Here is a 115343-nt window from a genome sequence, read left to right on the forward strand (position 1 = left end):
AGCCTCCAGAATTAACGTTTCCTTTTCCTTCAACTCTGGTGTTGAAAAACGTTCCGCGTTAGTCAGTGTTTGCTTACGCTCATAACGATCATCAGGCAACTTGCTAAGGTTTGCCTTAGTAACTTCAATGTAGTACCCAAATACCCGGTTATACCCAATTTTAAGGGTACTGATCCCAGTGGCTTGCCGTTCCTTGGCTTCAAGCTCAGCAATCCACTGTTTACCATTTTTCATTGCATCCCGATACTCATCAAGCTGGTCATCATATCCATCTTTGATGACCCCACCATCAGTCACTGATATTGGGGAATCATCATTGATAGCACGATCAATCAGCTCAGCGACATCATCAACAGGATCTAATCCGGTCAACATATCGCCAAATACGTTTTGATCCAACTCTTCTAAAACATATTTGATTTTTGGTACCTGCTGCAACGAGGTCTTCAATTGGATCAAATCTCGCCCATTCACGCTACCAAACGCCACTCGACCAGCCAGCCGTTCTAAATCGTAAACCTTGACCAGTTCATCCTGTAAATTCGAGCGTTCAAAATAATGTTGAAGCAACTCATCCACTTTGTCTTGACGTGCTTTAATTTCATCCAGTGACAACAGCGGTCGATCTAACCATTGCTTTAATAACCGACCACCCATCGCTGTCTTAGTTTCATCTAGCAACCATAAAAGTGTACCGGATTTTTTGCCAGTACGAATATTCGTTGCCAATTCCAAATTTCGTTTGGCATAATGATCCATTTTAAGATAGTAGGATGGTTCATATGCAATTGCGCGCTGCAAATGAGACAGACTCCGCTTCTGGGTGCCCTCCATGTAGCCCAACAACATGGACACCGCAGCCGTTTCAACACCGTCATCCAGATCCTGTGTCACAAAACTCAATTCTGCCCCGGTCGTGATCTCCGTTTGATGAGAGACCAAAATGCCAAGCGGTTTAAACTGATCAATCAGCTCAGCAGGCACAGTGTCGTCAACAACTACTTCTTTAGCCTCGACAGACATGACTTCATTCATCACCGTATCAAACGTTGATAGATTGGCCGTCCTCAGTTCACCCGTCGAAACATCCGCATACGCAAAGCCAAAATGATCATCTTGTTTGGTAAAACCTGCCAAATAATTATTTTCCTTCGCGCCATTGACACCAGTTTCCATTCGCGTTCCTGGCGTAATCAGCTGAATAACTTGTCGCTTGACCATGCCCTTTGCAAGGGCCGGATCTTCCATTTGCTCACAAATGGCAACTTTGTACCCGTGATCAACCAAAATATCAATATAATTTTGAACAGCATGATGTGGCACCCCACACATTGGGATTGGATCGGCCGAATTATGGTTACGTGCAGTTAGCGTCAATTCGAGCAATTGGGCACCTTTAACTGCATCATCATTAAATAGTTCGTAAAAATCACCAATTCGATAAAACAAAAAGGCATCAGGATACTGATCCTTGATGGACTGATACTGCTTCATCATTGGCGTTTCCATACTCTCTTGTGCTGACTTTTTTGCCATGTAACGTAAACTCCTCACTACTTCAAAAAATGCGTTGTTCGCCGTAAGCGGCCTCACCCACTTATAACTAACAAACAATTCCATCCAAGTCCTAAAAAACGATGGTCTAAGTTTAACATTTTTTACGGTCACTGTCTGGGTTGATTCGAACACGTGGTCCCTACTAAAAACAATGTTTAACTGCAAAGAAAAACGACATCAGCCAACTCTCGGCTAAGTGTCGTTTTATACCCATTAAGTCACTTATTTAGCGTACTCAACAGCTCTCGTTTCCCGAATAACGGTCACTTTAATATGACCAGGGTATTCAAGATCGTTTTCAATTTCATTCTTAATGTCACGAGCAATGACCGTTGCTTGAAGATCATCGATATCCTGAGGCTTAACGATAACCCGTACTTCACGGCCTGCCTGAATGGCATAACTCTGTGCCACACCATCATGACGATTGGCAATTTCTTCCAACTGTTTCAAACGTTGAATATAATTTTCAAGCGATTCGGAACGTGCACCCGGTCTTGCTGAGGAAATGGCATCCGCAGCCCCAACCAAGACGGCAATGATCGATGTTGGTTCAACATCACCATGGTGGGAAGCAATTGTGTTAATAACAACTGGGTTTTCATGGTACTTAGTTGCCAATTCAACCCCTAATTCAACGTGAGATCCTTCAACTTCATGATCCACGGCCTTACCAATATCGTGTAATAATCCTGCGCGCTTAGCTAACGCAACATCCTCACCAAGTTCAGCCGCCATCACAGCGGTCAACTTAGCAACTTCAATAGAGTGGTTCAAAACATTTTGACCATAACTGGTTCTGTAGTTCATTCGGCCAATTGTCTTGATCAAATCAGGATTCATGGCTCGAATGCCTAAATCAAAGACGGTTTGCTCACCAATTTCACGGATTTTATCATCCATTTCCTTGCGTGCTTTTTCAACCATTTCTTCAATTCTAGCCGGATGAATCCGACCATCAGCAATCAATTTCTCCAACGCCAACTTAGCAATTTCACGACGAACGGGATCAAACCCACTCAGCACAACTGCTTCCGGTGTATCGTCAATAATGAGGTCAATTCCAGTTAACGTTTCAAGTGTCCGAATGTTACGGCCCTCACGACCAATGATTCGGCCTTTCATGTCATCATTCGGCAATGTAACGACCGTCACCGTATTATCAGAGACGGTGTCTGCAACACTCCGCTGAATGGCAGCAACAATCAGATTCTTAGCTTCCTTATCAGCAGAGATCTTGGCCTCTTCTTCACTTTCTTTAATCAGTACGGCTCGTTCATGAGCCAACTGATCCTTTGTTTCCTGAATAACTAAATCTCGTGCTTCGTCTTGAGACAAAGCCGCCACTCGTTCAACTTCTTGTTGTCGCTTATCGATGAGGTCTGCTGCTTCTTGCTGTTGCTGTTTCAGTGCATCCCGATCACTAGTTAACTTGTCTTCTTTGCGTGTCAATTGCGCTTCACGCTTTTCGAACGTATTATCTTTGCGATCCAGAGCTTCTTCACGTTGCAATAACCGATCTTCTTGCTTTTGAACCTCCGCACGTCGATCCTTTAATTCATTTTCAACGTCCGTTCGGTACTTGTGGTTCTCTTCGCGAGCCTCAAGTAAAGCCTCTTTTTTAGCGGTTTTTGCATCCTGGTGAGCTTTTTTAAGGATGGCTGCGGCAGAATTGTTGGCATTGTCAATATCGCGTTCGTGACGCTTCTTGGCAATGGCAAGTCCACCATACAGACCGGCAATAATAGCGATGAGCACGAGGATTATGGTTACAACGTAAACCATATTTAATTCCCGCCCTTCATCAAAAATGGCTGACCGTTAAGCCAGCCGCAAACTTGTAAGATGTTAAATTGATTATTTACACAGTTTCAGTTTACTGATAAACGAGCAAGCTGTCAATAAACGATGGCTAACGTTTGTCCCCATTAAACTCGTTTTAGGCGTAGCAAACGGTTAAAACTGTAACTAACAGCCAAACAGATTGCACTCAAAATAAAGTTTGTTACAACTAAATTTAACGGATGTTGATATCGAATATAGCCATCAAATCCATACATCACCCGGAATAAACTTCCCAACCAGGTTGATGTGAAGGAAATCGGTTGGCCACCATTTGTACCAGCGTACAAAATGAATGTCAGTAGGCCAAGACCAATAATCGGCGCAGCAATGAATGTAATAATCTTCCACCTAGTTGTCATTAACCCCAACACAGCGCCAACGAGCATACCGAGTGTCAGCGCTAACGTCAACGTACTCAGTGCACGAATCCAAAACCAAAAAATATCAATATTGCCATGCTGAATGAAGTGACCAAATTCTGCGCGACCTGTGCTTTCAAACGTTCGCATCCCTAGTGGCTGTGCTACCAATAGCCGATATAAAACATTGATAACGGAAATACCAACAGCAATTGTCATCAGGCTCAGCAATTTCCCCGTCCAGTAGGTACGCCGTGAAATACCATTTTGGATGAATAATTCAAATCCCTGATAAACAAGTGCGCCAACTACAAAGAGAAACAAGACCATGATCGACTCTAAAGCATTAGTTGCGAGATACGGTTTGAGTGGTAGCGCTGCTTTAAAGCCACTGGTCATCCATCTGATCAAAAATGGAATAAACCACAAGCCAACGAACGAAGCTAAATAACCCCATCCCAATAATTTTGCATCACGCCGAAGACGAAATTGATAAACTGGTTTAATCTTCATGACTATCCTCCGTTAATGCCACAAACAGATCCTGCAAGCTCAAAGACTGTTTAGCAATTCCCTCTGGTAATGCCGGCGAGCCAATCATCGTTACAATTGCTCTCGTTTCATGCCCAAATGAACTTTGCGACAGCACTTTAACACTAGGCAAGAACATTGCCATTGCATCGCTTGGCCCGGCTAAACGATACGATCGGGCCATCAGTGCCTCGACAGGCTCAGCCAATTTAATTTGCCCCTGATTAATCACAATCACGTTATTTAGGATCGTTTCAACTTCCTCAATCAAATGGGTCGCAATAATAAAGGTTCGTGGGCGGTCCGCGTATGTGGTTATCAACTCGCGGTAAAACAGTTCACGATGTCCGGCATCAAGACCAAGGACTGGCTCATCTAACATGATGTAATCTGCCGGCACGCAAAGTGCGACGATGTCCTTAAATATAGTTCGGTAGCCTGTTGATAAGCGACCAAAACTAGTTCGCGTATTTAACCCAAATGCTTTAGCTAAGTATTCAGCATAGTCAACATCGAATTCGCCATACAGTTGCTTCGTAATCTTAAATAAGTTATTTACTCGTTCACGAGCAGGATAAAGGTTATCTTCGCTGGCCAAAAAGAGTCGTTGTAAAACATGATCATTTTCGTGAACTGATTGACCGTCAATCGTGATTTCACCACTTGACCGCGGAATTCGATCAGCAATCATATTTAATAAAGTACTTTTACCCGCCCCGTTACGACCCAGTAGGCCATAAATTGTTTCCGGTTCGAACGTTAAATTGGCACTGTGAAGGAGCATTTTACGCCCTGCGTGCTTAGTCAATTTTTTGATTATCAGTGCCATTATCTGCATACCCCCGTTTAATCATCTCTGCCAAAACAGCTTCCGAAAGACCGATTTGCCTAGCGGCGTTAATCAGTGGCTGAATGTTGTCGTCATAAAATTGGGTACGCCGTTTGTCCGTAATCCGCTCACGTGCACCTTCCAATACAAACATGCCAAGTCCGCGACGCTTCTCAATAATCTCGTCGTTGACCAAAATATTCATACCCTTTAACACGGTTGCAGGGTTAATGTGAAATTCCCTGGAAATCTCGGTCGTTGACGGCACTTGTTCCCCGGACTTAAAACCATTCGTTAAAATGGCTTCTTCAATTTGTTCTGCCACTTGTAAATAAAGTGGCGTATTGCCATCAAAGTCAAAGTGCATGTTTTTTCTCCAGCCTTAGCTTTCTTTAATGTGTTAGCAAGATAAGGATACGCGATTGTCCGTTGCTCCGTCAATCAAGCAGTTAACCTAAAATTGGCTTTTTAATCGATTAGCCGTTCATCTGTTCTTTAGGAATCACCAGCCGTTCATAGATTAATGTCGTGATTCCATAATAAACACCGTACAGAATACAGAAAATCAAAATCGACCACCCTGTCATTTCATAGGGATGATACATCAGCGGTTTAAACATCTGTAATCCAAATAGAACATCAACAATGCCCAAAACGCCTGGCAGTGCAAACAGCGTCAAAATTTCACCTCGCACTGCCTGCTTCATCAACGCCCGTCTAGTTCCGATCCGGTTAAGCATATTGTAGCGAACAACATCTTTGTTTGCACCAGACAAGATCTTAAACATCAGGCAACTAGCAAGCATCGCTAAAAAGGCAAAGCCGAGGAAAAATCCCATGAATTCTAAGCCACTAAAGAGAGCATTAAACATTTTATAGGTTTGAAAGCCACCCACTGTCGCCATAGCTGGTGCCGGAAAACGTTGCTGCTGCATTTTTTCTAAACGATCCAAAATTTTTCGTTGGGCTAGAACGTTATTTAAGCGAATGATAGTAACCGTGTGAGTAGTTGCCGTGTTTAAATTTGCAAAATTTCTTTGAGTTGCAAACTCACTTTTCTGTTGACCAATCTTCGGGACCAGTCCGGTGAAATCCATATCATCCAAGGCCACCTTTTTAAATTGAGCAATAGATAGTGTCTTGAGTGAACCGTTGTTTAAGGCCTGACGACTTTTCAACATTGGCAAAGGATGATCAACAAATTCTTGTTCGTTATAGTAAACTGTGTTGCCAATAATCTTTTGAGAATAGGTGAGTGTGTGCGTATCGTTCAACTGATTGACCAAATGATGTTCCTTTTTGTCCATATCATTTATAGCCATTGTATAGGCACTAGTCGATCTTGCCATCTGCGGTGCCTGCCGTTGAAAACCCGCGCCGACACTAATTGCCCCTAGCGCTAAAGCAAATAATAACGATACAATGGTCAGAATTCGCGTATAGCTACGAACTCTAAACATAATTTGAGCTAATGTAAAATTATGCAATTTTTTGTTAGCAAAATTTGTTTGCTTCAGCAATTCAACAGCACCGACAATAACTGCACTAAATAGCAAATAGCTACCAAGTGTGATCGTCACTAGTGCTAGTGGAACAGCCAACAGTTGCAACGTCATGATTTTGGCCATAGCAATGTATCCAATTGCCAGTAGCAAAAGTCCTGCCACAATTTCCGTTAATTGCACTAATGGTCGTCTTTTAGGTAGAGAAACCTCATCATCTATGTGTAACAATTTAAGCACTGGCGTTCTAACCAATTTAGCTAAATTGAAGAGGCCAGATACGAGAAACAAACCAACATACAGACAAATTGTGGTCACAATTGCTGGCCAATAAAGAGCATTGAAATGATGCACAGTCAGTCCCAATTGATTAAACAAAATTTGGGATAGTCCCATACTCATACCTATCCCTAAAACAATCCCAACGATGGTGGAAATCACACCAATCAGTAACGTCTCAATAAAAACCAGTTCGCCAATTCGATTCTTTTTAGCACCCAACATCATAAATAAACCATAATCATGTTGTCGCATGCTTAACAAAAAAGAATTTGCATAGGCAATGTACACGATTGTAATCAGAATCAGCAAAATCATTCCAAAGATAAAAACTTGTGAGGCCATGGAAATTTGAGTATTGGATTTAACGAATTCACGATTTGTCGCCAAATTGGCAAACATGTAAAAAACAGCTGCTGAGATAATAAGACCAGTAAGTAAAACTAAGTAATCTTTAAACCGATTTTTAATTCCTGCTAATGATAATTTAGTTAACATGTCATTCCCCCGCTTACTGTTCAAAAGTACCCAATTGGTTCAGAATTTCTTGATAAAAAGTTTGGCGATTATTGTCAGCTTTTTTTAATTCCTGACCAATTTGACCGTCTTGAATGAACAATATCCGGTCACAAAAACTGGCTGAAAATGGATCATGTGTGACCAATAGGACAGAAACATGTTGGTTTTTATTAATATCTGTCATTAAATCTAGTAAATCACGCGCAGACTTTGAATCTAAGGCCCCAGTTGGTTCATCCCCCATAATGATTGCGGGACGATGAACAATCGCTCTGGCTGCCGCTACGCGCTGTTTTTGACCCCCTGACAGTTCTGTAGGATATTTAGATAACAAGTTTTCAATCGACAATGTTGTGGCCACTTCTTTAACCGCTTTTGAAATTTCCACTTTCTTTACCCCTTGAAGTGATAAGGGCAAAGCAATGTTTTCTTTAGCCGTCAAACTCTCTAAAAGATTGAAGTCCTGAAAGATAAAACCGATTTCTTCTGAACGGAAGTCTGACAATGCTTTTCCCTTGAACCCGGTTATATCTTGCCCATTTACCTCCACACTGCCACTCGTCGGCGTGTCAAGTGTGGACAGTAAGTTAAGTAGCGTTGTTTTACCCGACCCTGAGGCTCCCATAATGCCAACAAATTCGCCTTCATCGATCGTAAAATTAATTCCCTTTAAAGCTTCATATTGTTGTTCATTCTTACGCCCATAGGTTTTGTGTAACCCACTAACTGAAACTACTGGTGTTTTTTGCATGATTTTCCTCCGCTGCTTATGTGGTTAATTACTTATGTAACTAACTGTATATGTAGTTAAGACAAAAGTCAACTTTTTTCGCAAAAAAAGACGCTGATAATATCAGCGTCTTTAAAAAATGATTGATTTAATTAAATTTAAAGCATCTCATTTCTAAGTGCAAAGCCGTCCAACTAAACATCTAGCGTTGTTTCGCTACCCTTTGCTGAAGACTTAGTCGTCTTATTGGATGATGTTTTTGCTGTCTTAGCGTCTTTCGTACCGTTTTCAGCAGATTCCGCATCCTCATCGTCGGCGTTTCCGTCCATGTTATATGCCTTACGCACTTTATCATAGATTTCTTGCCGCATTGCTTGATGCTCATCGGCCTCTAGATAAGCCTTAACATTTTCCCGGCCTTGACCGATCCGTTCACCATCATAAGAGTACCAAGCACCAGACTTGTCAACAATATCCTTGTCAACCGCCATGTCCAGCAACTCACCTGATTGAGAAATGCCGTGTCCGTACATAATGTCGACTTCCGCAACACGGAATGGTGAAGCTACCTTGTTCTTAACAACCTTAATTCTAGTACGGTTCCCCTTTACTTCAGTGCCATCTTTAATCTGCTCAGCTCGACGTACTTCTAGGCGAATTGTGGCATAAAACTTAAGTGCCCGTCCACCCGGTGTCGTTTCTGGATTACCAAACATCACACCAACTTTTTCACGAATCTGATTGATAAAGATTGCGATGGTCTTGGTTTTGTTAATGGTTCCAGAAAGTTTCCGCAAAGCCTGTGACATCAATCGTGCTTGAAGGCCGACATGAGCATCACCCATTTCACCTTCGATTTCAGCGCGAGGAACTAAAGCAGCTACTGAATCAATGACAACAATGTCAATCGCACCGGAGGAAACTAACGCATCCGTAATTTCCAATCCCTGTTCACCAGTGTCTGGCTGAGACAATAATAAATCATCGACTTTGACACCTAAGGCTTCAGCATATTGGGCATCTAACGCGTTTTCAGCATCGATGTACGCTGCTGTACCACCCATCTTTTGAACTTCGGCCACAGCATGTAATGCAATTGTTGTCTTACCTGACGATTCAGGACCATAAACTTCAACGATCCGCCCGCGTGGGTATCCACCTACGCCCAGTGCATCGTCCAGTTTCAGAGAGCCGGAAGGAATCGTTGAAATTTGAGTGTTTACATTTTCACCCAAACGCATAATGGATCCCTTACCAAAGTTTTTTTCAATTTTCTTTAATGCAGCATCTAAGGCTGCCTGACGTGCATCTGCCAAGGGCAAATCCTCCTTCAATCACATAACCTAATGTCATTATGATACCGAGTAATAGAACAAAAAGCAAGGAAAATCGAACAAAAGTTCGCATCAGTTTTGATCGTTGATGGCGCGACGAACCAGATCCAATCCGTTTAGTACAGATCGCCAACGATTTAATTGGCGGTCATCCGCAAAGTGATATTCATGTGCAACCACTGGTTCGTCACGATACGCTAAGCCAATCCAAACTGTACCAGCAGGATGACCCTCTAACTCATCTGGTCCTGCAACACCGGTGAATGAAATCGCGATATCAGTATGCAACAGTTTCTTAGATTGCTGTGCCATCCAAATAGCTGTCTGCTCGCTAACCACGCCAAACTGATCAATCACAGACTGCGGAACAGCAATCAGCTCATGCTTCGCAGAAGCCGCATACGTTACAAAACCGCCTGGAAAAACAGCTGAAACGCCAGGAACCGATCCAATCGTACTCTGAAATAACCCAGCAGTTAAACTTTCAGCTGCCGTGATACTTAAATGATGCGCAATGAGCTGATTAACAACCACAGTTGCCAAATCGTTATCGTCTCCGTAGCCGTAAAAGTACTGCCCAATGCGAACTTGAACGGTCTTCTCCATTTTATCTAACAGAGCATTAGCAACCTGGTCGTCTTTGGCGTTAGCGGTCAAACGCAACGTGACTTCACCGCTTTTAGCATAGGTGGCTAACGTCGGATTCGTCTGATTATCAATTAAATCATCTAATTGACGTGCCAAATCTGCTTCACCAATTCCAAAATACCTTAAGACTCGGGACTTTAGCCGCTGCTCAATTTGATACGTGTCCCTTAAGATCGGCACGACTGTTCGATCAAACATATCGATTAATTCACGTGGCGGTCCTGGCAGGACTAAAAAGTCTGTCCAGTTTGCCTGATGAATAAAGTCACCAACAGCCATACCATTTTCGTTAGGTAATGAACGACCACCGTCCACATACAACGCCTGCAATCGATCGTTATCACCTAGCGACCGGCCAGTCGTTTTATAATGCGTGACAATCTTATTGAGCGCCTGCTCATCAACCACTAATTTTCGGCCTAAATGCCTTGCAACAACTTGCTTGGTTAAATCATCTCGCGTGGGTCCGAGACCACCCATCACAACAACGAGATCACTTCGCTGCTCCGCCAATGCAATGGCATCATCCAAACGTTCCGGATTGTCACCAACTACCTGTTGATGAAATACATTAATGCCCAGTCCGGCTAGTCCACGGGCCACATAACTCGCATTCGTATTGTCGATCTGTCCTAGTAAAATTTCCGTACCAACGGCGATAATTTCTGCTTGCAAACGATGTTCACTCCTAACATACGCATTTTAGTCACAAATGTTCGTGCAATTTCAATTATAAAACAGTTTGCACATAACCGTAGCCCTGAAGAATTGAAAAGAGTATTTAAAAAGACACCTTCACAATTTGCAAAGGTGTCCTAAAAATCGTTATTTATTTAAACCCATCGCTGAAGACACTCCGGTTTTGAACGAAGTAATCAATTCCTGAATAGATAGTGAAGAATAAGCAGACATAAAGCAGAATGCCAGCCATCGGTACATGAATGTTGTTAAAGAACACATTGTTCAAGAACAACAAAATGATCGATAACATTTGTGTGGTTGTTTTGATTTTACCTGGATAAGCCGCAGCCATCACAGTGCCATCGTTTTCAACAATTAACAACCGCAAACCGGTGATTGCAAGTTCACGGCACACGATAATCGCAACAACCCAAGCTGGTGCCTTGCCCATCTCAACTAAGATGACAAAAGCAGTCATTACCAGCATTTTATCAGCAAGTGGATCGGCAAACTTACCAAAGTTTGTAACCAAATGCTGTCCGCGAGCAATTCTACCGTCCAAGAAATCAGTTAGCGACGCAACAATAAAGATGATCGTGCCAATCAAACTCGTGACCGGAATATTCGTGCCTGCCCACGTAACAACGCCCCAATTAAAGGGAACTGCCATAATAATCAAGAAAACTGGAATCAAAATGATTCGAAAAACCGTTAATTTATTAGGTAAATTCACAATGTGACCTCTGCTTGTACGTTATTTCGTTTTACTGGTAGCTGCCTGTAATTGAATTGTCAGGACACCTGTATTACCAGTACCTTTACTAATGTCAACGTCTTTACCGTTGATTTGGATCTTAGTTGCCGTTCGATTACCAAATGAAACTGCAACCGAAGTTGCGCCGTTAGGCAAGGTGACCGTTTGTGACTTACCGCTTTGCATGGTTCCGACATAAAGTGCAGAACTACCTGCAGGTGTAACCTGCATCCAGGATGCGGCATTGTCGGCAGCAATAGTAATCTTGTTCGTCGCAGGGGCATTTTCCAGCCGGTAGGTGCTGTTACCACCCGTCGTAGAAACAGAGACTAACTTAGCCTTGCTGTTTTTCTTCGACTTGTCTGAACTAGAACTGCTACTTGAACTGCTAGAACTTGAACTACTCGATGAACTGCTAGAACTACTTGAACTGCTCGATTCAGTATCTTTCGAAGAGCTTACCTTAACTGCACTGCTGGAAATCTGACTATTGTTACTAGACTTATTACCATTACGAACCGCAAACACCCAAATGGCACCAAGAATGACTACAACTAACAATGTTACCAATGCAATTGGCAAGATTGATCGTAACCGTTCTAATGTGCCGTTACTTTCGCGCACTTGAGGCGTCTTTTCCCGTGTTGCAGGGGCCTCATCAGCTGGCATAACATGTGTTGCTGCAGCCTGTGGCAACTGATCGTTGTAATCTTTTAATAACTCATCGCCGTTCAAATCAACCGCTTGAGCGTATTGTTTAATAAATGCTCGCACGTAAAAATCGCCTGGCAACTCGTCAAACTTGCCGTCTTCAATGGCAATGAGGTAGCGACGTTGAATTTTTGTACTTTGTTGAACGTCATCAATTGTTAAACCCTTCGCATTACGGGCTTCTTGCAACTTTTGACCAATAGTTGGTGTTTCCTCACTCATAAGATAAAGACTCCATCTTTATAGAATACGTTCATGACACGTTGAATTTAAGTATAGCATAACAGCCTGTTTCTGTTATTGAATTACAAAAACGGTGAATTTTTTTAAGAATTTTCAAGATCTTCCGTATCTTCCGTTGGCAAAACATCAAACACACTGATGCCTTCCGACCTGATTAATGCTTCTGCCAAAGATTGAACATCCGCTAAGGTCAGTGATTCTAACAGTTGTGTCTCATCAAGTAAATTAGCATTATCAAATAGTTTACCCTCATAGGCATTGGCAATAGCTTCCACTGAATTCAACATCATAATGTGATGACCAATTGCTTCACGCTTAACCAATTCAAAATTTTCAATAGCTGCCTGACCGGAAAGGTAATCACTCACATGCTCTAACACATTAATAATCGCTTCTGAAAATCCGTTTGGATCATCGGTATCACTGCTGACGGTCAAGAAGTGGAACCCGCGTTCCAAAGAAAAATCATAGTCAAAACTATCATCAATAATGCCAGCATCGTAGAGCTTCAGATACGTCTCGCTGGTATCTGCAAACAACATATCTAGCAACAAGGATACAGCTAAACTATATTTTAATCCATCGCGCCCACTGGGTACGTCATCTAAACCACGAAGTCCCACAATTGACTTCGGCATGGTAACGTTTAGGTGGCGGCTTCGATAAGGAAGAATCTCCGTTTGATCATGATTTTCAATGATCGTTCGGTCAATTGCAGCCGGTTGTTCAAATGTCTTGCTTGCCTGATTTTCCTTAATCCAAGTCATCACCGAATCAGGTTCAAAAGCCCCCACGATAAATAGATTCATATTGCTTGGATGGTAAAACGTTTGATACGTGGACATTAATTGTTCTGCCGTAATCTGACCAATTGAATCGACTGTTCCGGCGATATCAATATGAACGGGTTCCGTCGGATATAAATTACCCACAATGCCCATAAATAGTTGCCAGCTTGGGTCATCATCATACATTTGGATTTCTTGCCCAATAATCCCTTTTTCCTTAGCTACAGTAGCCTCGGTAAAATAAGGATCTTGAACAAAATCCAACAGAATATTTAAATTCTCTTTGAGATGACGACTTGCAGCAAACAAATAACTGGTTCGTGTAAAACTCGTATAGGCATTTGCATCCGCACCATATTGTCCAAACAAATCGAATGCATCGTGATCTGCCTTTTCAAACATCTTGTGTTCCAAAAAATGAGCAACCCCATCTGGAATGGTTACTGCTTCATCAGCCCCACGTGGTGTAAACGTTCGATCCGTCGAACCGAAGTCAGTTGTCATTAAGGCATACGTTTTATGAAAACCTGCCTTTGGCAGCAACTGCACCAATAAACCATTGGGCAAAGTTTCTTCATAAATAGTTTCACCTAACTGCTGATAATCGTGTTTTTCCACAGTTGTCTCCTTATCAATCAGATACTTTTTAAATTGGCAATTTGAGTTTAGGCTGGTTACTTGGTAAGTAAATAACTCGTTGCCAAACTCGTTTGCTGCGCAATCGCGGCAACATCCTGAGCTGTGACAGCATTGATGCCATCAATCCAATCACTTACAGCCATTGGACTAGCCGTTAAGTCGCCCAATAATTCAGAGCCAACTACCAATCGTGGTGCATCCTGAGCCGCCTCACGCTGATTAATCAACGTTTCCTTAACCTGACTCATGCGATCCACGCTAAACTTTCCAGACGCCAGATCAGCCAATTGCTCGCCAATGATCTGTTGCACAGTCACCGCCTGCTCCCCATCGATACCTGCCTGTACCAATAACGTTTGATTAAAGAAATTAATGCCTGAATTAGCATAATAGGCCAAGCTCTTCTTTTCTCGAACATTTGTAAACAGCAATGATAGTGGCGTGCCACCAAACAGTCCGTTAAACACCTGTGCCGCAAAATACTGATTGTCACCATAATGAACCGGCAAATTATAAACCAGGTCAAGTTTGGCTTGGGTTATCGACTGATGTTCCACTTTTCTAGTGACATTCGAAGGGGTTTCCTGCGGTATTGTAATTTGTCGTGACATCGATGGACGATCCGTTAAATCAAATGAATCAAGCAACGTTGCCACTTCATCAGCATCCACATCGCCCATGACATAAATAAACACTTCATCGTCAGTCAAAATACGCCGATATTCATTATAAACTGACTGTGCTGTTAGGCTCTCGACGTCAACTAACCGGCCTGCACTGGGATAAGCAGCCGCAGTGTCACCAAAATGCAAACGTTGAGCCTGTAAACGCGCGTATAACATCTTATCATCACTGACGGCACGTAACGCGATGGCCAAATTTTCTTTTTGTCGATCAAACGTCTGTTGGTCAAAGCCGGTAATACCGTTTTGCGTGCTAACCAATGGATTTAACATCACTTCGTTGAGAAAATGAAATCCGTCAGCTAATAAATTAGGTTGTCCTTCTAAATAGCGGCCATTGGCCAAAGTCAGTGCGAATTGAAACTGAGCTAAGTTGCCCATTTTAGTAACGTTCGTATTGAAATTTGCACCATACATATTACTCAGTACTGCAGCTAACGCCGTTTGTGTCGGGTACATTGCCGAACTGGTCTCTAATAGGTCAGCCAATAATGAACGCGTCGTTAACGTGGCTAATTGAACTGGCGAGCAAAAAGATACCAGCACGCTAACTGTTTTAAATTGTGTGGTTGGGAGAACGGTTAAATGAACACCGTTTGCTAAATCTTGTTTCAATTCCAGCCGCCTCCGTTAAAATAAATTTGTGTAGTCATCATTGCTTTATACTAGCTGAAATGCCCCGTAAAAACAATCCTCTGGACTAGAACCACTATCGAAAAAAATCGTAAAATAAAGTCGTAGGACACAAATTCACAGTCTCCAAATTTGTGTCCTACGACTTTTTAATATTTATTATGACTAAAAGAATAACTGAACGTTGAAAGCCGCGAATAACTTTTAAATACTACTTCGAAATTAATGAATCTGAATCCTGACCGAACCATTTATGGTTAATCTGACTGAGTTGTCCATTCTTAGCCAGTTTAACAAACGCCTGGTTGATTTTTTTCCTTAAGGTGACATCCCCCTTACGTAAGCCAACCGCGTAATCTTCCCCGGCAAAATCGCCGACAATCGTTCGATAGGCAGACGGATTAGGTTCGTGCTTAACGTAATAGCCTGCGTACACTTGATCAATCAGTAACCCCTGAATTCGGTTAACGTTCAGATCAATAAAAGCGTCATTAAATGTGTCATATGTTATCGGCGATCCTTTGATGTATTGTTTCAATAGCTTAGGCTTTTGATTAACTAACGTTTGGGCCGATGATCCGGTTTGCAAACCTAAGATTTTGCCTTTCATATCTGAAAATCGCCGAATATTTTGTTTTCTCTTGGTTACCAAGACCTGACGATTTCTGAGATACGGTCGGGAAAAGGCCACTTTGGCTGCCCGTTGAGGCGTTATGGTATAGCCATTCCAGATTGCATCAATCGTCCCATTACGCAATTCTGTTTCCTTCATGGACCAGTCAATCGTTTGAAAATCTACTTTGAGACCATACTGAGCAAACGTTGCCTTCGCTAGATCCACATCGTAGCCAACCAATTTTCCATTCTTTTCGCGAAAACCCATCGGAACAAAACTATCATCAACACCGATAACGACCGTTCCACGGCGTTTTATATGTTGCCAGGTATCTTGATGATCCGCACGGGTAGCAACGCTCTCACAACCGCTCAAAACTAAAATGCCCATTAGCATGACAACAACTAATGCCGCTAATCGTCGATACCTGCTTATTGTTCGTTTTCGAATCATTATCTTCATCCTCCCCACTATCCCTGGTCAAACTAACATTGGCCTTAGGCATTCAGTGGTTTAACTGTCACAACCTGATCGGCAATTTTTTCCGCAAACTGCTGATCATGGGTGACAACAATCTGGGTAATCCCTCGTTTTTTGAGGTCTAAAATGAGTTGACCGACCGTATCACGAAGCGTTGGGTCCAATGCTGACGTTGGCTCGTCATAACATAAAATAGCTGGTTCCATAGCCAAAGCTCTCGCAATTGCAACACGCTGTTTTTGACCACCAGATAGCTGAAATGGATACTGTTTGATCACTTGAGCTAACCCAAGCGACTCAACCAATGATTCAACTTGTTCATGAGCCTGTTTTGTTGACAGACCAGTTACCATTTTAGGTGCTAACATGATGTTGTCGAGCACACTCAAGTTAGGAAATAAATTAAAGTCTTGAAAAACCACACCAATCTTACGTTCACTTCCACGATCTTCAACTGGGTCAAACGGTTGACCGTCTAAAAGAAAGCTGCCCGAGTCTGGACGTTCTAATCCTGCGATGCACCGTAACAAGGTCGTCTTTCCGGCACCAGAGGGACCGACGATACTAACAATTTGTTGGTCAGGCACAACCATTGAAAAGTCGTTTAAAATTCTGCGCTGTGCAAATGATTTGTTGATATTTTTTAATTCCAGCATAGTTGATCCCTCCTATCGATAGTAACTGTAGTGTTTCTCTAATCCGCGTAAGGCGTAGGTACAAACCAACGTCAACAAAAGATAAATAATCCCCACTAGGATCAGCGGAACCAATGTAACATCTCTAGCTGAGGCCACATTACCGGCACGCAGTAGATCACCTAATCCAATAACATAAACCAGCGATGAATCTTTGACCAAGTTGATCACTTCATTACCAACAGCAGGGATAACGCTTTTGACAACTTGTGGCAGTACAATCTTTCGTAAGGTTTGAGTATAAGTCAGACCGAGCACTTGGGCACCCTCGTATTGACCATGGTCAATACCGGCAAAACCGCCACGGAAGATTTCAGCAAAATAAGCGGCGTAGTTTAAGATAAAGGCGAACAGTGCTGCGGGATAACGGGCAAACACAATATTAACGTCTGGTAGTCCGTAAAAAACAAACATCAGTTGAAGCAATAGCGGCGTCCCACGCATGAGCCAAACGTAAAAGTTCAGCACCCAACGAATCGGTGAAAACCGTGAACGTAGTCCCATACTAACTAATACACCTAGCGGTAAAGCACCAACCAACGTCCAAAAGAAAATACGAATGGTCATCCATGCCCCACTAAATAATGATGGCAAAATCTGATTGACGTATGTTAACGACATGTTAACCCCTCCTATGATGAACAACTTTTCAAACTAATGACAACACATTGCGTTTGACACAAAAAAATCCCCTAACTAGCCTAATTGCTAGTTAGAGGACGTTGGTTAACGTGGTGCCACCTCATTTTTCTACCGCCTCACGACGATAAACTCACGGAGTTTATAAACAAAAACACGCCCTCTTTAGTCATCTTAGTGACTAAAGAGGGCGTGTTTGCGCGGTTCCACCTCAAGCTTTCAATTACTTCACAGTAACTGACTCAACGAGTTTGTTTATAAACTCCTTGGGGTAACGGACCGACCGGTTTAACCTACTTCATAAATTCAGCCAAACGACTCACAGATGTGTTTCAACAACAGTCAGGGTAATCATCACAGCAGCGATTACTTTCTGGACAAGCCTGTCATTTACTCTTCCGTTCATTGTCATTTCATTCATATTCTTAAGTTAGCAACACTATAGTGTTCTTTATACGCTCTGTCAACCCTATTAAATATGCCACGCATTAAAAAAATTACTGAACACGTGCGCCACGCAAATAAAGTTGTCGTAACGGCACATACAAAATCAATAGAATCACTTCATTTAGGGCCAACGTTGGTGCCAGATCGATTACCATAAAATCAGCAAACGATGTACCAGTGCCACCAATCATTTGTAAAGCCGACCAGCTCAGTAATGGTTGAATGGTAAACCCTAGAAAACCGACCAGCAGTGTCGCAAATAAATTGACAGGCAGCACTTGTCGTAAAGTACGAGCTAACCACACGATCACTGGGAAAATAAATAAGTACACGCCCCAGTAACCGCTGTAAAAGAGGTCAAAAACCACGCCAGCGAAAACTGCAAACCAATATGTTGGCATGTGATATTGATCCTCAAAGAAAGATGCACAAAGCAACCACAACGTAGTAATCTCTGGTACAGCCGTCGCCGAACTGCGGAATAAATGACCGGCGAACTGCTGGCTGATCGTTCCATCTAAAAACACGCTTAACAGAAGGCCAATAATAAACGTCCAGCGTAAGCTTGATTCACGCATGTCATCACCCCCATTTATTGTTTTGCGGCAATTGTAACAACGTTAACCGTGCCAAGATTGCCCGCTGGTTTGATGTAAACCTTATTTGCCAAACCATAGTCATCAGAACTGGTCGAAACAATCGTGCCAACAAACAATCCTTTGGGGGTTATCCCACCAAGTCCACTAGTTGTCACTTTATCGCCCTTTTTAATGGCGACTTTGGTCGTAATCTGACCCATTTCTAGCAGATTCTTGTCTTTGTCATAGCCAGTCACGATACCATTAACCGTTTCACCACCGGCATTAGTGACTTGAATAGCAAACCGATTAGCAGTATCGGTATCATCGGAAATTAGCTCAACCTTACTGTTGGTTTGATTGACTTCAATCACACGGCCAATTAATCCCTTACCGGCAAGCACAGGCATATTTTTCTTAATGCCACTGGTTTTACCTTTGCCAATAACCAATTGGTTCTGCCATGCCGATGGCGTTCTTGCGATAACGCCGGCCGTAATCGGCTGGTAATCAATCAAGCTATTATTTAGCTTAGCTTCGCTACGTAATTCTTTGTTTTCATTTTCAGTTGTTTGCAAACGAACTTTGTCTTGTGCCATTTGATCAACTTGTTGTTTCAACTTCTGATTTTCATCATACGTGCTTAACAACTGAGAAATCGAATTGACTCCGGCACCGACCCCACCAACGGGTACACTTACCACGCGGTCAGCAAAACCGGCCACATCATTCCCGAATTGTTGAATGATTGGTGGTGTATTCCGACGATTACGAACCGTCACCGATAACGTCAATAGTCCCAGGCATGTAATGATTCCCACGGCGATGATGACAAGTCGTCGGTTTGAAAAGAATCTATGCATTGTTACCTCCAAGTCTAAAAACATCACAATCAAAAAATGTGGCACAAACGCGCTGGCGTCGCGGTTATCTAACCACTTTCAACGTCCGTTGACGCGGTCTGGACAAAAACAATGTCATTTTCACACACTGTTTCTGTCGACCAAGACCAATGCTTTTGTGCCACACATTTTCGAATTATTAACGGTTGTTGCGCCGTTTCATGACGTCAATACTCTTCAACGATTCACCAGTACCAATAGCCACACAATCGAGTGGTTCGTTGGCAATGAAGACTGGCACCTTAGTTGCTTCAGAAATAACATCCTGAAGATTCTTCAGTAACGCACCACCACCGGTCAAGACAATTCCATGATCGATAACGTCTGCAGCAATTTCAGGAGAAGTTTCTTCCAATGTTTCCTTAATGGCTGCAATCACTTCAACAATGGTGTCGTGAATTGCCTTAGCAACATCTTCAGCGGTCACATCAATGGTCTTTGGCAGACCGGAAATCAAATCACGGCCTCGAATAGATGCACCATCCATGGTCTCAGAAGCTTCAACCGAAGCAGAACCAATTTGAATCTTCAAATTTTCCGCTGTCGTCTCACCAATCAATAAATTGTACTTTTGACGAACGAAAGCAACAATTGACTCATCGAGTTTGTCGCCAGCCATGCGAATGGACCGACTGGATACAATCCCACCAAGTGAGATTGTGGCAACATCGGTGGTCCCACCACCAATGTCAACAACCATGCTACCAGTTGGATCCATGACAGGAAGACCAGCACCGATTGCGGCTGCAAAAGGTTCCTCAATGACATATGCATCACGGGCACCAGCCACACGAGTAGCATCAATCACTGCCCGCTTTTCAACTTCAGTAATCCCGCTTGGCACACACACCATGATGTATGGCTTTTCAGAAGACCGACCGAGGGCCTTTTGAATGTAATACTTCATCATGGCTACCGTCGTGTCATAATCGGCAATAACCCCGTTTTTCATTGGTCGAATAGCTGAAATGCTACCGGGGGTACGACCCAGCATCTTGCGTGCTTCTTGACCAACTGCAACTACTTCACCTGTATTCGTGTTACGTGCAACGACAGAGGGCTCGCGTACAACGATGCCCTTTCCGTCAATATATACAAGTGTGTTGGCAGTTCCCAAGTCGATGCCGATGTTTTTTTGTCCTAATCCAAACACAGTATTTCTTCCCTTCAAAAGACCCTTGGGCCAAATCATATCGGAAAAAGTATACCATAGAAAAAACAGTGAAAACAGGTCGTTTCCACTGTTATCAAGATTTTTATTCTTCCTTAAACAAACCGAATCAGGACGTAGCCGTATCTTTTTCAGCCAAAATTTCCGGTAATGTCACGGCATTAAAGAGATCGTGCTCGCCAAAGCTGAAATAACTATGACGACCTACAATAAAACAATCTAGTAGCTCAATACCAAGTAGCTGACCGGCCAACCACAGGCGCTGACCAAATTCTTGATCACTTGGTGATGGCTTGGCCAGACCACTTGGATGGTTATGTGCAACGATCACCCTCGCCGCATTAGCGACAATCGCCTGATAAAACACATCACGAGGATGTGCGACACATGCATCCACCGTTCCACGAAAAACTTCGCACCGAGCAACAACCTGATTTTTAACGTTCAGTGCCAGTAGCAATAACGTTTCCTGGCGCAAATCGCTCATTTCATCGCTTAACGCAATCCCGACCGTGCGACTGGATCCTGCTTGAGTGCCAATTGTTAATTTTGTCTGTCCTTCTGTCTTTGTACCAATTTGTTTCATGTTTGCCAACCTCCAAATTATGACGTTGACTTAACATACGCAAATTGAGTCTCAATTGTTCGCCACTTCGTCATTATCTGTAAATAAATGGCGCACATCAGAAATGAAGTATAACGACCCCGTAATAATCAAAACATCATCGGCGGACAGGCCTCCTGCCGTTTGTGCAATTGCCACTTGCCAGTTATCGAACTTGGGCACAGGCTGTTTTAAACTAGCTTCCAGCGCGTCTAAATCGGCCGCATTCCGCTTTGCGTTCGGACCGGCGAAATGGGTCAACACTAAATGCACGTTTGGCAGTGCCGCCAGCGTCGGTAACATCTTTTCATAAGCTTTATCTGCCAAAACAGCAAAAATAATGGTCACACTTTGTTGTCCAAAATGAGTTTTGATTAGCTCAGCAAGCTCATCAACGGCTGGCTCATTATGCGCACCGTCAATCACCACCAAGGGCTGGTCGTTCAATTTTTCAAAACGCCCTGCCCAAAAGGCAGTGTTGAGACCATCACGAATACTCTTGACTGATACTGGCAGTTGTTGTAATTGATGCAATTTTAGATAAGCCGCTAGTGCTGTGGCCGCGTTGTCACTTTGATAACGACCCAGCATGCTAATTGCCAAATCCTTTAAATGTTGATCAAAGCCATCAAAACTAAACCGTTCCTGCCAGCCCTGAACCGACTGATAGTGAATCTGATAATCGCGATTCATGGCAAACCACGGAGTGCCTGTTTTTGTAGTAACCTCACGAATAACGGACAACGCGCCGTCGTCAGTAATGTTTCCAGTGATCATCGGGACATTAGGCTTCGCGATGCCGGCTTTCTGCCAAGCAATTTTACTAACCGTGTCACCCAACATTTTCATATGGTCCAAACCAATGGTTGTGATAACCGACAATAGCGGTGTGATTACATTGGTAGAGTCAAAGCGACCACCAAGACCAGCTTCTACCAGAACAATATCAGCATGTCCTTCAGCAAAGTAGAGCAGCATCATGGCAGTCAGCGTTTCAAACTCTGTCGGTCCACCCTCAGGCAGTTCTTCGTCTAACTTTGCTTCAACTGGTTGAATGATTTGAACCAGTCGTAGAATATCTGCATCACTGATAGGCTCACCATCCACACTAATTCGCTCATTGAAACGAACCAAATACGGTGACGTGAAACTGCCCACGCTCAGCCCATCTGCCTGTAATAAATTGCGCAAAAAGGTTAGTGTAGATCCCTTTCCGTTTGTGCCGACAATATGGACCATCTGGATATCCGTTTCAGGATGGTTTAACCGTTCCAAAAACAATCTCATGCGATCTAGTGTTGGTGATTTTTTAAACTTTGATCGGCCATGAATATAAGCCACAGCCTCTTCATATGTGTTAACCATGTCAGTGCCCCACTCATTCTCAATTTGTCTACTTGTTATCATACACCAACGACTATGCTAGACATGCGAAAAGCATACAAAACGCCGTTCTGTTAACTTATTGCCTTGGCTCAAGTTAACAGAACGGCGTCTTTTTTAATTGACTAATTTTCAATCCAATGTTGGTGACAGAGCGTTTATTTAATTACGACTAGCTTTAACTTCTGCCAAACGACTCGTGGCTGCTGTCAGTTTTTGTTGCCAATCAGCTTGCTTACTTCGCTCTTCAGCGACAACTGCTTCTGGCGCATTAGCAACGAAGCGTTCATTACCCAGTTTCTTTTCGGAACGAGTTACTTCATTCTGCAAATTTGCGACTTCTTTTTCAAGACGCGCAATTTCATCATCCAAGTTAATCAATTCAGCTAACGGAATGTAAACTTCCGCATCAGAAATGATGGCTGACATGGCCAGTTTTGGCGCTACAACATCTGGTCCAATCTGCAAATCACTCGGGTGACAGAACCGATCCACAAAATCACGATTTGTTTCAAACAGTGTCTTCAATTCTGGATTATTGGTCTTAATCAGCAGTTCAACGGCACTACTCATCGGTGCGTTGGCTTCACCACGAATATTACGGACTGCAGTAATCAACTCAATTAAGCGGCCCATATCAGTTTCAGCTTTGGCATCATCAAAGTCATCGTGAACAACTGGGTAGTCCGCCACCATGATTGATTCACCCTCATGCGGCATGTCCTGCCACAGCTCCTCCGTTACGAATGGCATCAACGGATGCATCAAACGTAGCGTCTGGTCAAGAACATAACCCAAGACATTTTGAGTGTTCTTCTTAGCAGCTTCGTCATCCCCGTTAAGCACTTCCTTGGTCATTTCAATGTACCAGTCACACAGGTCATTCCAAATGAAATTATAAAGTGCACGGCCAACTTCACCAAATTCAAACTTATCAAATAAACGGTGAACATCGGCAACTGTTTGGTTCAACCGGCTCAAAATCCACCGGTCCGCCAAATTCCAGTTTGCTTTTTCTGGCAAAACCGGTTTCTCCATGTCGCCCAAATTCATAATGACGTAACGACTGGCATTCCAAATCTTGTTAATGAAATTCCATGCTGCATCGAGTTTGGTCGTATCATAGCGAACATCTTGACCTGGCGTTGAACCGTTAGCCAAGAACCAGCGCATGGCATCGACACCGTACTTATCAATGACATCCATTGGATCGATCCCATTGCCAAGTGACTTACTCATTTTACGACCTTGATTATCCCGCATCAAACCATGCATCAGCACATTCTTAAACGGCCGTTTGCCAGTAAATTCAACTGATTCAAACATCATTCTGGATACCCAGAAGAAAATAATATCGTAACCAGTAACCAAATCATCAGTCGGGAAATACCGTTTGAAATCTGGATTATCAGTATCTGGCCACCCCATGGTCGTCATCGGCCACAAACCGGAGCTGAACCAAGTATCCAAAACATCTGGATCTTGTGTCCAGTTTTCTTCATCCTTCGGTGCTTCCATACCAACATACGTTTCACCAGTCTGCTTATTATACCAAGCTGGAATTCGATGTCCCCACCATAGCTGACGGGAAATAACCCAGTCGTGAACGTTATTCATCCACTGTTCATAGGTATCTTCAAACCGTGAAGGCCAGAATGTGACCTTATCGTCCGTTTTTTGGTGATTCAATGCCTGTTCTGCCAATGGCTTCATCTTGACAAACCACTGGGTTGAAAGACGGGCTTCAACCTGCACACCGGTCCGTTCTGAGTGACCAACTGAGTGCACGATTGGGTCAATCTTTAGCATCCAGCCACCGTCCTGCAAGTCTTGAACAATGGCCTTACGAGCGTCAAAACGATCCATCCCGTTATACTTACCGGCATTTTCGTTTAACGTTGCGTCCTCATTCATGGTATTGATCCGTTTGAGATTATGACGGTTACCTACCAGAAAGTCATTTGGATCATGAGCAGGCGTAATTTTAACCATCCCAGTTCCAAACTCAGGGTCAACGTATTCATCTGCAATAATCGGAATCTCGCGGTCAACTAATGGCACCTTAATGTGTTTGCCAACTAATTCCTTATACCGTTCGTCACTTGGATGGACGGCAACAGCAACGTCACCAAACATTGTTTCAGGACGAGTCGTCGCGATTTCGATGTAATCCTTGCCTTCATACGTCGTGCCATCCGTGAATGGATACTTAACGTGGTAGAAAGCACCCTTATCGTCCTTGTGGATAACTTCAATATCAGACAACGCTGTGCGGGCTTGTGGATCCCAGTTAATAATGTATTCACCACGATAGATCAAACCCTTGTTATACAAATCAACAAACACCTTACGAACAGCCTTAGAAAGACCTTCATCAAGTGTAAACCGTTCGCGACTGTAATCCATGGACAGACCTAACTTAGCCCATTGCTTATGGATGGTAGCAGCATATTCGTCCTTCCAGTCCCAAACTTGTTCCACGAACTTTTCGCGACCAAGATCGTAACGAGAAATTCCTTGTTCACGCAAACGGGCCTCAACCTTTGCTTGCGTGGCAATACCAGCGTGATCCATACCAGGAACCCACAATGTGTCGTAGCCTTCCATTCGTTTGTAACGGACCAGCATATCTTGCAGGGCGGTATCCCAAGCGTGACCTAGATGAAGCTTCCCCGTCACGTTTGGTGGTGGCAAAACAATCGAATAAGGCTTGGCCTTTTTGTCGCCAGATGGCTTAAATAATCCTGCATCCAGCCATTTTTGATAGCGACCATTCTCAACGGCACGTGGATCATATTTAGTCGGTAAATCTTTAGTTGCCATGTAATCATTCCTTTCAACTCATCATAATTTTTAAGTCATGTTATCAACGTGTGGTGAAAGCAACTTGTTATGCCTTCAAACGAAAAAACGCCCTAATTTCCATACAGAAATTAGGACGATTTATCGCGGTACCACCTAAATTGGGTAATGCTACCCCACTCAAGCACGGTTTAACGGACGTAACCCGAATTCACCTACTAACGCTCATCACTCAAGCGGATTCAGCAAACCTGCCAACAAGCTACTTTCGCTACACGTCGTTTACCGGTCTTCCATCAACACCAGCTTGCTATAAAACCACGATTCACTACTCTCTTGTTCAATGCATTATTCGTTTTCAAACATCTTTAATATTTTTTATCATAAACTGTCCATCATTGACCGTCAAGATGGTTTTCCATCTCACAATTAAAGCGGACTATTTTTCAAACTGTTCTAGTGCATCTAAAGCGGCCAAATAATCAGGCTCCTGACCAATGTTAGGAACAACTTGGCGATAGACGACTTTGCCCTCTGCATCCATTACGTAAACGGCTCGCGCAAGCACATCTAAATCGGGAACCAGCAGATTCGTCGCATAACCGAACGATTCTTCCTCATCTGACAACACAGATAAATTTGTCACACCTTCAGCCGCACACCAGTTTTTCTGTTCCAACGGTGTATTCTTCGAAACGGTCACAAAACGAACATTTTGATGATAATCAGCCTGCTGATTAAATTTCTTGGTTTGCACAGAACATACTGGCGTGTTCAAATCTGGTACCACGCTAATGACCAGTGGTTTGCCCAACAATTCAGCCATTTTGACCTTATTGCCATCTTCATCAAATAATTTAAAATGCGGTAGCGCATCCCCAACGGCCAGCGGTTCACCGACCAGCTGTACTTTATTGTCATCTGCAACGATTTCCACAAGAACCACTCCTGTCTATTTAAATTCACTCACAAAGCACCACAAATTACGGTCATAAGGTGTTCGTTGAGCCTTATTCTAAACCATTTCCCCGTTAAGTAAAGGACTGGCACTTTAAATTTCAGTCTCGATTTACAAAGATTAATAAATAGTGCTGACCTGATTTTAGCAATTGTCGTAAAAAGAACTGTGACAAAGCCCGATTTGAGAACGAACATTAACCTAAAACTGACCCATTCCCGAACTTGGGGAATGGATCAGATTTGTAACAGTTTAATTTGAAGTTTAAACGTCAACCAATAGCAACTGTCTCTGCTAAAGGGCGTTAAAACTGACTACAAATTAACTTCCTTGTCATTAACCGAAACCGTCAGTGGATCACCAGAAATCAGTTTAACGTTTGTCCCGTTTGCATCCACATGAACTTCAATCAGACGACCGCGGAACAGTTGACGGAATTGGTAACTCGTCCATTTTTTCGGTAAGAATGGTGCAAAGTGTAACTCATCATCGCGAACCCGCATGCCAGCGAAACCTTGAACGATTGCTAACCAGCTACCAGTCATTGATGTAATATGCAAACCATCGACCGTATCATTATTGTAGTTGTCTAAATCCAAGCGTGATGTGCGTTCATACATTTCAACAGCCTTATCTTCATAATGCAGATCAGCGGCCAAAATTGAATGGATTGCTGCGGATAGGCTGGATTCATGAACCGTTAATGGCTCGTAGAAATCAAAGTTGGCCTTCTTTTGCGCAGGTGTAAAGTCATCGATAAAGTCCCAAACACCCTGTAGGACATCCCCTTGCTTAATGTAAGGGGACCGCAAAATTTTGTCCCATGACCAGTGTTGATTAATTGGCAATTGGTCAGCAGGAATCGCACTGACTGGTTCGATATCCTTATCAAGGAAACCGTCGTGTTGAACGAAAATGCCAAGTTTATCATCGTGTGGCAGATACATCTTATCGACGATATCTTGCCATTGCTTCTTTTCTTCATCACTAACGGCTAAATCAGCCGCCTGCTTAGCGTCAACCTCTTGCAATACCTGTAACGTGTACTTCAACGTCCATTGAGCCAAATAGTTTGTGTACCAGTTGTTGTCGACGTTATTTTCGTATTCATCCGGACCTGTTACACCATGAATCATGTACTGTTGATTACGTTTGGAGAAGTGAACACGGTCAGCCCAGAAGCGGGAAATTTCCGTCAACACCTTACTGCCTTCATGTAAGACATAACTCTTGTCGCCCGTGTAACGCGTGTAGTTGTATATCGCAAACGCAATGTCACCATTACGGTGAATTTCTTCAAACGTAATTTCCCATTCATTGTGTGATTCAATACCGTCAAACGTAACCATTGGGAACAAGGCACCTTTAAGTCCCTGCATCTTTGCATTATGGTACGCACCATCCAATTGTTGATAACGATACATCAACAGATTGCGGGTAACTTTTTGATCCGTTACACCGAGATAAACGGGAACGGCGAACGCTTCCGTGTCCCAGTAGGTAGCACCACCATACTTTTCACCAGTGAAGCCCTTTGGTCCGATATTCAACCGTGAATCTTCACCATAGTACGTTGAGAACAACTGGAACAGGTTAAAGCGAATTCCTTGTTGCGCACCAACGTCCCCTTCAATAGAAACATCACTCTTTGTCCAGCGGTCAGCCCAAACGGCTGTGTGTGCCTGGTAAAGGTCATCAAATGATTGCTTGTTAATGTCTGACGTCAAGTCGTGCATTCCTGCCGTCAAAGCAATTTGGTCATCGTAATCACGTGATGTTACCACAATCACACGTTTTTCCAACTGAGCCGTTTCACCAGCAGCCAATTCACCGCCAAATTCATTCGTAACTTCAGTTGCTGTTTGAACACCGCTTTCAACAGCTGGCAACGTGCTCTTATTGGTCATTTGCATCCCAACAGTAAATTGAGGCGTGCCAAAATTGTTTGGCTTGGTCTTGGTCACCACTTCGCCTTGGTCACTGGTACCGCCAAGATTCAGTACATCCCAGAACCGTTCGTCGTAATTGGCGTCCTCGTTTTGAACGTCAGCATCCAACGATGAGTTTAATTCTAGCTTAACGGCTTGATCGCCCACGTTTTTAACACTAACTCGAATAACTGCTAACTCTTTTTGTGCAGCACTAACAAACCGTTCAAACGTGAAAGCTAACTTAGCTGCACCCTTCGTCACGGTGAATGTCCGGGTCAACAAAGCATGTTGCATGTCCAAATCAAGTTTAAAATCACTCACTTGATCTTTGGCCAAATCAAGCTTTTCGCCATTAATCACCTCATTGACCTTAATGAAGTTAACTGCGTTGATAACTTTACCAAAGTAAGCAGGATAACCATTCTTCCACCAACCAACACGTGTCTTATCTGGGAACCACACGCCCCCAAGATAAATACCAGGTAAAGTATCGCCACTGTAATCTTCTTCAAAGAAGCCGCGGAGCCCCATATTACCGTTACCAAGACTGGTCATCGATTCCTGTAGGCGCTTGTCCTCTGGATCAAATTTACGAGTTACGACGTTCCATGGTTCAATGTCAAACGTTTGTTTCATAGTTTTATTCGTCCCTTCTCACATATATTGTTCTCTGCTCAGTGCAAACTGGGCTTCGGCATCACTCTAAACGTGCACCCAACTTCTGAATCCTGTGCATAAGCCACAAGCCGAAGTATTCGGAAAATCACCGAATTCTCCGTCTTGTTTCTTATTGCTCGGATTCACCCGAAGTTAGGCATCACTCTAAACGTGCACCTGTCGTCCAGAAGTCTGTGCATAACATGAAAGTCGTTTCATTCGGAAACCCCACCGAATGCTACGTCTTTTACGTTATTGCTCAACTTCTCCCAGGGCTTCGGCATCACTCTTCTAAAACGTGCACCTGTCGCCCAGAAGTCTGTGCATAACATGAAAGTCGTTTCATTCGGAAACCCCACCGAATGCTACGTCTTTCACGTTATTGCTCAACTTCTCCCAGGGCTTCGGCATCACTCTTATTCCGCATACGTTTCGTGAACGATACCAACTGAAAGCGCACCAACTAATAATAGAATACCGGAAAGTAAAATCATAACAGGCATGGATGAACCCAAAAGTGGGAACAAACCAAAACTAAGCACACTGGCAACGATCTGTGGCAAACAAATTGAACCGTTGAATAATCCAAGATAGGTCCCCATGTTGGCACCAGAAAGTGCGTTTGTCAGAATTGTGAATGGGAAGGCCATCATTGAAGCCCAAGCAATACCAATTAAAATAAATGAAACAATTAATAACCAGCGATTGTGGATAAAGAATACTGATCCAAAACCAACGGCTCCTAAGGCAAGTCCTAAAGAGTAAGCTTGTTTGTGCAAGTTGTTTGGTACTCGTGCAATAACAAGTGACCATACAACAGCAGCAAGTGATTGAACGGCTGACATTAAACCAAACCAGTTACCAGCGGCCTGATACCCTGCGCTTGCTGGGTTAACTGCCTGCCAAACATTTTTAGAAATCGCACCAGTACCGTAAGTCCATAGATACTGGAAACCCATCCAACAGAAGAATTGGACGACCGTAACAGTCCAGAATACTTTAGGCGCATGTGCTAACAACTTGAACATGTTTTCGCTCTTCTTGTTAGCATTTTCATCAATGTTATGATACCGCGCGTATGTAGCAGGATCGTATTCCTTCACACGGAAAACCGTGAATAAGCTACAAATGATCAGGATAACCGCGCCAACATAGAATGAAATAACAACAGATTGTGGTACAACACCCTTTTTAGCTGTGTTGGCAACACCAAGTGCTGTCAATAAAAACGGAAAGACAGAAGCTAAAACGGCACCTGTGTTAGAAAGAAAACTTTGAACACCGTATGCAAAACCTTTTTGGTCATCGTTGACCATGTCACCAACCATCATTTTGAATGGTTGCATCGCAACGTTACTGGATAAATCCATGAACAAAATGGTAATAGCACCAAACCAAAGTGCTGTCAGTGATGCATAACCAAATCCAAAACTACCAGCATTTGGCAATAACATCATGACAATAACCGCCACAATGGCACCAATTAGCAAGTAAGGAATCCGGCGACCAAGTTTAGGCATCCAGGTCCGGTCTGAGTAATAACCAACTAATGGTTGAACAACTAACCCAGCTAACGGTGGCAAGATAAAGAATGCCCCTAATTTAGTTGGATCTGCCCCAATCGTTTGGAAAATCCGACCCATGTTTGAGCTCTGTAACGAAAAGGCCATTTGGACCCCAAGAAAACCAAAACTGATCATCCAAATAACACTAGCAGGTAATGTCGGTAATTTATGCTTTTTATCGACGCTCTGCGATGACGACTTATTCTCTGCCATGCTGCTTCCTCCATTTCAAAAATAAAACCAATAATTGCAAATGCGTTGTTATTGAGCAACGTTGATTAATCGATATTCATTATGCAACCGCTTACAATAAAATGCAACCGTTTGCACAAAAGTTTTTTAAACTTTTTTACTTACTTGTCTTAATTTATAAAACTGTCTATCAGTCTCACTTTATCAGTCACAAATAAAAGCCATCGCTATCGTAACACCTTGTTATTGTCCCCTTAGAGTAGACAGACGAAATAATAAATCGTCTATCTATTTCTAAGGGGATTTTTGTATGGAAAAACAAGGACGTTCGTATAGTCTTGAACAAAAGCTAGACACTCTTTATCAGTTCAAACACTCAGGCAAAAGCATGAGGGCATTCACCAAGGACTTTGGAATCGCATTTGTAACACTTAAAAAGTGGCTTGACCTTGAACAATTAGAAGATTTTAAAGCGCTTGAACCAAGTCATGAATGGAAACGGTATTCGCAAGATACAAAGAATGCCGCAGTTCATGATCGCTTAGTCAATGGACTGTCTCAACTAGATATCGTTAAAAAGTATCAGATTAGTTCTACTTCTGTTTTACGAAGGTGGGTAAATCAGTATACTAATGGCAAGGAAATCAAAGCCACTAGTAAAGGACAAACAACCCATATGAAACAAGGTCGAACCACCAGCTATCAAGAACGTATTGAAATCGCACAATATGCCCTCGCTCATGAGAAGGATTATCACACAACTGCCAATCATTTTAACGTGTCCTATCAACAGGTTTACACATGGGTACGTAAATACGAGAAGGATGGGATTAATGCGCTTCAGGATCGTCGTGGAAAGCGACTAAATCGTGAACCTGAGGAGCTAAGCGAAAAAGAGCGTTTAGAGTTGCGCATCAAAGAGCTGGAAGAGCGCAATGACTTCTTAGAAACACGTGAAGATTTGGCAAAAAAATTACGGGAGATTCAAAGGAGGAATCAATAGATTGGTTACACCCAGTAACCCGAATCGAACGTTATCAGGCGATTCAGGAATTGTCTGAACAAACTAATCCACGAACGCACAAACCTTATGTCATCGAACAGCTTTGTGCCCTTACAGGTATCAAGCGCGCCGCCTATTACAAATGGACACACCGAAAGCCTAATCAACGTGAGCTTGATAATGAAGTCATTTGGCAGTTCATTGAAGAACGTGAAGCTCGTGACTATGGCATCTATGGCTCACAACGAATGACACGGCTGATTAACCGTGAAACTGAGTTTCACGTTAATCGCAAGCGTGTGTATCGCTTGATGGATGCTCACGGCATGACCGCTTCAATTCGTAAAGCGAAGGTTGACCGTAAGTCCCAGAAAGCTGAAGTCATTACCGCAAACATCCTTGACCGTAAGTTTTCCGCTAACGAACCAAACCAACGATGGGTTACCGACTGCACTGAATTACAGTACGGCATAGATACCCTTAACAAAGTGAAACTAAGTGCCATTAAAGACCTCTATGACCATTCAATCATTGCCTATAATCTTAGTGACACAGAAACAGCGGCGGCTGTGACTATCACATTACACCGGGCCTTAGAAACTTGCCCAGACGCAGAACCACTGTTACATACTGACCGTGGTTCTGCGTATACAGCTCGAATCTATGACTTAGAATTACGTCAACATCACATCACACACAGTATGTCTCGTGGTGGTAAACCTATTGATAATGGCGCCATGGAAACCTTTTGGAGTCATATCAAAGATGAATGGTTTGATCTACGACCGGCCGGCACGTTCAAAGAACTTGTCGCCTTAGTCGACGCTGGGATCGACTGGTATAACAATGGTCGTCCGCAAGAAACACTAAACGGCCTGACTCCGAATGAATATCGGAATCAGACCGTTCGCAAAGCAAGTTAATTTATATTATTTCGACTGTTTACTTGACTGGGTCATGTCCACCTGCATACGGCGTCACCATAACGATGGCTTTCAATTTTTTAACGCGTTAATTAGTTCAACTGTTCAAACGGCAGAATGATTCGATTCTCGTGACCTGCTTCCGTTGAATGCTTGCGAAAAACCAGTTCAGCCGCAGCAGCACCCAACCGTTCAGGATACAGATCAATTGAATGAAAATTGACGTTTGGTAACGGCAACGAAATCGATCGGTTATAGCTGACCAATGGCACCTGTACGTCCGGATGAACATGCTGCCAACGTTGATAAAACGATAGCCCAATTAGATCATCCGTGGCTAAAATACCATCAATATTGGGATGATTCTCAAGCCATTCGGTTATCGAAGCAATCGGTGCATCAGCACGTGGCAACTGCGTTTCAACGGTTGGCACACCACGCTTAGTAGCAATCTGTTTAAAGCCTTGCCGACGATTTTGTTCGTACGGCCAATCTACTGCGGAACTCACAAATACAGGGCGATTAGCGTGAAGCTTATCAATCAAATACGTCGCTCCTGCCTCACCAGCAGCCACATTGTCATTGTCAACATAATCATCATCGTGGCTAACACTTGGTTGACCAACAATGACAAACCGTAGTCCAGCTAACCGCAAGTAATCGGCAACAGGATCATCTTCGTGGGAATATAGTAACACAAAACGTTTAACTTTAGCCTGATCAACCATTGCTGACACATTGGTCAGAACGTCATCAGACGTTTCACCAATCGCAACTGACAGCACATACTGCCGTTGTGTCAGCACCCTATTGATGCCACGCATAGCATCAATAAAGAACGGGTTACCCTGCGTGCTACTTTGACTGGGTGGGAACACGACACCGACCACATTTGCTTCACCACGGGTTAAACTCTTCGCGTTATAGTTGGGGACGTATCCCAAACGTGCCGCTAGCGACTGAATGCGTCGTCTTGTAGCCGCCGAAATCCGTGGATTATCGTTCAAAGCTCGCGATGCCGTTGAAACCGACACCCCCGCTTGATTTGCAATATCCCTGATCGTTATCATGCCTACACCTGACTTTTCAAAATAATCTTTTTTATTATTATAGCAGTTCGGCGAATACGTCTTCTTGTTGATTTAAGAAAGTTTCACCAGGATGAATCTCCGTCATTTTGACACCAGCCAATGCTTCTTCGAGCAACCCTTCGACATCGATCCGCTGTTCAAACTCACGCGTCCGATCCAAGTTTGGCTTTGTCTTAGGTGCTGGTGGGGCAAAAATCGTACAACAATCTTCAAACGGTAACACCGACAGATCAAACGTATCGATCTTCTTGGCAACATCAATGATTTCATTCTTATCCATTGAGACCACCGGACGTAAGATCGGCATGGTCGTCACATCATTAATAGCCAGCATGCTTTCCATCGTTTGAGACGCAACCTGACCAAGAGATTCGCCGTTAAAAATGCCTAGCCCGTGGCGTTTTTCTGCCAAAGCAACGGTCAAACGTAACATCATGCGACGTTGCACCGTCATCAGATAGCCTTCAGGAACCTTCTCCTTGATTTCTTCCTGAATCTTGGTAAATGGCACCTGAATAAACCGAATCTTGCCAGTATAGGCCGTCAACTTAGCCGTTAATTCCATGGCCTTATCCAGTGCCTGTTGACTCGTGTATGGCGGGCTAAAGAAATGCACCATTTCGACTTGCACGCCACGTTTCATCGCTAGGTAAGCCGCAACTGGTGAGTCAATGCCTCCTGACAACATCATCATCCCTTTACCAGCGGTTCCCACAGGCATTCCCATGGCACCAGCAAACGTTTGACTAGACAGAAAGATCCCGTTATTACGCACTTCAACCCGTAGCGTTAAATCCGGTTGCTTCATCTGGACATGAATATCATCAAAAGCATTTAAAATGACGCCACCAAGGTGGTCGTTCATCTCATACGTGCTCAAACCAAAATGGTGATTAGAACGGCGTGTATCGATTTTAAACGTCATGCCTGGCTTGTATTGCTCTTTAACCATATCAATGGCTTGTTGGTCAACCAGCGCCTGATCCAGATCCACCTTAACGGACGGTGAATAGTTTTCGATCCCAAAAACGTTGCTCAACCGCTTCATCACTAACGCTGAGTCTGCACCATTAAGTGTTAAGTGCATTCTGTCGTGGTCAGGATGCACCTTCACGTCGGGAATGTCATGGAGCACGCCACGAACATTATTACCTAAACGGTCAATAAACGACTTGCGGTTTTTCCCCTTTGTTGATAATTCGCCATAGCGAACCATTATTTCATCATATTGCATTAACGAGCCTCCCTTATTTGTCTTCAATTACCTTTTTGTTAAGCAAAATTAGCAGCTAATTACGTGCCTACTATTTGTAACAAAGTCACTCAATCGCCTAGCTATTAATTTTCTTAAACTGTTCATATAATTGATCGAACACCTGATTAAATGTATCTGCTTCAGCTAACGTATTGTTTTCATCCAAACTTACACGAACAGCACTGGTTGAAATTTGATCTGGCACCTTCATTGCTTTAAGCGTGCTCGAGGCCAAATGCTTCTTGGAAGAACAAGCGCTCGTTGTTGAAATGTAGATATCATGATCCTCAAAAGCATGCACAATCGTTTCGCCACGAACTCCTTCAATAGCAAAGCACAAAATGTGCGGTGCAAAATGATCATTGTCCTGTGAAAACAACGTGACTTTTGGAAAATCTTTGATGTGTTTCAAAATTCGGCTGCGCACTGCCCGTTCATTTGCAACATTGGTCTTTTCATTTGTGAGTAACAAACGTAGTGCACGAGCCATACCCGCGATTGCAGGTAAATTCTCTGTCCCACTACGCAAATTACGTTCTTGACCACCACCGGTCATCAATGGCGCAATTCGTTTACCAGAACGGGCGTAAATAAAGCCGATACCACGAGGTGCATGGAACTTATGACCGGAAAAAGTAATAAAGTCAACACGGTCATTAAAAATCAAATCAGAGATACCTTTACCAATGCCCTGTACAGCATCAATGTGAAAGTGAATCGTTGGATAATCCTGTAAAACGGCTGCAATATCCTTTAATGGTTGGATACTGCCAACTTCATTATTAACGGCCATCACAGAGACTAAAATCGTATCTGGTCGAATTGCCGCCTTCACATCGGCTGCACTGACGCGACCCTCTTCATCAACAGGTAAATACGTAATCTCGTAACCAAGTTGTGCCAATTGTTCCATAGAGTTGTGCACTGCTGGGTGTTCCACAGAAGAAGTAATAATGTGGCGACCAAACGCCCGTTTTTCCATTGCGGTACCCTTAACGACCCAGTTGTCACCTTCAGTACCACCACTGGTAAATAAAATTTCACTCAACTTAACGCCTAACAAATCGGCAATCTGTTGACGAGACTGTTCCAGTAAGTTATAGGCTTGTTCACCAAAATTATGCAAAGACGACGGATTGCCCCAAATGGTTTGACTGACTTTGGAGTATGTCTCCAAAACAGATGGTGCCACCTTTGTCGTTGCGCTGTTATCAAAGTAAATCATGTTGTCCCTTCCTCGTTTTAAATTCGGTTCGACTCGAGTTAAAAACTTGAATCAGTATATCACGTTTGCCCGCCCTCATGCGAACATCTGTCCATTCACTCCAGTAATGCTCACCAATCCCTTTTTAAAGAGAATTCAGCTAATTATCTAAGACTTCGCTATGGCAGGCATTACGCAACCTAATGCCATTACACTGACGCAAACATTGCTCAGCGAGTGCGAGTTAACTCCATACAAGACATGTCTTATTCCCATCCGATTATGAATCATCGATCACCTCATTATTCATCGCGAAACGAACGTGTTAATGTCGGCAGCCGCACGTTTGTGACTGTTCCTGTTGTAACGAAAAAACGATCGTCCATGCATACTCTGCACAGACAATCGGCATTTTCAATTAACTCTCATGAAACAATTCATCTCATTTGAAGTGGAAAGTCTGGTTACGCTTGTGAAGTCGGCGTTTCCGGCTGATCACCATAGTAACTATCTTCAATTCGTTTGTACGCGCCTGGCTCAATCTTTTCCAGTGCGTTAGCAATTGTCTCTAATGACTCGGAATACTTATAATCGCGATCAAACAGCTGCTGAGCGCGCTGACTGGCCGCAACCATTTCTTCATCCGAATTGCGGTAACGGTTAGCATATTGAAGCAATTGCTCAGCCAGCACTGCGCTGTCACGAACGTCATTACTCTTTTCCGTTAAGGTAGCCAAGTCGGCCTGAATCATCACTAACTGCTTGGTCACGTCTTCCATATTGATCTGAGTTCGGCTCAGAGCACCACCCAGTTTCTCTACTTCATCACTGACAACATAGAAATAATCCAAGTAGTCCTTGGGCAGACCAGGTAGATTCAGACTCTCTAACTGACGTTTGATGGTGTGCATTTGGTTATCAAACTGCTGGAAACGTTGTCGTGCCTTCTGTTCCTGTGCTCCCAATCCTTTGATACCATCATTGATTTGACGTTGTTGCTGTTCAATTTGTGTCAGGGTTTGTAGCTGATCCAACTGATGCTGTTGAATGTTGGAGTAGCTATCGGTATGCGTTGCTAATGCATTGACATCCGTACGATAGTATTCTTCGATTTTTTCAATTTCCGTTGCCAGCGCCTGCGCGTTGTCGACCTCACCATGATTCAAGACATAGCTTTGTCCAAGTCGATCCAGCTCAACCTGAAGGGCCCGATTTTGTTGTTTGGCGTGTGCCAAGAAAGCTTGTAACTCTTCGTTTTGATCATCAACTTCAGGCTTGGCCTTAACTTCTTTTTCAAGGACTGCATATAAATCATCAATTTGAACTTCAATATTGTGATTATCAGCGGTCGTTGTGGCGACATCTAAATCGGCTAAATGTTGATTGGCAGTCTGAATTTCACCTTTAATCCGGTTTACTTGACCGGGAATATCTACATTGCCAAACACAAAATTCTGCGAAGTCATCTGTTGGTAACCGTCAACAATGTCGTTCAGTTGATCATTGAAACCACTCTTTAAGTCACGGTACAGTGGTGGAATGGTATCGATCAAATGATCCAAGTCATCCGTTCCTTCGGTCAACTGATCCAATACTTTTTGGGCAGCAACATGATCGCCCTGTTGAGATAAGTTTGTAAACTCATCAAACTGATCTTCGAGTTCAGCAAGATTGTGTTCTAACTTATCTATACTAGGACCAAAACTTAAATTCTGCGACAAGAGTACCTTCCGCAAATCTTGGTACTTCTTTTCCAATTGATTAACAGCAGCTCGGTGATCACTGTCGACCTTTTTTAATGCCTCGAGGCCACCCTGAACATGCGTCAACTTATCCGTCGCGTCGTCCAGTAAGTCAGTCGCTTGTTGCAATTCATTACGGGTTTTAACAAAGTTAATGCCCCGCGCGTCAACCATTAACTGATTAATAACCTGATCAATTTGTGGTAACGTTTTTGTTTCCACGCCCTGATATTCATCTGTTAACCCATTGAAAGCAGTCAACGACTGGCCCGTCAAGCTCAATTGATGACCGGTCTCAACTTGTTTGTCCACGTGAAGTTGACGTAGATCTTCGCGTCGATCCTTCAGCGCTTGAATTCGCCGACCCGTTATTTTTTGGAACGCAAAGACCGCTCCAAACAAGATAATTGCTAGAATGATGATGCCAATTAAAACTTGAACCATTTTGCACGTCCATCCCCGTTTGCAAGCCATTGATTGCTTGCTTTTTTGAAATAAATCATTAAAATGTACGTCATCAAATTGAAATATCACTAATTGAAACGTAACTAACTAATGAAAAGTATAGCATAGCCAGTTTTTCGCTTTAGATTACGTTTCTGTGACTTTATACTTTTTTAGGTCTTACCCAAGGAGGATCACATGTCTGAAACAACGAAATCCCTATTAAATCAGCAATTAGACGCCCTCTTAACTGACGAGCACGATTTAATTGCAAATTTAGCAAACGCATCTGCTTTATTGAAACAAACGATTCCTGATCTCAACTGGGCCGGGTTCTACCTATACCACCCAGCTGACGATGAACTTCTGTTGGGCCCGTTTCAGGGAAACGTCGCTTGTGTTCATATTAAACCAGGCCGTGGTGTTTGTGGCACAGCGTTGACTACCCAAGAAGTGCAAGTTGTGCCAAATGTTCACGAGTTTGCCGACCACATTGCATGTGATTCTGCCAGCAATGCTGAGCTCGTGATTCCATTAACGAAAAATGACACTAAAATTGGCGTCATGGATTTAGACTCGCCAACATTAAATCGTTTTAGCGATGAAGACGTGACCGAACTAACCGCATTTGCCCAGGTTCTGGTAAGCCATCTTGACATTACCGCCTAAATCACGGTATACTATTTCAGTTGTAAAATTTGCAGCAGTAGGTGGTAAGCTCGTCAACAGATTGGTGCCGGCGATTGCCTAGTGCCATCGTTGGTTCAATTAGTACCCGGGGCTGCTCCGGTGAACATTGCAAAACAACCTGCACGAATACCGAGCCTACACTTCGCATATTTTACTCCAAACAAATTATTTGGAGGACATTTAAATGTCACGTTATACAGGTCCTTCCTGGAAATTGTCACGTCGTTTAGGCGTTTCACTTTCAGGAACAGGTAAAGAATTAGCTCGTCGTCCCTACGCCCCTGGTGATCATGGTCAAGGTCGTCGTGGTAAGGTTTCAGAATATGGTACACAATTACGTGAAAAGCAAAAGTTGCGTTTCACCTACGGCATGACTGAACGTCAATTTGCTAACTTGTTCATTAAAGCTGGTAAAATCCGTAAGGGCACGCATGGTACTAACTTCCTCGTTCTGTTGGAACGTCGCTTAGACAACATGGTTTACCGTTTAGGTTTGGCTACTACTCGTCGTCAAGCTCGTCAATTGGTTAACCATGGTCACATCACTGTTGATGGCAAACGTGTTGACATTCCTTCATACGAAGTTAAAGTTGGCCAAGAAATTGCCGTTCGTGACAAGTCAAAGAAATTAGTTATTATCCAAGCCGCTGTTGAAGCCGTTGTTGGTCGCCCAGCTTACGTTGAGTTCGATGCTGACAACTTAAAGGGTTCATTAGTTCGCTTGCCAGAACGTGAAGATCTGGATGCTGATATTGACGAATCATTAATCGTTGAATACTACAACAAGTTGTAATTTTCTTACTTCTTGTTTTCAAAACCGGTGGGCTCGCTCATCGGTTTTTTCTATGCCCTTTTTAACCAGTTACAAGCTCCAAATGCATAGTCACACATAATGATTATGTTATACTAGCCAGTGAGAAATCAACTGGGGAGGTATTGATATGGCTGATAATCATGGCACAGACGGTGATACGAACCAACGCCTTTCAAATGCAATTTATGGTACTCCAAAAATCAACCCAGACGAACAGCGTCATTATCTGGGAACATTTCGTGAACGCGTTGCACTGACCATGACCGTTGCTCAACTTAAGAGTGGCGATTACCTCACTGCGTTCGGCAACGACCTCAGTCAACGAGACGAAGTTAATAATACCGTGTTGATGAACGGAAATTTAGGTCAGGACGTTTTAGGCCCTTACATCCGAGCTACAACAATGCATGCGGTCTCATTTACAATTAAAAATGATCCGGAATATAAAATTGGTGACGATGACTTGGCGTTAGTTGTTACCGCCAAAACTGCCATTGACGTTAATCCTGTCGATATTGCCAAAAAATATGCTGGTCAAACTTCATCTGATAATGAGCAATCCCAGCCAGTAAGAAAAACAAGTTTTTGGCAGCGGTTATTCAATAAATGAAAACTATTACTGAATTCACTTTATAAACGCACTGGCTTCCCTCCCAGGGAACTCAGTGCGTTTATGTCACTAGATCACACACGTAACTGTAACTTACCATTTCTTTTAACCGGAGGAACACCTTGCAACCTTTAGCTTATCGCATGCGTCCTAAACGCATTGAAGATATCGTGGGCCAACAACATCTTGTTGGTCCTGGAAAAATCATTAACCGCATGGTTAAAGCGAAACTGCTTTCTTCCATGATTCTTTATGGTCCACCTGGCACCGGTAAAACAAGTATTGCAAGTGCTATTGCCGGATCAACTAAATATGCTTTCCGAATGCTTAACGCGGCGACTGATGGCAAAAAAGAACTTCAAATTGTCGCCGAAGAAGCTAAAATGAGCGGCACAGTGGTTTTATTACTAGACGAAATTCACCGTTTAGACAAAGTTAAACAGGATTTTCTGCTACCACTTTTAGAAAGCGGCGCCATTATTCTTATCGGGGCGACCACTGAAAATCCGTATATCAACATCAACCCTGCCATTCGTAGCCGTACCCAAATCTTCGAAGTTTATCCCCTCACTCCCGAAGATATTGAAACCGCCATCGACCGCGCACTTGCTGACGAGTCAAATGGTTTGGGCAAGATTAAGGTCAATCTAGATGAAAATGCCCGCCATCACCTTGCCAGCGCCACTAATGGCGATTTGCGTAGCGCGCTTAATGCATTAGAATTAGCAGTTCAATCTACTGATCCTGATGATGATAAAGCTGTCCACATCACACTTCCTATTGTTGAAGAATGTTTGCAGCGCAAAGCCCTGTCTGCTGATAAAGATGGTGACGCCCACTATGATGTCATTTCTGCTTTTCAAAAATCAATTCGCGGTTCAGACACCAATGCGGCTCTACATTACATGAGCCGTTTAATTGCCGCTGGTGACTTGACTATCATCTGCCGTCGACTTCTCGTCATCGCCTATGAAGACATTGGGCTAGCCAATCCTCCCGCCACTGCCCATACTGTGTCAGCCGTCACGGCAGCTCAACAGTTGGGCTTGCCGGAGGGACGAATTCCCCTAGCAGACGCTGTGATTGAGCTTTGTTTGTCTCCCAAATCAGACTCTGGCATCAGCGCAGTCGACAGTGCGCTGGCTGATGTCAACGCCGGCAAAAGCGGTGATATTCCCGCTCACTTAAAAGATGCCCATTATAAAGGTGCCGCTAAGCTGGGCCACGGCGTAAACTATCAATTTCCACATAACTTTCCTAATGACTGGGTAAGGCAGCAGTATTTGCCAGATAATTTGGCGAACGCAACCTATTATCATCCTAAGAACAATGGTCGCTACGAAACTGCGCTGGGTGAACAATATACTCGATTAATGGCAGCTAGTGGACATCCATTATCCGCCAAGAATAAAAAATAATGTTTTTCAAACAGCCAACACTAATAATTGCGTCTTTAAAAAAATCATGCTATGCTCAATATGAATTCTAAGATGTACGCAAGGCTCAACTTACAGTGTTGCCTTACAGTCTTTTTACTTAGGGTGTGACTCTAGTATCGCCTATGATAGGCCTTTTCTCTTGGTAATCAGAAGCCTTAACAGCCACGCCCACCTGCCTTGTCGCGGGTCAACTCTGAAGAGCCGGTTGTCGGCATCACTAGTTTTCATCAAAGTGCATACTTTGGAACGTCAGTCTCCTAGAGGCTGGCGTTTTTCTTTTGCTTGAATCGCCAAATTTTAGATACAATGAAAAAAATTCACCTCTATCGTTTTAGGTCCGAGTCATTTATAATTAACTCTCGCGAGGTAAGAATATGTTAATAAAAATTTTAATCTGCATTTTTGCACTCATTTTCTTTTTCATCAGTGGTTATCTCTGGCTTCACCGCCAAACAGGTTTTTTATTGTTTACACCTGAACGTCATCCACAAATTGGCACACTACTCACTTTTTGGTCCATCGAATTGTTCATCGTCGGACTGCTAGCTATCGCAGGCGTATTTAGTCTTGTTGTGATGGTAATCGCTTTGATTATCGGTTGCCTATCAGGGATGTTACTCGGATTAACGCTCGTCCGTTTTATAAACTAGCAGCCATAGCAGTTAGTGGTCTTTCCTTAACACTCTTCCCAAATTTGTCTCCTTGTTTATTATAAATCGCACGCAAAAACGGATTTTTGAATGAAAATACAGCGCTTTCACTTTTGTTTTCAAGCGGTTTACAGTAGAATAAAGGTAGAAAATAAAGGGGAGTGAATTTCATGGCACAACAATACAAACGGATTTTAGTTCCAATCGATGGTTCACGTGAAGCTGAATTGGCCTTTAAGAAGGCTGTCGCGGTTACACAACGAAATGGTGACGATGCCGAGTTGCACTTACTCCATGTTGTTGATACCCGTGCTTTCCAAAACATCTCAAGTTTTGACACAACCATGGTTGAACAAGTTACTGAAACGGCCAAGAAAACACTCGATAAGTATGCTGCCGAAGCCAAAGAGGCCGGCGTTAAGTGTGAATACTCAATCGAGTATGGCGCACCAAAGTCAATCATTGCACAAGAGGTGCCCAAGGAGCTCAATACTGATTTGATTATGATTGGTGCTACGGGACTGAATGCCGTTGAACGCTTATTAATCGGTTCTGTTACCGAATATGTCACTCGTGCCGCAGTTTGTGATGTCTTAGTTGTTCGGACTGATTTAGCTAACAAGCCTGTCTCAGCCAAGGAAGGCGCTCAAGCCACAAACAAGAAGTAATTTTTATTTAAATCAAAATGAAAAAAGATTCAATCCACGCGTTGTTCCCTGTGGATTGAATCTTTTTCTTATTTTAATTTTATAAAGCCAACGGTGGAATTTGATACTTTGCAACATTATTTGTGATACTCTCAGCCAACCGCTGATTCTTAGATACTAACGCTAACGCATAGGCAATATACATATTTTGTTGTGCGTTCTTACCATCATCCAACTTGAGTTGACTAAGTGCCATTGTTTGATAAATATCTTCAAGTAAAAACAAACTATTATTTTGCTCACTCAGTTTAATCGCCTTCTTGGCAAGTGATAAAGTACGACCATCTTTGCCAATCTCTTGAAAAAACTTAGCTGCTTGTAAATATGAAGATACCTGATCTTGAACAAGATCAGGACTATCTGAATCAAACTCGTCTAAATCGCGAACGGCTTGATTAACAAATAGTTCTGCCTTATCAAACTCACCTTTTTTCGCATAGGCAAGCCCTAATCCCAAACGTGACATCAGTGAATAGATATCCTTACTGCGATTATTGAACTCATTTAACAACATGCCAAAGTTGAAAATAGCCTCATCTGGATTGTCGTGATTCATCAGTTGCAATTGACCACGATAATAATAGTAAGCCTTAATTTCATCATTCTCTTTCAAACTTCGCAGCTTCACACGATCCAAACGGCTTTCTGCGTTGCGGTACTGAGCAGTCCGCACTGCATAGCCGACCTCACGAAAGATTTGGACAGCCTGATCGTCTGTCTCAACGATCACATCATTTAGTTGAATCCCCAAGCGGCTGCACAGCTTTAATAAGATCTGCATGCTCGGAATTTTATTCCGTTTTTCAATCAAACTGATGGTTGCTTGGGTACAAATGTTTTTAGCCAAATCTTTCTGCGATAACCCCCGTGCTTTGCGGTATGCACGAACCCGAGCGCCTAAAATTCTCATCTTTTCTGCCCCATTCATTCTGCTGAACTAGGCGAGACGCAATGCACTTATTTCAATACACACTCATAGGCCAAACGTTGTGCATTTCCGTCAATATAAATATGACCGCAATACTCAAAACCGACTTTTTGAACTACATGTTGCATTACTTGGTTTTGTTTATGCGTATCAACACGAACGGACACAACTCCTTGATCACGCCTCAACGTTGCCATCAGCTTTGTAAACAGCGTCTCAGCGAGATGCTGTCCACGAAAACGATTTGAGACAGCAACGCGATGAATCGCCGCATATTTAGCAGATGGCATTAACCAGCTACCCGCTTCAATTAACCGGTAGTTCGGATCAACCCCAACTATCGCGGCAGCAACAGCAGCAATTTGAGTGTCATTGGCAAGCACATACAAGCGACTCGCCTTAATATCTGCCAACATATCAGCCTGTGCCGGATAACCATCCTGCCACTGGTCAAACCCTTGCTTTGCAATAAACGTCTGGGCACCACGGATAATCACCATTATTTGATCCATGTCTGCCGTCGTTGCCAGTCGCAATTTAAAGTTACCCAAACACAAACGCCTTCTTCCAAAATGATTGTCGCATCAAGATTAAATTACTTTTACCCCGGCGGTAAAAAATTCACGTTTTGTGAAATAATGTACGTTTTACCATCATCGTCAGGCTCATGAAGCCGCGTGTCAGAACGGTTTCCATCTCCATGTCCGCGATAATTTTTGCCGTTATCATCATCGCATGTTTTCTTAAATTCGTCCAGTGGTATGGACCGATAAATATATTTCTTTTTGACGATAGCAATTATCTTCATGATCGTTGATAAAGCCCGCCGCCTGTAGAAAACTGGTGATTGTTTTGGGTCCAACTCCCTTAATCCCCCATTCATAAAAAAGTGCGGTTGTTTGTTTAATGAATGTATATTTTGCTCGATCGTTTCTCGCTTTTTCTAATCCAAGCGGTTGTTGACGTTGCAAAGCCCATAACTGTTCTGCCGGTGATGCCTCGCCCAACTGCTGCTGTTGCCACTGGCGCGCATTGTGAATTACATTTTCGATCTTCCTTCGATTGCGGATCATAGCTGGATCGGTCAATAGCAGTTGCGTATCTGCTATGGAAAAACCAGCCAGTTGATCAATATCAAAATTTGCTAATCCTTTCTTTAAAGCTGATCGTCGTGACAAAATTAGCGACCACGTCAAACCGGCTTGAAATACTTCTAAGCTTAACAGTTCAAATAATAATTGGTCTTCATACACGGGTACGCCCCATTCGCTATCATGATAATTCATAACCAGTTCATTCCGATCTGCCCATCCACATCGCTGTTGCATGTAAAAACCTCCAATAGTGCTCTTTTAGTCAACACAATAAACATACGTAAAAACGGCCCAGTTTGTTTTTTTGTAAATAAAAAACGGAATCCAATTTAACAGGATTCCGTTTTAAAATTATTTTTCAAAAAGATTTGCACAAATAGCACAACATTTCTAGTTAAACTTCTTCTCACCAACGTGTTCCGTACCTAGTTTAGTAAATGAGTAACTGATGGACTGATTACGTTTGTATTCTGCTAGTCCGTAATCAATGATCTCATCAATCAAACTTGGGTAGTCAATTCCCGAAACACCCCACATTTGTGGATACAAACTAATGTTGGTAAAACCAGGCAACGTGTTTGGTTCACTAAGATAAGGTACACCATCTTTAGACACAAGAAAGTCGATCCGTGCCATCCCCTTAAGTCCAAGGGCAACATAAGCATCCAGTGCCATTTGAGTGATTTCCTGAGTCAAAGATTCCGGCAATACAACGGGCAACTCAAAGACAACACCACTCGCATCGACAAACTTATTATTGTAGTCATAGAAAGTATCTGAATCTGGGACACGAACAGCACCTAATTTTGAAGCCCGTGGTTTTTCATTGCCTAAAATCGAGATTTCAATTTCTTGAGGGCCATCGATTGCCTCTTCGGCCAACACTTTAAAGTCATATTGAAGCGCATCTGCCAATCCAGCATTATATTCATCAGCGTTCGTTACACGATGAATTCCCACTGAAGAGCCTTGATCTGCTGGCTTCAAAAACATGACCCGACCAATTTTGGCGGCAACCGTTTCATAGTCCATTTGATCCTTATTTTCAGGTGTAATGACAACATACTCCGTGTTACGGACGTGTGCTTGTGTCAGAATCCGCTTAGTCATGTCTTTATCAAAGGCCAGTGCGGATGCTAGAACGTTACTCCCAATGTAAGGTTTCTTCAATAATTTGAACAAACCTTGCACAGTCCCATCTTCACCCAAATTACCGTGAATAACAGGATAAAACAAATCGATATCAGACACTTCATTTAGTGCCATGATTGGTGCCAATGGGTTGCTTAAATCAATTTTAGGCATCTCTTCGCTAACAACCAAGTCCTCATCTTCGCCATCAAAAATACGATGTGAGGCTTTATTGCCTAGCAAAATGCCATCCTTGGTAAACACAAATAAGCTGACGTCATATTTGTCCTTGTCCATTGCGTCATAAATGTTATGCGCAGAACGCTTTGAAACATCGTGTTCTGACGAGTTACCACCAAATAATAACGCAATGTGCAGCTTTTTATTTTCCATAACGTTGATCATCCTATCTTTTCTTTTTTCCGGTCAGTAAGTGAACCTTAAGTATACCAGAATCAATCAGTGACACCAACTCACTTTGCCCGTTTAGAAAGGATTTTTTTACTCGTTACAGTCCAAGTTTCAAACCCGCTACGAAAGGAAGTCGACTTCGGCATTAATTGCGTTGCTGACCTCTTCTGGATAATCTTCACGCAAAATCATGGCTGATAGTAAGCGTGATCGGTTAAATAGTCGTGTCCACCCAGCTTCATCCTCTGGCTGAGGTGTATTGCTCAAACGTACACGCCATTGACGCCATTCCTGCAAAAAGGCCTGCTCGTATAAATCGTTTAAATTAACGACCGTCGCTAAATAAGCTGCTAACCGCCGACTTTCTCCAAAAATTAGTGGCGTCCCGAGTCGACGGTATTTTTCTAAGATTTCAATCATTAGAAAAACTTTATCGGCCCGAGTAAGGACCTGGCTTTCCGCTAGTTCATCCAGTAAGTTACCGATATGTGTATAGGCGTGTGCCCAGCCAGAAGTCCCAACAAACCCGCGTGTATCATTCTCTAAGGCAATGTAGGTAGCTAGCTGATCAACTAACCTCATCGTGGTCTCAGCATCTAGAAAATGGGCGTCAACCCGATCCGCATACGCAAGTAAAGATAGAATCATCACCGCAAATGACCGACCAAAAATAGCTTCATTTTCTGGTTCAGTTATATGATTAAATAAAACACGATCCTGCAAAAGCGTATTGACTGCCAAACGTAGCTGAGAATCCGACAACACATGCTGTTGCAACGCATCATTAAAGAAGAAATAAATTCCCCGATCACGTACATCAACATCAGGTGACCCTAAGTGATTTAATAATTGCATCAACTGATCATCGGTGATCTTATCCAACGTTGTCGCCCGAATTTGCTGATTCAACATCTTTAATAGGTCTTTGATGCCATCAGCATCATCAGGCAAACTAACTGGCGTCTCATCATTACTTGGTAAATTATCCAATACAGCACCAATTTTTGTGTTTAGCGACTGAAAAACGGCGCCAGCCTGTACCTGTTGACGAAGATTCCTTAATTGTGTTCGAACATCATCAACCTGTTTCAATTCATCTGCCATCATTATTCACCCATTTCTTTTTCTGGTTACAATCTTACTGACGTTTAAGTCGATAAGCAACTCATGTCGTTTGAACAATTAACATTTGAGCGCACCGGCATAAATCAACCACACAAATCACTAATTTGCGGTACACTAATCGCAGACAGTTTTTAGAAAGAGAGTTGATTATTTATGAAGCCAATTATTGGAATTGGAACCAACCACTTGGTTCGCCCCAGTCAGCACATGAGTACCAACTATGTTGACTATACACAAAAGAATTACGTTTCCTCCCTTGTTAATGCCGGCGCACTGCCCCTACTGTTGCCAATTTCAGACCCAGAGATGGCGGCGGCCTACGTTGAACGTGTGGACGCGATTCTGCTTACCGGCGGTCAAGATGTCAGTCCCCGTCTCTATGGTCAGGACCCGATTCCACAGAATGAATTAAATGATTGGGACCGTGATCAATTTGAACAAGGACTGATTCACGCCGCTATTGCTGCTCACAAACCAATTTTGGGCATTTGCCGTGGCATCCAGCTCATCAACGCGGTTCTGGGTGGAACCGATTATCAAGACATTCCAACGCAGGTACCTAACGCTATTGGTCATAATCAATTTCCAACAGATTGGGCATCACCGGTTCATCGTATTACAACCACAAATGGCAGTTTGCTTCAGCAAATCTATGGCAAACAAGCTTGGGTTAACTCTTTTCATCACCAATCCGTAAGGAAAGTAGCCCCAGGTTTGACTGTCACTGCCACAGCCGCTGATGGCGTTGTGGAAGCCGTCGAAGATTCTGACCGGCATATTTTAGCCGTTCAATTTCATCCTGAAATGATGGCTGCTACCAACCAACAAGCTGCCGCACTGTTTACTGCTTTCGTAAATAGTGTTCGCGATACACTGGCTTAAATTTCATATCATTATGGTTCTAAACAGAAACGTGCCCATGGAGTGTTAATCATCCATGAGCACGTTTTTATTTAATCTCGGAAATTTACTTTGATTCACTCAGTGTTAGTAACCAGGCTTCGTCCCAATCGCCGTTTAAAGCATCGGGGCTTTCCTTTAACGCTGGGTTAACTTCCACAACAGTCCCAATTACTGGACTTGGCATGTCGGAAACAGCCTTTTCGGCTTCAATGCTAGCAAAGGTATCGCCGGCAACTAATTTGCTACCTGCCTTAGGCAAATCGATGTAAGTGACGTTGCCCAATTCGTCTTGCGCGTCCTTGCTTAAGCCCAAGCGAACATTGTCACCATCTTTTTTAGTCCAGAAATACTTGTTTTCATTTTCCACAATCTATTCCTCACTTTATCAACTTATTTGAAGCTAGCTTCACTACTAAACATATAACTCGTGTAATGATAGCGCATCGACATAATTAACCCGACTCCAATCAGATTCCCAATCAAAGCGGATCCCCCCTGACTCACAAACGGCAGTGGAATCCCGGTTAATGGTAGCAGTCCGATGTTCATCCCAATATTTTCAAAAACATGGAATAAAATCATCATGACAACACCAGTTGCAATGTACGCATAAAATTCATTCTTTGTATCAAACGTTACCCTGACCATTTGCCAAATCAAGTAGAAATACAGCATGATCAGTAACAGACCACCAACAAACCCAAAGTTTTCACCAATAACTGAGAAAATCATATCTGATTCCCGAACTGGCACGTAAACGTGAGATACGTTAAATCCGGTACCGAACAGGCCACCTGATCCAATTGCTTTCATGCTCTGCCAGAGTTGATAACCTTGATTAGAGGTGTCCGCCGCCGGATGCCGCCACGTGTCCACACGGGCAAATTGATAGGCCTGGAAACCCAAATGGCCTAACAATGTCCGTCCCCAGTCACTCAGCACCAATGTCAGTGCAACACCACCAACAATGACAACGAGTGCAAAGGTGGGCACAATGATGCGCCAAGTAACCCCTGAAACTAGAACCATACCAGCAAAGATAGCAGCAAACACCAAGTTTGTCCCAAAGTCATTCTGTAACTTCATCAAGACAAAAATCGGCAGCGTCCACAAGAACATTTTACCGATTAACAACCAGTCCGTCTTAACCGTGTGCGTTGGATGATCGTTGTTATGCATTGTGATTACCCGCGCCATCATCAAGATATATGCCGGTTTCATCACTTCAGACGGTTGAAATGTCAACGGCCCGATGGCAAACCAACTACGAGCACCCGTCTGAACATAATACGCACGACTGTAAAACACGAGCACCGCGACCAACAGGAAGATTCCTACGCCATAAGCCAGCGGCGCCAGCTTCCACAACTGTTCGGAATCAAACTGCATTAAAATCACGACCGCGACAGTCCCAATCGCATACCACAAGACCTGTGTAATAACTTGTTTAACGACGCTAACTGACTTCGTATCATGACTGGCAGCGACATAAATCGATGCAATACCGATCAATGCCAGCATAAGTACACAAAAAATAATGCCCCAATCAATGCGTGAATCTAAATCTTTATCTTTGTTTTTGCGGCTAATTGAAGTTCGTCCCTGTTGCACGTGCAGCCTCCTTTAACCATGTAAATTAAACTCAGCCAAGATTGCTTGTAGTGCATCTTCCTGACTATTTGCAACAATCTTTTGACCATTAGCGGTCGTTGCCAGAAACTTTTTATCATTTGGTCGAATATCACCAATGACCTGCTTGTTAACAGAAACTTGTTCGATCGTTTCTCCGTCAACATCAACTTCATCAATCGATACCGGCACTGTTTTATCTTTTTTTGCCATGATGCTCCCCATGAAAGTATGCCGCAACAATTGGATCCATATCTTTAGGATCTGGATTACGGCGAATTGTAAAGAAATCTGGAACCGGATCATATCCGCCGCGAATAAAAGGATTACAACGCAGAATCCGCGCAATTCCCATCACTAAGCCTAGAAAAGCGCCATGCTTTTTTAAAGCCGTCAACATGTAATTTGAACATGTTGGATAATAGCGACAACTTGGCGGAAATAACGGTGAAATAAACCGTTGGTAACCACGAACCAACTTCGTGAGCAACCATTTCATAACTGCCTCCGTTACAACTGTGGACCTTTTTTACCGTTCATTCGCTCTAACAGCTCACCGGCACCTTTAGCCACGTTATCAAGTGGTTGTTCGGAAATCATGACAGGTACTTGGAGCTCGCGAGAAATGAGCTGATCGATACCTTCTAGTAATGAACCACCGCCTGTCAAAATGATGCCACGGTCAATGATATCTGCAGCCAATTCTGGTTGAATTCGTTCTAGGACGCCATGTGCGGCGTCAATGATTTGCTGCAACGTGTCATGCAATGCAGCCTCAACTTCATTAGCATTGATTTCCACGGCATGAGGCATCCCATCAACGGCATCACGACCACGAACTTCCATACTCTCTGGATGTTCTAGATGAATCGCAGTCCCAATTTTAATCTTAATGTTTTCGGCTGAATGTTCACCAATCGTCAGCCCATGTTCACGTTTGACATAAGCCGCGATATCAGCATTCATTCGGTCACCAGCCATGCGTAATGATGTGCTGGCAACAATATCGCCAAGAGATAAGACCGCAATATCAGAGGTCCCACCACCGATATCAATCACCATGTTACCAGTCGCCTGATAAACATCTAAACCAGCACCAATAGCAGCAACCTTAGGCTCATATTCCAAGTAAACCTTGGCGCCACCAGATTTTTCGGCAGCTTGAATGATAGCCTTTCGTTCAATTTCAGTAATGTTGGTTGGGGCACAAATCATAATGTTAGGACGCGACATAAAGCCCTTCACGTTCAGCTTATTAATGAAGTATGACAGCATTTCCTCCGTAACATCAAAATCGGAAATAACCCCGTCCTTTAATGGGCGAATGGCCCGAATATTGCTGGGCGTGCGGCCAACCATTCGGTAAGCTTCTGAACCCACAGCTAAAACACGCTCAGTTTTGGTATCTACGGCAACGACGGACGGTTCATCAAGAACGATGCCCTTGCCAACAACATAAATCAACACATTGGCCGTGCCTAAATCGATTCCAATATCTTTGGCCATGTTGAACTCCTTTCAATTCGTACAATTTCAATGCACAATTATAGCATATTACCACTTTGTCCGTCAGCAGTTGATCAGTCAAAATCCGCGGAGAAACAGGAATTTGCAAACATTTTTAGGTTTTCGTTAATTTCCGTCTCAGAGCCAAAAATTGTTATACGCAAATAAATCATCTTAAATTTTTTCTTCACGATGTCTATCAACGTAGAATGTCCTCATTCACCAAAAAATGGGAATGAGGACATTTTGCATTAACCAGTTTCTGTTAACTGTAAATCAATTAGTGTCATGATCCAAGTCAAACCAAGCTAACTAATTAGATTACTTTCAGACTCTTCTTTGAAATAACAGCCTTGAGATCCGTATCAATATCAACACGTTCAATTTCTGCCCCAAGGTTTGCCAATTTTTCATGGAAATCACAATAGCCGCGATCCAAGTATTTCAGATTAGTGACCGTCGTATATCCATTTGCCACTAATCCAGCCAGCACAAGGGCAGCTGCGGCTCGCAAATCGGTTGCGGCTACTTCAGCACCATTAAAGTTTGTTGGCCCCTGAAGTGCTACTGAACGGCCCTCAATGGTAAAGTGAGCATTCATTCGACGAAGTTCGTTTAAGTGGTTAAAACGATTTTCAAACACAGTTTCTGTTAACGTGCTGGTGCCGTCAGCCATCAACTGAAGAACCGATACCTGAGGCTGCATATCCGTCGGAAAACCTGGATGCGGAGCAGTTTTAACGTTGGCTGCCATCAACTTGTCAGGTCCAATAATACGCAGGCCTTTCTGTTCCTCGCGAACCTCGACGCCCATTTCTAATAACTTTGAAATTAATGGCTTATTGTGTTCAGGAATTGCATCAGCAATTAAAACGTCACCGTGAGTAATTGCGGCAGCAACCATAAATGTACCTGCTTCAATCCGGTCCTGAACCACACTGTGCTCGCAGCCATGCAAAGCGGGCACACCCTCGATACGAATTGACTCAGTGCCTGCACCAAAGACTTTAGCGCCCATCTTGTTCAAAACGTTAGCTAAATCAACAATTTCTGGTTCGCGCGCCACATTTTTAATTGTAGTGGTGCCCTCAGCTAAGGTTGCGGCCATCATAATGTTTTCGGTTGCCCCGACACTAGGAAAATCCAAGTAAATGTTAGCGCCAACCAACTTATCCGCACTAGCCTCGATATAACCATCATGCTGTTCAATTTTAGCACCGAGCGCTTCAAAGCCCTTTAAATGCAGATCAATTGGACGACTGCCGATTGCACAGCCACCTGGCATCGCTACACGAGCACGACCGACTCTTGCTAACAAGGGACCCATGACAACAATTGAAGCACGCATTTTCGAAACGTACTCAAACGGTGTTTCAAAACCAACCTTCTTGCTGGCATTAAAAGTCACAGACTTAACCCGCCGGTCAAAATCGACACTGACATTGAGAAAACTTAGCACCTTATTCATCATAAACACGTCGGACAGGGCGGGAACGTTAGTTAAAATCAATTCACCCGTTGAGGCTAACAGCGATGCAGCCTGAATTGGCAACACAGCATTTTTAGCGCCCTCGATATGTACGGTTCCCTTCAATGGCTGACCGCCATGAACAATGATTTTTTCCATAAAGATGTTCCTCCAAACTCAATTTCCTAGTGCAACAGTTTTAATTGTTAATAACAACAAGTTTCAATCATGGCTTAAATCCAATGATCGACTGAAATAAGTCAATAAAAAAGGAGCTACAAGTATATCCAATGACGATTGCCAGTAAAACTAGAATTGCCTGTGCCTGGCGTGGATATAATGGCATGATTTTGACAAGTGGTAATGGCTTGATTGCCCATAGTGCAAACCAAATAAAGGCCAGTTGAAACACTATTTTAATTACCACAGAAAAACCATATACAGCCATCTTGCACCTCTTTGATTGATACAACCAATTCTATCATACTCGTTAAATGAGTTCCTTAAAAAAACACCGTAAAAAAGAGACTTACTAAAAACTTAGTAAGCCTCTTGAGTGACACATTTAATTGTCTTTATCGATTACGTTGATGTGATGCAACATTGATTCGATTAATTGCCCTACGCAATGCAACTTCTGCGCGACGTAGTTCATTCGCATCATGTTCTTGTTGGGCGTGTTCAATAGCCTCTTGTGCTCGTTTACGTGCATTTTCCGCACGTGTAACGTCGATTGCATCTTGTTGCTCAGCTGAGTCAGCAACGATGGTCGCAACGTTATTCGAGAACTCAACAAAACCACCATTTACGGCAATTTCATCTTCAGCATCTTGGTCACCCTTCACCCTGATTTCGTCAATCTCCAAAGCGGCAATTAATGGCACGTGATTAGGTAAAATCCCAATTTCTCCGTTTGTTGTTTTAGCAACAAACATGGATGCATGGTCATTATCATAAGACGTTCCATCAGGCGTCACAATCGTAACAGTTAAATGAGGTTCAGCCATTGGTCACGCCTCCTTTAATTATTACCCTGCAATTGCTTTGCCTTTGCCACAGCCTGATCCACAGTTCCGACAAGACGGAATGCTTCTTCAGGAAGATCGTCGTACTTACCATCCAAAATTTCCTTAAAGTCTTCCACCGTATCTTCAACAGAAACGTATTGACCATCAATCCCAGTAAATTGAGACGCAACGGAGAATGGTTGACTTAAGAAGTTTTGAATCCGGCGAGCACGGGCAACAATTGTTTGTTCTTCGTCAGACAATTCATCCATCCCTAAAATAGAGATGATGTCTTGCAATTCATGGTAACGTTGCAAGATTTGCTGAACACGGGTTGCAACATCATAGTGATCCTGACCAACAATTTCTGGTGTCAGCGCTGAAGACGTTGATTCCAATGGGTCCACGGCTGGGTAGATCCCTTGTTGAGTCAGATAACGTTCCAAGTTAGTCGTCGCATCCAAGTGCGCAAAGGTCGTAGCAGGGGCCGGATCCGTGTAGTCATCGGCTGGCACATATACGGCTTGAATCGACGTGATGGAACCCTTTTGGGTAGATGTAATCCGTTCTTGCAATTGCCCCATTTCAGTTGCTAACGTTGGCTGATAACCAACGGCCGAAGGAATCCGCCCCAGAAGAGCAGAAACTTCAGAACCAGCTTGGGTAAACCGGAAGATGTTGTCAATAAATAACAGCACATCCTGGCCTTTAACATCACGGAAGTATTCCGCAATCGTCAAACCAGTTAAAGCAACACGCATACGGGCACCAGGCGGTTCATTCATCTGACCATAAACCATGGCTGTCTGTTTAAGGACACCTGATCCCTTCATTTCAAAGTACATGTCGTTACCTTCACGGGTACGTTCACCAACACCAGTGAACACTGAAATCCCGTTGTGGCCTTGCGCAATGTTGTGAATTAATTCTTGAATCAGAACTGTTTTACCAACACCGGCACCACCGAAAAGTCCGACTTTACCACCACGAACATATGGGGCAAGTAAATCAATAACTTTGATCCCTGTTTCAAGGATCTCAGTACTAGTTGTCAATTGGTCATATGCTGGCGCTTCCCGATGAATCGGGTTACGTTGAGCATCAGGACCGAAGTCCTCACCGCCGTCGATGGGTTCCCCAAGGACATTAAATACCCGGCCCAATGTGTCTTCACCAACAGGAACAGAAATAGAACCACCAGTGTCCTCAACTTCCATCCCACGTTGCAAGCCATCTGTTCCATCCATCGCGATTGTCCGGACAACTCCGTCACCTAATTCCAAGGTAACTTCGACCGTCAAATCCTTTTGGTTGGGACGCTTAACTAAGAGCGCATTGTTAATGGCAGGTAATGTGCCGTCCAGAGGGAATTCAACGTCAACGACTGGGCCGATAACTTGAACAATCTTACCAGAACTCATGTACGTTTCTTCCTTCCGCTTATTTTTCAACCATAAACTTTCCTTATGGATGCTTCCAATTACTCTAAGGCAGCCTGACCACCAGTAATTTCAGTGATTTCAGTCGTAATCGCACTCTGGCGAGCACGGTTATACTGTAAACTCAGGCTGTCAATGAGGTCATGGGCATTATCAGAAGCAGTCTGCATCGCAGTTGCACTGGACGCATGCTCTGACGTTTTACCATCGAGAATCGCACCGTAAACTAAGCTTTCAGCATACTGCGGCAATACAACTTGTAAAATCTCTTCAGCAGAAGGTTCCAATTCATATTCCGGCGTAATACTGATCGGCGCAGTCTTAGGTTGAACAACTTCATCACCATCAGGTTTCGTATCTTCAATCGTGTCACCAGTAATTGGTAACATGCGTGTCGAACGAAAACGTGATGTGAGTCGATTAACAAAATGACTGTAACAAACATACAGTTCATCAAAAACTTCGTTATTGTACATAGCTGTCACAGTTTTAACGATTTCCCGAACTTCAACAAAAGTTGGTACATCGCTAACACCACGGTATTCATAAGCAACATTCATGCCCCGTTTCTTAAAGAAATCGGCACCCATGCCACCGACGGCCATAATGACATAATCATCAGGCGTCTTACCATGCTCATTAATAAAATCATTAGTCGACTTGATAATGTTGCTATTGTAACTTCCTACAAGTCCACGGTCAGAGGTCACGACCAACAATCCTGTTTTTTTAACAGGACGTTGTGTCATTAAGCCACTGACAGGTACATCATCATTTTTACTGGTCGAGCTCATATCAACGTTACCCGAATCCAATAAATGTGATGCAGCAAGGTGAGTCACAACACTTTCAACCTTTGATGCATAAACTTGATAACCACTCGTATGACGTTGAATTTGACTCAACTTTGACGTTGAAACCATTTGCATGGCTGTCGTAATCTGAGACGTCTTTTGCGTCGAACTAATGCGGCGTTTAACTTCGTTCAATGCTGCAGGCATTTGCTCACCTTCCTTTCAACCTACTTTGTACCGTCAGTGGCGGCAGCTTTCGTTGGTTGGAAAGAATCAGCAAATGCTGAAATTGCAGCCTTCATGTCGTCATCAGCGGGCAAGTTACCAGTCGTCTTAATGGTGTCCAACAGGTCTGCATGGTTAGCGTCAAAATTATCGAACAATTCACTCTGGAACCGTGCAATATCAGCCACGTCAACCTTGTCCAAATATCCGTGAGTCAAGGCGTACAGAATCACAACTTGTTTTTCAACAGGCAGTGGTTGATGGAGTGGTTGTTTCAACACTTCAATCGTCCGTTGACCACGGTTCAAGCGGTCTTGGGTCGCTTGATCCAAATCAGAACCAAATTGTGCGAACGATGCCAGTTCAGCGTATGAAGAGAGGTCCAAACGCAATGTCCCAGCAACTTTCTTCATGGCTTTAACCTGTGCGTCACCACCAACACGGGAAACAGAAGTCCCGGCATCAATGGCCGGACGAACACCTGAATAGAACGAATCTGAGTTCAGGAAGATCTGTCCATCAGTGATGGAAATAACGTTAGTTGGAATATAAGCCGAAACATCACCGGCTTGGGTTTCAATGATTGGCAAAGCAGTCATTGAGCCACCGCCCATTTCGTCACTTAACTTCGCAGCACGTTCAAGTAACCGTGAGTGAGTGTAGAAAATATCCCCAGGGTAAGCTTCACGACCTGGTGGCCGACGAAGAATTAAGGAAAGTTCACGATAAGCAACGGCTTGCTTTGATAAGTCATCATAGATGATTAACACATGCTTACCGTTATACATGAATTCTTCACCCATTGCCGCACCGGCATATGGTGCCAAGTACAACATTGGTGCTGGTTCAGAAGGACCAGCAGAAACAACAATCGTGTAATCCATGGCGCCTAACTGACGTAACGTTTCAACCTGTGCACGCACAGTTGATTCCTTCTGGCCAATAGCAACGTAGACACAGATCATGTCCTGATCTTTTTGGTTAACAATTGTATCAATAGCTAATGATGTCTTCCCAGTTTTCCGGTCACCAATGATCAACTCACGCTGACCACGACCAATCGGTACCAAGGCATCAATCGCTTTGATCCCAGTCTGTAATGGTTCACTAACGGACTTCCGTTGCATAACACCCGGGGCCTTAAATTCAACAGGGCGCGTGTGATCTGTTTTCATCTCACCCTTGCCGTCGATAGGTTGACCTAGAGAGTTCACAACACGGCCAATAAGGGCATCACCTACTGGTACTTCCATAATCCGGCCAGTCCGTTTAACGGACGAACCTTCTTGGATACCATCGTAAGCACCCAAAACAACGATTCCGACGTCATCGGATTCAAGGTTTTGGACCATCCCATACACGCCGTTATCGAATTCAAGTAATTCGCCAGCTAATGCATTATCCAGACCATGAGCACGAGCAACCCCGTCACCAACGTAGGTTACTGTTCCCGTTTCTTCAACGGTTAGCTCTTCTTGATAGTTCTCAAGTTGTTGCTTAATCAGAGCGCTGATTTCTTCAGCTTTGATGCTCATGCGGAATTCACCTCTTTGTTTAAAAATTTATCGCGTCAAACTTTGACGGATATGCGCTAGACGGGTACGAATCGAACCGTCAATCACGGTGTTATTACTGTTGACGATCACGCCACCAATAATATCTGGATTAACAATTTGATTTACGTGTACAGTTTTAGCACCGACCCGCTTAGCAATGCTGTCCGCTAGCCGCTGTTTTTGAGTCTCATCGAGACTTACAGCAGTAGTTACGTCAGCATAAACTGTTTGGTTTTGTTCATCATAGAGCCGTTTGAACTCATCAATGATTGCGACCGTATCATCCAACCGGCCGTAGTCGAAAAGCATTTGTAAAAAGTTATGAACTAGTGGACTAGTTGAGCTTAACAAAGGCTTCAAGAGGGCTTCCTTCTCGGGGTTCTGTAAACCAGCACCTGTCAAAACCGTTCCCAAATTAGGCACGGATTGAAAAACGCCTTGGACTTGGATGAGCTCATCATAAACCGGTTCCAGTTGCTGCTTTTCGTTTGCCGCGTCAAACATGGCACGACCATAACGACGAGCAACTTGCGATTTAGCGAGTTTGGTCATCTTTTCCCAACCCTTCGATATAAGAATCAATCAATGCCTTTTGATCGTCGGCATTTAATTGCTTGTGAATGATCTTGGAAGCAATCTCAATAGACAAATCAGCCACGTCTTTACGTGCGCTTACAAGAGCGTCTTGACGTTGTTGTTCAATATCAGAAGTGGCGTTCTCGCGTAACTTCTGGGCATCTGATTGTGCTTGGTTAATAATCTTGTCACGTTGTTGATTACCCGCATCCTTAGCGTCAGCAACAATTGTTGAGGCTTCTTGATGTGAGTTGGCAAGTGCATCACGACGTTGACTTGCTAAACTTTCTGCATCAGAGCGTGACTTTTCAGCAGAATCAATGTCGTTAGCAATTTTCGTGGCCCGGTCATTCATCATTTTCGTAACGGGTTTCCAAGCAAACACCTTAACTAACCACATTAACAATACAAATGCGACCATATAAAACAGCATATCGCCGTAATCAAAACCCTTTTCAGCCGCTAAAACTAATGGTGAAAACATCTATTGGCACCTCCCTTGTCAGAATTAGTACTTCTTTAGTCTTGAAACTACTTGTTCATAACTAAGAAGGCGATAACGATAGAAATGATTGGCATAGCTTCAATTAAACCAACACCAATGAACATCGTTCCACGAAGTTGACCGGATAATTCTGGCTGACGTGCCATACCATCCAAGGTCTTAGAAATAACCATCCCGTCACCGACACCGGCACCGATAGCTGCCGCAGCAGCGGCAATTCCAGCAGCAATTGCTCCCATAATATTGAATCCTCCTAAGAAATTTTTATTCCTCTACCGTAACTTTCCGAGAAATATATACTGTGCTTAAGGTTACAAAAACATAGGCTTGGATTGCCCCGATAAATACCGAGAATCCCTGCCAAACAATCTCAAGTGGTAACGCTACAATAATCGTTGGAAGACCGTGTGAGAAGGCCATTCCGCCAATCAGTTTCAACAACGTCTCACCAGCGAAGATGTTACCGTAAAGCCGCAAAGCCAACGTTAACAAGTTCGTGAATTCTTCGACGAGGTTAATTGGTAGTAATGCTGCAAATGGTTTGAGATAAGAATTTGAAATATAACCACCAAAACCGAACTTAACCACACCCAAGTAGTGAGCCAACGCTAGTGTAACCATAGCCATCGTCAGCGTCACAACTGGATTAGCAGTTGGACTACGAACATAATCAACGCCGTTCACAGAAACCTGTAGGAACAAGCCTAACTGGTTAGCGAAGAAAACGAAAAGAAACGCTGTAAACGCAAATAATCCAAGCTGACCGCCATCACGTCCAGGTAATTGACCACGAACGATGCCGTTGGTGAAATCAATTATCCACTCCAAAATATTTTGGCCACCGGTTGGCTTCATCGTAATTTTTCTAGATAGAAAGAAAACGACAAAAAACACGATGGCAAACGCAATTGTAATCGAGATAATGTTGGCGGTGTTAAAAGTCAGCCCCAAAAATTGGAAGGAATCCACTAAATATCACCTCTTTCCGTAACCTTAGTTGTGTTGCAATATTGTGAACCAGCTCGTTACAGTTATGTAAAAATAGCCATAAAATCCGAGCCCCTGCTGTTCAAAATACAGAAATATGATACCACCATTGAAAATCAATCGCAAAAGAATTTCGCATTCTCTAATGTCTGATTATTCCTACTCCGACAAAGATTTTAGCGTTTTGCAACCGTTCTCAATGACTTCGAGAAAATTATTTACATTATTCTCCTTTCATTAACAATTTTTATTAGTGAACACTTTTCTGATTGTGAAAGAATTCTAAAGACTACACAAATGGAAAGTGTTCTTATTATAGTTCAGTCACTTTGAATTAGTGTCTAAATCTTTTTTAGTTTGATTATTTGATTACCGAACACGTTGTTAACAGTACACCAAGGTCGATCAAATTAAAAAAGCTTCCCGACAGCTAATCATCAGGAAGCTTTAAATCTCTCTTTGAATATTGAAATCAGAAAACAAATAACTACTTTGTACCAAACAAACGGTCACCAGCATCCCCTAAACCAGGCATGATATAACCATCTTCATTGAGCTTTTCATCCAATGCAGCCGTGTAAATATCAACTTCTGGATGAGCCTTTTGTAAAGCTTTTACACCTTCTGGGGCTGCTACTAAACACATAAATTTAAAGCTGTGTGCACCACGTTGCTTAAGTGCATCAATGGCCATAATGGCTGAGCCACCAGTAGCTAACATTGGGTCAACAACAAAAATTTGACGTTGGCCAATGTCAGCTGGCATTTTGACGAAATACTCAACGGGCTGTAACGATTCTTCGTCACGATACATCCCAATATGCCCAACTTTAGCAGCAGGGATCAAGTTCAAAAATCCGTCGACCATTCCTAAACCTGCACGTAAAATTGGCACAATAGCGACCTTTTTACCAGCCAACTGTTTCTTTACCGTCTTTTCGATTGGCGTTGTTACTTCGACATCTTCCAACGGCATATCGCGTGAAACCTCGTAAGCCATAAGTGTTGAAATTTCGTTCACAACTTCACGGAAGACTTTCGTGCCTGTATCCCGGTTACGAATTATCGTTAATTTATGTTGAATCAACGGGTGATCAAGAACCTCAAACTTCCCCATCGGATGCCACACTCCCTTTTATTTTCTGAAACTAATTCTAGTCGATTTTAGCTCTGAACGCGAGTGTAATTCTTGATTAATTCACATTAATTGGATGCGCATCTGTTAATTGACGCACCTTAACTGCTACATCGCGGGCAACAGCGGCATCTTCGGGGTGGTGAATGATGGATAGAATCAGTTCTGCAACCTGCTTGCTCTCCGATTCACCAAATCCCCGAGTAGTAATCGCCGGCGTTCCCAATCGTAATCCAGATGTAACGCGTGGACCGGCAGGATCGTTAGGAATTGCTTCTTTATTTGTCGTGATATCGACAGCGTCAAGTAAGTCCTGCAAAGCTGCCCCAGTTAACGACGTACCGGTAAGATCTAGCGTCATTAAGTGATTATCCGTACCGCCAGTCAAAATTTTTACCTGATCATCCTCATTGAATACGCTGGCCATCGCTTGTGCATTCTTAATGACCTGTTCGACATAAACCTTAAATGCTGGCTGTAAGTCTTCACCCAGCACAGCTGCTTTACCAGCAATTACGTGTTCCAACGGACCGCCTTGAGTGCCCGGAAAAACGGCTGAATTTAACTTTTTCGCGTATTCAGCCTTGGCCAAAATCAGTCCACCTCGTGGCCCACGAAGTGTTTTGTGAGTGGTTGTCGTGACAACATCTGCATATGGTACTGGACTTGGATGTAACCCAGTTGCCACTAACCCAGCGATGTGAGCCATATCAACCATGAGCTTTGCACCGACTGCATCCGCAATCTCACGAAACTTCTTAAAATCAATGATTCGGCTGTACGCAGACGCGCCTGCAACGATTAATTTGGGATGAACTTCCTGAGCCTGTTTTAAAATGGCATCATAATCCAACCGTTGGCTCTTTGGATCGACATGGTAGCCATAGAAAGTATACGTTTTGCCGCTGAAGTTAACTTTTGAACCGTGAGTTAAGTGACCCCCATCATCCAATGCCATCCCCATCACAACGTCTCCTGGCTTAATGAGCGCCATGTAGGCAGCCATGTTTGCCTGTGAACCGGAATGCGGTTGTACATTAGCGTATTCGGCACCAAAGAGCCGTTTGGCACGATCAATTGCAAGTTGTTCCACGACATCAATATATTCACAACCACCGTAGTAACGGTGACCCGGGTAACCTTCAGCGTACTTGTTGGTTAAAACAGAGCCTTGTGCAGCCCGAACGGCATCTGAAACAATGTTTTCAGACGCAATCAACTCAATGGTATGCTGCTGACGGTTCCCTTCGTTGGTGATTGCTTGCCATAATTCTGGATCTGTGTCTTGATAACTCATCGGCAATTCCTCCTTGACAGGTTCAATAACCCTACGTGATCTGATGGTATTAATTGTTCAAACCATATCTTCATTTTACGCTAATCGGAAATTATCACGCAATCAGATTTGTGACGTCGTGAAGAAAACATTACCAGCAGACTTTTTTAAACGGTTCATGTATGCCAGCCCAAGTCCGCTGGCTGGGAAACCCTCGGCCAGAATATCTTTAATTTCACCTTCGTCGTCAAAATGGCGCAATCCCGCAAATAGTAAATGACTAGCGGTCGTCACATTTTGTCCAAGTTCAAATACTTCTACGTTCGTTGGCAATTGCAATCCTGCCAAACGTTCTTTGGTCGCCATCAACCCTATTTGGACGGGCTGCTGACCAGCCCAGTCTAATGCGGACTGCCAGTCACCATCGTTAACGATGTAAACCTGGGCGGCTGGCGCGTAGTGTTTGTACTTCATTCCAGGAGCTTTCGGTGTCTCTTTAGCACCAACCTTGTGGACTTCCGTCGCAACAGTTTGCTTAATTACCGCTTCGATTTGTTCAGGTGTGACTGCTCCTGGGCGCAAAATGGCGGGTTGATCAGTCGACATGTCTAATACCGTCGATTCGACCCCAACCTTGGTTGGACCATCGTCAACGACACCAGCAATCTTGCCGCTCAAATCATGTAACACATGATCAGCCGTGGTAGGACTTGGCTTACCTGACGTGTTAGCAGAAGGTCCCACCATTGGCCGTCCTAAAGCCTTAATTAATGCCAACGTCGTTTTGTTAGCTGGAAAACGAAATGCTGCTGTGTCCAAGCCACCCGTCACGGCCTTGGACAATACATTTGGCTTCAACTTAAAAATCATTGTCAACGAACCTGGCCAAAAAGCTGCCATTAATTTTTTAGCAGCCTCCGAGAGTGGTTCTGTTAATGCGGCCACCGTTTCAACGTCGGCTACATGAACAATCAACGGATTGTCACTTGGCCGCCCCTTTGCTTGATACACTTGCTTAACTGCTGTTTCATTTGTTGCATCGGCCCCCAACCCATAAACAGTCTCGGTTGGAAATGCAACCAACTGCCCATCTCGTAATGCCGCAGCAGCAGCTTCAATTTCCTGGTTTGAAAAACGTTTCGTTTCCATGCCCTTACATCCTCCTGTCCTAATGTTCCCGTTCACCGTTGAACACGAATCATTCGATCATGACCGGTAATATCTTGCCGTAACGTCACATGTGCTGCAGGTAAAGCTGTCTCAAACAAATGTTTGACCGACTTGCCTTGGGCAAAGCCAATCTCGAAGTACGCGACGCCCTGGTCTGTTAAGTGATCGGCCAGTTGTTGCGCAATCCGCTCATAGATTGCCAAACCTTGGTGATCCGCAAATAACGCTTGCTGGGGTTCATAATCTAAAACGTTTCGATCCATTAAAGGCCGCTCATCTTCACTGATATACGGCGGATTGCTAATAATCAGGTCGAACACCTTATCCGCCACAGGTTGAAACAAATCGCCAGCCTGCCAACGAACGTTTGCTCGCAACGACTGTGCGTTTTGCTTTGCAACCTGAATGGCAGAATCGCTAATGTCTGTTCCTGTTACCTGCCATTGCGGCCGTGCTAATGCCATGCTAATGGCTACTGCGCCGCTACCCGTGCCAATATCCAAGACACTTTTCGCGACATCATCATGATCAGTCAGCACCCAATCAACAAGTTCCTCAGTTTCCTGCCGGGGAATCAATACGGCAGGTGTCACCATAAATGAGTGTCCATAAAACTGAGTCTTGCCGATCACATATTGAGCAGGCTCTCCCTTTGCAATCCGTCGAACAGCCTGCTGATACGTGTCCCACTGAGCCACTGTCAGCGCATCTCTTAAACGCATCAATAACTGGGTTCGCGACCAATTGAACAAATCCATCATAATACTGGCCGCTAAGTTTGGATCATTATTTTTTAACTGTTGGTCAAAACAAGAAGAAGCCCACTGCTGGGCTTCTAAAATAGTTGGTTTATCCACGATTTAACTCATCCATCTTTTCAGCCTGTTCGTTTAACAGCAAGGCATCAATAATTTCGTCTAACTCGCCGTTCATCACGCGATCCAATTTGTTCAAGGTCAAGTTGATTCGGTGATCCGTAACCCGGTTTTGAGGGAAGTTGTACGTCCGGATTCGTTCCGAACGGTCCCCAGTTCCCACAGCGCTCTTACGTTGCTCGTCGTATTCGCTCTGTTCACGGGAAGCGTAGTAATCGTACACACGCTGTTTCAGAATTTCCATCGCCTTGACACGGTTTTGCTGTTGCGAACGTTGATCCTGCATCGACACAACTACACCGGTCGGAATATGCGTCATTCGAACGGCCGAACTTGTTTTGTTAATGTGCTGACCACCGGCACCGGATGAACGGAACACATCAGTCCGGATGTCCTTTGGGTCTAAGTCGATATCAACATCTTCGTACTCTGGCATCACACCAACAGTCGCGGTACTGGTATGCACACGACCAGCAGATTCTGTTACCGGAACCCGCTGAACCCGGTGCGCGCCGTTTTCAAACTTCAGTTTGGAATAAACTTTATCGCCCGTGATCATCAGGACAATTTCTTTAAAGCCACCCACTTCAGTCGCATTTTCGTCGATGACTTCTACTTGCCAGCCTTGCTTTTCAGCATAACGAGAATACATATTGAATAAATCCGCGGCAAATAAGCTGGCTTCATCACCACCGGCAGCTCCATGAATTTCCATGATGATGTTCTTGTCATCATTTGGATCCTTAGGTAGCATCAAAACAGTGATTTCCTGTTCCAACTGGGCTTTTTCGTCTTCCAACTCTTTTAGTTCTTCCTTGGTCAGCTCTTCCATGTCAGGATCAAGCTTTTCATGAAGCAAATCATTATCGTCACTGATTTCATCCATCACTTTACGATAACGACGGTACTTTTCAACCGTTTCACGAATACTTCCCTCTTCTTTGGACAGCTTCATAAAGCGATCTGAATCCGCAATGACCTCAGGGTCGCTCATGAGTTCATTAAGTTCCTCATAGCGGTCCGACACGGCCTGCAGTTTATTAAACATTTCATCCATAACTTCTGTCTCCTACTTCGCTCGTTCTGTCAGTTTACTTCTGTAAAGGCGGGTTAAAATAATGCTCACGGCACACTGGATAATAACTTTCATTTCCGCCAATCTGGACCTGTTCACCCTCATAAACGGGTTTGTTATCGTGAAAACGGAGATTCATGATCGCCTTTTTGGCACAGAACCAACAAATCGTTTTCATTTCTTCAATCTTGTCAGCGTAAAGTAACAGATATTTTGATCCCTCAAACAATTCGTTGCGAAAATCATTTTTCAGTCCAAACGTCATCACCGGAATGTGCAGTTCATCCACAACCTTAGTTAACTCCAAAATGTGGTGTTTTTGTAAAAATTGAGCTTCATCAACCAGCACGCAAGACGCTTCCGGATCAATTTCATTAACGGCCTCGAAGACGTTAGTATCTGCTTTGATGGTGTGAGCCGGACGCTTCAAACCAATTCGGCTTGAAACGTAACCTTCACCATCACGAGTATCCACGGCACTTGTCATAATAATGACGGACTTGCCTTGTTCCTCGTAATTGTGCGCGACTTTTAAGATTTCAATCGTCTTACCTGAGTTCATTGCCCCGAACCGGAAAAATAACTGTGCCATGCGTTGCCTTCCTCTGTCAAAAATTTTATCGCTTTCCATTATACCGAATGGACCAATACTTGAACAGCACGACGGCCAAACATGTTTGAACTTGCTTTCTCTGATCGACAAGTTAAGTAGTTAGTGAATTCATTAAAACTGAGCATTGGACCGTGGGTTTTAGACGAGATGTGCTAAACTGGCTAAAGTTAATTACAGATTAAAGGAGCTTTTCATGTCATTACGAAGCGGGGTTGCCACAGCAGTTGGCAAGACATCATACTGGTTTTTACACACATTTATGCACGGTGGTTCATCATTACCTGGCAAACTAGCCGCTCGGATTGACCCCGAAATTTTGAAACATTTGGGACAAAATTATGATGTTATCGTGATTACTGGAACAAACGGAAAGACACTGACGACCGCTCTAACCGTCCGTGTTTTACGTGAAAAATACGATCATGTTTTGACAAATCCTACTGGTTCAAATATGGAACAAGGTATTGTCGGCACATTTCTTCATGCCAAACGTTCCCGGGGTCAACGCCCACTGGCCGTCTTGGAAGTGGATGAAGCAAACGTTATTAAAGTAACGCGTTACATTAAACCCATTGCGTTTGTGTTCACCAACATCTTCCGTGATCAAATGGATCGTTACGGTGAAATTTACACGACGTACAAAAAAATCATTGATGGTGTGCGGCTTGCACCTGAAGCGACTATCATTGCGAATGGTGACGCTCAACTCTTTAACTCAGTTGATCTTCCTAACCCCAAAATTTACTACGGCTTCAATCACCTACCAAAAGGCGATATGAAGGCACCGACGAATACGGACGGCATCTTGTGTCCAAAGTGTCAGCACGTTTTGCACTATCATTTTATGACCTATGGTAATTTAGGCGATTACTTCTGCCCTAATTGTGGTTTCCACCGTCCAGAGCTTAACTATGCAGTTACTAAATTGGGGGCCATGACGCCCACTGCATCAACGTTTGATTTGGATGGTGAATCATTTAAGATTGGTATCGGCGGTTTATACAATATCTATAATGCCCTCGCTGCATACGCTGTTGGCCGTTTTCTCAATGTAGAACCTGCTCAAATTCGCCAAGCGTTCACCAGTGATGAACGTGTCTTTGGCCGTCAGGAGGTCGTTCACGTCGGCGATAAGGACGTTACCTTGATTTTGATTAAGAATCCCGTTGGCGTGAACCAAGTTATCGACATGATTTTAACAGAGCCTGAGGACTTCTCATTCGTCGGCTTACTCAATGCCAATTATGCTGACGGTATTGATACTAGTTGGATCTGGGATGGTGAGTTTGAAAAGCTTGGTGCTGCTGGTACTGGCGAGAATCCCAAAATAAAGGCATTTTTGACCGGTGGCGAACGCTATAAAGACATTACGTTCCGACTCAAGGTGGCAGGTATCGATCAACCGATGATTGAACCTGACTTAACTAAGGTCACTGCCAAAATTAAGGAACTGCCAACCAAAAAAGTGTATGTACTGGCAACCTATACGGCCGTGCTACAATTACGTAAACAATTAGCCAGTGAAGGTTTGATAAAGGAAGGAATGGGTGCTTAATGGCTAACTATCATTTAACAATCGCCCATCTTTACGGCGATCTGATGAATACCTATGGTGACGTCGGTAATATTTTAGCAATGCAATATTACGCAAAAAAAATGGACGCTGATGTAACGACAAAATTGGTCAGTCTCGGTGATCCATTTGATCCTAATGATTTTGATATTGTTTTCTTCGGCGGTGGACAGGATTTCGAGCAAACCATCGTGGCTAAAGATCTGCCAACAAAGGCGGCAGCTATTACCGACTTTATTGAAGACGGCGGTCCTACCTTAGCTATTTGTGGCGGCTTTCAACTACTTGGTCAATATTATATTGGCGCGGATGGTGAGCGCATTACTGGAACTAAGTCTATGAGCCACTACACGAAGAATCAGCATGACCATCGTTTTATCGGTGATACGATTATCAAAGATGAACAAACCGGCGAAGTCTATCACGGTTTTGAAAATCATCAAGGAATGACATTTCTTGGTAAGGATGAAGCGCCACTAGGAGTTGTTTCTGAAGGTGCTGGTAACAACGGTGCGGATGGCACTGAAGGCGTCCATTACAAAAATGTCTATGGCACCTACTTCCACGGTCCCATCCTGACCCGGAATGGCGACATTGCCAAGCATCTGTTAGTCGCCGCATTAAAGCGTAAATATCCAGATCAAGATTTTAGCGAACAGGAAAACATGGTGATTCCAGCAACGTTTTAGCGTTTGCTAGAATTCAAACAACTAAAAACGACACAGCGTGAAAAATCACGTTGTGTCGTTTTTGCGTAACGCTAAAGCCAAAATTCAAAGGACACTCTTTGATAACTAATTATGCTCGTGCGTGTGGCGCTGCCAACTGTGGCCGCTCTCCATTACGAGCCTGAACCCAGTCGTCATTGTCCCACTCTTCTGTAGCACGACGACCACCAAAGTAATCCCATTCGGAATTACGCTCAACTTCAACAATCTTGTTGCCGCCCGCAACTGTGACCCAATTATACGACCCATTCTCATGAGCAAACTTGACCCACAAAACTGGGAATTGGTGCTCCTCGCCATTAGCGTCCACATAGGAACGTTGTTGGTTTTCCACAACCAGCAAGGACAAACCGCGCGCGAAATCTGGATCTGTGTCGGTCCAAACATCTTCGGCCAACTTTTCTGCCTCCTGAGTGCCCGGCAATGGTTGGTCTGGCGCCTGTGTATAGTTGTGATAACTTTGTAAGTCCCGACCATCGTTTGCGTAGATAGTGGTTACCTGTGCACCATGTAACAAAAACGTTGGCTGCTCTTGATAGCGTTCAATTGTGATTGGTTCGCCGTTACGTTCATGCGATTCAGTTGAAATCAAAGTGTAGTCGTCTGGAATCCATAAGTAACGTGATTTATGATCCTTTAATTGAACAAATGCCATGTTGATTTCCTCCCATTCATAAACCGGTATTGTTGATTAAGTTGCGCGCTATTTGGTCCGTCGAATAATGTCCGTCTTTGTTCGTTTGATGACAAACAGCAAAACCAGCCAACCACCGACCACAAATACGGACACAATTGTTAACGCATTAAATAACATCACAATGACAACAAATGCCAAAAAGCCCAGTACGAAATAGTCACTTACAGGTGTTAAGGGCGTCAAAAACGCTCCGTCACCGACACCTACCTTCTGCCGGTATCGTAAATGAGCCACAACAATCATGACCCAAACAAACAAGAAACAAGTAGTCGACATCGTTGCCAAAATCGTAAAGATTTGGTTGGGAATGACGCCATTTAAAATCAGCGCAATCATGATAATGCCTGCTGAAAACGTCAGCGCGTTGCCCGGCACCTGTGTTTTAGATAATTGACCGAGCTTAGCAATTCCGTGACCATGATAGCGATTCGTCAAGGTATAAAGCATGCGTCCAGTCGAAAATAGTGCACTGTTACAAGCCGATGCTGCCGCAGTAATAACTACAAAATTGATAATGCTGGCTGCTGCCGGTATTCTAGCAGCGGCAAATACCTGCACAAACGGACTTTGATTCGCGTTGGCCACCGTCCACGGAATAATCGTCATGATAATAAATAACGCACCAACGTAAAACAAAATTATCCTTACTGGCAGTTCGTTGATTGCCTTGGGGAGAATTTTCCGGGGATCTTTCGTTTCGGCGGCGGTGAGGCCGATCAATTCAATCCCGGCGAAACTGAAGACAACCATTGGCAACGCAGTCACAAAACCACCCCATCCGTTTGGCATCAGACCACCATGACTGACTAGATTCTGCAAACCAACGAACCCGTTAGCCGTTCTAACGTGCATGACAATCATGACCGTGCCAATGATAATCAATAAAATGATGGCTGCCACCTTAATCAGGGCAAACCAAAATTCCGTTTCACCGAACAAACGAACTGTGATTAGGTTCAACCCTAGTAAAACCAGCAACAATATGAGCCCTGGTAACCATTGGGGTAGTGAAGGCCACCAGAACCGAAAGTAAAGACCGACAGCAGTCAGTTCGACCATCGCTGTCACTAGCCAACACAGCCAGTATGTCCACCCTGCGATAAAGCCAGCCGTTTCCCCTAAATACTGGCGAATAAAATCGACAAACGAATTAAATCGTTCATCAGAAAGAAGTACTTCGCCTAGCGCACGCATGATGATAAACGTGACTACCCCCGTTAACATATAACTCAGGAGAATTGACGGTCCTGCCAGATGAATAGCACGGCCAGATCCTAAAAACAGGCCAGTGCCAATGGTGCCACCAATCGCAATTAACTGAATTTGACGATTGCGCAGATTACGTGCCAGTTGTTGTTGTGCCATACAGATGCCCCCTTATTATGAGCCTGCCGCCCATGGTGCCTGCTGGAACAAAGCTAATGCCGCTGGTCCGTCCAAATGCTGCGTTTGATAAATAAACGCATCGTCCTGCAATCGATTATATAAATCTAAGTCCGTCTCACGCAGATGAATCATATTCGCAACATTAATTTCAAACGGCGAAAAAGAGCCATTATCATTAATGATCGTCAGAAAAATACTGTGATGACCGGCAGCAGCCAACATCGCGGAAATATTATTCTGTAGTCCCTTCAGGAATTGTTGTTCGGCAGGTGCCACGCCGTCATCAAACACAACACCGGCAAGTTGATGCTGATATTGAGCTGCAACGTCATCTGTCAGTGTGTCGTGTTCTACGAGTTGTTTCATTCGTTCATACATCATCATAAGTTGATTAAGTGCCGAACTTGGCATAATTGTCACCTTCCTGTCTCTTTGTCAGTCTCACTGAATCCAAGCAAATATCAGATTCACTGTGTAGCCTACCCATTTTCAAAAATGACAGCCAACAATGATAACTACCTTTTTGCTGCAAACATTAATTTCCTTATTTTAATTGGTAAGTTCTGTTGATTTAATTTAATCCACGTCGCTAATCACCAAAACCACCGTTTTTCGAATATGTTTACTTGGCAAAATTAGCTTTTACGTCTGATTGATGGGTACACAAAAAGACCTGTTACATGTTAGTAACAGGTCTGGTTGACTTCTTAACTGTTCAATTAATGCTGCTTCAGTGACAGCGATTGTGACGCTAAGCCTTAGCGCCGGGTTCGCTGGCGATGATTTGTACGTCACCTTTAACGGTCCATTCCTTGATGCCAAACGGAATAATGAAGTGCATTCCCTTAACTAAGGTGTATGGCTGTTCACCAGGGACAATCAATTCACCACGACCATCAAGTACAGATGCCAAAGTGTAAGGCGCCTTGCCACGACTAAAGTGGGCTTCCCCACCGTTTGTCCGCCATTCATAAACCGCAAAAAATTCAGAAGCGACAAACTTTGTGATTGTGGCTTTACCAACTGTTGTTTTTGTAACATCAAGCTTGGGATCAACATGCGGTACCGTGGTTACATCGATACTTTGCTGTTTGTGTAACGGCCGTTTGCGACCCTTAGCATCCGTCCGGTCCCAATCGTAAACACGGTATGTTGTATCTGAACTCTGCTGTGTTTCAAGCACCATGATCCCCGCGCCAAGCGCATGGATCGTGCCGCTGGGAACATAGAAGAAATCGCCGGCCTTCACCGGTACGGTCCGAAACAATTTGTCCCATTGGTCATTATTGATCCAATCAGCGAGTTGTTCACGAGTTTGCGCATGGTGCCCGTAATAAAGTTTGGCACCTGGTTCTGCGGCAATCACGTACCAACACTCAGTCTTACCAAGTTCATGCTCATGTTCTTCCGCGTAAGCATCGTCTGGGTGAACTTGCACCGACAGATCCTCGTGGGCATCCAAAATTTTTGTCAATAATGGGAACACATCACCCTTGGCATTGCCAAACACTTCGCGATGCTGAGCCCAAATCGTGTCCAATGATTCACCTTTGAATTCACCATTTACGACCGTTGCAGGACCATGTGGATGGGCGGAAATGGCCCACGCTTCACCGGTGTGATCCGTTGGAATATCATAGTTAAAGCGGTCGTGAAGACCAGTGCCACCCCAAATTTTTTCATGGAACACTGGAATCATAAACATTGGTTCAGTCATCAAACGCACCCCTAATTGTAATTAATTTGGATTTAACCCACAGCTGGGCTATACACTTCTTTCAGTTTAGCACAGTGTGTCGGTTGTTATTTTAACCACCAGCAACTTCATCTAAAAAGGTCCGGTATAGCGAGGGACGCCACTCAATAAAGCGATGATTTTTTTGGCTAGGGTGCACCCGATTTGTCAATAACACTAGCCCCTGTTTCGTGACCCGATCCAGAATGATGATGGTGCCCGTAAAACCGGTGTGAAAACTGACTAAATGTGTGTTATCTGAACTCGCTAATAAATTCCACCCTAATGAACGGCCCAAATCATGTGTTGGTGTTTGATCTGTCCGTAACAAGTCACGCGTCTTGACAGTCAAGACGTCGTCACGATCACTTAAAAACCACTGTGCAAAAGTTGTCATATCAGCTAGTGAAGCAAACAACCCAGCGGAACCGCAATGTTTGCCTAAAATAGCGGCTTTTGGATCATGAACACGCCCGCGAATTAGACCCTGTTGAGTCAATTCCGTTGGCACGCTGTTTGACGAATCCGGTGTAAATGTTGCCGCACTCATTTTAAGTGGTTTCAAAACGTGTTCATTAATAATTTGTTGCACCGGTTGCTGATAAACGGCTTCCAACACATAGCCGATAAAAATCAGGCCAATGTCAGTATAATGGTCGCGCTGTTCAAACGTGTCACCAACTGGTAACTGTAACAACGCTTGTTTAAGCTGTTTAGCAGGCAGTTCATTACGATGTGGAATGTACCCCGCAATCGCCGACGTATGCGTCAGTAGATCCCGTAATGAAACGCGTGCATCATGCCATTCAGGAACAAACTGGGATAGTTTGTCATCAACACTAAGCTGACCCTGCTCCACTAATTGTAATAATGCCGTCGTGGTCCCGACTACCTTAGTCAATGATGCTAAGTCGTACAACATTCCCGTTTTTAATGGCTCATGTTCCGGCCACCACTGTGCGTCACCCTTCACCTTTTGGCACACTTCTGAGCCATCGATCAACGCGTAACTGACTCCGGGTACAATCTGGTCATCCAACAAGTCCTGAATTACACGCTGCGTTTGTCTATAATCACGCATTTACTGTCACCTTTTTCAATAAAAGGCGCTGTCGTCAACTACTTCAGTGAACAACAACGCCTAGCACTCAATTTAAATAACAATCCTCATAAGCTGAAAATCCTAAATCGTTCTTGGCTATGTCTTTGCCGTTACGCTGACCGGAAACGCCGTTCCATGGGACCGGGTTCAACCCGCACAAAACGCGGTTTTTCCCTTGATTATGAGCCGCCAAACCACGTCTCATAAGTCATCCCGCAACACTAAGCGGCCAAACTCTCGCCGCCAAGTGTTGCCGACACGGAACTCTGTTTCCAATCAGCTCCACTACTACAAAAGTTAAAAATTCTACAATTTGCGTTTTACATATTTTGCACGCAAACCTGTCACTTTGTTAACTGGAGGGCGTCAACATTGATACCGAGCCTTGAAAGTTGTGTTAATTCGAATGGCTCTCTCGAATTTACACAGCGGACTGTCGTGAAGACTCGGCTTTTCACGAGGCTTTACGGCGAGGTGAAAGACCGCGAACTTCGGGCTCGAACCGGTCCCACGGCGAGTGTATCAATGTTGACAACCGTAAGCGTAATCCACGCTCATTAAAGTAGTGGCGCGCCTAATTATTGAGGTTACGAATACTGTCTACTCTTCTGCACCCCGCGCATGATTGCGACGTGCCGAAGGATCAAATAACTTTTGTAGCCAACCCAACACTGCATCGGAAACAATGGCCATTAAGGCGGTTGGTAACGCGCCCGCTAAAATGATTGCACCACCATTTGTGGCATTTGTCCCTCTGATGATGATATCACCCAGACCACCAGCGCCAACAAACGATCCAATGGCAGTAATCCCGATTGCTAACACTAACGCATTCCGAATGCCGGCCATGATAACTGACAATGACAATGGCAACTCAATGTAACGCAACACTTCAAGACGGGTCATTCCCATCCCCTTGCCGGCATCAAGTACATCTGCATTGACGTTTAGCATTCCGGTATATGTGTTTTTAATAATTGGCAATAACGCATACAGAAACACTGTCACGATAACGGTATTCACGCCAAGACCAAGGCCAAGCATTAACACTGACAACATTGCTAGAGATGGAATCGTTTGAATAACATTGGCAATTCCGATTACCCAGCCACTCAAATGACGATTACGGGCAATCAAGATGCCAATCGGAATACCAACGATTGCAGCAAACAACACGCCATAGATTGAAATAAGGAAGTGTCGGTTAAACTGACTCAAAACATATAAGCCATTATGCTCAAAATAATACAGTAATTGTTGCCATATATTTAGCTGACTCATATTACCGGCCTCCTTCAAAATAATTATGTTGATGCAAATAACGTTTGGCAACCGTCGCAGGTTCCTCAAGATTATTATCCACTTCGTAATTCAACTTTTGCATCGTGTTCAAACTGATTTTGCCATTCAGCTTACGCAGTGTCTTTTTAAGTTGAGGATACTGCTTTAGGGCAGCATCGTTGGCCACAACACTACAGTTATAAGGCGGGAAGAAATTCTTATTGTCTTTTAAAACCTTTAAGTTATAACTCTTAATTCGTCCATCGGTAGAATAGCCTAACACGGCGTCCATCCGGCCTTGTGACAGTGCTTCATAAACCAAGCCAATTTGCATGGGATACAAATCACCAAATGAAAAACCATAAGTCCGTTTAAAATCAGCATAACCATCACCATGACGGTTCTCCCAAATCGGATCAATCCCTACTTTCATCTGACTCGCATGTGATTTTAAGTCGCTAACTGTATTCACATGATTCTTTTTGGCGTAATCCTTCGTCACCATCCACGCATAAGTATCCGCAAATCCATAGCTGGGAAAGTAAGTCATGTGATAATGTTTTTTAAAGTATTGATGAACGTAAGCATCCGTTTGCGCCTGCGTACGAGAACGGTCAATCTTTTTGCCCATGATTGACTCCAAGTCTGTCCCGGTATAACGCACCGCAGATAAATCCGCATCATTACGTTTCTGCGCGTTGAAGGTAACATTACCTGAACCTAAATTGGAAACGATCGTTGCTTTATAATTCGTGTCATGCTCAATCAGATCCTTTAACATTTCTGCCATAATCTGTGATTCCGTCGTCGACATGGAAGCAATCCGAACAGTTCCTGTTGACGAGTTGTTGAGCCCAGGAAAACCACAGCCACTCAAAAGCATCACACCGGCTAGCGCAACAATGACTAATGACCAAACTTTTCGTTGTAAATGTCGCATTAGTTTTGACCCCCCTCATCGCCGATAACTCGCGGTGTCAGAGCCTTTTCTAGCAGACCCAACAAATAATCCACAACTAGCGCCAAAATAATAACGGGAATTGAACCACCAAGAATCAAGTCACCCCGGTACAAGTTCAAACCGTTGAAAATAAAGTCCCCAAGGCCGCCTGCCCCGATATAGGAAGCTAACGTTGCCCACGCAATGACGTAAGTGCCTGACAAACGGACACCGGCCATAATCACCGGTGCTGCCAGCGGTAACTCAACCATTCGAATGGACTCAAGTTGGCTCATGCCCATCCCTTTAGCGGCGTCTAGGACGCTGGGATTCACATCTTCTAATCCCAAATACGTATTTCTTAAAATCGGTAACAATGAATAGATAAACAACGCAATAATAGCGGGTTTAGCACCAATGCCAAACAGTGGAATCATCAATGCTAGTAGGGCCATCGCTGGCACCGTTTGTAAGACACTGGCTAACCCAATAACAATCCCGGCAATCTTTTTAAATCGTGTCAACAAAACGCCAAGCGGAATCGCCACGATTACGCCAAGAAACAAGGAAATTCCTGAAATATACAGGTGCTGCCACGTTTTGAAGATTAATTGGCCACCAAAGTTTTGTAAGAAGGTGATCATCATTAATCACCCACCTTTGTCTCATCGGACGTTGCTGTACCTGTGGCGTGTGCCCCGGTTTGCTGGCTTTGAGAAGACTCAGCTGTTTGACTCGTGGCACTTTCAGCGCTCGGTTGAGTCATCCCCGTCGTCTCCTGATCGTCATTGCCTGTACTATCCAACTTATCATCGACAAACAATGCGTCGTACACGATGTCCACCAACGCGGCACGCGTCACGATACCGACCAGCTTGCCATCGTCGTCCACAACTGGCACGTTTTTATAACCGTGCTTCAAGATACGATCCACGGTATCACGAATTACCGCATTCTCATTTACATAGAAAATGCGTTCGTTAAAAATATCCCCCAACTGTTTGGTTGGTGAGTAGTTGTCATTTAGGGTCTCAATATCAACGAAGCCACGCAAATGATTCTCTTTATCCGTCACCAGTAGCGTATCAACTCGCCGATCATGCATTAGTTTCAATGCCTGCACCAAAGTGGCCGATGAAACCATCGCAACCGGCGTTTTTAACATCACCTGTCCAACAGTGGTGATACTCGGCTTAGCCTGAATAAGCCGGTCACGACCAATCAATTCTTCAACGAAATCATTAGCTGGGTGACGCAAGATTTCTTCCGGCGTTGCCACTTGAACCATTTTCCCGTGAGACATCACAACAATGCGCGTTGCTAACTTCAACGCCTCGTCCATGTCATGCGTAACAAACACAAAGGTCTTACCAGACTTTTGCTGCAGATTTTTTACAAGGTCCTGTAACATTTCACGCGTTACGGGGTCCAGTGCGCTGAAGGCTTCATCCATTAGAATAATGTCTTGATCAGCCGCTAATGCACGGGCCACACCAATTCTTTGTTGCTGCCCACCAGATAATTCGGCTGGATAACGATCTAGGAAGCTGTCTGGTAGTTCCACCATCTCGATCATTTCCTTAGCCCGTTGATTACGTTTGTCCTCAGACCACTTCAATAAGCGAGGCACCAACGTGATGTTGTCACGAATCGTCATATGCGGTAACAAACCAATATTTTGAATCACATAGCCAATTCGGCGTCGCAATTGGACCGGATTCATCTTGGAAATGTCCTGACCCTCAATTTGGATTGTGCCAGAAGTTTGGTTCAGCATCCGGTTGATCATTCGCATGGTCGTTGTTTTGCCGGAGCCAGAGGTCCCGATAAAACAGATAAACTCGCCTTTTTCAATTTCCAGGTTGAAATCTTCAACGGCAACCTTATTACCGGAGTATGTCTTGTTTAAGTGGCTCATCGATAAGAACACGGTTATTCACCCTTTTTCTCTAGTTTTAAAAATTTACTTGCCTAAATTCATTAATTAATTGATGTTACCTACCACCCTAACGTGTTCAGCGTGTAAAATGCAAGAAAAGAGGAAGGATTGGTCAGTTTGTCTCAACAAGAGCTTCGTCAGCACCTCGACGCCATTCAACGACGGTTGGTCATTGCCTCTGTTCTGGCCTTAGGGTTGTTGGTTGTCCGAATGTTTGTTATCAACACTTTTATTATCGTTGCTTTCTGGGCGTGCGCCCTTTACATACTGGTCTTGTTTGGCCTATGGCTGTGGCTGGAATGGCAGTTGTTATTCCGCCACTAATTCGTCTTATTACAAGTAAATGGATATGCTAAAATTAGTTTAATCATTCACAATGATAGGCACTTGATGTTGCAAATGGAGGAAGTTAACATGGCAAAACACGTAACGTTAGCAGATGTTGCTAAACGCGTCGGGATGGCACCGTCGACGGTTTCTCGCGCTCTGAGGGATAGTCCTCGCGTGACACCTGCCACGCGGGCACGAATTCATCAAATTGCAGAAGACATGAACTTTCAGCCAAACACGTTAGCGCAAAGTATTCGTAACCAACAAACAGACACAATTGGCATCATTGTCAGCAACATTCTTAATCCTTACTTCACTGAACTTCTTCGTGGTATCGGTGATGAACTAGCTTTGTCCGGCAAACGCATGGTGTTGTTTAACACGGACGAACAAGCCGCTAAAGAAACGCGTTTTTTAAATGCACTGACTGGTCAGATGGTCGACGGCTTAATTATTGCCAGTACTGGTGGGATTGATAATTACGATAAATTAACGCAAACCACGCCCACTGTTTTCGTGGACCGGGTGCCCAACGCAGACAGCATTCATCACTATGACGCCGTGTTGACGGATAATCCGGCAGCTGCCCGTGATCTGACCCAACGCTTGATTGATGCCGGTAGCAAACGGATTGGTTTTATTGGTAGTCAGGTCGCTTTTTCAGCAATCGAACGTCTCAACGGCTACCAACAAGCGCTCACAGACAACGGTTTGCCAGCCAAACGTAACCTCACCCGTCAAACGGACTATACGCCCGCTGCCACCGCTAAAGCGCTCAACGAACTCCTACAACAGGAAAAAATCGATAGTCTGATAGTTGCCGACAGTGTTATCCTCAGCCAAGTCATGAAATTGCTCAAGCAACAGGGAAAGCTAGACGCCTTTAAATTAGGCACATTTGACTACCTCAGCTGGTTTGATTACCTCGATGTCGACCTGGTTGCCGTCCAACAGTCGACATACGCGATTGGTCACGCCGCTGTGACAACTTTGCTTAATCGAATTGCGACCCCGACTGCACCAATTACGACCCAACGCTTACCAGTCACGCTGCACCAAAATTTTTAGTACTCAACAGCCAACAGAAGGACGCTATAGACCATGACCACAATTGCCCCATTGACTCAAAATAACGCTGAGCTAATTGCGAATACTTGGCATTATGACGGCATATACAACTTTTACGATATGTCGTCAGACCCCGAAGACTACGAAGAGATACTTTCCCCTAAATTACGGGCGAATCACTACTTTCAGGTAGTTGCAGAAGGACAGTTAACTGGTTTTTTCATGGTAGAGCCAACTGATCAACCATCAATCGTTGAAGTTGGTCTCGGAATGAAACCATCATTGACGGACCAAGGAAAAGGTCAACAATTTGTCCAATTAATTTTAGCTTTTGTTAACACACACTATCATCCAGAAACTGTTATTTTTGATGTTGCTGAATTCAATATTCGCGCCCAAACATGCTATCGTAACTTAGGCTTTATGCCAGTAAAACGTCACTGGCAAGCCACAAATGGTGGTCAGTATCCATTTGTAGAAATGCAATTAATCTTAAACACAGATTCGGATCATCACTAATTAAATAGGTCCTGTAGTAAGTAAAAGCACGCGTTCTCCTCACTCTTGAGTGAGGTAACACGTGCTTTTTTTGCATACAACAAAGATTTAATTCTGTAAAAATATTACTTAACTATTTGACACTTTCGCTAACGTTAACGATGGCCTTGTTGACTTTGTGATCAAACTTGCCGCCAAGGAAATCAGCAACTTGATCAAAGGTTAATTCATCTGAAATTAATGATTCAACCAATTCCTGATGACCTGCCAAGAATGCCAATGAGTCTTCAAAGGCATATGGGTTGATGAAAGAACCCTTAATCGTCAGTTCTTTTTGGAAAATGTCGTAAGAGTTCAGTGCAAATGTTTGATCTGGGTTAGCAACCCCAAACATCAAGACCTGACCGCCCTTGCCTGCAGCATCTACTGCAGCAGCTTGAGTCGCTGGTGCACCAACAACTTCAACGACCACGTCATAACCGGAAGGAACAGTTTCAGTCCCGTTGTTATAAACGTTCTCAGCACCCAAACGTTTCATCAGGTCACGTTTTTGATCATTGTGACCACTAACATCAACATGTGTCACACCCAATGACTTAATCATCGCTGTAAAGAGTTGCGCGATAAAACCATCACCAATAATTAACACATGTTGTGCAGGATCTAAATCTAGTAATTTCACCCCATGCACGGCGCAACTAACTGGTTCGGTTAAAGCGGCAGCCTTAAAAGAGAGTTCGTCAGGAATTGGGTAAACGACAGATTCTGGTGCAGTAACAAATTCTGCAAGTCCACCATTCCGTGTTACACCAACGGCCGACAAGTTCTCACACAATTGTGGACGACCTTCACGGCAGTAACGACAATGACCACAGTAAATATTCGGGTCAATGGTCACCCGATCGCCAACTTTAATTGTCGTGACGTCGGCACCAACTTCGACCACTTGACCTGAGTTTTCGTGACCTAAAACAATTGGTGGTGTTGCCTGAGCTGAACCTGGTAGGCCTTGATAAAGGTGCGTATCCGTGCCACAGATACCTGCATATTTCATTTGGATTTTTACTTCATTGGCCGGAACCTTAGGTGCGTCGATATCACGCACATTCATATCTTTTAAGCCTTCAAGAACAAGTGCCTTCATTTCATAAACCCCGTTTCTGATTTGTATGTGAATTTCATAACATTCGCTATTGTAAAAATTTACCGGGGATGAAACAACCCACTTTTACAGCAAATTAAGCCGAATTGGCCTCAATTGTCGATCATGTCCAGGCGGTGCCTTAACCAGCTTCAGGCCTATTATTTCAGTATTTAGCTCACCTTTCCTGCTTTTAAAACAAACGTTTGTCTACGGCGTTTTTAAACAAGTTACATGAAAACGATCAACCATTTTCATACTAATTTTTCGCCTTTCAAAGACAAACGTTTGTCTCGGTACTTTGACCGTCCACCAGCTTTCACAGCCACCTAATTGATTTCCTTTACCCCCTTTAAAAGCCCATCACAACGGGAGTATAACAATCAACATGGTTAGTGATTAAGTTAACAATATCCTCAAATAAAGATTGTTCTCTTTTTGGTGTGTGGCTATGATTAGACATTGTAATCGCTTACAAGTTTTAAATTAATCAGCTACATTTTTATCTCAACTACATTTACTGAGTATCAGAAAGGAAGCATCACTATGTTATTAGGCAGCGTTGAAGCAGGCGGTACTAAATTTGTTTGTGCCGTTGGCGACGAAAATTACCGAACAAAGGATATTGTTAGTTTCCCCACGACCACGCCGGCGGAAACCCTCCAAAAAACAATTGACTACTTTCGTCAATTCGATATTAAAGCACTATCGGTGGCCTCATTTGGCCCAATTGAACTACGCCGTAACGATCCTAAATACGGTTACATTACAAATACACCCAAGCCAAACTGGGCAGATACAGACTTCATTGGCACATTAAAAGAAGCATTTGATATTCCCATGTTTTGGACAACCGATGTTAATGGTTCGGCATACGGTGAGTACGTTATGTCAACGCTAACCAATGAACGAATCAACTCGTTGGTTTACTACACCATTGGGACCGGTGTTGGCGCTGGCGCCATTATTGATGGCGACTTTCTTGGCGAAATGGGTCATCCAGAAATGGGCCATGTGCGTCTCAAACGTCATCCTGATGACCTCGATTTCAACGGTATTTGCCCATTTCACGGTGACTGTCTTGAAGGTTTAGTTGCTGGGCCAACGTTTGAAGCTCGGACTGGCAAACCTGGCAAGGAAGTCCCATTAACTGACCATGTCTGGGACATCATGGCATATTACGTTGCCCAAGCAGCATTGCAGGTCACACTAATTATGAGACCTGGCAAAATCATTTTCGGAGGCGGCGTAGTCAGTGAGCCATTTTTAAAGAAGGTTCGCCAACAGTTTAGTGAACTTCTAAACGACTACGTTAATGTTGGTAATCTTGACGATTACATCGCCATGCCTGCCATTAAACATAACGGCTCAGCAACACTAGGTAACTTTGCATTAGCATTACGAGAACTACAAGCATAACGCGTTTTTCTTCGGTCTTATATTAAGTGAGGAGTTTTCAACATGACGACACAATCAAACAATGGTCGTTCCATTTCCATGGGATCTTCAATCGGCCTCTTCATTCTTTCATTGGTAATTAACTCGGCGGGAAATGTCTTAACTCTGGTCACGTCGTCAAAGATTCACCCATCTTTTCTTGGTTCCGCGTATTGGACAGCTGCTGAAGCCAATTTAGGGACTGCCATTCACTGGAACCTGTTCTGGGCATTTCTTATCTTTGGGATGCTAACCACCGTCTTAAACGCTATTTTGGTTGGCAAATGGGAATGGCGTCGGGCTCTCGGTAACTTGATCTTTATGGTGCCCTTCTCGGCCCTGATTCAACTATTTGCGGATTTCTTTAACGGTGTTTATCCACAATTGTTTGCTGGTCTCCCACAGGCTCATGGCATTTGGATGATTAGCTTTTACGTTATTTTAAATTTTCTCGGCGTCGCACTCATCGCCATCGCAATTTCAATTTACCAACGCGTCAACCTCGTTTTGCATCCAGCCGATGATTTAATGCAAATTCTTCGCTTTAAATACTGTCGTGGTAACGCCAACCTAGCAATGTGGGCTTCTTACATTCCACCGACCATCATGGCCATCATTGCGTTTGCCATCACCCGTGACTTCACTAATTTTGGGATTGGCACCCTGTTTGCCTTCGTCTTTCAAGGCGGCATCACGGGAATTGCGGACCGTGTTGTGTTCCCCAACTTAAAGCATCAAGCGTTGGATGTTGGTCATGCAGAAAACGCCACACCATCCCCTTCGAAACAAACGAATGCTTAACCAAAAATCACTCAAACTTGAAAGGATTTCATTATGAAAATTACAAATTTTATCGACGACGTTCAACACGTGGGTATTCCAACGACAGATTTATCTAAATCCATTGCCTTTTGGGAATCACTCGGTTTTACCAAACGGGGCCAATTCAAGAATGGCGACGGTCAAGTTGCCTTCATGACACTTAACCACCTCACCATTGAAACCTGGACTGCTGATGAAACGCCAATGAAACCCGGTGCAATCAATCATATTTCCTTAAATACTAGCAATGCGGACGAAGCCTTCATTGCTGCTAAAGATGCTGGTTTCACAATGATTGACCACGAAGTTCAATCATTGCCCTTCTGGGACCACGGAATTAAATACTTTAATATCCAGGAACCTAATGGTGAGATTGTTGAATTTTGTCAAATCCTCACTGCATAAAAACAGCATCTCAAAAAGTTGAATATAAAAACACAAAAAAGTTTGCCAATTTAAAACGGCAAACTTTTTTTGTGGCCTACTGTGTTATCCCGACTTTTACCAAACGTTTACATAGTCAATATGAACCCGACATTAAGTCATTACATTGCTCCGTTATACTGTGGCTAAAAGTTGATTAGCATCATCCATTACCCACCAATCAACTAATTACAAAAAGCGGGGAAACAAACGTGTTAGATATCATCAAAGCAGCTCTTTTAGGCATTATTGAAGGCATTACCGAATTTTTGCCAGTCAGTTCAACCGGTCACCTTATCCTAGCCGACCAGTTTATTAAGTTACATCAGTCCACCGCATTTATTAATATGTTCAACGTCACCATTCAACTTGGCGCAATTCTTGCCGTTGTGATCATCTATTTCCATAAGTTGAACCCCTTTTCGCCTCGTAAAACATTGGCTGAACGACAAGCCACTTGGCAAATTTGGGGAAAAGTCATCTTTGCCGTTCTCCCATCCGTAGTCGTTGGCCTATTACTCAACGATTGGATGGACGCTCACTTAATGAACTGGGTTGTTGTCGCCATCACGCTAATTCTGTACGGCATTTTGTTTATCCTCGTGGAAAACCACAATGCCACACTGACGCCCACCATTTCAACAGTCCCGCAAATTTCCTATCGTATTGCCTTTCTAATTGGCTGTTTTCAACTCTTATCTCTTGTTCCCGGAACCTCACGTTCTGGCGCAACGATTCTTGGCGGTATTTTTCTCGGTGCCTCACGCTTGGCATCCACTGAGTTTTCCTTCTTTCTCGCCATTCCAACCATGTTTGGCGCCACACTGCTCAAACTGCTTAAATTTTTCATGCATGGTGGCACGCTCGCTGGCGAGGAAGGTCTAATTTTGTTAACTGGCGTTGTCGTATCCTTTGTCACCGCCTATATTGCGATCAAAGCGTTGCTCGATTATGTCAAAACAAACAGCTTCAAACCGTTTGGTTGGTACCGAATTATCTTAGGAATCGTCGTTATTCTTTATTTTCTAATCGCCTAATCTGCTGACTATTAATCATGAAATGGAGGATTATCATGTTGAAAACGATGGCTTTAAAACTTGTCTACCAAATTCCGTTTGGTGCCGGTGTCTTCTTCTTTTTGTGGGGCTTATTAGCTGGTCTTGATGCTTTACTTCTATCGCCCGTCCACATTCAATTTGCGATTCACCTTGGTACGATTGGTTGGTTGCTGATGGTGCTGGGATGGGCGCTACGTGCGATTCACCATTTGTGGCGTCATAGCTTGAACCAGCAGCATCAGCACCTCAGTGGTCAACTGTAATTAGTTAAGCAGAAAACAAGCCGACCAGAAAATGGCCGACTTTTTTTTAAAATTTAGCATTCAATAATATTACATCTAACAAGTAATCTAACAGCATCATTCAATATTGTCGTGCAGAACCAATGATGTAAGCTCAGTAACGTTGCCGAAAACTACCGTAACTTCTGGTAGTTGGTAAAAGCTACTCGTTTTGCAACATCTAAAATATCATGATTCGTTGCATAAATGAATATCTTTCTATTTGCAGCCAGCGCTAACCCAAGTTCCGTGTTCGAACTCTTCCCGGCTGGATAAATCATGATAAACACATCGCAGTTCATTACGGCCGCTTTCTCACGAATCGCAATTTTTTTCAAATCTTCAAGATCAGTTACTTTGCTAGTGGACCAATCATACATATTTTGATATCCAGATTGGTCCAAACGATTCGCAACTTCACGGACCGTTTGGATGTTAGCAAACGAGCTTGCAATGTAGTAATTGATAAAATCACCCGGTCATTTTTTAAGATTCGATGTGTCTCATGTCTGGCCGGACTTGATTGAAAATCATTAGTGACAATCCGAATACGCGACACATGTTAGTTGAAAACAAAAAGGAGTTCTAAACCTTCAACCGTGTGCACGAATTGTACACGGTCCTGAAAAGAAGGCTTAGAACTCCTTTGATACCGGCGTTCTTGTGAACGCAATAATTGGGTATACTGGATTCGAACCAGTACATTACGGATTCAGAGTCCGGTGCCTTACCAATTTGGCTAATACCCAATAATCCATTATTAAAGTCGTAAATCTGCCAAGCAAGCGCCCGGGTGACTTTAAATCACCCCACTGGGGATCGAACCCAGAACTCCGCCTTGAGAGGGCGACGTCTTAACCAATTTGACCATGGGGCAAATTTACTTAGTTAATTATACAGTACTGACAGGTGACGTCAACGTCTTAGCGCATAAAAATGACGACTTTTTTAAATTCTCATTTTTCATTGTCGTTTTCTAAGTCTCTAACTAAAAATAACGACCGTTGCAATAATGTAACAGCCGTTAAGCTACTGAAATAAAAAGCACCACCCTGCGGCGGCCATTATTAGTCTATCGAAATTTGTTTACGAACAATTTTAAACGGCTCCTCAAAGTCTCGATCGTAAATGTCACATAAGGCAACTATCAGCAAAAGTGGAATCGACTTAAGGCTAGTATCAGGATCTTCATAACGATAAAAAGCTGATTTACTAATTCGAAAGTTGTAACGCTCCTCCAGTTGTCGCAACACTTCCTTGCCAGTGAGACCCTTTTGCTTTCGCGAAAGGTGTAACCACGTTTGAATATCAGTTGGTTTTGTTTCCATGTTGCAAGTCAGCTCCTTTAGTGCTCATTTTATCAATTTATTGACGTGAATACGCAGTAAATAAGAAATTCGACTTGCGGGCATCGAGAATTAAGGTTAATATTCCCATATAAGGGAACGGTTTAAACATTTAATTATTAGGGGCGTGGTAACCATGGAAATTTTCCCAGTCTCGGGATGGCTGAAATCAAGGGGTATAACACAGCTTGAGGTCGCCGATCTATTGCAAATCAACAAAAGTACTGTAAGTCGCAAATTACACGGACATTCTCAATTTAACGTTCGTGAGATTTCTTTACTTAACCAGCATTTTGGCATTCCACTGGAAGTATTTATGCAAACGACACAAAGTGATGATCCTACTAAATTGTCTTAATAATTATCATAATTGTGGAGTAACAAATTAAGTTCAAACAAAAACGACGTCCTGAATATCAGGTACGTCGTTTTTGTTGTCAATTCTAAACCTATTCAGTTTCATCCTCTTTGACAACTAGCACATCTACGTCCGCATTGCGCACTACATACCCTGTTGTTGACCCAAGAATTGCTCGCTCAAATGCATTTGTTCCAGTAGCCCCGATAACAATTAAGTCGATGTCATGATGCTCTGGAAAAGTCTTGGCAATTGTTGGCTTTGGCGCGTCCTGCATTGCAAAGACCGAAATACGGTCAAAGCCAGTTTCTGCTTGCATCTTTTGCGCTAGTTCTCCAACATATTTTTTGGCCTGCGTCAGCATTCCTTCTGACATCCCCGCCATTGCGTATTCAGGAGCCGCATACAGCGGCGCAACAACCTGCAGCAATAGAATGTCTGCACCAGCTGCTTTAGCAATATCAACTGCCTTACGCAGGGCTAACTGTGCGTTTTCTGAGCCATCTGTCGGAACTAAAATGCGTTTTGGTTTAAATGTCATGTTATGCCTCCTATATTTCATTGCTTTAGCTTATTGTATTTATAACATAAAACTATTTTTACTGCATTTTTTACGCCTGTATTCCTGTTGTTGATCTTCAATCATTCTTGTCACAAATTTTGCTAGTAACTGTCGAGGATATTCAACAACACGCCAGGCCGTTTTGAAGACATTTTTGTTTGCGTCGATCATTAATTTCGTCCATGATTGTCGTATACAGAATTTAACGAAACGGAGCCTTGATATGGAGAATACATTCTTTCTTCTCATCATTTTAATTGCAGTCGTAGCCGCTGTGATCATGCACCATCATCTCAACCGCGTGCCGCTCCCCATCATCTTTATCGTGGTGGGAATTTTATTGGCACTGCTGCCGCTGTATCATCACTATATTTTTAATCCCAATTTATTTTTATTTTTCATCGTGGCTCCTTTGCTCTATAACGAAGCGCAATCGGCCTCTCGTTACTGGATTGGCCGCGGCGCCATCAACATTTTTTCGCTGTCCATCATGCTTGTCATTGCCACCGTGATTATCGTTGGTAGTGCACTCCACTTACTGTTTCCTTTTCTGCCACTAGCGTTAGCAATTGCGCTATGTGCGATTGTGACCCCAACCGACGCTTCGGCAGTCAGCGCATTTGCTCAGCCTAATCCAAACTTCCAAGTGCCCTTCACCATCATGCAAAACGAATCATTATTTAACGACGCATCCGGCTTTGTTGCGTTTGATCTGTCGCTGTTAGCTTTTACTACTGGTTCGTTTTCAGCTAATAGAGCCGTTGGGGTGTTTGCGTTAGAGTTTATCGGTGGATTGATCACCGGTGCAATTATTGGCGCACTCTTTCTAAGCATTCGCCGTGAACTTATTCAAGCTGGTGATGATACGCCATTCGTCATGATTACACTAGAGTTATTGGTGCCATTTCTAGCTTATTTCGTTGCCGAACGCTTAACGTTGTCCGGAATTTTGGCGGTCGTCGCTGCTGGCTTGTTTCAAGGAATGGAAAATGATAGTTTACAGCTTGTTTCAAGTCGGGTACAGCTCGTCCGGTCAAACATATGGGAAATTGTGCAGGAGGCGCTCACAGGGGTCGTTTTCGTCCTTCTAGGCGTATCCCTGCCGACAATCATGGAGCAAATCATTTCTAAGCATCCAGGTCTCCTTGGTCTACTAATTCTTATCGGGATCGTGCTATATGTTTTGAAATTTGTCATTCGCTTACTGTGGTCGCGTTTTTTAGTTTGGATGCACATTTCTAGCAACCATCGCTGGCAAGACGCTTGGCTAATGGCTGTCAGTGGCGCCAGTGGGACTATTTCACTGTCGTTAGCCTTCCTGTTGCCAACCATCAACGGTCGCGATTTAACTACTGATCGGAACGCACTGATCTTCGTCGTCACCGTGGTCATTTTAATCAGTCTGACGGTAGCTGCCATCGCTGTGCCAATCATCACAAAGATGCCCACCGGCACTCAGACAAAGCCGATGAGCCAGTGGACACGAGAAATGATTATGACCGCGATGAATAAGGTTCGTTCAAGCAAGGACGCTCAGGCAGAAACGCACATCGTGGTTGATGCATTGAGTCAGCAACTCCATCAAAACAATCGGCCGCACCGGCGTGAGCAACGGCGACTGTTTGAACTTACCGATGCTGCTGAACGCGAGGTCATCAACCGTAAACATGATCAGGGTGATTTTAGCGATGATGAAACGTATTATTATCTGCGTTTTTTAGACCTGACCAAGTTCACGTTCAATAATACTGTTTGGCAGAACCTGTGGCTCCGAGTGCGTTTTGGGGTCCACTCTAGTCGCCTGAGCCGTGACCTTAAGTTTGGCGAAGAAATGTTCTTTACTACTCCGCTAATCGCTGAACAATTCTATTGGCAACGTCAATTTCATGCACATGGCGAGGACATTCGCCCCTTAGAAGAAGTTGGCTATCAGGCAGTCATGCACGCTCTTAAACAAGAACGCCATCAACACGGCGAAGTTACGACCGTTGAGCTACATGATGTGCAGCGTTTTTATCGGGAACGCCATCGTCGGATGAACATGCCAGATCCCGTCCCTCAAGTTGTTTATCAACTCTTTTTGACCGCGTTTCATGCCGAATATGAATTTGTTCAAAACGCCCTCGATAAGGGCACCATTGATGTCGAAACCGCTGAATCACTTCAACAGCACATTATCTTTGATGAAATGGCTTATATTCAAAATAATGCCGCATTTATCAAACAATAAACGTAAATTGAGGTGCCGTCGACAACTTTTCAAAATGAACAATCCCAGCAATATCGTCGTTCATCGTTAGGGTACGCTCATGCAGTGCCTGTCCTTCAAAATTTCCTTCCATAATTTTGAAGGTCCCGGTAATATCGTTGACTTCCGTGACATAGGCAACGTGCATCGATTTAAACGACACGACAGAGCCTACCGCTGGCCGAAAATCTACCAATAGCCCTCGTTGTGTTGCCGATTCGGCCCATTGATCACCATTACCAAGATAACTGTAAGTATTAACCGGGATTTGTTGTTGGCGCAAAACGGCTGCAACAAATCCCGTACACTGTCCCACTGGATAGCCATCGATGCCGTCATAGAATCCTTGTTGTCCAGCTTGTTGGGCCTCCGTCAGTGCCTGACTAGATAACAAATGAGTCCCGCTTACGTTTCCTGTCATTGGTGAACTATTGTCTTGTTTCTGAACTGTCGTTGTATTCGGCCAAGAAACTTGATCAGCTGATACTTGAGTATTTGAAAGACCAACCGTAATACCGCAGGCACACCCTATTAACGTTAAACTAGTGCCAATTTGCTTGATTAATTTCATTTTGTCCCCTCCTACACTGTCCTTTTAATCCGCTTCATCCTGATAATGATTGTCTTAGCGACTATAAACGTACGTATAGGTGCCGTCATTATTTTTCTTAAACGTAAATTCATGCTGACGCGCATCCAAACAACGCCAACGTGAAAGTTCGTAATGAAGTGAACCACTTTGTTTTAATTTATAGCTGACGGTTTTAATGGTTTTAGTTATATCTTCGTCGGCACGTTTAGCAGCACCGCGTAAAACTTTGTGTAAATCGTGAATAAATTCCGTTGCGTTTGTAATCATAATAATGGCCTTCTTTCGATTAATTTTTGCGTAACCATAATTTATAATTAATCGTTATCATTATTCAAAACAAATGCTTGTGAATTCTAAAATCATTTCTTTGCCATGCAAGTTTATTCTCCTAAAACCCTTTTATTGGCGTACACTTAGGTCAATTTAACATTCAGGAGGATGTGCTCATGAAATTAACCTTATCTGAATTACAGCCAGCCGAAGTTGCCGACTTTTGGCAATTGGCTTTTAGTGACCCAAACGCTGAGTGGACAAAATGGAATGGCCCTTACTTTCAAGATGTTTTACCGACACGTGATGAATTTGTGAACGGTTCTGCAAAAGAACAGTATATTCACAATCCCTTTCGCCAGGTTATCAGAGTCGACGATAGGATGGTCGGTATGGTTTTTGCTTATTATGATGACGGTGACCTTAAACGGTGGCTTGATGTGGGTATTTCTATTTATGACCAAACAAATTGGCATCAAGGTCTTGGTCATCAAGCGCTGGCCAAATGGATCGATGCACTGTGGCAAATGGTCGACCTTCCTCACATTGGCCTCACAACCTGGTCCGGCAATGTTCGCATGATTGGTGTAGCTGAACATTTACATTTGAAGCGAGAAGCCACGGTCAGACAGGTTCGTTATTGGCAGGGTCAATACTGGGATTCTGTGAAATATGGCGTCTTGCGAGACGAATGGCAGTCTCCCAAAGATTAATACGTTGTAAAACAAAAACCGCACCTACTGAATTACTCAGCAGATGCGGTTTTACTCGCATAGTTGTAAAAATAATTGTTCAGCGTCGCTTATGAATAATTATTTTTGCACACGTTTTTGAATTTCGGCAGTTTCTTTTTCAAAGCCAGGTTTGCCTAAAAGAGCAAACATGTTAACTTTATAAGCTTCAACACCCGGTTGGTTGAATGGGTTAATCCCGTTCAAGTAGCCAGAAATGCCCACAGCAGCTTCGAAGAAGTAGATTAAATAGCCAAGTGAGTATTCCGTTTGATCAGGAATGTGAACGGCCATAACAGGAACATCGCCATCTGTGTGGGCTAATGTAACGGCACGGAATGCTTGCGTGTTCACATAATCCATCGTCTTGCCTTCAAGGTAGCCAATTTGGTCAAGGTCGCTGTCTTCCTTAGGAATATCAATGTCGTAATTTGGCTTGTCGACCTTAACGACGGTTTCCATTAAGTTACGACGGCCTTCTTGAATGTACTGGCCTAGTGAGTGCAGGTCAGTGGAGAAGTTAGCACTTGATGGGTAAATGCCCTTTTGGTCCTTCCCTTCTGATTCACCCATTAATTGCTTCCACCATTCAGCAAAGGAAGCCATGGTTGGTTCGTAGTTTTCCAACAATTCCGTTGTCTTGCCCTTGCGGTACAAAATGTTCCGCAAAGCAGCGTAACGGTAAGCATCGTTGTCTTCAATCTTGTCTGATGTGTAATCTTTAGAAGCATCTGCAGCACCTTGCATCAATTTATCAATGTCGGCACCAGAAGCAGCAATTGGTAACAAACCAACAGCACTCAATACAGAGAAACGACCACCAATACCATCAGGAACAACGAATTCTTCGTAACCCTCAGCATCAGATTCAGTCTTCAACGCGCCACGCGCACGGTCAGTTGTTGCATAGATACGCTTCTTAGCTTCGGCTTCACCGTACTTTTCAACCAACTTATCTTTGAAGATACGGAAGGCGATTGATGGTTCAGTCGTAGTCCCAGATTTCGAAATAACGTTAACAGAAAAGTCACGGTCACCAATAACATGAATCAAATCGTGAACATATGAAGATGAGATTGAGTTCCCAGCAAACAGAACCAAAGCGCCCTTACGTTCACTAGCAGGTAATGCGGTGTAAAAGGCTTCGTTTAAAAAGTCAATGGCAGCACGTGCACCAAGATATGAACCACCGATCCCAATGACAACTAATACTTCTGAATCACTTTGAATTTTCTTTGCAGCGGCCTTAATGCGGCTGAATTCGTCCTTATCGTAATTCGTTGGTAAATCGATCCAGTCACGGAAATCAGCACCCGCACCTGTACCATTACGTAATTCTGAGTCAGCTGCAGTGACCATTGCCTGCATTTCACCCAGTTCATTATCGTGAACAAACTTTGTCAGATTCGAGCTATCAAAGGAAATATATGCCATGCTTCTCCTACCTCTTTCTTATAATGATTACGGTTACAAGTATACACTAATACATTGGTCTGTGGGCAATGAAAGCCAATTCATAAAATTGGTATATACCAAAATCAATAATATTTTTGCTCGTCATCCCCATGCCATCAACACCTAGACCACTCAAATTTTTTTTGGTCTAATTTTTAATTTTCTTCTCAATTGAATGATATAGATCCCGTTCGTTTTTTTGTTTGCCAAACAAAAAACAGCAGACATCCATCGTCTGCTGTAACTTTTTAAATGCTATTACATTGTTCCAAGCATGATACCACCAACGATAATCAAGACAGACCCGATGATGATGTTGACCATTTCCCAATGTGTCTTGCGTTCGCCCAACAGCCAAATAGAACCAAAGGTAGAGATAATGATCCCCATTTGAGCCATTGAATAGGCAACTGCCAAACCAACTTTGATTGTGGCTAAGAACATGAACAGGTTACCAGTACCCCAGAATAACCCAGTAATGATGTTTTTCCAGGATGGTAATTGCCACATTTCCTTACGGGCACCAATCATGATAACAAACACGATGGCACCAAGGAACATTCCAATGGACTGTGGCAAAACAACGGCATGGGTAAAGTTAGTAACATCGCCAACATTACCCCACTTTTCAAAACTCTTGATTACGATCGTGTAAGCAACGTAACCAAGGGTTGAGTATGTCAAAGCACGTGCCCCGGCGCCAGTATTCTCATGACGATCCGTCTTCGTAGCATTGCGTTTGTCAACTCTTGACGTAAGCGCCGCTCCAATGATCAAGGCAATCACAGCAAGCGTACCCAAAGTGTACTGACGGCCCGTTGTCCATTCTCTGAACAACAGCACACCAGCTAGTGCATTACCCGCAAGCTGCATCCCAGTCGAAATCGGAATCGTCTTGGAAACACCCAGTGCCTTCATAGAGGTAAACTGGCCACCTTGGCCAACTACCCAGAACAACCCGGATAAGATTCCGGCAATCCAAACCTTGGCATCTAATGTTGGTCGATAAATAAACCAAGCAATGATCCCAAAAACAACAGCCCCCATTGTCATACCAAGCGTTTGCTGAGCGGCAGAACCACCCAAACGGCCTGAAACAAGACCGATACTCCCCCAGGCAATGACAGGGACTAAGGCAATAAGAATGTTTGTAACTCCCATGATTCAAAAATCTCCAATTCTCTAAATCTCTTCGTTGTCTAGTTTATTCAATTATTCAGCAACCGTTGCTGCAACGTTGGCCACTTTAGCAGCTTCACTTAAATCGGCATCATCGACAAAACGTAATGCCAGTGACGACGCACCAATAACACCGGCGTCGTTGCCTAATTTAGCCAATTTCAAAGTCGTTGAAGCACGGACGGTTGAGAAGGCTTCCTGCTGGAATGTCTTGTCAACAAGGTCAAGTAAGAACTGACCGGCTGCTGATACGCCACCACCAATAACGACATAACTTGGGTTCAACACGTTTGCCATATTAGCAACGGCTAAGCCAAGGTACTGGCCCACTTTGTTTGTTACTTCGTTAGCCAAGAAGTCACCTTGTTTAGCTAAATCAAAGACAATCTTGGACGTGATTTCATCGCCATTGTCGACCATTTTTTTAAGTTTGGAGTTGCCAGAATATTCTTCGGCAAAATCGTGTGCCAAGTGAACAACACCTGTTGCTGAAGCATAGGTTTCCAAGCAACCATGTTTGCCACAGGTACACAAGTAACCACCAGGTTGAACGGTCACGTGACCAACTTCACCACCAGCACCGTTAACGCCGTGTTGCAAACGACCGCTGGCAATGATACCACCACCAACACCGGTTCCTAAAGTAATGAAGTCAACGTCTGGTTCATTGTTACCGGCACCCTTCCAACGTTCACCCAAGGCTGCAACATTGGCATCGTTGTCTAATGCAAACTTCATGTGTGTACCGGCTTCGATCTGTTCCTTAGCCTTCTGGGTTGTCTTCCAGTTCAAGTTGTACGCCGCAGTGACTGTGCCATTTGCAAGATCAACTGTCCCTGGTGTCCCCATCCCAATCCCAGCGAAATCATTAGCGCTCATTTTGTACAAATCTAAGTGATGATTAATTGATTGCACGATATCAGGAATGATGTGTGAACCCTCATCAAGAATGTTGGTTGGCACGCTCCACTTTTGTTGAACGTCACCATCTAGGGTTAAAATCGCGAATTTAATTGTTGTCCCACCAAGGTCAACACCGATTAACTTTTTCTTCTTAGCCATAAAATTTTTCTCCTCAATTCTCTTCTTAACAAATAAACATGTAAAAGGTTTACGGTTTATTCTCTTACAATGAAAGCGTTTTTACAACCCCTTTTACATAACTTTTCTAATTTATTGATAACGTTTACAACTCACAAAGTCGTTAATCCGCGCGGCTTAGCGGATTGTGGACTAGTCCATTATAAATTAATTTTTGTACGAAAAAAGTTTTCATTAATTATTAACTAGGCTTACGGTTTTAAAGATTGCCTGTGCGAACGGTTTTGCATACGTAATTTTGCAAAAAAGGCATCATTCTGACGATTTGCCAGAATGACGCCTTCCTTACGAACTGAAAATGAGCATTAATCTCATTCAGTTCACTACCGGATATAGTTTTATGGAGGTGGCGGGGATCGAACCCGCGTCCAAGCATATCGCCACCCGAACCTCTACGCTCATAGTCAAACCATTTAAATTTCACTAACCAAAACGCCGTTTGACCAGGCAACCGTGATTAGCTAAGCCTGATTAATCTCTTCTGCTCACTTCAGGCGTGAGTTAACAGCGTAGCCCAAATTTTTGAGACCCGTAACCCGCCACCTGGGCCGTAACGGACGGATCTACGTCAAGCTACAATTAAGCAGCTAAAGCGTAAGAATTGTTATCTTTTGCAGATAAAAATTAGGTAGCGTTTTTACGTGGACGCAACCCACGAAGCGCAGTTCAAGCTCGACCTATACCTGTCGAATCCAGAACACCCCCAAAAGGTGCTCTATTATCATAACACGAGACCTTATAAACGTCTACGTATGAGGTTTGCCTCAAGGCTAACAAAAACGCCCACCAAATATTGGCAGACGTTTTATTCTTTTACAAAGTAAATTCACGCTTTAAACCCTGATCAGCCAGTGAAGACCCCAGCAATCAACCACAGGTTTAAAATAATCAATACGACAGTGACGAGCCATGCCGTCCACTTTACCCATGCTTTATTGCGGAAATCACCCATCAATTCTTTGTTACTGGTGAACAGAACCAGTGGCACCATGGCAAACGGTAACGCGACACTCAGGAAAACCTGCGATAACGTCAGCAAATTTTCAATCTTGGCCTCATTACCATGATAGATAAATGCGAAAATCAGCACTGGCGTAATGGACATCAACCGTGTTAACAGCCGCTGAGCCCACAGCGGAATGCGAAGATGAATGAACCCTTCCATAATAATTTGCCCAGCCAGCGTACCGGTAATGGTCGAACTTTGACCAGAAGCAAGCAACGCGATGGCAAACAGCATGCTGAGCAATGGGCTGGCAATGGCGCCCACAATCTTTGAGTTGCTTAACGCATTGAATAAATCAACAAATCGACCGAGTTCACTGTTAGTGCCGTAGAACAGCGCCGCACCAAGAATCAATAACAGACAGTTGACCACAAACGCAATCGTTAATTGAATGTTTGAGTCAGCAACTGTAAAACGAATGGCCTTTTTAACGCTGTCGTGATCGTCACGATCCAATGCCCGCGTTTGAGAGATAGATGATCCCAAGTACAAGTCATGTGGCATAACCGTGGCCCCCACAATCCCTAATGCCAGATAAAGCATTGGTTTGTGCGTTAGCAATTGTCCCGGATGTGGCACGAAGCCAGCGAAGATCTGCGGGACGTTTGGCTGGGCCAGAATGACTTCATACAAGAAGACGAACAGGATAACAGCCACTAGTGTGGCCACAATGGCTTCAATTTTACGGAAGCCCATTTTCATCAACACTAGCAACAGCAAGACGTCAAACGCCGTGATAATCAAGCCAACAATCAACGGGAAACCGAACAGCAACTCTAGCGCAATCCCTGAACCAATAATTTCTGCGACATCCGTCGCCATAATTGCAAGTTCTGTAATGATCCATAAAAAGATTCCCATACCACGGGACGTTCGTTCACGGGTCATCTGCGCCAAATCTTTACCAGTTACGATTCCTAACCGAGCTGACATTGCTTGCAACAGCATCGCAATTAAGCTCGACAGCAGAATGACACTGATTAATGCGTATTTGTACTGAGCACCCCCAGCAATTGACGTGATCCAGTTACCAGGATCCATGTACCCAACAGCAATCAATGCTCCCGGTCCAGTATAGGCTAGTAACGTTCTGAAATAGCCTGCGTGCTGCGGCACCAGAATGGAGCCGTTCACTTCATCCAAGCTCTTGGCATGATTGCCAGTTGTATCAACAAAGTGTTTTTTCTTAGAAGTCTTCTTCTCGGCCACCAACGTGTCGTCCATGACTTCTTTTTTTTCGTGCTTTTTGCTCATTTTCGTGCCCTCTTTTCCGTTTTGATTCCTGAATAATCAGGTCTAATCCTTCAAAGATGGTCGCTAGCGTCGCATCATCAAAAAACACATCAGTGATACTGATTGGCTTTTTGCTAAGTCGACGTAACATCGGACTGTTACGCATTTAATTTTTGAATTTTAAAACCGTCACAATCACTCCGTCTTTGCGAAATTGATAGTCCTTTTTGAACCACGTATACTATGTGCCGAAATTGCCCAAATTACAAGCCATAAAGGTCGTTTGAAAATGGTTACATTGAAGTTTTTTTGTTATTTTTATAAAATCCACAAAAAAGGAGAGAATGTGACATAAGTTTATCTGGGATGAATACTGTGAGTAATATCACGCTCCAAAGTTCTGAGAATTCCGCCTAACCCAAAACTGACCCATTCCCCAAATTCGGGAATAGGTCAGTTTTACTTTAATGCTCGTTCTCAAATCGAACTTGTGTCACAGATCCAATAAATTTATTAAAATCACGATTTTTTAACAGCTGTCTAAATTAGAATGAGTGTCAGTTTACTACAACTGATGCGTCTGTCCTGCCGCGTCACGCCAAGAGACCACATTAACATCCTGATTGGTCGCGTCAGCTAGCGCATCACCAATTGAATCTTCTTTTTCACTCATTAGCGACGCAAGTTGATCTGCACTCACATTGCTATTAGTTAGAACCAATAACACACCCTGTTCAACATCATGAATCTCAAAATGAGCCTGGATGCTCGCGCCATTTACTAAATCAACACTGCCTTCATTCACAACAACTGTTGTCATTCATCGACTACCCCGTTTTCATTAAAATTTACACGTTTCATTTTGGTTTGCGCGAATCGTGTGTGCCATTCGGATCGGCAAACTTAGTCCCAAACTCACGAATAAAGGCTAACACTTGTTTAGCCTGATCCTCCCCGAATTCATTAATCCAAACGCTGAAGCGATGAGTCACCCGTTCACTGATTTGCGATTCTGCTTTGCTACCTTTAGCAGTTAAACTAAGATTCATTCGACGACGATCATGAGTATCCGCAACTTGCTTAATCAAATCCTTAGTTAATAAAACACGAATCTGACGAGAAACTGCACTCCGTGTGACATTCCGACGTGCAGCAATCTCCATCAACGTCAAGTTTTTTTCCCGCGAGACATCGTGCAAAATCAAATACTGTTCAAACGAAATTTGATACTCCGCCGCTGGTCGTGATACAAATTCATCTAAGTATTTTAAAAAGTGGATATAAACATCAATTGATTCATTCAATAATTCTTCGTTGGCCATTTGCTTCTTCCTCCATTTACAAACGAGGCACCACCAAAAAACGACTACCGTGGCCTACATACTCATCTACTATTATATACATAAACGGTGTGGCTTCTAGGAAAAAGGCCTACACCTTTGTGCAACCGTTTTTAACCACATTAATTGCGTTAATAAATAAAATAGTGCACGATGAAATAAACGTCAAACACGAAAAGATAAATACACTTTTTTAGGAGAATCTCATGAATAAAATCGTCTCTTCTTTATTAGCCGCGGCCATTTCAGCCACTGTGTTGGCTGGTTGCACACCATCGGCAAAGAACTCGGCATCATCACAACGCCAAACATCGAGTAAAAAGGTTGCTAGTGAATCAACACAATCAACACAGGCACATAAAAAAGCACCGGTAGCGACGTTTGCAAACAATACGCTTACGGCCAGCACCGGTACTATTAAAATTACAGGCCAACGTCAAGTTGCATCGGCATTTCCAAACCATCAGCAATTGCTCATCACTTACGATTACTCAAATCAATCGACGAAGCAACAAGTACCATCAGATTTATGGTCGAAACATTTCAAGGCCACCCAAGATGGCAAAAACTTAGTTAGTGGTTCATTATCACTGTCAGGTCAAAACAGTGACAGCGACAATGATGACATCAACAATTCTGTGACGCCAGTTGATGCTGGCCAACACGTCACAGTGGCGGCCATGTATAAAATTTCGCCGTCAGCTGGCCCGGTCACATTGACCGTGCATGATGGTCAGAAAAACATCGGCACCACGACTTTGACAATCAATGCAAACGAATCAAACTAGATTAACTGGAGATTCATTCACTGGCGCCACTGTTTAGGGCTCCACAGTTGCCCTTCCATCGACCCATGCAAGCTGTCAATTTCATCCTGTTGTTCCTTGATTAAATCAATCGCTGCATCAATAGTCACCCGATTATCGTCCGTTCGCAATTTTGCTAGTTCATCTAATACCCATTTTGCATCATGATCATTCATAAAGGGTCTTCCTCCTTAGGCGTGTTACGGGTAGTGTAGCATGTCATCCGGTGGAAGACCCTTTATTTTGCTTGCCACTTTATGAGCATCTGGTTCGAGTCGGTTCAAATCATCCCTTCAAGAAATTTTCATCCTCAAAGGCTGGGTTAGGATAGTGGTAAAATCCTTCTCCGCTTGAGACACCAAGTTTTCCTTTATCAAGATACTCCGTTTTCATCATTGTCGCCAACTGTTTGAAGTCTGGATCTCCAGTTGTTGCGACATAGTTCTGGATAATATTGTAAACCGTCTGAATACCGACCATATCTAGGATTGCAAACGGACCCATTGGTGAACCTGTGGCAATCATCCAAGTTCGATCAATTGTTTGTGGATCACCGACACCCTTCAAATACAAAAGTTGTGCTGCATGTAAAAACGGGACCAAAATAGAATTCAAGATGTAACCGGGCTGTTCTTTTTTAACTTCAATTGCAATCATGCCAATATCTTTTGCAAACTGAACGATCGTCTGATAAATATTTGCGTCAGTCCCCGCGTGCCCCATGATCTCGGCAGTATTGTTCTTCCAGATTTCATTAGCAAAGTGTAACGCAAGAAACTGTTTAGGACGCCCTGTTGCTTCTGCAAATTGACTTGGAATTAGCGTCGATGAATTAGTGGCAAAAATCGTTTTGCTGGGCGCTACTTGACTTAACTGTTGATAAAATTTTGTTTTTAAATCCAACACTTCAGGAATGGCTTCAATCACCAGGTCACTGTCCTGAACGGCGGTTTTCAGATCCATCGCATAACTTATTCGAGCCGGGGTTTCCCGTGCAACTTTTTCCGCATCCTGAATTCTGCCAATAATGGCATCTGGTAATCCGGGCAACAAGTTAGCGTTGTAGTTTGTCCCCTTTACAAGGTTACTAAACTGACTTTGTGAGCTTGCAATTTGGCTAGCATAAATTTCGGTCAGTCCACCAATACGCGTTTTGGCCTTGTCAATCACGTCACCGTTGATATCATAAATGGTAACATCAAACCCCTTAAAGGCGACCTGAAATGCAATTTGACTTCCTAAAACACCGCTCCCTGCAACAGTTACATGTTTAATTGCCATGATTATCTCCCTTTCCAAATCTTTGTTCAGCTTTAAAGTCAGCTATTAAAAAATTTCCACCTTCACTATATGATTTCATTAACGTGGGAGATATTATTCATCCTTAAGAAATGAACCAATGCCACTGTTTTGCTTACGATGAAAGAACGGTAACTTTTCCAACAAAAAAGGCAACTGCCACTTGTCTTTCAACCTAGCAGTTGCCTTGATATTTTATTATTTTCCAAGTCTTACACCAATGTTTGCAATTATTCTCATCAGAAGTGGTGTGTCAGTTTTTGCCAATTTGTTTAAAACATCGGGTGTCCATTTGCACTATGGTTCGGGAATGGTTGTTTCACAGCCCAGTGTTCAACTAATTGACCATCGCGAACACGGAAGATATCAACTTCTGCCATTTCGGTAGCTGTCGGAGAATCCTGCCTAATAACATGCAAATACACAAGATCATCCCGGTCGGCTACACTGACAACCGTCCGTTTCGACTCGTGCAAACTGCCTTGAGGACCAAACAAAACTCGATAATAATGCGTAAATGCTTCTGCGCCATCGGCAATGCTTGGATTGTGTTGAATGAACTCTGGCGCCACATATTGCGTCACTGCAGAGACATCGTGACGATTAAAGAAGGCATTCCAAAAAGCCAATACGACTTGGCAATTCGTAAACGGACTCAAATCAGGCGTTCCATCGTCGTTTAACAGTTGAACACTACCTGTAAACCGTTGGGGGCCCTTTTCCGAATCAAATCGAACGCCGACTAACGTATGACGGTTAAAATCCATCGTTTCGGACATTGCACCGCGTAATCCCAACCAATTTAAATTGAATACGCCATCGGCGAGCCGCGTGATCACTGCATCTACATTACGCTGTTGCAGCGTTTCATCAACTGTCGACGTCCAGGACAAATGTGTTTCATTTTCGACAACGTCGATAAATTGACGTCCATCATCCTGTTTTACCAAAATCTTGCGATTAAAAAGTTGCTTAGTCATCTAACCCCACCTCCGTTTTATTAATCTTACGGATATTAAGTGTGTAGGTGACGCCCGTCATGCAGTCCCAAAATGCCCAACAACACCATAATCAAAATTGCGGTAATGTCAATGATTGCTAGTTCAACCTGAAACCCCATAAGCTCATCTCCTTAATTAATAACTTCTTTCCATACATCTATTTTAACCGATTCTGTTCGTTTTGTAACCGCTTACAACTCGAATTATTTTAAATCCCGCCTTTTAGTAAAGACCGGACTAGTGTCTAACAGACAGTCAGACTAATATAGAAACTTGAGGTTCTCACAAGGACTTGAAAAAATCCGGAAGTCTTTGACTCACATGATGCTTGAACTGACCAAATAGTCCCTAGTCATCATTTTCGATAACGGATCTCCGTGTACAAGAAATCCGTAGCTCACGCCATAAAAGTATTTTTAAAATAGTCATTGACAGCGCTTTCATTATTAGGTATATTGTTCTCGTAAGGTATTTAGTAATTACCTTCTAATCAATTCTCTTTCTCTCTTATGCCGGCCACCGTCGCAAGATGGTGGTTTTTTTTGCTCTTTTTTCGTCAGCAAATAAGTTTCATGCGATAATAGACTAGCGTTGTTTTAACAGAAAGGAGTTATATACGATGGCAGAAGAACCAGCACCGTTAAAAGAACCAGGCCATGAGTCGTTGGACATGATTGAAGAAATCACCCGAAAAGACGGCTCAAAGTACATGGAAATTGGCAATATGGTCCACAATGGGCGTGCAGAATTTGCAGCCGAGAAAAAGTTCATTAAAGAGGTCCGCATTCTAAAACTCAATATTCCTGAATCAGCAAACGTGATTAAATATGAAGATTACATTAATCATCATTTTCTCATGCAAGGTTGGGATATGGATCACTGGGAAGAATGGATTAAGACACCAGAAATACAGGCTGTGGTTGATTCTATTCTCAGAGAAAACCAAGTCGGTTAACCAAAAAAAGAGGCCAAAAAAGGAACCGACGGGCATCGGTTCCTTTCAAGGGCCATTTAGGTTAGGAACACCAAATCAACGATGTACCGTTCCAAGGCGTCATTGGGGTGAACGTCCTTGGAAGAGGAAGTAAATAAATGGTAATTTAAAGTTATCACGTATTTTAAATTATGTCTATCCATATTTTAATGTTTTTATTAGAAAAATAACCAAATTGCCATTTATCGGTGATAATTTGGTTATTTCTTTTATAGACACCTAGGTATTGGGACATAACGCTTCGGCTTGAACCTTAGTGAAATGAAGGCAAATATTTTTCCTTCAATCGCAAGGTTTTATACAGATTAGCAATTGTCACAAACGCGAGTCTAACCCTGCCTTTTACTCATCTAATACAAATAAACGTTCATGGGCATGTCCACCCATGAACGTTTATTTGTGTGACCTGAGAAAGCTAAAACATGTTATATCTGATTTCTTTTTATTTCTAGTATTTTTTGCTGAGCTTTGAAGCAGCTGCTTCGTCAATCACAACGATAACATTGTCATGGTTCTGCAATGAGCTAGCAGGTAAATCTGGGGTAACAGGTCCCTCAATCATACCCTTCACTGCATCAGCTTTTTCTTCACCATAGGCTTCCAGCAAAATTTGTTTATCCTTCAAGATTGAACCGATTCCCATAGAGTAAGCATACTTAGGAACCTCTTCTTCGTTATCGAAGAAACGTGCATTGGCAGCAATAGTAGATTCTGTTAATTTAACCTGATGCGTAGTGGAATCAAATGGCGTACCTGGTTCGTTAAACCCAATGTGGCCATTACGACCCAATCCCAGAATACCTAAATCGATTGGATTGTCAGCGATTACCTTGTCGTAACGCTTCGTTTCGGCTTCAGCATCTTTGTTTAACCCATCTGGCAAATATGAGTTTTCAAATGGCTTCTTGTTAAAGAAATGCTCGTGCATGAAGTAGTTGTAGCTTTGTGGATGATCAGGTCCAAGACCAACATATTCATCCAAGTTTACAGAAGTCACGTGACTAAAGTCTAAGTCTGAACTCGTAATTTCATCATATGTTGAAATTGGCGTACTACCAGTTGCCAACCCAAATACCTTAGCACCATTAGCTAATGCGTCCTTAAACACTTGAAAACCTTGCTTACCGCCTTCAGCGGCGTTCTTTACAACAATAACCTTCATGTCGAGTCTCCCTTTTTCTTATTGGTATAGTCCAATTATAACAGGTCTAGACAATTTTACAAGTCACCTCAGCTGTAAATCTGATTTTTGTTTGTCAGAGCCACCTTCATACAAGTAAAGACTGACCGTTTAACCTATTCAGTGAATTATTAAAAAGGACAGAAACTGTGTTATATGTTTGTTTAGAGCAGCCGCTGTAAGCACTATCGCATTTCAAATTTCTGAGAATTCTACTTAACGTAATAGCACCCGATTCCCAGAGTGGGAATCGGGTGCTATTACGTTTCATAATCGTTCTCAAAACGGACGTGTGTCAAAGCTTCTGTCCAAATAAAAGACAAAACATCTATTATTGAACCGTGACACTCTTAGCCAAATTTCGAGGTTTATCAACATCTAATCCCTTAAGCAAACTCGTGTAATAGGAAATGAGCTGAGCTGGAATGATGGTTAATAGCGGCGTTAACATCTCATCGACGTCTTCCAAAATAATGTCATCATGTGCTTTAGCCAACGACTTCGTCACAATCGTCATGATGTGGGAACCCCGAGCGGCAGTTTCTGCCAAATTGCTACGTGTCAGTGAAGCCGTTCGTTCTTGGGTAATGATACCGATGACCGGCGTGCCAGACTCAATCAATGCAATTGGGCCGTGTTTTAATTCACCGGCTGCGACCCCTTCGGAATGAATATAAGTAATTTCCTTTAATTTCAACGAGGCTTCAAGTGAAACCGCATAGTCAATGCCACGCCCAATGTAAAAGGCATCACGTTGATCGACAAAATTATCTTTAGCAACAGCTTCAAAACGTTCTTTCTGATCAACTAAAGCTTGAATACCATTAGCGACCAGTCCCAATTGGCGACGTAAGTCAAAATCGGCTGCGGCCACTTGTTGCGTTGCTTCTCCTAACGCCTTAGCAATAATAGCTTCTACAGCAATTTGAGCCGTATAAGCCTTGGTCGAAGCAACCGCAATTTCTGGACCCGCATTTAACAGCATTGTGTAGGTTGCTTCACGCGATAACGTTGAGTTTTGCACATTTGTGATTGTCAAACTGTGATAACCCTTTGCATTTACCTCAGTTAACACTTCACGGGAATCAGCAGTTTCACCACTTTGACTCAGGAAAATAAAGAAAGGATGTTTGGAGAGAATGGGTGAATTATAGGCAAACTCTGAGGACACGTGGGCTTCGGTCGGTACCGCTGCTAGCCGTTCAAATAAACGTTCACCGACTAGACCAGCGTGGTAGCTTGTTCCCGCAGCAACGATATACAACCGGTCGGCTGATTGTAGATCCGCCAACAGTTCGTCATCGATAGTCACTTGACCGTCATCATTGAAGTACGTTTGCGCTAATTTACGCATGACAGTTGGTTGGTCATCAATTTCTTTCAACATGTAATGTGGATAAGTTCCCTTATCGGCCTCACTGGCATCCATGCTGACGTGGAATGGCAAACGGGAAATGTGGTGCCCTTCTTCATCCTCAATATCAACTTTTTCAGGCGTTAAGATCATGATTTCGCCATCCTGCATCTCAATGAAATCATGCGTGTAGTTCAGCATTGCGATGGCATCTGAGCAAACGACGTTAAAGCCATTGCCGACACCAACTAGCAATGGGCTTTTATTTTTAGCAACAAACAAAGTGTCTGGTTCTTCGCGATCCATCAGCAAGAAACCGTATGAAGAATCTTCCACCAAGTAAAGCACTTTGCGGAAGGCTTCTAGGGTTGTTAAGTTATCATGTTTGACGAAGTAATCGATTAATTGAACGACGACTTCAGTGTCTGTTTCACTCTTGAACGTTACATCTTGGAGGTACTTGTCTCTTAATTCGATGTAGTTTTCAATGACACCGTTGTGAACCAAGTAAAAACGACCATCAGCAGATACCTGTGGATGCGCATTGGCAACACTAGGTTGTCCGTGTGTTGCCCACCGCGTATGCGCAATCCCCGTGGAACCGTGGACATCTTCACCGATTGCCTTAGCCAGATCAGCCACGCGGCCTTTTTCTTTAACTAAGTAATCTTTGCCATTTTGGTCGTTCACGTAAATTCCGGCTGAATCGTAGCCACGATATTCCAGACGGCGAAGACCATTCATCAACATTTCAACCGCATTTTCGTTTCCTGTCACTCCAACAATTCCACACATAACGTTCATCCTTTTCAAATTGGTATAGACTATTATAATACCGTTTTCTTTTTTGAAAGCAGTATTATAATAACGTTTTTAAACACTTCACGTCAACCTTTTGTCTTTAGTGGTCTATATGATTACCAAACCTTAATTTTCTCTAAATGGGAACATTTAGGCCAAATCCACCCAGCACGACTAATGGCGGATCAGCGTGCCTACCAGATTCGTGTTTGACTACATTAATGTGATATTTCGAATCACAAACAAAAAAGCCGTGCCTCCAGAAACGGAAACACAGCCTAAATTATCGCGTTCATTGATTATGCTCATCAGCCAACAAAATAATCAGCCTTCAGTGCGCATTACCGCTATTCAATACCGACTTCTTGACGCACAACGTCAGCGATTTCATCGACATAACCGTCAACAACCTCCTGAGTTGGTGCCTCAGCCATCACCCGCAGCAATGGCTCAGTACCGCTTGGACGAACCAACACGCGTCCGTCGCCATTCATTTCAGTTTCGACCTTTTTGATAATTGCCTGAATCTGGTCATTTTCCAAAGCCGCCTTTTTATCAGCAACCTTAACGTTAACCAGTTTTTGAGGATACGTCGTTACTTCACTGGCTAGTTCAGACAACTTTTTACCAGTCGTTTGGACAATGTACATAAGTTGTAAGGCAGTTAACATGCCATCACCAGTTGTATTGAAGTCCAAGAAAACAACATGTCCAGACTGTTCACCACCGACGTTATAGCCATCCGCTAACATCTTTTCAACCACGTACCGGTCACCGACTTGCGTTTGCACGCTGTGCATCTCGTTGCCTTCCAGAGCCTTATAAAGGCCAAGATTGCTCATCACTGTGGTGACAACTGTGTCTTTCTTAAGACGACCATGTTCATGCATATATTTACCACAGATGAACATGATCTTATCACCATTAACGATGTCACCATTTTCATCTACAGCAATACAACGATCACCATCGCCATCGAACGCAACACCCATAGTGGCGCCCTTCTCAACAACAAACTGTTGTAGCGCCTCAGGATGAGTAGAACCAACGCCATCATTAATGTTCAACCCATTAGGATTCGTCGCCATCGTGTCAAAATCAGTGTCTACATCTGCAAACAAACGTGATACCAATTTACTGGTAGCACCGTTGGCCGCATCCACGGCAATGTGTAAACCATTTAGCTGATCAGGAATCGTTTGCTCCAAGAATTGCGTGTATTTGGCAGCACCTTCTTGATAGTCTTCAACGGTTCCCAGTCCTTCTGCTGACGGTCGTGGCAATTCATCTTTGGGTGCATCCAAGAGGGTTTCAATTTCTTCTTCCAAAGAATCAGACAGTTTAAAACCGTCACCACCAAAGAACTTGATCCCGTTGTCAGCAACTGGATTGTGAGACGCCGTAATCATGACACCGGCATCCGCTTGTTGTACCCGGACAAGGTATGCGACTCCAGGCGTTGTAATAACACCGAGTTTGAGTACTTCAATCCCAACTGACAAAAGCCCTGCAATCAGTGCTTCTTCCAACATTTGACCCGAAATACGCGTATCATGTGCCACCAAAACCTGTGGCTGATGATCTGCATCGGCGTGCTCCGTTAGCACGTACCCGCCGGCACGCCCAAGTCGGAATGCAAGTTCAGGACTCAAATTCTGATTTGCAATGCCTCGTACACCATCTGTTCCGAAATATTTCATTTGTTTCTTCCTCACTTCGTCGTTTGTCCCTAAAGACTTGTTTATTTGCTAACTAATTGCTGCCGGCAGCAGAACTACTGGACGCACTTGTGCTGCTACTGCCCGTTTCGCTGCTACTCGCCGTGGTATTCGTATCGTCGCTACTAGAAGATGTTTCACTGCTGCCGGCAGCCTCACTAGATGATTCATCAGAGGAACTTGTTGATGAATCGCCATGCTGAACCCCATTACTATCTGCGTTACTGGATGTCACTTTAATTGTTACATTGGCAGTCGTTTCAGAATAGCTCCTAATGCCACTGGCAGAAGGTGTTAGATTAACTTGTTGTTTTGTCGTTCCAATTGGTAGACCAGAAACATCTACGTTAGCTACTATACTACTCTTTAATTTGCTAATCGCACTCTTTGTGCCATATGCGGTCAAACTATCAACGTCACCGGTAATTGAATAGCTCTTACCATCCTCAGCATTCTTCGGCTCGTAATTAACCTTAACTTTCTTAGAACTTTCGTTGGACGTAATTGGCACGGTCACACTAGCCGTTGAAGGTGTCATCACCACATTAACTGTATGACCATTAGCATCCTGAGCCTCCAACTGAACGGTTGCTGTTAAGGTTGACGTGCTGTTCTTGGTCAAATTAATTGGTGCAACCACTTGAGCTACCTGTTCAACCTCAGACGTCGCACCGGTTACCGTAACACTATTAACTGACGTTGTTGGCGTGCCAACTTGATAGCCGCTTGCCAAACTGTTGGCATCATACTTCACGTGGACAGGCATTGTGATCGTTTCACGATGCGCAATTGTGACATTAATTGTCTTCGGCTCAATCTGGTAGGTTAATTCTTTATTGAGTCCGTCAGCCTTCAACGTCACTTTGTGCTTACCCATTGACAGCTTTGACAAGTCTGCATTAATGCTAAAGTTCTGCGTGTTTGTCGTCGCCGTAACCAATGCAGCCGGTCCTGTGATTTTAACTTTAACGCGCTCTGGATAACCCGTTACAAAGTATTTATTTGAATTGATATTTAGTTGCAATGGCATCGACACCGTTTTCGTTTTGGTCGAAGTCAGTGATGACACCCTGCTAGGATTGTCCTGACGTGCTAAACGGGTGTCGTTGCCCGTCGAACCGGTGACGTAAATAACTAAGAAAATGGCCAAAACTAACGCTGATAAACGGTAGAAGAGTGTGCTATTGAGAAAGCGATTAAACTTTTTCATTTATGGCCACCTCCCCTAAAAATTCGGTTAACAATGTCCAAGAACCAATTGTGACGTTCTGGCTCTGCCGGGATTAATTGTTTACGAAGGTAATTTAGATAGTCTTCCTGAGTCAAATTACGCATCATTTCATTATTTCGCGTAAACATCACTTCGCCGGTTTCCTCGGACACGACAATGGTCAACGCATCCGTTACCTCGCTAATCCCCACAGCAGCACGATGACGTGTCCCTAACTCTTTAGGAATCAAATTACTGTCTGATAGCGGTAAATAGGCAGTAGCGGAAGCAATTCGATTATCCTTAATGATAACGGCCCCATCATGTAAGGGTGTATTGGGAATAAAAATATTGATCAAGAGCTCGCCGGTCACGTCCGCATCCAAATCAATCCCAGTTTCAATGTACTCTTCCAAACCAGTTTCCATTTGAATAGAAATTAGCGCCCCAATCCGGCGTTTGCTCATGTATTGAATAGCCTTATCCAACGCATCGATTAACTTTTCTTCATCATCGTGAGCCGTCCGGCCTCGTTGAATAAACGAGCCGCGACCCAAACGCTCAAGGCCTTGCCGAATTTCCGGTTGAAAGATGATCACTAGGGCAATAACCCCCCAGTTAATGATCTGGTCCATGACCCAGGAAACTGTCTCTAAGCCCAGATACCAACTAGCAATCTTAATAATGATAATCACAAGGATCCCGCGGAACAACATTACCGCTCGCGTGCCTCGTAATAGCATAATCAGCTCATAAATAACAAACCAAATCACTAGAATGTCGAGCAAACGTGCTGCCGCCGTCCAGGTGAGCCAGTTGCTGGGATTAAGTAACATAACACTCCTCCTAAAATCGCCAAATGTTGGCGTGCGATCTTCACATTACGCTTCAAATCGCTCATTTAAGTATAGCAGATTTACCATCGTGCAAACCAATCCGCTAGCTTGTTACCTCTGTTTGCAAATCTTCACCAAGCATTAACACATTTTCCGAATAGTTAACGTATTGACGCAGGTTAGCTGCCATTACAGCATTGATCCGTCCGGCATCCAACAATTCTGTCACCGCTGACCGTTCCGCTGCCAGCGCACGAACCCGTAAATCTCGTAAATTAGTTTCATACTGGAGCTGCCGAGCGCTGCCATTAGTCACAGGATGACGCCGCTCAATCCGGTAGCGGTAATGAACAATCAGATGATAAACACTTTGTCGTTGCTGTGCGTTCTTCTTGGCGTTATGGACTTTAAAGAAACGTGATAACCGGGCAATCGCTGCCTTGGCAGTCTCCGTTTCAACTAACTGTCGTTGCTGGCGAAAGGTGACCATATCATTGCCGGTCATTAAAATTCGTACACGCCGCAACCCATGTCGAATCAACCGTCTGGCTGTTCGCCAAGCGGGTAAGGCTTCCCGTCGCTGATGGGCATCAACATTGCGTAACCGCCACTTGATTTGGCGACGGTAGTAACGAAAATTCCAAATATTGACTAGGCCGGCATCATGTAACTCCTGTAGCCGTTTCAACTCACCTTGCAAAGCAATTCGACGAATATCAACTTCAAAATCGATCATCGTTTTCACATCCTCGGAAGGCTGTGTTCGCATCTGCAAACGCCGAATAATAAATTGATAATCAAGAATCAAGTCATACGCTGCCCGTTGATTTTCAGGCCGTCGCAAGGACTCTAACACTCTAACTGCCGTTTTAGAAAGGTACGTTTTTGCTTCATCTACTGACATTAATGGCACCGTTTCGCCATCGTCAGCCTCTTCTTGCGCAGTTAATTCCTCCAACGTATCAACCTGACTGCCTCGGGTCAACAACATGGCACCACGCCGACTGATTAATGGCAAGGTCACTGCAGCGATGACCAAACTCAATACAATAACACCGGCAGCGACAAACAAAATCAATGACCGTTCCGGGAATGCATCCCCGTTACTAATGGTCGCCGGAATCGTCAGCACACCCGCTAACGTAATGGCACCACGGACACCTGTCAAACCGGAAACAATCGCTGTTTTAATCGTAACTGGTTCCGTGTTCTTATGTTCGATACGCCAGTTTTTGCTTAAACGGCTCAATGTCCCATAAACGTAAATCCAAACAGCTCGTAGGATGAAGAGAATGAGCCAAATCACAATGACATAGCCAATTGCACGCCACGTTCCCGTTGCTGGATCAGCAATTGTTGCCTTCGTTGCACTAGGCAACTCATCCCCAAGAATAATAAATACAATCCCGTTTAACACGTACACCACAATATCCCATGTGCGCTCAATCAAAAGTCGCTGCTCAGGCAAATCCTCAACAATTCGGTTTTCTGAAACGTGGGCTAAAACGCCGGCAGTGACAACGGCAATGACGCCAGAAGCATGAATGGCCTCTGCGCCGAGGTAAATCACGAACGGACCCACTAGTTGTAACACTGTGTTAAACACTGGATCATTGATTCCCGAGCGTCTCAACACCTCCCGCAACATTTGTAATCCTGTCATCACGACAAAACCGACCACAAAACCAGCGATACTGGTATAGAGAAAGTCGCCAGCAGCAGACCAAAGTGAAAATGTTCCGGTCACAGCCGCTGCTAGTGCATATTTAAACCCAATCAGACCACTAGCATCGTTGATCAAACTTTCGCCACTGACCAGATGAATAATTGCGGATGGTAAACTCACCTGCTCGGCGATGGATGTCACCGCTACAGGATCCGTCGGTGACAAGATGGCGGCCAACGCAAATCCCACGGATAACGGCAAGCCGGGAATGAGTAAGTGAAATAACCAGCCACCTAGTAGCGTGGTTAAGAACACAAGTAAGACTGCGTTTGCCAAGATTGGCCCCCGTAATGTCCACAACTCACTTTTTGGAAAACGTCGCCCATCATTAAATAGTAGTGGTGCAATAAATAATAGTAAGAACCAATCAGTTTCGAGTGGAATCGTAATGTGAAAGATAATGGACCATAATAATCCCAAGGTCACTTGAATCAAGCTGACCGGAATGGCCTCCAAGTAGTGTCCCAGTATGTTTGACAGCAGCACTAGCAGGACAAGAATGATCACCGCTTCAATAATGTTCAAGTTGTTGTCTCCCTTCCTGTGGCCACGTATTGGCACCACGCTCAACATGCATCTACTTCTATCATACAAAAAAATTGACGCATGACCAATCAGATTGGCCTGCGTCAGCAGATAAAATAATGTTATTTAAAGATTGAAACCTCACCTTTGTTTAATTGGCTATTTCAATCAGCCGACAAGCATGTCAATGCACTCAGCCAACAACAAATGTCTAGTTGTCACCAATGATTCTGACTTCTGTTTCAAGATGCACACCAAACTTAGCAAAAACTGTTTCTTGAACATGGTGAATAACCGCTAAATAATCTGTGGCCGTCGCTTCACCAACATTCACAATAAAGCCAGCATGCTTGGTTGAAACTTGTGCACCACCAGATGTATAGCCGCGTAGTTCACTGTCCGTAATCAATTTGCCAGCGAAGTACCCCTCTGGACGTTTGAACACAGAACCACAGGATGGCAATTCCAGCGGTTGTTTGGCAGCTCGCCGTGCATTTAAATCGTCCATTTTTGCACGAATTGTAGTTGCTTCGCCTGGCACTAAGGTAAAACTGGCGCCAACGACAATATCCCCGGTCGTTTGAACCAGACTGTGTCGATAACCGAACGCCATCTCTTCAGCAGGATATGTCACGAACTCACCAGCACGCGTCAACACATCAACTGAGCTAACAATGTCCTTGACTTCCCCACCATATGCGCCGGCGTTCATGAAAACTGCTCCACCAACACTGCCGGGAATGCCAGCTGCAAACTCAAAACCAGTCAGACTATGCCGATAAGCAACTTCAGTCGCATCAATCAGCGCTGCACCAGCATCGGCAGTAACCGTGTTACCCGTCACAGTAATAGTCTTCATTTGGGTCAGAATAAGTACCAACCCACGAATGCCACCATCACGAACAATCAAGTTGCTAGCATTGCCAATCACCGTTAATGGCATCTCATGAAGTCTGGCAAAATCGACAAACTTGGCCACTTCAGCACGCGACTCAGGAAAGGCGAGCCAGTCAGCCGGACCGCCCGTTTTCGTATTTGTGTAATTCCCCAATGGTTCGTTTTGCATCACCTTGCTGGACGCAAAAACAGTTTTTAAATCAACCTGTTGCATGATGTCACCCATTTACTTTCTTCATTAATTAACCGTTTCGGGTTTCACTTCACACTAAAGTGGCCCGGTGCCACAATTAGCCGGTGCCCGTAAACCTCGTCCTATTTTACCACGATTTGAGTTCAAACCTGTTTTCCTTATTAAAGACTTCATTTTTATGGCTGTGGTAAAATCAACTTGTTAAACTACATAGCGCGAACACCGGTGAACAACGGCCGATCACACAAAATTCTTGGAGGATGGCATCATGAAATTTGTATCATGGAATGTTAACGGATTACGGGCAGTTTTAAAAAAGGGCTTTGAGCAAACGGCGATGGATTTAGATGCCGATGCTCTTTGTATTCAAGAAACCAAGATGCACGAGGGTCAAGCAACAGTCAACCTCCCCGGCTATCATCAATACTGGAATTATGCCGATCGTCCGGGTTACTCAGGCACGGCCATCTTTACTAAACATGAACCGGTAGACGTCACCTACGGCATTGGCGTCGATGAATACGATCACGAAGGTCGCGTGATTACGTTGGAATATCAAACGTACTACTTGCTCACGAGCTACACACCTAACTCTGGTCAAGAGCTTAAGCGGTTAGACTATCGTGACGGCTGGGACGCTGCCTTTTCCACTTACGTAAATGAATTAGCAGCTAAGAAACCCGTCATTTTTTGTGGCGATTTAAACGTCGCACATGAAGAAATCGACCTCAAGAATCCTAAGACAAACCATCAGCATGCTGGCTTTACAGACACTGAGCGTGACAATTTCACGGCTTTACTGGGTACCGGCTTTACGGATAGTTTCCGGCACTTCTATCCCGACCTAACCGGCCAGTATTCGTGGTGGAGTTATCGCTTTAATGCTCGTAAAAACAACGCCGGATGGCGAATTGACTACTTTGTTGTATCAACGCCTTTGATGGCGAAAGTCACCGATGCTAAAATTTTGAATGAGGTTCTTGGCTCTGATCACTGCCCGGTTGCTCTGGAAACGGAAGCGTTGAACTGATTTCAGTTCGTTAATCAGTTTCCCCGACCTAACTTGTTAACAGATTTCTTTACATTTAAACGTGAAGGCTTTAGACTGACATAATAAATTTAAGTTTAACATTACTTAATAATTAAGGAGGTCACAGCGTCGTGAATTTTGTCGCAATGGATTTTGAAACTGCTAGTGCCAAACGCCACAGTGCGTGCTCATTGGCACTGACCATCGTCAGACAAAATAAGGTCGTCGATGAATTTTATACGCTGATTAAACCCGACACAGAATTCTCTTGGCGTAACACGCAGATCCATGGCATCCACGCTAGTGATGTCGCGGACGCGCCAACCTTCCCAGAAATCTGGCCACACATTAATCAGTTTTATACAAATAACCAACTTGTCGTAGCTCACAATGCCCCATTTGATAATGGCGTATTAAAAAGCACGTTAGCTCATTATGACCTAGCACCAGTTCATTACTTGACCTTAGACACGGTCAAAACAAGCCGTCGCTTTTTTCCGGAATTTCCAAACCACAAACTTAATACCGTCAGTGAACGGCTTCACGTTAATTTGGAACATCATCACAATGCGCTAGATGACAGTTTGGCTTGTGCCAACATTTTAATCTACCAAGATCAACAGTTTGGTGCATCCGCAATCAAGCCATTTGTAAAATTACAATAGTCGGTCTTGATTCTCGCAATCTGCCATCGACAATAAAAATCGTCTCGTCATCAGATGTAAAATCTGTGGCGAAACGATTTTTGTTTGCGCTTTTACATAACTAATACTAACAATGTATCGATTGACAAGCGTGAAGCCACCTGTTCTCAGTGACATTCACACATATGGCTACGCCTGACGCCCATGATGAACAGTTAACGTCATTTCCTGGGCAGGCACCTCATCTCCGACAGCATTCACGACAGAATCAGAATGAGTGACCTTAAACCCTAAATTGCGATATAACCGTTTGGCATACGTATTCTCCAACTGGACGGTTAAAACAATGTTTGTCAGTGAACTAGCCGTTTTTGCCCAATAAAG

At 43.6% G+C, this 115343-nt stretch carries 113 protein-coding genes, 2 tRNA genes, 1 other RNA gene and 2 other annotated features (2 of these 118 running past the window's edge); of the genes, 26 read left to right on the plus strand and 90 right to left on the minus strand.

Annotation, left to right across the window (positions count from 1 at the left end; genetic code table 11):
• The 25 genes from mutS to LROSL1_RS09355 all read right to left on the minus strand — a co-directional run.
• Window positions 1-1536 carry the 5' portion of a DNA mismatch repair protein MutS gene (gene mutS, locus LROSL1_RS09235; RefSeq protein ID WP_178914408.1) on the minus strand. It extends 1092 nt beyond the left edge of the window, so 1536 of the gene's 2628 nt are visible here — the first part of the coding sequence; the start codon lies at window positions 1534-1536; its stop codon lies beyond the left edge, outside the window.
• Between the two features lie 243 nt (window positions 1537-1779).
• Window positions 1780-3342, minus strand: coding sequence for a ribonuclease Y (gene rny, locus LROSL1_RS09240; protein WP_017261194.1), 1563 nt, complete (start codon window positions 3340-3342; stop codon window positions 1780-1782).
• 143 nt (window positions 3343-3485) lie between these two features.
• Window positions 3486-4274 (minus strand): hypothetical protein, encoded by a 789-nt coding sequence (locus LROSL1_RS09245; protein WP_178914409.1) that lies wholly within the window; start codon window positions 4272-4274, stop codon window positions 3486-3488.
• Window positions 4264-5121 carry an ATP-binding cassette domain-containing protein gene (locus LROSL1_RS09250; RefSeq protein ID WP_178914410.1) on the minus strand — a complete coding sequence of 286 codons (858 nt, stop codon included), beginning with the start codon at window positions 5119-5121 and terminating at the stop codon, window positions 4264-4266. The genes LROSL1_RS09245 and LROSL1_RS09250 overlap by 11 nt, the downstream gene beginning before the upstream one ends.
• Window positions 5093-5488 carry a GntR family transcriptional regulator gene (locus LROSL1_RS09255; protein ID WP_017261197.1) on the minus strand — a complete coding sequence of 132 codons (396 nt, stop codon included), beginning with the start codon at window positions 5486-5488 and terminating at the stop codon, window positions 5093-5095. The genes LROSL1_RS09250 and LROSL1_RS09255 overlap by 29 nt, the downstream gene beginning before the upstream one ends.
• A gap of 109 nt (window positions 5489-5597) precedes the next feature.
• Window positions 5598-7400: an FtsX-like permease family protein gene (locus LROSL1_RS09260; RefSeq protein WP_178914411.1), complete on the minus strand. Its 1803-nt coding sequence runs from the start codon at window positions 7398-7400 to the stop codon at window positions 5598-5600.
• A 13-nt stretch (window positions 7401-7413) separates the two neighbouring features.
• Entirely contained in the window at window positions 7414-8172 is a 759-nt protein-coding gene (locus tag LROSL1_RS09265) for an ABC transporter ATP-binding protein (protein WP_017261199.1), read from the minus strand.
• 173 nt (window positions 8173-8345) lie between these two features.
• On the minus strand, window positions 8346-9467 hold the full coding sequence (gene recA / locus LROSL1_RS09270; protein ID WP_178914412.1) for a recombinase RecA: 1122 nt from the start codon (window positions 9465-9467) through the stop codon (window positions 8346-8348).
• A 90-nt stretch (window positions 9468-9557) separates the two neighbouring features.
• Window positions 9558-10808: a competence/damage-inducible protein A gene (locus tag LROSL1_RS09275; RefSeq protein ID WP_178914413.1), complete on the minus strand. Its 1251-nt coding sequence runs from the start codon at window positions 10806-10808 to the stop codon at window positions 9558-9560.
• 154 nt (window positions 10809-10962) lie between these two features.
• Entirely contained in the window at window positions 10963-11547 is a 585-nt protein-coding gene (pgsA, locus tag LROSL1_RS09280) for a CDP-diacylglycerol--glycerol-3-phosphate 3-phosphatidyltransferase (RefSeq protein ID WP_017261202.1), read from the minus strand.
• A 21-nt stretch (window positions 11548-11568) separates the two neighbouring features.
• Window positions 11569-12501, minus strand: a complete 933-nt coding sequence (locus tag LROSL1_RS09285) for a helix-turn-helix domain-containing protein (RefSeq protein ID WP_178914414.1) — start codon at window positions 12499-12501, stop codon at window positions 11569-11571.
• Between the two features lie 104 nt (window positions 12502-12605).
• Entirely contained in the window at window positions 12606-13928 is a 1323-nt protein-coding gene (gene yfmH, locus LROSL1_RS09290) for an EF-P 5-aminopentanol modification-associated protein YfmH (protein WP_178914415.1), read from the minus strand.
• A gap of 56 nt (window positions 13929-13984) precedes the next feature.
• Window positions 13985-15247: an EF-P 5-aminopentanol modification-associated protein YfmF gene (yfmF, locus tag LROSL1_RS09295; protein WP_178914416.1), complete on the minus strand. Its 1263-nt coding sequence runs from the start codon at window positions 15245-15247 to the stop codon at window positions 13985-13987.
• 229 nt (window positions 15248-15476) lie between these two features.
• Complete coding sequence (locus LROSL1_RS09300) at window positions 15477-16334, minus strand: amino acid ABC transporter substrate-binding protein (protein ID WP_017261206.1); 858 nt, start codon at window positions 16332-16334, stop codon at window positions 15477-15479.
• A 44-nt stretch (window positions 16335-16378) separates the two neighbouring features.
• Window positions 16379-17017 (minus strand): amino acid ABC transporter ATP-binding protein, encoded by a 639-nt coding sequence (locus LROSL1_RS09305; RefSeq protein WP_017261207.1) that lies wholly within the window; start codon window positions 17015-17017, stop codon window positions 16379-16381.
• Window positions 17018-17029: 12 nt separating this feature from the next.
• Window positions 17030-17677: an amino acid ABC transporter permease gene (locus tag LROSL1_RS09310; protein WP_178914417.1), complete on the minus strand. Its 648-nt coding sequence runs from the start codon at window positions 17675-17677 to the stop codon at window positions 17030-17032.
• A 201-nt stretch (window positions 17678-17878) separates the two neighbouring features.
• Window positions 17879-18110: a binding site (T-box leader), on the minus strand.
• Window positions 18111-18192: 82 nt separating this feature from the next.
• A complete protein-coding gene (gene mreD / locus LROSL1_RS09315) occupies window positions 18193-18720 on the minus strand; it encodes a rod shape-determining protein MreD (RefSeq protein WP_161004272.1) in 528 nt (175 codons plus the stop codon).
• A gap of 14 nt (window positions 18721-18734) precedes the next feature.
• Window positions 18735-19583, minus strand: a complete 849-nt coding sequence (mreC, locus tag LROSL1_RS09320) for a rod shape-determining protein MreC (RefSeq protein ID WP_178914418.1) — start codon at window positions 19581-19583, stop codon at window positions 18735-18737.
• Window positions 19584-19761: 178 nt separating this feature from the next.
• Complete coding sequence (locus tag LROSL1_RS09325) at window positions 19762-20775, minus strand: rod shape-determining protein (RefSeq protein ID WP_017261211.1); 1014 nt, start codon at window positions 20773-20775, stop codon at window positions 19762-19764.
• Window positions 20776-20902: 127 nt separating this feature from the next.
• Window positions 20903-21379: a JAB domain-containing protein gene (locus tag LROSL1_RS09330; RefSeq protein ID WP_017261212.1), complete on the minus strand. Its 477-nt coding sequence runs from the start codon at window positions 21377-21379 to the stop codon at window positions 20903-20905.
• A gap of 51 nt (window positions 21380-21430) precedes the next feature.
• Complete coding sequence (locus tag LROSL1_RS09335; RefSeq protein WP_178914420.1) at window positions 21431-22762, minus strand: bifunctional folylpolyglutamate synthase/dihydrofolate synthase; 1332 nt, start codon at window positions 22760-22762, stop codon at window positions 21431-21433.
• A 180-nt stretch (window positions 22763-22942) separates the two neighbouring features.
• Window positions 22943-25603, minus strand: coding sequence for a valine--tRNA ligase (locus LROSL1_RS09340; RefSeq protein ID WP_178914421.1), 2661 nt, complete (start codon window positions 25601-25603; stop codon window positions 22943-22945).
• A gap of 108 nt (window positions 25604-25711) precedes the next feature.
• Window positions 25712-25935: a binding site (T-box leader), on the minus strand.
• An 86-nt stretch (window positions 25936-26021) separates the two neighbouring features.
• Window positions 26022-26519, minus strand: coding sequence for a thiol peroxidase (gene tpx, locus LROSL1_RS09345; RefSeq protein ID WP_017261215.1), 498 nt, complete (start codon window positions 26517-26519; stop codon window positions 26022-26024).
• 335 nt (window positions 26520-26854) lie between these two features.
• Window positions 26855-29107, minus strand: coding sequence for a glycoside hydrolase family 65 protein (locus LROSL1_RS09350; RefSeq protein ID WP_178914422.1), 2253 nt, complete (start codon window positions 29105-29107; stop codon window positions 26855-26857).
• Window positions 29108-29544: 437 nt separating this feature from the next.
• Window positions 29545-30906 carry an SLC45 family MFS transporter gene (locus tag LROSL1_RS09355; RefSeq protein WP_161004266.1) on the minus strand — a complete coding sequence of 454 codons (1362 nt, stop codon included), beginning with the start codon at window positions 30904-30906 and terminating at the stop codon, window positions 29545-29547.
• Window positions 30907-31195: 289 nt separating this feature from the next.
• On the opposite strand from LROSL1_RS09355, the gene LROSL1_RS09360 reads away from it, so the two are divergent.
• On the plus strand, window positions 31196-31888 hold the full coding sequence (locus LROSL1_RS09360; RefSeq protein WP_152323476.1) for a helix-turn-helix domain-containing protein: 693 nt from the start codon (window positions 31196-31198) through the stop codon (window positions 31886-31888).
• A gap of 50 nt (window positions 31889-31938) precedes the next feature.
• Window positions 31939-32811: an IS3 family transposase gene (locus tag LROSL1_RS09365; protein ID WP_017260421.1), complete on the plus strand. Its 873-nt coding sequence runs from the start codon at window positions 31939-31941 to the stop codon at window positions 32809-32811.
• 92 nt (window positions 32812-32903) lie between these two features.
• Here LROSL1_RS09365 and LROSL1_RS09370 read toward each other — a convergent pair whose 3' ends face one another.
• From LROSL1_RS09370 to ezrA, 4 genes are all read right to left on the minus strand, one after another.
• The gene (locus LROSL1_RS09370) at window positions 32904-33881 is read right to left on the minus strand and encodes a LacI family DNA-binding transcriptional regulator (RefSeq protein ID WP_178914423.1); all 978 of its coding nucleotides are present in this window, start codon (window positions 33879-33881) and stop codon (window positions 32904-32906) included.
• A 37-nt stretch (window positions 33882-33918) separates the two neighbouring features.
• Window positions 33919-35136 (minus strand): tRNA uracil 4-sulfurtransferase ThiI, encoded by a 1218-nt coding sequence (gene thiI, locus LROSL1_RS09375; protein ID WP_178914424.1) that lies wholly within the window; start codon window positions 35134-35136, stop codon window positions 33919-33921.
• A 97-nt stretch (window positions 35137-35233) separates the two neighbouring features.
• A complete protein-coding gene (locus LROSL1_RS09380) occupies window positions 35234-36382 on the minus strand; it encodes a cysteine desulfurase family protein (RefSeq protein WP_178914425.1) in 1149 nt (382 codons plus the stop codon).
• Between the two features lie 443 nt (window positions 36383-36825).
• On the minus strand, window positions 36826-38547 hold the full coding sequence (ezrA, locus tag LROSL1_RS09385) for a septation ring formation regulator EzrA (RefSeq protein ID WP_017261221.1): 1722 nt from the start codon (window positions 38545-38547) through the stop codon (window positions 36826-36828).
• A gap of 198 nt (window positions 38548-38745) precedes the next feature.
• Here ezrA and LROSL1_RS09390 point away from each other — a divergent pair, with 198 nt between their 5' ends.
• From LROSL1_RS09390 to LROSL1_RS09415, 6 genes are all read left to right on the plus strand, one after another.
• Window positions 38746-39216: a GAF domain-containing protein gene (locus LROSL1_RS09390; RefSeq protein ID WP_178914426.1), complete on the plus strand. Its 471-nt coding sequence runs from the start codon at window positions 38746-38748 to the stop codon at window positions 39214-39216.
• 205 nt (window positions 39217-39421) lie between these two features.
• Window positions 39422-40030 (plus strand): 30S ribosomal protein S4, encoded by a 609-nt coding sequence (rpsD, locus tag LROSL1_RS09395; RefSeq protein WP_017261223.1) that lies wholly within the window; start codon window positions 39422-39424, stop codon window positions 40028-40030.
• Between the two features lie 148 nt (window positions 40031-40178).
• Window positions 40179-40661, plus strand: a complete 483-nt coding sequence (locus LROSL1_RS09400; protein ID WP_017261224.1) for a YueI family protein — start codon at window positions 40179-40181, stop codon at window positions 40659-40661.
• A 143-nt stretch (window positions 40662-40804) separates the two neighbouring features.
• Window positions 40805-42079, plus strand: coding sequence for a replication-associated recombination protein A (locus LROSL1_RS09405; protein WP_035143785.1), 1275 nt, complete (start codon window positions 40805-40807; stop codon window positions 42077-42079).
• A 395-nt stretch (window positions 42080-42474) separates the two neighbouring features.
• On the plus strand, window positions 42475-42750 hold the full coding sequence (locus LROSL1_RS09410; protein ID WP_017261226.1) for a hypothetical protein: 276 nt from the start codon (window positions 42475-42477) through the stop codon (window positions 42748-42750).
• Window positions 42751-42920: 170 nt separating this feature from the next.
• A complete protein-coding gene (locus LROSL1_RS09415) occupies window positions 42921-43418 on the plus strand; it encodes a universal stress protein (RefSeq protein WP_017261227.1) in 498 nt (165 codons plus the stop codon).
• 79 nt (window positions 43419-43497) lie between these two features.
• Here the strand turns inward: LROSL1_RS09415 and LROSL1_RS09420 are convergent, their stop codons facing one another.
• From LROSL1_RS09420 to LROSL1_RS09440, 5 genes are all read right to left on the minus strand, one after another.
• A complete protein-coding gene (locus LROSL1_RS09420) occupies window positions 43498-44367 on the minus strand; it encodes a helix-turn-helix domain-containing protein (protein WP_017261228.1) in 870 nt (289 codons plus the stop codon).
• A gap of 47 nt (window positions 44368-44414) precedes the next feature.
• Window positions 44415-44936, minus strand: a complete 522-nt coding sequence (locus tag LROSL1_RS09425; protein WP_017261229.1) for a GNAT family N-acetyltransferase — start codon at window positions 44934-44936, stop codon at window positions 44415-44417.
• Between the two features lie 192 nt (window positions 44937-45128).
• Entirely contained in the window at window positions 45129-45713 is a 585-nt protein-coding gene (locus LROSL1_RS09430) for a DNA-3-methyladenine glycosylase I (protein WP_178914427.1), read from the minus strand.
• A 156-nt stretch (window positions 45714-45869) separates the two neighbouring features.
• Window positions 45870-47003, minus strand: coding sequence for a D-alanine--D-alanine ligase family protein (locus LROSL1_RS09435; RefSeq protein ID WP_178914428.1), 1134 nt, complete (start codon window positions 47001-47003; stop codon window positions 45870-45872).
• 138 nt (window positions 47004-47141) lie between these two features.
• Complete coding sequence (locus LROSL1_RS09440; RefSeq protein ID WP_035143778.1) at window positions 47142-48128, minus strand: DUF2785 domain-containing protein; 987 nt, start codon at window positions 48126-48128, stop codon at window positions 47142-47144.
• 171 nt (window positions 48129-48299) lie between these two features.
• On the opposite strand from LROSL1_RS09440, the gene LROSL1_RS09445 reads away from it, so the two are divergent.
• Window positions 48300-49028, plus strand: a complete 729-nt coding sequence (locus tag LROSL1_RS09445) for a gamma-glutamyl-gamma-aminobutyrate hydrolase family protein (RefSeq protein WP_017261234.1) — start codon at window positions 48300-48302, stop codon at window positions 49026-49028.
• Window positions 49029-49113: 85 nt separating this feature from the next.
• Here LROSL1_RS09445 and LROSL1_RS09450 read toward each other — a convergent pair whose 3' ends face one another.
• The 21 genes from LROSL1_RS09450 to LROSL1_RS09550 all read right to left on the minus strand — a co-directional run bounded on the left by LROSL1_RS09450 (window position 49114) and on the right by LROSL1_RS09550 (window position 66864).
• Window positions 49114-49416, minus strand: coding sequence for a glycine cleavage system H family protein (locus LROSL1_RS09450; protein WP_178914429.1), 303 nt, complete (start codon window positions 49414-49416; stop codon window positions 49114-49116).
• Between the two features lie 23 nt (window positions 49417-49439).
• Window positions 49440-50660: an FtsW/RodA/SpoVE family cell cycle protein gene (locus LROSL1_RS09455; protein ID WP_017261236.1), complete on the minus strand. Its 1221-nt coding sequence runs from the start codon at window positions 50658-50660 to the stop codon at window positions 49440-49442.
• Between the two features lie 12 nt (window positions 50661-50672).
• The gene (locus LROSL1_RS09460; protein ID WP_017261237.1) at window positions 50673-50891 is read right to left on the minus strand and encodes a DUF2969 domain-containing protein; all 219 of its coding nucleotides are present in this window, start codon (window positions 50889-50891) and stop codon (window positions 50673-50675) included.
• Window positions 50875-51177, minus strand: coding sequence for a membrane protein insertion efficiency factor YidD (gene yidD, locus LROSL1_RS09465; protein ID WP_017261238.1), 303 nt, complete (start codon window positions 51175-51177; stop codon window positions 50875-50877). The genes LROSL1_RS09460 and yidD overlap by 17 nt, the downstream gene beginning before the upstream one ends.
• Window positions 51178-51188: 11 nt before the next feature.
• Entirely contained in the window at window positions 51189-52184 is a 996-nt protein-coding gene (gene mreB, locus LROSL1_RS09470; RefSeq protein WP_017261239.1) for a rod shape-determining protein, read from the minus strand.
• A gap of 316 nt (window positions 52185-52500) precedes the next feature.
• The gene (murA, locus tag LROSL1_RS09475) at window positions 52501-53811 is read right to left on the minus strand and encodes a UDP-N-acetylglucosamine 1-carboxyvinyltransferase (RefSeq protein WP_178914430.1); all 1311 of its coding nucleotides are present in this window, start codon (window positions 53809-53811) and stop codon (window positions 52501-52503) included.
• Window positions 53812-53878: 67 nt separating this feature from the next.
• Window positions 53879-54100, minus strand: a complete 222-nt coding sequence (locus LROSL1_RS09480) for a DUF1146 family protein (protein ID WP_178914431.1) — start codon at window positions 54098-54100, stop codon at window positions 53879-53881.
• Between the two features lie 127 nt (window positions 54101-54227).
• The gene (locus LROSL1_RS09485; protein WP_017261243.1) at window positions 54228-54659 is read right to left on the minus strand and encodes a F0F1 ATP synthase subunit epsilon; all 432 of its coding nucleotides are present in this window, start codon (window positions 54657-54659) and stop codon (window positions 54228-54230) included.
• 14 nt (window positions 54660-54673) lie between these two features.
• Window positions 54674-56080, minus strand: a complete 1407-nt coding sequence (gene atpD, locus LROSL1_RS09490; protein WP_017261244.1) for a F0F1 ATP synthase subunit beta — start codon at window positions 56078-56080, stop codon at window positions 54674-54676.
• Window positions 56081-56139: 59 nt separating this feature from the next.
• Window positions 56140-57099 carry a F0F1 ATP synthase subunit gamma gene (locus LROSL1_RS09495; RefSeq protein WP_017261245.1) on the minus strand — a complete coding sequence of 320 codons (960 nt, stop codon included), beginning with the start codon at window positions 57097-57099 and terminating at the stop codon, window positions 56140-56142.
• 20 nt (window positions 57100-57119) lie between these two features.
• Window positions 57120-58652, minus strand: a complete 1533-nt coding sequence (gene atpA, locus LROSL1_RS09500; protein WP_017261246.1) for a F0F1 ATP synthase subunit alpha — start codon at window positions 58650-58652, stop codon at window positions 57120-57122.
• A gap of 27 nt (window positions 58653-58679) precedes the next feature.
• Complete coding sequence (gene atpH, locus LROSL1_RS09505) at window positions 58680-59225, minus strand: ATP synthase F1 subunit delta (protein ID WP_017261247.1); 546 nt, start codon at window positions 59223-59225, stop codon at window positions 58680-58682.
• Window positions 59209-59733 carry a F0F1 ATP synthase subunit B gene (gene atpF, locus LROSL1_RS09510; protein WP_017261248.1) on the minus strand — a complete coding sequence of 175 codons (525 nt, stop codon included), beginning with the start codon at window positions 59731-59733 and terminating at the stop codon, window positions 59209-59211. The genes atpH and atpF overlap by 17 nt, the downstream gene beginning before the upstream one ends.
• 47 nt (window positions 59734-59780) lie before the next feature.
• Window positions 59781-59993, minus strand: a complete 213-nt coding sequence (atpE, locus tag LROSL1_RS09515; RefSeq protein WP_017261249.1) for a F0F1 ATP synthase subunit C — start codon at window positions 59991-59993, stop codon at window positions 59781-59783.
• 25 nt (window positions 59994-60018) lie between these two features.
• A complete protein-coding gene (atpB, locus tag LROSL1_RS09520) occupies window positions 60019-60723 on the minus strand; it encodes a F0F1 ATP synthase subunit A (RefSeq protein ID WP_017261250.1) in 705 nt (234 codons plus the stop codon).
• 505 nt (window positions 60724-61228) lie between these two features.
• Window positions 61229-61858, minus strand: a complete 630-nt coding sequence (gene upp / locus LROSL1_RS09525) for a uracil phosphoribosyltransferase (protein ID WP_178914432.1) — start codon at window positions 61856-61858, stop codon at window positions 61229-61231.
• 76 nt (window positions 61859-61934) lie between these two features.
• On the minus strand, window positions 61935-63173 hold the full coding sequence (gene glyA, locus LROSL1_RS09530; protein WP_178914433.1) for a serine hydroxymethyltransferase: 1239 nt from the start codon (window positions 63171-63173) through the stop codon (window positions 61935-61937).
• Window positions 63174-63275: 102 nt separating this feature from the next.
• Entirely contained in the window at window positions 63276-64301 is a 1026-nt protein-coding gene (locus tag LROSL1_RS09535; RefSeq protein WP_178914434.1) for an L-threonylcarbamoyladenylate synthase, read from the minus strand.
• Between the two features lie 32 nt (window positions 64302-64333).
• The gene (gene prmC, locus LROSL1_RS09540) at window positions 64334-65179 is read right to left on the minus strand and encodes a peptide chain release factor N(5)-glutamine methyltransferase (protein ID WP_178914435.1); all 846 of its coding nucleotides are present in this window, start codon (window positions 65177-65179) and stop codon (window positions 64334-64336) included.
• A complete protein-coding gene (prfA, locus tag LROSL1_RS09545; protein ID WP_017261025.1) occupies window positions 65172-66254 on the minus strand; it encodes a peptide chain release factor 1 in 1083 nt (360 codons plus the stop codon). Before prfA ends, prmC begins: the two co-directional genes overlap by 8 nt.
• A 34-nt stretch (window positions 66255-66288) precedes the next feature.
• Window positions 66289-66864, minus strand: coding sequence for a thymidine kinase (locus tag LROSL1_RS09550; protein WP_017261024.1), 576 nt, complete (start codon window positions 66862-66864; stop codon window positions 66289-66291).
• Between the two features lie 214 nt (window positions 66865-67078).
• Here LROSL1_RS09550 and LROSL1_RS09555 point away from each other — a divergent pair, with 214 nt between their 5' ends.
• Window positions 67079-68440, plus strand: a complete 1362-nt coding sequence (locus tag LROSL1_RS09555; protein ID WP_017261023.1) for a Mur ligase family protein — start codon at window positions 67079-67081, stop codon at window positions 68438-68440.
• Entirely contained in the window at window positions 68440-69147 is a 708-nt protein-coding gene (locus LROSL1_RS09560; protein WP_017261022.1) for a type 1 glutamine amidotransferase, read from the plus strand. Before LROSL1_RS09555 ends, LROSL1_RS09560 begins: the two co-directional genes overlap by 1 nt.
• Window positions 69148-69256: 109 nt before the next feature.
• Here the strand turns inward: LROSL1_RS09560 and LROSL1_RS09565 are convergent, their stop codons facing one another.
• The 9 genes from LROSL1_RS09565 to LROSL1_RS09605 all read right to left on the minus strand — a co-directional run bounded on the left by LROSL1_RS09565 (window position 69257) and on the right by LROSL1_RS09605 (window position 78245).
• The gene (locus LROSL1_RS09565; protein ID WP_017261021.1) at window positions 69257-69841 is read right to left on the minus strand and encodes a hypothetical protein; all 585 of its coding nucleotides are present in this window, start codon (window positions 69839-69841) and stop codon (window positions 69257-69259) included.
• Between the two features lie 48 nt (window positions 69842-69889).
• Window positions 69890-71248, minus strand: a complete 1359-nt coding sequence (locus LROSL1_RS09570) for an amino acid permease (RefSeq protein ID WP_178914436.1) — start codon at window positions 71246-71248, stop codon at window positions 69890-69892.
• Window positions 71249-71263: 15 nt separating this feature from the next.
• Window positions 71264-71680, minus strand: coding sequence for a hypothetical protein (locus LROSL1_RS09575; RefSeq protein ID WP_178914437.1), 417 nt, complete (start codon window positions 71678-71680; stop codon window positions 71264-71266).
• Between the two features lie 340 nt (window positions 71681-72020).
• The gene (gene manA / locus LROSL1_RS09580) at window positions 72021-72986 is read right to left on the minus strand and encodes a mannose-6-phosphate isomerase, class I (protein ID WP_017261018.1); all 966 of its coding nucleotides are present in this window, start codon (window positions 72984-72986) and stop codon (window positions 72021-72023) included.
• Between the two features lie 91 nt (window positions 72987-73077).
• Complete coding sequence (locus tag LROSL1_RS09585; protein ID WP_017261017.1) at window positions 73078-74085, minus strand: serine hydrolase domain-containing protein; 1008 nt, start codon at window positions 74083-74085, stop codon at window positions 73078-73080.
• Window positions 74086-74706: 621 nt separating this feature from the next.
• Window positions 74707-75387: an ABC transporter permease gene (locus LROSL1_RS09590; protein WP_178914438.1), complete on the minus strand. Its 681-nt coding sequence runs from the start codon at window positions 75385-75387 to the stop codon at window positions 74707-74709.
• 1 nt (window position 75388) lies between these two features.
• Window positions 75389-76327, minus strand: a complete 939-nt coding sequence (locus tag LROSL1_RS09595) for an osmoprotectant ABC transporter substrate-binding protein (protein WP_017261015.1) — start codon at window positions 76325-76327, stop codon at window positions 75389-75391.
• Window positions 76327-76971 carry an ABC transporter permease gene (locus LROSL1_RS09600; protein WP_026017058.1) on the minus strand — a complete coding sequence of 215 codons (645 nt, stop codon included), beginning with the start codon at window positions 76969-76971 and terminating at the stop codon, window positions 76327-76329. Before LROSL1_RS09600 ends, LROSL1_RS09595 begins: the two co-directional genes overlap by 1 nt.
• A gap of 2 nt (window positions 76972-76973) precedes the next feature.
• Window positions 76974-78245, minus strand: coding sequence for a betaine/proline/choline family ABC transporter ATP-binding protein (locus tag LROSL1_RS09605; protein ID WP_225440579.1), 1272 nt, complete (start codon window positions 78243-78245; stop codon window positions 76974-76976).
• A gap of 138 nt (window positions 78246-78383) precedes the next feature.
• Between LROSL1_RS09605 and LROSL1_RS09610 the strand changes: the two genes are divergently transcribed.
• The 3 genes from LROSL1_RS09610 to LROSL1_RS09620 all read left to right on the plus strand — a co-directional run bounded on the left by LROSL1_RS09610 (window position 78384) and on the right by LROSL1_RS09620 (window position 80183).
• Window positions 78384-78590, plus strand: a complete 207-nt coding sequence (locus LROSL1_RS09610) for a hypothetical protein (protein ID WP_152323453.1) — start codon at window positions 78384-78386, stop codon at window positions 78588-78590.
• 90 nt (window positions 78591-78680) lie between these two features.
• Complete coding sequence (locus LROSL1_RS09615) at window positions 78681-79664, plus strand: LacI family DNA-binding transcriptional regulator (RefSeq protein ID WP_178914440.1); 984 nt, start codon at window positions 78681-78683, stop codon at window positions 79662-79664.
• A gap of 33 nt (window positions 79665-79697) precedes the next feature.
• Window positions 79698-80183: a GNAT family N-acetyltransferase gene (locus tag LROSL1_RS09620; protein ID WP_017261010.1), complete on the plus strand. Its 486-nt coding sequence runs from the start codon at window positions 79698-79700 to the stop codon at window positions 80181-80183.
• 112 nt (window positions 80184-80295) lie between these two features.
• Here LROSL1_RS09620 and LROSL1_RS09625 read toward each other — a convergent pair whose 3' ends face one another.
• Window positions 80296-81306: a zinc-dependent alcohol dehydrogenase family protein gene (locus tag LROSL1_RS09625; protein WP_161002450.1), complete on the minus strand. Its 1011-nt coding sequence runs from the start codon at window positions 81304-81306 to the stop codon at window positions 80296-80298.
• Window positions 81307-81849: 543 nt separating this feature from the next.
• Between LROSL1_RS09625 and scrK the strand changes: the two genes are divergently transcribed.
• The 5 genes from scrK to LROSL1_RS09650 all read left to right on the plus strand — a co-directional run bounded on the left by scrK (window position 81850) and on the right by LROSL1_RS09650 (window position 85306).
• Window positions 81850-82722 carry a fructokinase ScrK gene (gene scrK, locus LROSL1_RS09630; protein WP_017261008.1) on the plus strand — a complete coding sequence of 291 codons (873 nt, stop codon included), beginning with the start codon at window positions 81850-81852 and terminating at the stop codon, window positions 82720-82722.
• Between the two features lie 42 nt (window positions 82723-82764).
• Window positions 82765-83541 carry a hypothetical protein gene (locus LROSL1_RS09635; RefSeq protein ID WP_017261007.1) on the plus strand — a complete coding sequence of 259 codons (777 nt, stop codon included), beginning with the start codon at window positions 82765-82767 and terminating at the stop codon, window positions 83539-83541.
• A gap of 33 nt (window positions 83542-83574) precedes the next feature.
• A complete protein-coding gene (locus tag LROSL1_RS09640) occupies window positions 83575-83967 on the plus strand; it encodes a VOC family protein (RefSeq protein WP_178914441.1) in 393 nt (130 codons plus the stop codon).
• Window positions 83968-84197: 230 nt separating this feature from the next.
• Window positions 84198-85022, plus strand: coding sequence for an undecaprenyl-diphosphate phosphatase (locus LROSL1_RS09645; RefSeq protein WP_178914442.1), 825 nt, complete (start codon window positions 84198-84200; stop codon window positions 85020-85022).
• 35 nt (window positions 85023-85057) lie between these two features.
• A complete protein-coding gene (locus tag LROSL1_RS09650) occupies window positions 85058-85306 on the plus strand; it encodes a hypothetical protein (protein WP_017261004.1) in 249 nt (82 codons plus the stop codon).
• Between the two features lie 152 nt (window positions 85307-85458).
• Here the strand turns inward: LROSL1_RS09650 and LROSL1_RS09655 are convergent, their stop codons facing one another.
• From LROSL1_RS09655 to LROSL1_RS09670, 4 genes are all read right to left on the minus strand, one after another.
• Complete coding sequence (locus tag LROSL1_RS09655) at window positions 85459-85704, minus strand: hypothetical protein (RefSeq protein WP_178914443.1); 246 nt, start codon at window positions 85702-85704, stop codon at window positions 85459-85461.
• 296 nt (window positions 85705-86000) lie between these two features.
• A tRNA-Gln gene (locus LROSL1_RS09660) sits at window positions 86001-86073 on the minus strand.
• A 55-nt stretch (window positions 86074-86128) separates the two neighbouring features.
• Window positions 86129-86201: transfer RNA gene (locus tag LROSL1_RS09665), tRNA-Glu, on the minus strand.
• Between the two features lie 190 nt (window positions 86202-86391).
• Window positions 86392-86652, minus strand: a complete 261-nt coding sequence (locus LROSL1_RS09670; protein ID WP_161001683.1) for a hypothetical protein — start codon at window positions 86650-86652, stop codon at window positions 86392-86394.
• Window positions 86653-86806: 154 nt separating this feature from the next.
• On the opposite strand from LROSL1_RS09670, the gene LROSL1_RS09675 reads away from it, so the two are divergent.
• A complete protein-coding gene (locus LROSL1_RS09675) occupies window positions 86807-87028 on the plus strand; it encodes a helix-turn-helix domain-containing protein (RefSeq protein ID WP_017262261.1) in 222 nt (73 codons plus the stop codon).
• A 91-nt stretch (window positions 87029-87119) separates the two neighbouring features.
• Here LROSL1_RS09675 and LROSL1_RS09680 read toward each other — a convergent pair whose 3' ends face one another.
• The gene (locus LROSL1_RS09680) at window positions 87120-87569 is read right to left on the minus strand and encodes a universal stress protein (RefSeq protein ID WP_178914444.1); all 450 of its coding nucleotides are present in this window, start codon (window positions 87567-87569) and stop codon (window positions 87120-87122) included.
• 244 nt (window positions 87570-87813) lie between these two features.
• Here LROSL1_RS09680 and LROSL1_RS09685 point away from each other — a divergent pair, with 244 nt between their 5' ends.
• A complete protein-coding gene (locus tag LROSL1_RS09685) occupies window positions 87814-89820 on the plus strand; it encodes a cation:proton antiporter (RefSeq protein ID WP_178914445.1) in 2007 nt (668 codons plus the stop codon).
• On the opposite strand, the gene LROSL1_RS09690 is transcribed toward LROSL1_RS09685, so the two are convergent.
• Together LROSL1_RS09690 and LROSL1_RS09695 are read right to left on the minus strand one after the other, a co-directional pair.
• A complete protein-coding gene (locus LROSL1_RS09690; protein WP_178914446.1) occupies window positions 89810-90409 on the minus strand; it encodes a CHAP domain-containing protein in 600 nt (199 codons plus the stop codon). The two genes, LROSL1_RS09685 and LROSL1_RS09690, sit on opposite strands and share 11 nt — an antisense overlap.
• Window positions 90410-90463: 54 nt before the next feature.
• The gene (locus tag LROSL1_RS09695) at window positions 90464-90697 is read right to left on the minus strand and encodes a hypothetical protein (RefSeq protein WP_017262256.1); all 234 of its coding nucleotides are present in this window, start codon (window positions 90695-90697) and stop codon (window positions 90464-90466) included.
• Between the two features lie 179 nt (window positions 90698-90876).
• Here LROSL1_RS09695 and LROSL1_RS09700 point away from each other — a divergent pair, with 179 nt between their 5' ends.
• Entirely contained in the window at window positions 90877-91413 is a 537-nt protein-coding gene (locus LROSL1_RS09700) for a GNAT family N-acetyltransferase (protein ID WP_178914447.1), read from the plus strand.
• Between the two features lie 99 nt (window positions 91414-91512).
• Here LROSL1_RS09700 and LROSL1_RS09705 read toward each other — a convergent pair whose 3' ends face one another.
• From LROSL1_RS09705 to LROSL1_RS09735, 7 genes are all read right to left on the minus strand, one after another.
• Entirely contained in the window at window positions 91513-92865 is a 1353-nt protein-coding gene (locus tag LROSL1_RS09705; protein WP_017262254.1) for a glucose-6-phosphate isomerase, read from the minus strand.
• 279 nt (window positions 92866-93144) lie between these two features.
• Entirely contained in the window at window positions 93145-94047 is a 903-nt protein-coding gene (locus LROSL1_RS09710) for a GRP family sugar transporter (protein WP_161001676.1), read from the minus strand.
• Window positions 94048-94098: 51 nt separating this feature from the next.
• Window positions 94099-95127, minus strand: coding sequence for an ROK family glucokinase (locus LROSL1_RS09715; RefSeq protein ID WP_017262251.1), 1029 nt, complete (start codon window positions 95125-95127; stop codon window positions 94099-94101).
• A 377-nt stretch (window positions 95128-95504) separates the two neighbouring features.
• Window positions 95505-95871: a transfer-messenger RNA gene (ssrA, locus tag LROSL1_RS09720) on the minus strand.
• A 139-nt stretch (window positions 95872-96010) separates the two neighbouring features.
• On the minus strand, window positions 96011-97396 hold the full coding sequence (locus LROSL1_RS09725) for an Nramp family divalent metal transporter (protein WP_152323516.1): 1386 nt from the start codon (window positions 97394-97396) through the stop codon (window positions 96011-96013).
• Between the two features lie 574 nt (window positions 97397-97970).
• Window positions 97971-98225 carry a hypothetical protein gene (locus LROSL1_RS09730; RefSeq protein WP_017262249.1) on the minus strand — a complete coding sequence of 85 codons (255 nt, stop codon included), beginning with the start codon at window positions 98223-98225 and terminating at the stop codon, window positions 97971-97973.
• Window positions 98226-98262: 37 nt separating this feature from the next.
• The gene (locus LROSL1_RS09735; protein ID WP_178914448.1) at window positions 98263-98727 is read right to left on the minus strand and encodes a MarR family winged helix-turn-helix transcriptional regulator; all 465 of its coding nucleotides are present in this window, start codon (window positions 98725-98727) and stop codon (window positions 98263-98265) included.
• Between the two features lie 224 nt (window positions 98728-98951).
• Between LROSL1_RS09735 and LROSL1_RS09740 the strand changes: the two genes are divergently transcribed.
• The gene (locus tag LROSL1_RS09740; RefSeq protein ID WP_017262247.1) at window positions 98952-99533 is read left to right on the plus strand and encodes a DUF5067 domain-containing protein; all 582 of its coding nucleotides are present in this window, start codon (window positions 98952-98954) and stop codon (window positions 99531-99533) included.
• Window positions 99534-99550: 17 nt separating this feature from the next.
• Here the strand turns inward: LROSL1_RS09740 and LROSL1_RS09745 are convergent, their stop codons facing one another.
• The 3 genes from LROSL1_RS09745 to LROSL1_RS09755 all read right to left on the minus strand — a co-directional run bounded on the left by LROSL1_RS09745 (window position 99551) and on the right by LROSL1_RS09755 (window position 101830).
• Entirely contained in the window at window positions 99551-99727 is a 177-nt protein-coding gene (locus tag LROSL1_RS09745) for a hypothetical protein (RefSeq protein WP_178914449.1), read from the minus strand.
• 109 nt (window positions 99728-99836) lie between these two features.
• Entirely contained in the window at window positions 99837-100832 is a 996-nt protein-coding gene (locus LROSL1_RS09750; RefSeq protein ID WP_178914450.1) for a 3-hydroxyacyl-CoA dehydrogenase, read from the minus strand.
• 290 nt (window positions 100833-101122) lie between these two features.
• On the minus strand, window positions 101123-101830 hold the full coding sequence (locus LROSL1_RS09755) for a nuclear transport factor 2 family protein (RefSeq protein WP_178914451.1): 708 nt from the start codon (window positions 101828-101830) through the stop codon (window positions 101123-101125).
• A gap of 640 nt (window positions 101831-102470) precedes the next feature.
• On the opposite strand from LROSL1_RS09755, the gene LROSL1_RS09760 reads away from it, so the two are divergent.
• On the plus strand, window positions 102471-102806 hold the full coding sequence (locus LROSL1_RS09760; RefSeq protein ID WP_017262242.1) for a hypothetical protein: 336 nt from the start codon (window positions 102471-102473) through the stop codon (window positions 102804-102806).
• A 487-nt stretch (window positions 102807-103293) separates the two neighbouring features.
• On the opposite strand, the gene nagB is transcribed toward LROSL1_RS09760, so the two are convergent.
• From nagB to murB, 7 genes are all read right to left on the minus strand, one after another.
• Window positions 103294-104007, minus strand: coding sequence for a glucosamine-6-phosphate deaminase (gene nagB, locus LROSL1_RS09765; protein ID WP_178914452.1), 714 nt, complete (start codon window positions 104005-104007; stop codon window positions 103294-103296).
• 349 nt (window positions 104008-104356) lie between these two features.
• Window positions 104357-106174 (minus strand): glutamine--fructose-6-phosphate transaminase (isomerizing), encoded by a 1818-nt coding sequence (gene glmS / locus LROSL1_RS09770; protein ID WP_178914453.1) that lies wholly within the window; start codon window positions 106172-106174, stop codon window positions 104357-104359.
• 353 nt (window positions 106175-106527) lie between these two features.
• The gene (gene glmM, locus LROSL1_RS09775; protein ID WP_017262239.1) at window positions 106528-107880 is read right to left on the minus strand and encodes a phosphoglucosamine mutase; all 1353 of its coding nucleotides are present in this window, start codon (window positions 107878-107880) and stop codon (window positions 106528-106530) included.
• 52 nt (window positions 107881-107932) lie between these two features.
• A complete protein-coding gene (locus LROSL1_RS09780) occupies window positions 107933-109108 on the minus strand; it encodes a CdaR family protein (protein ID WP_178914454.1) in 1176 nt (391 codons plus the stop codon).
• Entirely contained in the window at window positions 109105-109944 is an 840-nt protein-coding gene (gene cdaA, locus LROSL1_RS09785; protein ID WP_017262237.1) for a diadenylate cyclase CdaA, read from the minus strand. The genes LROSL1_RS09780 and cdaA overlap by 4 nt, the downstream gene beginning before the upstream one ends.
• A 103-nt stretch (window positions 109945-110047) precedes the next feature.
• On the minus strand, window positions 110048-112195 hold the full coding sequence (locus LROSL1_RS09790; RefSeq protein WP_178914455.1) for a cation:proton antiporter: 2148 nt from the start codon (window positions 112193-112195) through the stop codon (window positions 110048-110050).
• Window positions 112196-112406: 211 nt separating this feature from the next.
• Window positions 112407-113318: a UDP-N-acetylmuramate dehydrogenase gene (gene murB / locus LROSL1_RS09795; RefSeq protein ID WP_017262235.1), complete on the minus strand. Its 912-nt coding sequence runs from the start codon at window positions 113316-113318 to the stop codon at window positions 112407-112409.
• A gap of 235 nt (window positions 113319-113553) precedes the next feature.
• Here murB and LROSL1_RS09800 point away from each other — a divergent pair, with 235 nt between their 5' ends.
• Window positions 113554-114315 (plus strand): exodeoxyribonuclease III, encoded by a 762-nt coding sequence (locus LROSL1_RS09800; RefSeq protein ID WP_178914456.1) that lies wholly within the window; start codon window positions 113554-113556, stop codon window positions 114313-114315.
• Between the two features lie 131 nt (window positions 114316-114446).
• Window positions 114447-114980: a 3'-5' exonuclease gene (locus tag LROSL1_RS09805; protein WP_161004214.1), complete on the plus strand. Its 534-nt coding sequence runs from the start codon at window positions 114447-114449 to the stop codon at window positions 114978-114980.
• A gap of 168 nt (window positions 114981-115148) precedes the next feature.
• On the opposite strand, the gene LROSL1_RS09810 is transcribed toward LROSL1_RS09805, so the two are convergent.
• Window positions 115149-115343: the 3' portion of a GNAT family N-acetyltransferase gene (locus LROSL1_RS09810; RefSeq protein ID WP_178914457.1), read on the minus strand. Its footprint extends 324 nt past the window's final position; only the last 195 of its 519 coding nucleotides appear in the window; the start codon falls outside the window, past its right edge — the gene reads right to left on this strand; the stop codon is at window positions 115149-115151.

Origin of the sequence: Furfurilactobacillus rossiae (genome assembly GCF_013394005.1) — a bacterium.
Taxonomy (GTDB): Bacteria; Bacillota; Bacilli; order Lactobacillales; family Lactobacillaceae; genus Furfurilactobacillus; species Furfurilactobacillus rossiae.

Excerpts from the sequence above, each read along its gene's own strand:
- LROSL1_RS09335 (WP_178914420.1), bottom strand. The coding sequence starts at position 22,762 with ATGGTTAACACATATGAAGAGGCTGTGGCTTATATTCATGGCCGATCA.
- rny (WP_017261194.1), bottom strand. The coding sequence starts at position 3,342 with ATGGTTTACGTTGTAACCATAATCCTCGTGCTCATCGCTATTATTGCC.
- mreC (WP_178914418.1), bottom strand. The coding sequence starts at position 19,583 with ATGCATAGATTCTTTTCAAACCGACGACTTGTCATCATCGCCGTGGGA.
- LROSL1_RS09710 (WP_161001676.1), bottom strand. The coding sequence starts at position 94,047 with ATGGGAGTTACAAACATTCTTATTGCCTTAGTCCCTGTCATTGCCTGG.
- LROSL1_RS09700 (WP_178914447.1), top strand. The coding sequence starts at position 90,877 with ATGAAATTAACCTTATCTGAATTACAGCCAGCCGAAGTTGCCGACTTT.
- LROSL1_RS09735 (WP_178914448.1), bottom strand. The coding sequence starts at position 98,727 with ATGGCCAACGAAGAATTATTGAATGAATCAATTGATGTTTATATCCAC.
- LROSL1_RS09635 (WP_017261007.1), top strand. The coding sequence starts at position 82,765 with ATGACGACACAATCAAACAATGGTCGTTCCATTTCCATGGGATCTTCA.
- LROSL1_RS09415 (WP_017261227.1), top strand. The coding sequence starts at position 42,921 with ATGGCACAACAATACAAACGGATTTTAGTTCCAATCGATGGTTCACGT.
- LROSL1_RS09780 (WP_178914454.1), bottom strand. The coding sequence starts at position 109,108 with ATGAAAAAGTTTAATCGCTTTCTCAATAGCACACTCTTCTACCGTTTA.
- LROSL1_RS09685 (WP_178914445.1), top strand. The coding sequence starts at position 87,814 with ATGGAGAATACATTCTTTCTTCTCATCATTTTAATTGCAGTCGTAGCC.
- LROSL1_RS09605 (WP_225440579.1), bottom strand. The coding sequence starts at position 78,245 with ATGAGCCACTTAAACAAGACATACTCCGGTAATAAGGTTGCCGTTGAA.
- LROSL1_RS09745 (WP_178914449.1), bottom strand. The coding sequence starts at position 99,727 with ATGAATGATCATGATGCAAAATGGGTATTAGATGAACTAGCAAAATTG.
- LROSL1_RS09435 (WP_178914428.1), bottom strand. The coding sequence starts at position 47,003 with ATGGAAAATAAAAAGCTGCACATTGCGTTATTATTTGGTGGTAACTCG.
- LROSL1_RS09265 (WP_017261199.1), bottom strand. The coding sequence starts at position 8,172 with ATGCAAAAAACACCAGTAGTTTCAGTTAGTGGGTTACACAAAACCTAT.
- atpF (WP_017261248.1), bottom strand. The coding sequence starts at position 59,733 with ATGTTTTCACCATTAGTTTTAGCGGCTGAAAAGGGTTTTGATTACGGC.
- atpD (WP_017261244.1), bottom strand. The coding sequence starts at position 56,080 with ATGAGTTCTGGTAAGATTGTTCAAGTTATCGGCCCAGTCGTTGACGTT.
- LROSL1_RS09360 (WP_152323476.1), top strand. The coding sequence starts at position 31,196 with ATGGAAAAACAAGGACGTTCGTATAGTCTTGAACAAAAGCTAGACACT.
- upp (WP_178914432.1), bottom strand. The coding sequence starts at position 61,858 with ATGGGGAAGTTTGAGGTTCTTGATCACCCGTTGATTCAACATAAATTA.
- LROSL1_RS09715 (WP_017262251.1), bottom strand. The coding sequence starts at position 95,127 with ATGGCTAAGAAGAAAAAGTTAATCGGTGTTGACCTTGGTGGGACAACA.
- nagB (WP_178914452.1), bottom strand. The coding sequence starts at position 104,007 with ATGAAGGTTATTGTTGTAAAGAACGCCGCTGAAGGCGGTAAGCAAGGT.
- rpsD (WP_017261223.1), top strand. The coding sequence starts at position 39,422 with ATGTCACGTTATACAGGTCCTTCCTGGAAATTGTCACGTCGTTTAGGC.
- prfA (WP_017261025.1), bottom strand. The coding sequence starts at position 66,254 with ATGGATGAAATGTTTAATAAACTGCAGGCCGTGTCGGACCGCTATGAG.
- LROSL1_RS09615 (WP_178914440.1), top strand. The coding sequence starts at position 78,681 with ATGGCAAAACACGTAACGTTAGCAGATGTTGCTAAACGCGTCGGGATG.
- LROSL1_RS09535 (WP_178914434.1), bottom strand. The coding sequence starts at position 64,301 with ATGGAAACGAAACGTTTTTCAAACCAGGAAATTGAAGCTGCTGCTGCG.
- LROSL1_RS09480 (WP_178914431.1), bottom strand. The coding sequence starts at position 54,100 with ATGGCTGTATATGGTTTTTCTGTGGTAATTAAAATAGTGTTTCAACTG.
- LROSL1_RS09400 (WP_017261224.1), top strand. The coding sequence starts at position 40,179 with ATGGCTGATAATCATGGCACAGACGGTGATACGAACCAACGCCTTTCA.
- LROSL1_RS09590 (WP_178914438.1), bottom strand. The coding sequence starts at position 75,387 with ATGAGTCAGCTAAATATATGGCAACAATTACTGTATTATTTTGAGCAT.
- manA (WP_017261018.1), bottom strand. The coding sequence starts at position 72,986 with ATGACTGAACCAATGTTTATGATTCCAGTGTTCCATGAAAAAATTTGG.
- atpA (WP_017261246.1), bottom strand. The coding sequence starts at position 58,652 with ATGAGCATCAAAGCTGAAGAAATCAGCGCTCTGATTAAGCAACAACTT.
- mreD (WP_161004272.1), bottom strand. The coding sequence starts at position 18,720 with ATGCGTGAATCAAGCTTACGCTGGACGTTTATTATTGGCCTTCTGTTA.
- scrK (WP_017261008.1), top strand. The coding sequence starts at position 81,850 with ATGTTATTAGGCAGCGTTGAAGCAGGCGGTACTAAATTTGTTTGTGCC.
- LROSL1_RS09310 (WP_178914417.1), bottom strand. The coding sequence starts at position 17,677 with ATGTCGTTAACATACGTCAATCAGATTTTGCCATCATTATTTAGTGGG.
- LROSL1_RS09380 (WP_178914425.1), bottom strand. The coding sequence starts at position 36,382 with ATGATTTACTTTGATAACAGCGCAACGACAAAGGTGGCACCATCTGTT.
- LROSL1_RS09755 (WP_178914451.1), bottom strand. The coding sequence starts at position 101,830 with ATGACTAAGCAACTTTTTAATCGCAAGATTTTGGTAAAACAGGATGAT.
- LROSL1_RS09650 (WP_017261004.1), top strand. The coding sequence starts at position 85,058 with ATGTTGAAAACGATGGCTTTAAAACTTGTCTACCAAATTCCGTTTGGT.
- mreB (WP_017261239.1), bottom strand. The coding sequence starts at position 52,184 with ATGGCCAAAGATATTGGAATCGATTTAGGCACGGCCAATGTGTTGATT.
- LROSL1_RS09625 (WP_161002450.1), bottom strand. The coding sequence starts at position 81,306 with ATGAAGGCACTTGTTCTTGAAGGCTTAAAAGATATGAATGTGCGTGAT.
- LROSL1_RS09410 (WP_017261226.1), top strand. The coding sequence starts at position 42,475 with ATGTTAATAAAAATTTTAATCTGCATTTTTGCACTCATTTTCTTTTTC.
- LROSL1_RS09350 (WP_178914422.1), bottom strand. The coding sequence starts at position 29,107 with ATGAAACAAACGTTTGACATTGAACCATGGAACGTCGTAACTCGTAAA.
- LROSL1_RS09705 (WP_017262254.1), bottom strand. The coding sequence starts at position 92,865 with ATGGCATATATTTCCTTTGATAGCTCGAATCTGACAAAGTTTGTTCAC.
- glmS (WP_178914453.1), bottom strand. The coding sequence starts at position 106,174 with ATGTGTGGAATTGTTGGAGTGACAGGAAACGAAAATGCGGTTGAAATG.
- LROSL1_RS09600 (WP_026017058.1), bottom strand. The coding sequence starts at position 76,971 with ATGATCACCTTCTTACAAAACTTTGGTGGCCAATTAATCTTCAAAACG.
- LROSL1_RS09305 (WP_017261207.1), bottom strand. The coding sequence starts at position 17,017 with ATGCTGGAATTAAAAAATATCAACAAATCATTTGCACAGCGCAGAATT.
- glmM (WP_017262239.1), bottom strand. The coding sequence starts at position 107,880 with ATGAAATATTTCGGAACAGATGGTGTACGAGGCATTGCAAATCAGAAT.
- murB (WP_017262235.1), bottom strand. The coding sequence starts at position 113,318 with ATGGGTGACATCATGCAACAGGTTGATTTAAAAACTGTTTTTGCGTCC.
- LROSL1_RS09690 (WP_178914446.1), bottom strand. The coding sequence starts at position 90,409 with ATGAAATTAATCAAGCAAATTGGCACTAGTTTAACGTTAATAGGGTGT.
- LROSL1_RS09800 (WP_178914456.1), top strand. The coding sequence starts at position 113,554 with ATGAAATTTGTATCATGGAATGTTAACGGATTACGGGCAGTTTTAAAA.
- LROSL1_RS09340 (WP_178914421.1), bottom strand. The coding sequence starts at position 25,603 with ATGGCAACTAAAGATTTACCGACTAAATATGATCCACGTGCCGTTGAG.
- LROSL1_RS09585 (WP_017261017.1), bottom strand. The coding sequence starts at position 74,085 with ATGCGTGATTATAGACAAACGCAGCGTGTAATTCAGGACTTGTTGGAT.
- atpH (WP_017261247.1), bottom strand. The coding sequence starts at position 59,225 with ATGACCAAACTCGCTAAATCGCAAGTTGCTCGTCGTTATGGTCGTGCC.
- LROSL1_RS09255 (WP_017261197.1), bottom strand. The coding sequence starts at position 5,488 with ATGCACTTTGACTTTGATGGCAATACGCCACTTTATTTACAAGTGGCA.
- LROSL1_RS09300 (WP_017261206.1), bottom strand. The coding sequence starts at position 16,334 with ATGATTCGAAAACGAACAATAAGCAGGTATCGACGATTAGCGGCATTA.
- LROSL1_RS09620 (WP_017261010.1), top strand. The coding sequence starts at position 79,698 with ATGACCACAATTGCCCCATTGACTCAAAATAACGCTGAGCTAATTGCG.
- LROSL1_RS09285 (WP_178914414.1), bottom strand. The coding sequence starts at position 12,501 with ATGAGTGAGGAAACACCAACTATTGGTCAAAAGTTGCAAGAAGCCCGT.
- LROSL1_RS09440 (WP_035143778.1), bottom strand. The coding sequence starts at position 48,128 with ATGATGGCAGATGAATTGAAACAGGTTGATGATGTTCGAACACAATTA.
- LROSL1_RS09680 (WP_178914444.1), bottom strand. The coding sequence starts at position 87,569 with ATGACATTTAAACCAAAACGCATTTTAGTTCCGACAGATGGCTCAGAA.
- LROSL1_RS09355 (WP_161004266.1), bottom strand. The coding sequence starts at position 30,906 with ATGGCAGAGAATAAGTCGTCATCGCAGAGCGTCGATAAAAAGCATAAA.
- LROSL1_RS09640 (WP_178914441.1), top strand. The coding sequence starts at position 83,575 with ATGAAAATTACAAATTTTATCGACGACGTTCAACACGTGGGTATTCCA.
- LROSL1_RS09430 (WP_178914427.1), bottom strand. The coding sequence starts at position 45,713 with ATGCAACAGCGATGTGGATGGGCAGATCGGAATGAACTGGTTATGAAT.
- LROSL1_RS09390 (WP_178914426.1), top strand. The coding sequence starts at position 38,746 with ATGTCTGAAACAACGAAATCCCTATTAAATCAGCAATTAGACGCCCTC.
- LROSL1_RS09420 (WP_017261228.1), bottom strand. The coding sequence starts at position 44,367 with ATGAGAATTTTAGGCGCTCGGGTTCGTGCATACCGCAAAGCACGGGGG.
- LROSL1_RS09740 (WP_017262247.1), top strand. The coding sequence starts at position 98,952 with ATGAATAAAATCGTCTCTTCTTTATTAGCCGCGGCCATTTCAGCCACT.
- LROSL1_RS09445 (WP_017261234.1), top strand. The coding sequence starts at position 48,300 with ATGAAGCCAATTATTGGAATTGGAACCAACCACTTGGTTCGCCCCAGT.
- LROSL1_RS09495 (WP_017261245.1), bottom strand. The coding sequence starts at position 57,099 with ATGCCTGCAGCATTGAACGAAGTTAAACGCCGCATTAGTTCGACGCAA.
- LROSL1_RS09245 (WP_178914409.1), bottom strand. The coding sequence starts at position 4,274 with ATGAAGATTAAACCAGTTTATCAATTTCGTCTTCGGCGTGATGCAAAA.
- LROSL1_RS09675 (WP_017262261.1), top strand. The coding sequence starts at position 86,807 with ATGGAAATTTTCCCAGTCTCGGGATGGCTGAAATCAAGGGGTATAACA.
- LROSL1_RS09595 (WP_017261015.1), bottom strand. The coding sequence starts at position 76,327 with ATGCGACATTTACAACGAAAAGTTTGGTCATTAGTCATTGTTGCGCTA.
- LROSL1_RS09405 (WP_035143785.1), top strand. The coding sequence starts at position 40,805 with ATGCGTCCTAAACGCATTGAAGATATCGTGGGCCAACAACATCTTGTT.
- ezrA (WP_017261221.1), bottom strand. The coding sequence starts at position 38,547 with ATGGTTCAAGTTTTAATTGGCATCATCATTCTAGCAATTATCTTGTTT.
- thiI (WP_178914424.1), bottom strand. The coding sequence starts at position 35,136 with ATGCAATATGATGAAATAATGGTTCGCTATGGCGAATTATCAACAAAG.
- LROSL1_RS09750 (WP_178914450.1), bottom strand. The coding sequence starts at position 100,832 with ATGGCAATTAAACATGTAACTGTTGCAGGGAGCGGTGTTTTAGGAAGT.
- yidD (WP_017261238.1), bottom strand. The coding sequence starts at position 51,177 with ATGAAATGGTTGCTCACGAAGTTGGTTCGTGGTTACCAACGGTTTATT.
- LROSL1_RS09670 (WP_161001683.1), bottom strand. The coding sequence starts at position 86,652 with ATGGAAACAAAACCAACTGATATTCAAACGTGGTTACACCTTTCGCGA.
- LROSL1_RS09655 (WP_178914443.1), bottom strand. The coding sequence starts at position 85,704 with ATGTATGATTGGTCCACTAGCAAAGTAACTGATCTTGAAGATTTGAAA.
- atpE (WP_017261249.1), bottom strand. The coding sequence starts at position 59,993 with ATGGGAGCAATTGCTGCTGGAATTGCCGCTGCTGCGGCAGCTATCGGT.
- glyA (WP_178914433.1), bottom strand. The coding sequence starts at position 63,173 with ATGAGTTATCAAGACACAGATCCAGAATTATGGCAAGCAATCACCAAC.
- LROSL1_RS09370 (WP_178914423.1), bottom strand. The coding sequence starts at position 33,881 with ATGATAACGATCAGGGATATTGCAAATCAAGCGGGGGTGTCGGTTTCA.
- LROSL1_RS09730 (WP_017262249.1), bottom strand. The coding sequence starts at position 98,225 with ATGACAACAGTTGTTGTGAATGAAGGCAGTGTTGATTTAGTAAATGGC.
- LROSL1_RS09725 (WP_152323516.1), bottom strand. The coding sequence starts at position 97,396 with ATGGACGACACGTTGGTGGCCGAGAAGAAGACTTCTAAGAAAAAACAC.
- LROSL1_RS09565 (WP_017261021.1), bottom strand. The coding sequence starts at position 69,841 with ATGGCATTTGTTCAATTAAAGGATCATAAATCACGTTACTTATGGATT.
- LROSL1_RS09575 (WP_178914437.1), bottom strand. The coding sequence starts at position 71,680 with ATGCCAAGTTCGGCACTTAATCAACTTATGATGATGTATGAACGAATG.
- murA (WP_178914430.1), bottom strand. The coding sequence starts at position 53,811 with ATGGAAAAAATCATTGTTCATGGCGGTCAGCCATTGAAGGGAACCGTA.
- LROSL1_RS09560 (WP_017261022.1), top strand. The coding sequence starts at position 68,440 with ATGGCTAACTATCATTTAACAATCGCCCATCTTTACGGCGATCTGATG.
- LROSL1_RS09260 (WP_178914411.1), bottom strand. The coding sequence starts at position 7,400 with ATGTTAACTAAATTATCATTAGCAGGAATTAAAAATCGGTTTAAAGAT.
- LROSL1_RS09695 (WP_017262256.1), bottom strand. The coding sequence starts at position 90,697 with ATGATTACAAACGCAACGGAATTTATTCACGATTTACACAAAGTTTTA.
- LROSL1_RS09460 (WP_017261237.1), bottom strand. The coding sequence starts at position 50,891 with ATGGCAAAAAAAGATAAAACAGTGCCGGTATCGATTGATGAAGTTGAT.
- LROSL1_RS09760 (WP_017262242.1), top strand. The coding sequence starts at position 102,471 with ATGGCAGAAGAACCAGCACCGTTAAAAGAACCAGGCCATGAGTCGTTG.
- cdaA (WP_017262237.1), bottom strand. The coding sequence starts at position 109,944 with ATGTTACTTAATCCCAGCAACTGGCTCACCTGGACGGCGGCAGCACGT.
- LROSL1_RS09250 (WP_178914410.1), bottom strand. The coding sequence starts at position 5,121 with ATGGCACTGATAATCAAAAAATTGACTAAGCACGCAGGGCGTAAAATG.
- LROSL1_RS09550 (WP_017261024.1), bottom strand. The coding sequence starts at position 66,864 with ATGGCACAGTTATTTTTCCGGTTCGGGGCAATGAACTCAGGTAAGACG.
- LROSL1_RS09570 (WP_178914436.1), bottom strand. The coding sequence starts at position 71,248 with ATGGCACAACAACAACTGGCACGTAATCTGCGCAATCGTCAAATTCAG.
- LROSL1_RS09555 (WP_017261023.1), top strand. The coding sequence starts at position 67,079 with ATGTCATTACGAAGCGGGGTTGCCACAGCAGTTGGCAAGACATCATAC.
- LROSL1_RS09485 (WP_017261243.1), bottom strand. The coding sequence starts at position 54,659 with ATGGCTGAACCTCATTTAACTGTTACGATTGTGACGCCTGATGGAACG.
- LROSL1_RS09330 (WP_017261212.1), bottom strand. The coding sequence starts at position 21,379 with ATGAAACAAATTGGTACAAAGACAGAAGGACAGACAAAATTAACAATT.